Origin of the sequence: Limosilactobacillus reuteri subsp. reuteri, assembly GCF_000016825.1 — a bacterium.
GTDB lineage: Bacteria > Bacillota > Bacilli > Lactobacillales > Lactobacillaceae > Limosilactobacillus > Limosilactobacillus reuteri.
On sequence record NC_009513.1, the window covers coordinates 375,172 to 490,514 of the forward strand.

Sequence of the window (115,343 nt, forward strand, 5' to 3'; positions counted from 1 at the left end):
GGTAAATATACACAAGGTATGGGGTTGTAAAAAGTGATCCAATATCCAGAACCATTAGCGAAATTAATTGAAAGCTATACTAAGTTGCCAGGAATCGGGCAAAAGACTGCAACGCGGCTGGCGTTCTATACTCTGAGTATGCAAGAAGATGATGTGACAAACTTTGCTAAATCCCTTCTGTCTGCTAAAAGGGACCTTCATAACTGTAGTATTTGTGGCAATATTACCGAAGACGACCCTTGTCCAATTTGTCGCGATAAGACCCGTGATCATTCGCAAATTCTAGTTGTTGAGCAGTCACAAGACGTTATGGCAATGGAACGGATGCATGAATACCATGGTTTATACCATGTCCTTCATGGAGTTATTTCTCCAGTTGCAGGAACAGGCCCAGAAGATATTAATATTACAAGTTTACTTAAACGACTAAAGAAAGATGATGAAGTAAAGGAAATTATTATTGCAACGAATGCTTCATCTGATGGTGAGTTGACGGCCGGTTACCTCGCTAAGTTAATTAAGCCTGCGGGAATTAAAGTTACTCGGTTGGCGCATGGGTTATCAGTTGGCGCTGATATTGACTATGCTGATGAGATGACATTATTCAAAGCAGTGCAAGGGCGAACGGAGATGTAAGAAAATGTTTTTTAAGCGGCCGACTAAAGAGGTAGAACGTGAACGAAACCAACGTCTGCTAGAAGCGGTATACTCTACGAAGGCTAGTTGGGATCATGCACGTGAAACTGAACGGGCAGTATATGAAGCAAACGTTAATAGTGAACTTCATTATCGTTCCCGGATTCAAGAGCAGAAATTTTTATACCTATATAAAATTGCTCGCAAATTTAAAGTTCACGGGAAATTAAATGATGGAGTAATTGATCGCTAGGAGAGAGAAATGGACGGTAAATTTATATCATTTGAAGGACCAGATGGCGCGGGTAAGACAAGTGTAATCCAACAGATCCAACTGGAATTGGAAGATCAGCTTGGCACAGAAAAAGTTATGTATACTCGTGAACCTGGTGGTAATAAGATCTCTGAGCAAATTCGCCAGGTACTGTTTGATGGTCAAAATACCGATATGGATGGGCGGACAGAAGCATTGCTTTTTGCTGCTGCTCGTCGGCAACACATTGTTTCAGAAATAATTCCGGGGCTGAAAGCAGGCAAAGTTATTCTGTGTGATCGATTTGTAGATAGTTCCATTGCTTATCAGGGAGCTGGTCGGGGCCTTGGAGAAAAAGAAATTTGGCAAATTAATCAGTTTGCGATTGATGGGCTAATGCCGGCGTTGACAATTTATCTTGATATTGAATCAGAAATTGGCTTAAAACGGATTGCTGAGCATCGTTCCAATCAAGTTAATCGATTAGATGAAGAAAAACTTGAATTTCATCGAACTGTTCGTCAATCTTATTTAAAACTCTACCAGAATTATCCAGAACGAATAGAGTTGATTGATGCAAGCCAGCCATTGGAAAAAGTGATTGAGGACGTAAAAGCAACAATTCATGACCGGTTTTCAGATTTGTTTTAATAAAAAAGGGTGATTAATAATGAAAATGATTATTGCAATTGTTCAATCAAAAGATAGCAATCGTTTACGAAAAGCATTTAATAAAGCTGATATTCACGTTACTCAATTATCAACAACTGGTGGCTTTCTTCGTGAAGGAAATGCAACATTTCTAATTGGGATTGAGGACGACCGTGTTCAAGAAGTATTATCAGTAATTAAAAAGAATGCTGAGTCACGTGAACAATACGTTACATCGCAAATGCATATGGATGTTGAAGGCGGTTCGGCATTTCCTGTCAACGTAAAGATTGGTGGGGCAACTGTCTTTGTCTTACCAGTAGAAGACTTCATTAAATTTTAAGTAGGTGAAGATGGTTGGCTGAACAGGGACAAACACGTGCAGAAAAATTACAACCAGCAATAATTACTCGTTTTCAAAAAATATTATCAAATAATGAGCTTGCTCATGCTTATCTGTTTGTTGGGCCAGGTGGTTCAGGAAAAATGTCAATTGCCCAATGGTTATCATTACGGTTATTTTGTCTTCATCCCCAGGACAATGAACCAGACTTAACCTGTGCCGAGTGTCAGCGAATTTTATCTGGAAACCATCCTGACATTGTCTATGCTGCTCCAGAAGGTCGCCAAATAAAGGTTGATGAGATTCGCCGCTTAAAAGCAGAGTTTTCTAAGAGTGCGGTAGAAGGCAATAAGAAAATTTTTATTATTAAAGATGCTGATAAAATGACAAACGGTGCAGCAAATAGCCTTCTTAAGTTTATTGAAGAACCAGGAGCTGGCGTTTATATCTTTATGCTAACGACTAATAAAAGTGCTGTCTTACCAACGATTCGATCACGAACACAGGTGATTGAACTACCACCATTAAAACGAGATGCATTGTTAACGGTTTTAACTGAGCATAATATTCCGCAATCTCAACAACAAATTGCTGTTGGGATTACAGATTCCGTTGCAATGATTGAACAATGGCAAGAAGATAATTGGTTTGAGAGTGCGATCAAAGGAGTCATTCAGTGGTATCAAGATACGACGCGAAATGGGATGTTAGGTTTTGTTGATGTTCAGACAATTCTGCAAAAAGTAGCTACCGACCGGGATAAACAACAAGTAGTTCTGGACTTAATTACCTTAATCTGGCGTGATACGCTAATGGTAAATTCGGGAATTACAGCAGCCAACCGTCTTCACTTTAATAATATTTTAGGAGAAATGGGAGAAGTAGTTAGAAAATACTCTCCTCAACAATTGTTAGCAGCTAGTCAGTTAACGTTGGAAACTCGTCATATGTTAGAACAAAATATTAGTTTTCAAAATATTGTTGAACAATTGACGATTCGGCTTGTGCAGGTTTTAAGCATTAGTTAGGGGCGAAAAGATGAGTGAAGAATATAGTTCAGATAATCTTTATGAACAATTTGCGCAGGTGATGAACCAGACTCAGGATTTGGTTAAGAAAATGGAGCAGTTGCAGGCAAAAATTATTGCTATTTCTGAGGAAAATGTGGAACTTTCAATTGAAAACAAGCATTTGCGTCAGATGATTAAAGAAAAGCAGCCACACCATAGTGAAAATCAATTATCTGGATCACGGCAAAATTTAAAAGAACTTTACCAACAGGGATTCCATGTTTGTAGTGAGTACTATGGTAAGCGTCTTGAGCCTAATGAATCTTGTACTTTTTGTTTAGATGCAATATTTGGACACGAACAAGGAATGACAAAATAGGAGATAGTATGCAGCAAATTAGTAGTTTTAATGATCACCAATCAGGAAGTTTATATTTGGTTCCAACCCCAATTGGAAATTTAGATGATATGACTTTCCGTGCAATTAAAACCTTAAAAGAAGTGGATCTGATTGCTGCTGAAGATACACGTCATACTCAGCAACTATTAAACCATTTTGATATATCGACCCGTCAAATTAGTTTTCATGAGCATAATACTGAACAACGTGTTCCGGAATTAATTGAGAAATTAAAAGCTGGTTATTCGATTGCCCAGTGTAGCGATGCGGGGATGCCTTCGATTTCTGACCCCGGCAAGGAATTGGTAGCGGCGGCAGTTAGAGAAGGATTGCCAGTAATTCCGCTTCCAGGAGCTAATGCAGGATTGACGGCTCTTATTGCTTCGGGGTTAGTTCCCCAGCCGTTCTACTTCTTTGGCTTTTTAGAGCGTAAACACCAGCAGCAAGTAACAGCACTGGAGCAATTGAAAGAGCGTAAAGAAACGATGATCTTTTATGAAGCTCCACACCGCTTAAAAAAGACTTTAGCTACGATGGCGGAAGTTTTCGGCAATGAACGGCGAGTTGTATTAGCACGGGAACTCACTAAACGCTATGAAGAGTTTACCCGGGGAACGCTTGCTGAAGTAACTGCCTGGTTTGAAGATCACCAACCACGAGGCGAATTCGTTATTCTGGTAGCAGGGAATGAGCACCCCACAGAGAAGACGGATAATGAGATTGAATTACCATTAACAGAGCAGGTTGATAAGGAAATTTTAAATGGCCTTTCCACTAATGCTGCGATTAAGCTGGTGGCAAAGAAAAATAATATAAAACGCCAGGAATTATATAAACAATATCATCAATTGTAGGAGAAAAGTATGGAGTTAAAGCAAGAAGCACAAACATTCGAAATGCCGCACTTACTAACATATTATGAGTGTGATGAAACAAGTCATCCAAGCCTAAGCATGATATTAAGTATGATTTCCATGGTATCCGATGAGCATAGTATGTCTTTAGGAATGGGCACCAAAGAAATACAATCTACTGGCGGTACATGGGTAGTAAGCGGCTATGAAGGACATCTTTCCGCAAAGCAACCTTCTTTTGGCGAAACAGTTATTTTAGGAACAAAAGCTGTTTCCTATAACCGCTTTTTTGCTGTTCGTGATTTTTGGATAACGGGTAAAGAACACCAGATTGAATATGCACGAATTAGGTCGATTTTTGTGTTTATGAATCTAAAGACGCGGCGAATGCAATCAATTCCACCAGCTTTAATTGAACCGTTTAATGCTCCCGTTGCGAAAAGAATTCCTCGTCTAAAGCGACCTCAAAAATTGGATGAAAATGCTTCGGTAATAAAGAAGAATTATCAAGTTCGTTATTTTGACCTTGATGCTAATCACCATGTTAATAATGCTCGTTACTTTGATTGGCTTCTTGATCCTCTTGGCCGTGATTTTTTACGCGGAAATCAGATAAAGAGATTTAATTTGCAGTATCTTCAAGAGGTACGCAATGGAGAAATGGTAGAAAGTAAAGTTAATAAGCTTCAAACAAATGATGAAAAGGTAACTTATCATCAGATTGGTGTTGGTGAGCAAATTGATGCAATTGCTGAGATAGAATGGTATTAAAAATTAATCAATGAATAATAGCGACTGGTTTCTAGACAGGAAATTAGTTGCTATTTTATTTTAACCTTAAATGTAGACAAAAAGATCTTGAATGGTTTAATGTAGAGACATTTAAAGGAAGATGGTATTCTATGAATAGTAGTAATTATGAGGAGTGAGTTGACGTGAAAAGATCTTTAACGGCGATTATTTACCTCGAACCCGATCAGGTTAATTTACGGATCATTGAGATACCTACTTTAAAAGTGATAAATAATGTTCGATCGGGCCTTCTAAATATCGGGAACGCTAAAGTTGCTAATTATTCAGAAAACATGACTACAATTGTTAATAATATTGAAGGATTTAAGCAGATTATTAATGACTACCAGGCAACACCAGTTAAATTTTATGGCGATTTAGAAGACCTTGATCCAGTTGCAACTAGGTATGTGGCCGACCAGTTAGAAGTTCGGACAGGATTACAGATTGAATGGTTAAACAATAACCAGCTAATGGCACAGTCGATGAGTTACCTTTTAACCTTGCTACCAGATTTTGAAAAACTTAGTAAACACAATATGTATCTTCTAAGTATCGGTCTTAGCTCGACTACCTTAGCTTATTTTCACCATGGAAGCTTCGAACGTGCCTGGGATATTGATCTTGGTAATGCAAAAATTAGTCAGTTGGTGGGCCGTCTTCGAAAAACTGCCACTAATCCAACTGAAATTATTCAAGATTATATTAGTAGTAAACTAGAGTATTTAACACCAGAACTGACGAAGAAAAAGCATACAGTAATGATGGTGCAAAATGCTCTCTCACTCAATAAATTGTTTTTACCACATGATCAGCAGATCGCTGAAGTACCGCTAGATAAATTTCATGATGATTACCAAAAAATTTTATCGCCAGTCAAAGATGGTTTGATGAAGAGTATTCAGATTGATGACCAACAATTTGAATTATTATTACCAAATTATTTAGTAACGGCGCGAACAGTGCGCTTAATTCAACCAGCAGGCCTTTACGTAACGGATATTTCAACGATGGATGGGATTTCCCATGGAATTGGAGTTGATAATCCTAAAACGAGACGGCAAATTAATGAAATGATCAGAACAGCTGCCGACAATATTTCTTCACGATACGGTGTTGATTCAGCTCATCGGGATTTTGTAACGCGCTTTTCACTCCAACTCTTTGATCAATTACGCCCAATTCATCGTCTTGGTCAACATGAGCGATTATTATTAGAAATTGCTAGTAGAATTGATGATATTGGTAATTTTATTAACCAACGAGGACACTATCGTCACTCTGCTTATATTATGGAGGCTAATCCTTTAATCGGCCTTTCAGATAAAGATAATCGGATTATTGCTGAAGTGGCAAGATATCATAGTGCAGAGTCTCCAGATATTAGTCAAGCTCATTACCGTCATCTCGATGATGAGATCCAGATGCCAGTAGCAAAATTAGCTGCTATTTTACGATTGGTGGATGCATTAGATGATTCGCGACTGCAAAAAATTTCAAGTATTAAATTGAAGCTGGTAGGAGATAGCCGCTTAATCATTAAAGCAATAGCCAATGATGACCTTGTTCTTGAAAAGTGGTCTTTTAGTAAAAAATCACAACTATTTAAGGATGTATACGGAATTGAACCGGTCTTAACTGAGAGGAGTGATCATTAAGATGTATAAGGAGTTTTATAAGCCGCAGAATTATGTTAATCGAGAATTGAGTTGGATTGACTTTAATGGCCGAGTACTGGGAGAGGCAACTGATACTGCCAATCCGTTGTTAGAACGTGCTAACTTCTTGGGAATTACCCAAAGCAATGTTGATGAATTTTTTATGGTGCGTGTTGCCTCGCTTCATAAACTTGCTGCTGCCAACGTTACTACTACTGATGCGTCTGGTCTCACTCCAGAAGAGCAGTTGGATGCAGTAAATGAAAAAGAACATCGGATGGTTAAGCAACGGTATGAAGTTTACAATCAGCAAATCATCCCAGACCTTGCTAAAAATAATATTCATATTCTCCATGTCCCCAAACTTGACGAGAAGCAATATGAATTTATTCGGCGGTACTTTAATGATGAGCTGATGCCAGTTTTGACTCCCATGGCAGACGATGCCTCACGTCCGTTTCCCTTTATCTCCAATAATTCCTTAAATATTGCTGTTCAGCTGCGGCGGCAAATTCATCCAACAAGTAAACCAGTTGCAGAGGAAATTTTAGAAGGGGATCAAGAAGTTCATCGTCCACAAATTGAACCACATGATGATCGACAGGAAGCAGATATCAAATTTGCAACAGTCCGTGTTCCGGAAATTTATAAGCGGTTAGTCCGGCTGCCAGGAGAAAATAATTTCATTTTGATTGATGAAATTATTACTGAATTCCTTACCGCGCTTTTTCCTGGATATGAGATATTAGCTACGGCATCATATCGAGTTATGCGGGATATGGACTTAGACGTTGCTGAAGAAGATACGTCAGATTTGCTCCGAGCAGTCAAACGGCAATTGCGAGAACGAGAACACGGGCGGGTAATGCGCCTAGAAGTTCCAGCTTCAATCGATGAATGGTTAAAGGATCAGTTAATTGATAATCTGCATGTAAGTGAACGATCACTGTATGAAGTAGATGGTCCCGTCGATCTAACTTTCTTGAAAAAATTATCGGGGATGGTTGATGGTCATGATGACTTGCGCTATCCGCCATATAAGCCATACCTCAATCCAGCGTTAGATATGGACCATAATATTTTTTCTTCCATTCGCCAAAAGGACTACTTAATGCAGCATCCTTATGATAATTTTCAAGCCGTGGTTAACTTTATCCACCAAGCAGCCATTGATCCAGATGTTTTAGCAATCAAGATGACTCTTTATCGGGTCTCTGGTAATTCACCGATTATTAAGTATCTCGGAATGGCCGCGCAACAGGGTAAACAAGTAACGGTTTTAGTTGAAGTTAAAGCGCGGTTTGATGAACAAAATAATGTTCGATGGGCACAACGGCTTGAACAAATGGGGTGCCACGTTATTTACGGTTTAGTTGGTCTTAAAACGCACTGTAAAGTTGCCTTGGTTATCCGTCGTGATGAAGATGGGTTGCGACGTTATATGCACCTAGGGACTGGTAACTATAATGACGTAACAGCTCATTTTTACACCGATATGGGATTATTTACTTGTGACCATGAACTGGGAATCGATATGACGAACCTGTTTAATATGCTGTCAGGTTTTGCGCGACCAGCTTATTTTAATGAATTACGGGTATCACCTGATGGAATTCGGACATTTATTAATGCCAAAATTGATGAGCAAATTGAAAATGCCAAAAATGGTAATCCTGCGTTAATTCGGATGAAGATGAATTCCTTGTCTGACAAGCAAATCATTGCCCGCCTATACGCAGCCGCTGCTAGTGGAGTTAAGGTTGAATTATTGATTCGAGGAATTACCTGTTTACGGAATGATCTGCCAGAACTGCATGGGAATATTGAAGTTCATTCTATTATTGGACGTTTCCTTGAACACTCCCGGATCTACTACTTTAAGAGTAATGGTCATGAGGAAGTCTACCTTGCAAGTGCCGATATGATGACGAGAAATCTTAATCGACGGGTTGAAGAATTGTATCCCGTTACCCAACCAGACACAAAAGCTCATGCAATTCATATTTTTGACGTTATGTGGAAGGATAATGTCAAGGCTCGCCGGTTAGTAGGAGATCATTATGAACGGATTGATCGTGGTGATGCTGCACCATTCAGCTCACAAGAATACTTTGTTAAACAAGCAATGAAATTGAATGCGCGTGAGAAAAAGGAGAAGAAAGCAAAAAAACATTTTTCTTCAGTTTTTGAAACTTTAACTCGCCATGTTCCCAATCTTCATTTAGATGAGCGAAAGGATGAGTAATTTATGAGCAATGAGCAGTACTTGGCAATTCTTGATTTAGGTTCGAATTCAGTTCGGCTTAAAATAACAAAAATTCAAGATAACGGGAGCTTTGAAACGGTTCAATACGAAAAAAGATACGTTCGTCTTGCTTCAAATATGGGGCCAGAAAAAATGCTGAAATCAACTCCCGTAAAGCGGACTATTGATGCCTTAAAAGAATTTCGGGCAATTTGTGATCGATATCGAAATAAGAATCTGACAATTATTGCGGTTGCAACTGCCGCCGTTCGTCAAGCGCAAAATCAACTGCAATTTCTTGAAAAGGTCCAGCGAGAAACCGGTTTTGAAATTCACGTAATTAGTGGGGAACGAGAAGCATATCTTGACTATGTTGGAGTTAACCAGACTCTTCCAATTGATAAGGGGATAATCATTGATACTGGAGGAGCAAGTATGGAATTAATCTCGGTAAATAATGGTGAAGCAGAAAAAGCGGTTAGTATTCCGATCGGCTCAGTCAGCATTTCGCAAACTTACCACCTTGAAGATCAGATTAATCCAGCTGATTTATTTGATGCCATGGTTAAAATTGATGAGGTCCTCTCTCAACAATTGTGGTTGAATCGGATGCGGGAAACAAAGATTGTGGCACTTGGGGGATGCAACCGTGCATTGGCGAAGGTATATCGGTGGCAACAAGCCCTTAATCCTGATGAAGTCAGACCGGTTCATGGGCTAACAATGCGTTCAGAAGAAGCCTTTTTGATTATGCGGCAGTTATTAGAAGCGGATCGGCAGACGCGGGCAGGAATCCGTGGAATTACGAAAGTGCGAGCAGATGTAATTGTCGGGGGTCTTTTACCACTCATCTCTCTTGTCCGGCAATTATCAATTAACGAGATTAGTTTTAGTAATAGTGGATTAAGAGAGGGCTTATTATTTAAGTACCTTGAGCAGCAGATTAATTTTAATCAGCTAAAATCTTCACTATAAAATTATCTGCTAAAAACTTTACTTTCTTTTTACTAAATTTTACTAATTAGAACCAGTAAAACTGTGCTACAATCACTATGAAAGCTTTAGTTGGATCAAGGAGGAAACAAGATGTCAATTTTAGTTGCTGGTGGTGCCGGATATATCGGTTCCCATATGGTAAAAGATCTTATTGAAAATGGTGAAGACGTAGTAGTTGCTGATAACTTATCAACGGGTCACCGGGATGCGATTAATCCCAAGGCTAAGTTTTACGAAGGCGACATTCGTGATCGTCAATTCTTAGACAAGATTTTTGACAATGAAGATATTACTGCAGTCGTTCACTTTGCTGCTTTCTCAATTGTCCCTGAATCAATGAGTAAGCCATTGAAGTACTTTGATAACAATACTGGTGGAATGATTACTTTGCTTGAAGCAATGCATGACCATGATATTAAGTATATTGTCTTTAGTTCAACTGCTGCTACTTATGGGGTTCCAGAACATATGCCAATTAAGGAAACTGATCCCCAAAAGCCAATTAACCCATATGGCTTGAGTAAGTTAATGATGGAAGAAATGATGGATTGGGCTGATAAAGCTTATGGTATTAAGTTTGTTGCCCTCCGTTACTTTAATGTTGCTGGGGCTGCTCCTGATGGCACGATCGGTGAAGACCATGGACCAGAAACACACTTAGTTCCAATTATTCTTCAGGTTGCGCAAGGTAAGCGTGATGAATTGAGTATCTTTGGGGATGACTATAATACACCAGATGGTACCAATGTTCGTGACTATGTTCATGTTATGGATTTAGCAGATGCTCATATTCTTGCTATTAAGTACCTTCAAGAAGGTAACAAGAGTAATGCCTTTAACCTTGGTTCATCCACTGGCTTCTCTAACAAGCAAATGCTAGAAGCAGCCCGTGAAGTTACGGGTCAACCTATTCCAGCTAAAATGGCACCACGCCGTCCAGGAGATCCAGATTCATTAGTTGCTGCTAGTGATAAGGCGCGTAATATTCTTGGATGGAGTCCTAAGTATGATGATGTTCACGACATTATCGCAACTGCTTGGAAGTGGCATTCAACTCATCCAAAGGGTTATGATGATCGCGACTAATAATCGGTTTTAAAATAACAAACAGGCTCTCAGTGACGTGTACCCCCAGAGTTGGAAATCAACTCTGGGGGTATTTTATATGACCAAAATTAGCGTTAAAACTAAACTTAAAGCTGTTGAAGAATATGCTAACGGTAATGTTACTTTAGCATCAGTTAGGCATAAATACGGGATTGCTGAGCATGATTTCCAAATTTGGGTGGGAATTTATGCAAGATTTGGTAAAGGACCATTACTCAATCCACCCAAAGTAACTGGGGATTTTCGGTTAAATCTGGTAAAGTGGAAACAAGAAAATTTGGCGTCAATCTCAGAAACTTGTATTCACTTTGGATATCGTTCCCCAGGTTCAGTGTATCAGTGGGAATGTCTCTATAACAAGCAAGGGCCACAGGCTTTACTGAGATTGCGTCGGGGAAGGAAACCTAAAAATGGTCAAACGACACGACAAGAATCAAGACAAGCTTCTTCAGCTCCAAAAACAGAACCAAACCTTACAAAGAGAAAACTTATTGTTAAGGATACAACTCGATGCCTCAAAAAAATTGACAGCCTTGAGAAAGCATCCAAAAAAGAACTCGCACAAGTAATTTATGACCTCAAGGCTAAATACTTATTAAAGGATTTGATCGATGCACTTCCCATTTCCATGTCAACCTATCAGTATTGGCAAAATCGGTTTGAACATCCGGACGAGGATGAAGAAGAACTTAAAGCCGTTATTAAAGGCCTCTTTAACTACTTCCAAGCTGAATACGGCGTACGCCGTTTAAGCACTCAAATTCGAGACTACTATCGCTTAATTGGTAAAAAGACACCTAATCATAAGCGCATTCAGCGCTTAATGCATGAAATGGGACTTAAATGTATCAAATATAATCGGCGAGTCCGTAAGTATGATTCCTCTAAGGGACCAAATGGCAAGAAAGCTAAGAATAAGCTAAATCGGCGTTTTATGAGTAACCGTAAATATCAGAAAATGGTTTGTGACATTACAGAATTAAAGGCTCATGATGGGCGAAAAGTGTACTTAGAAATTATTAAGGACTTGGCAACTAACCAGCTTCTCACTTGGTCAGTCAGTCAACATCCAAATCTTCAATTCGCATTAGATCCACTCCAGCAATTACTTAAGCAGTTACCTCATACAGGATACCAATTAACTTTACATACTGATCAAGGCTGGCACTATTAACATCGTGCTTGGCGCAAACTACTTCGTCAGGGAAACATTAGGCAAAGCATGTCGCATCGAGCAACCTGTCTGGATAACGCTGCCTGTGAAACAGTCTTTAGTAAACTGAAAGCAGAAATTGGTCCTGATACCAGTTATCGCAATCAAGAAGAATTAAGCCAAGCAATTAATGAATGGATTCACTTTTATAACGAACGCTGTATTCAGACAAAACTAGGCAACCAAACTCCACTTCAATATGAGCAGAATCTAGTTGCCTAGAAAAATATTTATTCAATTTTAAAGCAAGAACATACAGGTTCCAACTTTAAGGGTACACGTCACAGCAAAAAAATGTTGGGGCCTGTTTTGTCGTAAATAAACAAAAGAAATTAAAAGAGAAGTCAAAGCTGATCCAGTGTGATAAGATGTAAGATGATTGAAAGGATTGATAAAAGATGAAGATTCTAGCCATCGATACATCCAACCACCCAATGAGCGTAGCGTTGGTTGAAGATGAGCAATTGTTGGCAACGACGACCCTTAATATGGTTCGCAATCATAGCATTTATTTAATGCCGGCAATTAGTAAGTTATTTGAATTAGTTCAGTGGCAACCAACAGATATTGATCGAGTAGTGGTTGCACAGGGACCAGGATCTTATACGGGAGTGCGAATCGCAGTTACAACCGCTAAAGTATTGGCTGATACAGAAAAGATTGACTTAGTTGGCGTATCAAGTCTAGCAGTGTTAGCACGTAATGTAATTCCAACAGCATCAGCAATTATTGTTCCTTTCTTTGATGCCCGCCGAGGAAATGTATTTGCTGGTGCTTACCAGTGGGAAAATGGCAAGTTAATAAATAAAATAGAAGATCAGCATTTAGGAATTGATGTTTTGCTTGAGCAACTTGCAAGATTAGGTCAACAAGTTGTTTTAGTGGGTCATATGACTGATAAGATTCAGGCCAAATATGATCAATTGCCAGCTAACGTGACCCTTTTGCCACGATCTTATAGCATTCCGTCAACGTATCAATTAGCTCTTGCTGGTGAAACGAAGGAACCGGTTAAAGAGATTGACCCCTTTGTTCCACATTATTTACGAATTACTGAAGCAGAGGCTAATTGGCAAAAACTTCATCCTGGAGAAAAAAGAAAGAATTATGTTCGAGAAGTTTAAAGAATGGTTTGTCAATACGACCAATCCTACTAAACGACCGACCCTTGATTTTACGCGACGAGTAGTAATGATATCCGGCCATCAGTATGTGGTCCGGATGGCAAAAGAACAAGATATTCAAACTTTAGTCGAAATTGAAGAAAGAATCTATGGAAAAGCACCATGGAGTTATGCTGCTTTCCGCATTGAACTACAGCGGCCATGTGATCGACTATATTTAGTTATTGAGGATGACCAGCAGATTGTTGGCTTTATGGGAACAGCCATTGACTGGTACCATTATGATTTGCATATTACGAATATTGGGATTACCCCAAGTTACCAAAATAAGGGGATTGGAACGTATCTTATTTCAACTGCCAAAAATTATGCCCGGCATTTAAAATTACATTCGATGAGTTTAGAAGTACGAGTGCATAATGTATCGGCTCGGCGCTTATATGAAAGTTTAGGCTTTCGCAACCAGCATATTAAACCCCGTTATTACTTAGACAATCATGAAGATGCTGTTGATATGCAAGCAAACTTACTTAGGTAGAGGTGAAAGTATTTTATTATGACAGAACGCACATTAACCTTAGCGTTTGAATCAAGCTGTGATGAAACAAGTGTTGCCGTAATTGAAAATGGAACTAAAATCCTTTCTAATATCGTTGCAACGCAAATCGATAGTCATCAGCGCTTTGGTGGAGTAGTACCAGAAGTAGCTAGTCGCCATCATATTGAACAAATTACCAAGTGTACAAATGAAGCTTTAGAGCAAGCAGATGTAGACTATAATGACCTAGATGCTGTGGCAGTAACATACGGTCCGGGATTAGTCGGGTCATTATTAATTGGTGTGACGGCAGCGAAGGCCATCGCATGGGCGCATAATCTTCCGTTAGTGCCGGTTAACCACATGGCAGGCCATATCTATGCCGCACGCTATGTTGGAGAATTCCAATATCCACAAATGGCATTGTTAGTTTCCGGTGGACATACGGAATTAGTTTACATGCCATCTGAACATGAATACCAAATTATTGGTGAAACACGTGATGATGCTGCCGGTGAAGCTTATGATAAAATCGGTCGCGTGTTGGGAGTCAATTACCCGGCAGGAAAAACGATTGATGAATGGGCAGCTAAGGGTAAAGATACTTTTAATTTTCCACGAGCAATGGAAAAAGAAGATAATTATGACTTTAGCTTTAGCGGGTTGAAGAGTGCCTTCATCAATACTGTTCATAATGCAGACCAGCGTGGGGAAAAATTAGATAAATATGATCTTGCAGCCAGTTTCCAACAAAGTGTCATTGACGTGCTTGCTGAAAAAACGATGCGGGCGTTAGATGATTACCCAGTGAAGCAACTGATTTTAGCTGGTGGGGTCGCTGCAAATCATGGCCTCCGTGCTCGTTTAGATCATGATATGAAGGAATTTCATCCTGATGTACCTATGCTGCAAGCACCATTGAAATTATGTGGTGACAATGCTGCAATGATTGGGGCGGCTGGTTATGTTAACTACAAGCATGGTGACCGTGCAGGCTTAGATTTGAATGCAGTACCGGGATTGATGTTTGATCGAATTCAGAGTAAATAATTATAAACACAACTTCCCGTAAGCAGTAATGGCCTCCAGTGTTCGGTAAAAAACCGGACGCTGGAGGCCATTATTATACTGTGCTGTATGAACGTAACCACAGCCCTTTTTTGCGTTTATGATTCACCATTTGCTTTATCAACGGCATCCATCACGGCGTAACGGAAACCATTTTTCTCCAATGCTTCCACACCCTTGATCGTTGTACCTGCTGGTGATGTTACTTGATCGCGTAATAATGCCGGAGCAAGCTTGCTATCATAGGCTAGTGTTCCTGTACCTTTTACCATGCTGGCGATAACTTCATATGCAGTTTGGCGATCGAGACCATATTTGACGGCGGCATCGCTCATTGCGTCCATCATCACATCAACGAATGCAGGGCCGCAGCCGCCGATAACACCAATTATATCTAGTTGTCGTTCTGGAACTTCGATGACATCACCAAGGCTATCTAAAACAGTCATTACTTTTGAAATTGCTTCAGCAGAAATTCCGGTTGGCAGGGCAAGACCAATTGTGCCAGCATTAACTTCAACTGGTGTGTTGGGAATAATATTAACAATTTCTTTATTCGGAAGAACTTTTGCTAAGTCTGCATGAGTAATTCCAGCAGCGGCTGAGATAAAAATAGTGTGGTCGTTAAGTACAGCTAATTCTTTAGCGACTGCGGTTGTAATAGGGGCTGGGGTAGTCAAAATTACGATATCGGGTGTAAGGTTAACCACTTCACTATTTGTATTAACGAGTTTAAACCCGAGCTTCTCAGCAAGGCTTGTAACACGTGAATTAACAGGATTCATCGCACTGAGGGTAAAATTTTGCGTACGGCTTAATCCCTTCATAATTGCGCTTCCCATATTTCCGACACCAATAATTGTAATTTTCATCTGAAAAACCTCCTAGATTATTTCCGAATTTGCCCATTACCGGTAATTTCATATTTTATTGTTGTTAATTGTTGTAATCCCATTGGTCCCCGGGCGTGAAGCTTTTGGGTACTAATACCAATTTCAGCGCCAAAGCCAAATTCTCCTCCATCAGTAAACCGTGTGGAGGCATTAACATAAACACAGGCAGAATTAATTGCCTGTTGGAAGTAGCGTCCCCGGGTAATGTTGTTTGTAATAATTGATTCTGAATGATGAGTACTGTAGTGGTTAATATGGCTAATTGCATCATCGAGGGAATCAACAATTTTTACGGCCATAATTAAATCGTTGTATTCTGTATCCCAGTCTTCCTCAGTAACGGGGCGGATAGTTGATACTAGTTGGCAAGCCGTTTCGTCACCGCGTAATTGGACTCCATGTTCCATTAAAGCTTTGGCAATGACAGGAAGAAATTTAGCGGCAATATCGCGGTGGATAAGTAATTTTTCAGCGGCATTGCATACAGAAGGCCGTTGTACTTTGGCGTTTACAGTAATATTGGTCGCCATTGTTAGGTCGGCATCCTTATCAATATAAATGTGGCAATTACCCGCACCAGTTTCGATAACTGGGACCGTAGCTGTTGTTACAACACGCTGAATAAGAGCCCGGCCGCCTCGTGGAATCAAGACATCAATGTAGTCAGTGAGATTCATCATTTCATCAGCAATCGCATGACTAGTGTCGGTAATAAGCTGAACCGCATCGACCGGTAAATGTTGACTTTGCAATGATTCGCGAAGAATTTTTACTAAGGCAGTATTAGTCTGGATAGCCTCTTTTCCACCCCGTAAAATAACTGCATTGCCACTCTTAAATGTGAGGCCGGTCGCGTCCACGGTTACGTTTGGTCGTGCTTCAAAGATAATGCCAATTACTCCTAATGGTACGCGCCGTTGAAGGATTTGCAACCCATCTTTGGTAATCCATCCCTTATCGATTTGGGAAGTGGGATCGTTCAAGTCAGCGATTGTCCGAAGACCATTAGCCATGTCCGCGATACGTTGGGAGTTGACCATCAAACGATCCGTAAATTTAGTTGGCATTTGGGTAGCAGCGGCCAAATCTTGTTGGTTAGCAGCAATAATTTGGTTTTTATTTTTAATCAAATCATCTGCCAATTGAAGCAATGCCTTATTTTTGGTGGCAGTATTCATTAAAGCTAGTTTATTTGCAGCATTTTGAGCTCTTTTTCCAATTGCGATTAAGTCTTGGTTCATTATCATCACTCCTATTTTCCAAAATGAGTACCAATAGTATGACCATCAAAAATATCAAAAAGAATTTTAGGGTCACGACCATTGCATAAAATCATTTGTTTGCCTGCTTGCATCATTGTGGCAGCTGCCCGTAATTTAGTTACCATTCCGCCTGTCCCAAATCTAGTGCTGCTACCACTTGCGGCGTTCTCTATTTCGGGCGTTAGGACTGGCACTTCTTTAATTATGTGTGCGTCAGAAAATTTATGCGGATCTTTGTCATAAAGGGCATCGATATCCGAAAGAATGATTAGTTCGTCAGCGTCAATGGCGACAGCTACCTGGGAAGAAAGTTCATCATTGTCACTAAAAGTAGTGTAATGATCAAGCTCATCAACTGAAACGGGGTCATTTTCGTTAACGATTGGAATCACATTTTGCTGCAGTAAAGTATTAATTGTATTAAGCGTATGCTGGCGACTAATAGGATAAGTGAGCACATCACGGGTAAGGAGAAGCTGGGCGACGTGCGTTTGATAATCTAAAAAGCGTTGCGAATAGATTCGCATTAAAGCAGCTTGACCGATAGATGCTAGGGCTTGCTGTTGTGCTATTTCGGCGGGACGATCTTTTAATCCCAAACTTGCAAGACCAACGCCAATTGCTCCTGAGGAAACAAGAATAAGTTGGTATCCTTGATTATTTAATGTCGCAAGGACAAAGGAGAGTTGGTCGATTGTTCGTAAATTAATTTTTCCATTAGGGAGAACAAGGCTACTCGTACCAATCTTAACAACTGCTTTTTGTATTTTATGAGTCATAGAAAATCCTTTCAAAAAAACAAAAAGCGCCCTTAACCGAGACACCAATTATGGCGGTACCATTCTCGTTTAAAGACGCGCTTTACACTTTTAAATTATTTTATTATTAGAATATATTAAAGTTGTAGCAGGGCTTCGGTACTGGCGATAGCTTGCAGTCGATGACTATCGTTCCTGGACTGACCTACTTTTATCTACAATTAAAATTTTAATTGGAATACTAAGCTTTTGTCAAGACTAATTATTTTTGAATGTTAATTAAAAAGAGATTGACAAATTATTAGAAATAAATTAGAATGCGGATAACAATTAAATATTAGTCGTTTAAGAAGAGTAAAAGCAATGCAGTATTAAGAGAGTTTTCGGGTGGTGGAAGAAAATTACAAGTTGCTTTGAAGATGGTCTTAAAAAATACAACAAGTGTGAGGAAAAAAACTAAGCGCTTGTCGGCTGATATCCGTTATCAAGTATCGAAGTTTATTATGAACTTCCTGAGGCTATTCATGTGAGTGGATAGTAAATTAAGGTGGCACCACGAAAATACTCGTCCTTATTTAAGTTAAGGACGGGTATTTTTTATGGAGGTGAAAGTGATGAGACGCAAAGTTGCATTAGCTCAACTTGATATTCAATTAGGAAATCCTGCCGAAAATTATCAAAAAGCTAAACAAGCAATTGAAGAAGCCGCTAATCATCATGCAGATATCGTTGTCTTGCCAGAGATGTGGAATATTGGCTATGCCTTAGATCAATTAGCAGAATTGGCAGATGAAAATGGTCAAAAGACGCAACAATTCTTTAGTGAGTTAGCGCTAAAAAATCAAATTAACATTGTTGGTGGTTCAGTAGCGGTTAGGAATGGGCAATCTTTTTTTAATACAACCTATGTCTATGATCAAAACGGAAATCTAATTAGCAGTTACGAGAAGGTGCATTTATTCGGACTAATGAATGAAGATCAATATTTAGAAGCTGGGCAAAAAGAAAATCATTTTAAGTTAGCTGGGATTCCTAGTGCAAGCTTTATTTGTTATGATTTGCGTTTCCCTGAATGGATTAGAACAGTTGCTCGTTATGGAACTGATATCTTATATTTTCCGGCAGAATGGCCAAGCAAACGGATTGAGCAGTGGAAAATAATGTTACGGTCGCGGGCGATTGAAAACCAAGCCTTTGTAGTTGCAGTCAATCGTGTTGGGACGGATTTAGAGAATAGTTTTAATGGTCATTCGTTAGTAATTGATCCGCTTGGGCAGGTCATCCATGATGCAGGAGAAGTGGAACAGGTAAGTTACGCAGAAATTGACTTAGCACAGTTAGCACAGGTTCGGGGGCCGATTCCGGTGTTTAAGGATCGCCGACCAAGTCTTTATCATTAAGGGGATGGGAAAGATGAATTTTGAACAATCTAAATTATTAGACACTTTACCGAAACAATTTTTTGCCAATTTAGTTGCCAAGGTTAATAAAAAAATAGGGGAAGGAGTTGATGTTATTAATCTTGGTCAAGGAAATCCCGATAAACCAACGCCAGATTATATTGTTAAGAGCACGCAAAAATGGGTAGCAGATCCGCAAACTCATAAGTATTCACTATTTCGGGGATTGCCAGCATTTAAAGAAGCAGCGGCAAAATTTTATTCTGAAAAATATGGAGCTGATTTTGACCCAGAAAAAGAAGTAGCAATTTTGGGTGGTTCCAAGATTGGGCTTGTAGAATTACCATGGGCATTGATGAATCCCGGCGACACTTTTCTGCTTCCTGATCCTGGCTATCCAGATTACTTATCAGGAGCGGCATTAGGAGAAGTTAATTTTGAAACAGTGCCATTATTAGCAGAAAATAATTTCTTACCAGACTTAGAGGCAATTCCTGAAGAGGTGGCGCAACGTGCTAAATTCTTCTATCTTAACTATCCTAATAATCCAACGGGTGCTGTAGCTACTCCCGAGTTTTATCGAAAATTAGTGGCGTGGGCTAAGAAGTACCATGTGGGCATTATTAGTGACTTTGCCTATGGCGCAATTGGCTTTGACGGCCAAGCACCAGTTAGTTTTATGGAAACACCAGGCGCTAAAGATGTGGGGATTGAATTTTATACCTTTTCTAAGACGTTCAACATGGCAGGCTGGCGAATCGCATTTGCGGTTGGTAATGCAGATATTATTGAAGCCTTAAACTTAATTCAAGACCACTTATTCGTTAGCCTTTTTCCTGCCTTACAGGAAGCTGCTATTGATGCCTTGACGCTGCCACAACGTGATGCTGCAATTGCCGAAATTGTAGGTCGTTATGAAGAAAGACGGAATGCCTTTATTAATGCGGCAGAAAAAATTGGCTGGCATGCATTTACTCCCCAGGGTACTTTCTATGCTTGGATGCCGGTTCCGAAGGGCTACACCAGTGAAAGCTTTGCAGATTTGTTGTTGGACAAAGCTGGCGTGGCAGTAGCACCAGGCAATGGCTTTGGCAAGCACGGTGAAGGTTATGTGCGGATTGGCCTTTTGATTGAGCCGGCACGATTAACAGAAGCCGTTGAGCGGATTGCTAAACTGAATTTATTTAATTAAGGGGGAAAAGATTATGGCTTTGAAATATACGGTTTTAGGTGCAGGTGCAATGGGTCTACGATTTGGCGTATTGCTTCAAGAACTGGCTGGCGCTAAGGTTGATTTTGTTGATAACTGGGCTCCCCAAGTTGAAACCATTAAACAACAGGGTGGGGTTTATGTTTCTCGGGACCATGAAAATCGTCACCTTGTCCCGATTAATATTTACTCACCTGAAGAATATGATTGGGCTCCAGATGTATTGATCGTTTTTGCTAAGCAGATGACGCTTAGTGATTTGTTACAACGCAGTGCCCATTTCTTCCGTCCTGACCATCAATATGTCTTTTCGGGGATGAATGGCATGGGACATATTGAAAAAATTAACCACTATTTTCCTAAAGAACATGTCGTTGCCGGTACCTGTTTAATCGGCACGGTCCTTAATAAGGCAGGGGATGTGGACTTTATTGGTAAATCTGGTGCTGGTTCGATCAACTTAGCTCCCCAAGTCGGCGAACCAGATGAGCGAGTAAAACAAATTGTTGAGGACTTTACCACGGCGAATATTAACCCCCACCTTAATGATAATTTTTATGGTACCCTCCTAACAAAAGTAGTCTTCAATTCTGTTATTAATACGATCTGCACGCTTTTTGAGATTCAAATGGGGCAATTTATCGATTACGATGGTGCAGAAAAGCTTGGTAAACAATTAATTAATGAAGCATTTGATGTTGCCGAACGGGCTGGTATTCAGCTCTTAAGCACCCGTGAAGAGGAGTGGCAAACGATTAAATATGTTAGTGAAGTTACCAACCCGCTTCATTATCCATCGATGTACCAAGATATGAGTAAGAATCGACCAACAGAAGTCGACTACATTAATGGATATATTTACGACTTGGGTAAGAAGTATAACTATGAAGCATCTACTCACGACTTCTTGCGTAATTTAGTTCACCTTGCAGAAAATACTCGTAAATTCCGACAAAACTAAGAGGCCGGGAATTAACTATTAATTTTTGGTTCTCAAACAGTAAAATCCGGACTATGATTTTTGATCGGTTCAAAAATCATAGTCCGGATTTTAAATTATTTATGAAATTAGTCTCCAATCGACTAATTGATTGGCCAAATTTCGTTAGATTTAATGCCATCAGGGCTAGCCCAATGTCATTTTCCACAGCCCGTTGGCCACGGAGATGAGTTCGGCGTATGCCAAAATCCCTCTTCATGTGACCAAAGACTGGCTCAACGTCGAACTTCCGTCGACGATAAATTGCCTTGCCTTCGTCACTTGAGAGGGCATCTTTAACTTTAGCTTTATAATAATTCCAGGTTGGGTTAACCTTCATATAACGTTGACGACCACCTGGTGTCTTCGCTAGTTCATCTAATTTAACTGATAGTTGATGTTTATCAGCACGATAGATTTTAAAGTCACGCTTAAAGCCATACTTATCAGTGGATTTACTATAGCGATAAAAACTAAAACGAACTCCTTGATGATCAATGTAGTAGTCGTCATTAGCGTTATATTCCCAATTCTGTGACCTAGTTGGATCGTTTTTAAATTTACGTTTCTGTTCCTTTTGATAGGTTGTGTATGGGATAACCGGCTGCTTTTCAAACCGATCAAGAATCATTGTGTAATTGTACTCACTTCCATAGCCTGCATCGGCGACGATATGTTCAAAGAAATCTAAAGCATGAAACTGGGTAAGGAATGGCACTAAGGTCCTGGTGTCAGTTGGATTTGAAAACAGCCCGTAATCAAGCACAAATTGCTTATGGGTAGCGATTTGCAGGTTATAGCCAGGCTTCAACTCCCGATTCATCATCGGATCTTCCTTCATACACATAAAGGTCGCATCGTGGTCAGTTTTGGAATAGCTATTACGACCTTGGAAGATATTTTCAGCACGTTCATACTTTTGGGCACGCGGAATTAGGTCGTTGCTTAATTGGTGACGAAGCTTTTTTAGAAAACGACGGCGCCGTTTTCTAACTGAACCCCCTTTGATGATTTTTGGTTCTTGCTTAATCTTTTCATCTAATTTAGTGATTTTCTCCGCCAGTTCTTGTTCCATTACTTCCATGCCTTCGGCGGAAGTAACCAGCTCCGGTGCCATTTCCTGTACCACTTGCTTTTCTACTAGTTCCTCATAAAGCTTACTTGTCTTTTCTCTTAACTTAGCGTGATACTTTTCAACTGCCCGCCGCCAAGTAAATGAATATTTATTGGCATCGGCTTCTACCTTGGTCCCATCGATAAAAACTGCATCATTTTGAATTAGTCCGTGATCTTTCAAAGTCATGGTAAAGTAGACAAAGGCATGTTTAATTAGCTTACTAGCGTGCTGACTGCGGCGAAAGTTATTGATGGTATGGTAGCTATAAGTATAATCATGGGCTAACCAACGCATTGGCAGGTTCTCATCCAACATCATTTCAATCTTTCTTCCAGAATAAGTTTGACGTGAGTAGGCAAACAAGAGAATCTTAAGCATAATTGCTGGATGCGATAAAGGGCGGCCGGTAGCCGCTCCTGAATCTTCTAATAGCACATCTTGTGGAATCGAGTCGACAAAATCACTAATTAGTCGCGCAACATGATTCTGTGGTAAATCATAGTTATAGTTTAGTACGAATTCGGTTTGCCCTATGGTATAATTTTGATACATGGAAATCGCTCCCTTTGGTTGTTTTTAGGGGTAATTACATCATATCAGGAACGATTTCCTGTGTACATAAAAACCGGATGATGAATTGTTCAAAAAATTCATCATCCGGTTTTTATTTTGGACTAGGAGTTTTTTCCCAGCCTCTAGTTTTCTTGATCAAATTCTTCCAGTTTTTCTGCTGCTTCTGTCCATGCAAGTTCGACCTCTTCGGATTTAGCTGATAATTCATCAAGTTCTTTTTGGAGATCGGTTAATTTTCCAATATCCGTAGCGATTTCTGGTTGGCTCATTTGTTCTTGAATTGCAGTTTGCTTTTCTTCTAATTCCGTCATCTGTTGTTCTAGTTCATCGACTTGTCGCTGAATTTTTCGGCGAGCACGCTGTTGTTCTTTACTCTGCTGATAAGATTGCTTACCAGCTGGTGCTTTAGCGATCGTGTTGGAATTATGCGAAGTAGCTTTAGGTGAACTTTCTTTTTCCTTAGCAACTAGATAGTCATCATAATTGCCTTCATAATGTTTAATTCCATCATGTTCCATTGCTAGGATATCGGTTGCAACCTGATTAATAAAGTAACGGTCGTGAGAAATAAAGAGAACGGTTCCGCTAAATTCGTTAATTGCGTTTTCGAGCACTTCTCGACTATCGATATCTAAGTGGTTAGTCGGTTCATCAAGGATAAGAAAATTAATCGGTTTAAATGAGAGTTTAGTTAACTCCAATCGTGCCTTTTCACCACCAGATAGGTCATGAACGACTTTATAAACATCATCACCAACGAATAAGAAACTACCTAATAATGAGCGAATATCTTTTTCAGGTACTTCTGGATGGTCATCCCATACTTCTTCTAAAACGGTTTTATTTGGGTGCAATTGTTGTTGTTCCTGGTCATAGTAACCGATATCGAGGTTAGCACCGAGTTTGATTGTTCCACTAATTAACGGAATTTTATGGAGAATAGATTTAAGTAAAGTTGATTTTCCGATTCCATTTGGTCCGATAATCCCAACACGCTGCGGCTTGCGAACATTAAATGAAAGCGGCCCAGCAAGGATCTGTTCATCGTAGCCAACTTTTGCCTGCTCCACATCAAGAACTTCATTTCCACTATCTTTTTCAGAATGGAATTGGAAATGGATTGATTTATCATCAGTTTCTGGACGCTCAAGCCGCTCCATTTTTTCTAATTGCTTTCGCCGCGCCTGGGCACGTTTGGTCGTTGAGGCACGAACAATATTTCGATTAACAAAGTCTTCTAACTTAGCAATCTTTTTTTGTTGTTGGTCATAGTGTTTCCACTCTGCCTGTAATCGTTCTTGCTTGTGTTTAACAAATTGCGTGTAGTTACCAGTATAGTGGGTGAGTGTTTTATTATCGAGATCATAAACATCGCTGACAACACGATCTAAGAAGTAACGGTCGTGAGAGACGATAAGCAATGCACCTTGATAACTTTTAAGATAATCTTCTAACCATGAAAGAACGTTCATGTCGAGGTGGTTAGTCGGTTCATCTAGAATCAAAAGCCCCGGTGCTTGCAGAAGGATCTTTGCTAAGGCGAGTTTAGTTTTTTGCCCTCCTGAAAGGGAATTAATTGGCGTATCATAACTATCTTCGCCAAAACCAAATCCATGTAGAATTCCCCGCATACGTGATTCGTATTCGAAACCACCCCGTTTCTTAAAGGCAGTTTGTAAATTATCGTATGTTGAAAGAATTTGTTGATAATTGCTCTCGGAACTATCAAGGTCAGCTAGTTGCTGTTCAAGATCATGGATTTGCGTTTCCATTTTGTGGAGAGGAGCAAAAACAGTATCTAGTTCAGTCCAAATGCTATTTTGACTATCGAGTCCTTGATCCTGGGCCAAGTAACCAATTGTCAAATCTTTAACCTTCGTAATTGTTCCTTCATCTGGTTCGGTGATTCCAGCGATCATTTTTAACAAGGTCGTTTTACCAGCACCATTACGCCCAACAAGCGCAGTACGGCCATGCTCTTGAATTTGCATGTTCATATTGTGAAATAAAACGTCCGCGCCAAATCGACGCACAACGTCATTTGTCTGTAAAAGTAACATATTGAAACCTCATTTAATTCGTTGATTTAATATGGTTTTATTTTAGCAGATTTTTAATTTTAAATAAAAAGTTGAAAATATTTTTGTATTTTAGTTCACAAAAAAGGGTTTAATTGCTAGAATATACTCAGACTTAAATTTCACAAAGTAAAAATTAGTAACATTATCCTTGTCAAAAACTTAGTAATTTGTTGGCAAACTAGGTTGAGAAGGGCTTATTTTAGGAGGAACAAAAGTAGAATGGCTAATAAAAAGATTCCACGCGCGACTGCGAAACGGTTGCCAATATATTTCCGTTATTTAAATGTATTGAAAGACGCAAATAAGCAACGGGTATCATCAACTGAACTTTCGGAGGCTGTGCAAGTTGATTCGGCAACGATTCGTCGTGACTTTTCATATTTTGGTGAATTAGGTAAGCGGGGATACGGTTATGACGTTGAAAGTCTATTAAAGTTTTTTAAAGGAATCTTACACCAAGACTCATTAGTTAGTGTTGCCTTAGTCGGGGTTGGTAGTTTGGGAAGTGCCTTGTTAAACTTTAACTTCCACCAAGATACTAATTTACGGATCAGTGCGGCATTTGATACTAAGCCAGAATATGCTAATACAGTCAAAAGTGGTATTCCAATTTACCCATCCGAGGATATGGTAAAGCAGTTAAAAGAGCAACAAATTGATGTTGTTATTCTAACCGTTCCAGGAATCAAGGCCCAACACGTTGCGGACCAATTAGTTGAAGCTGGTGTAAAGGGAATTCTTAACTTTACTCCTGTTCGTTTATCTGTGCCCAAAAATGTTCAAGTTCAAAATATTGACTTAACAAACGAACTTCAAACATTAATTTACTTCATTAAAAATTATACTGAAGATTCAATTAAATAAATTAGGAGAGCATTGGTTTGATGAAAGCGTTCAACCAATGCTTTTTGTTTACTAAATTATTAATAAAAGTCATTGGTTGTAGGTATGATCTCTTAAGTTTTGAAAAATGGTCAAAAAAAGTCAAAGTGTTTTTGTTGCATTTTAAGGAGAACATGTTATATTTAAACATGTGGTTAGCACTTGAAGAGTTTGAGTGCTAAAAATAAAATTTATTAACAAGATGGAGGGATTAACGTGTTAAAACCATTAGGAGATCGCGTTGTTCTAAAAGCTGAAACTGAAGAAGAAAAGACAGTTGGTGGAATTGTCCTTGCTTCCAATGTGAAGGAAAAGCCAACTACTGGAAAGGTTATTGCCGTTGGAGAAGGTCGTACTTTAGAAAACGGACAAAAGCTTGCTCCAGCTGTTAAGGAAGGCGATCGCGTATTATTTGATAAGTACGCAGGTAACGAAGTAGAATACAACGGTGAAAAGTTCTTAGTTGTTCATGCTAAAGACTTAGTAGCAATCGTTGAATAGTTAAATAAGCGAATTAAGAGCAGGAGACAGAAAGAATGAAATTCCTTCACCGTCTCTTTTAAATAATGAATTTAATTTTGAGGTGACATAAATGGCAAAAGAAATTAAGTTTTCTGAAGATGCACGGAGCGCTATGCTCAGTGGTGTTGATAAATTAGCTGATACTGTTAAGACAACGATGGGTCCAAAGGGACGGAATGTTGTTTTGGAACAAAGCTATGGCACACCAACTATTACTAATGATGGTGTAACTATTGCTAAGAGCATTGAACTTGAAAACCAATTTGAAAATATGGGTGCAAAGTTAGTAGCCGAAGTTGCTTCAAAGACCAACGATATTGCCGGTGATGGTACTACAACTGCTACTGTTTTAACTCAAGCAATTGTTAATGCTGGTATGAAGAACGTTACCTCTGGTGCAAACCCAGTTGGTATTCGTCGTGGTATTGACAAGGCTACCGAAGTTGCTGTTGAAGCTTTGAAGAAGATGTCACACGATGTAAAGACAAAGGATGATATCGAACAAATCGCTTCTATTTCAGCTGCTAATCCAGAAGTTGGTAAGTTAATTGCTGATGCAATGGAAAAGGTTGGCCATGATGGTGTAATTACTATCGAAGATTCTCGTGGTGTTGACACTAGCGTTGATGTTGTTGAAGGAATGAGCTTTGATCGTGGTTACATGTCACAATACATGGTAACTGATAACGACAAGATGGAAGCAGACCTTGACAACCCATATATTTTGATTACTGACAAGAAGATTAGTAATATCCAAGACATTTTGCCATTGCTTCAATCAGTTGTTCAAGAAGGCCGTGCTCTCTTGATCATTGCTGATGACATTACTGGTGAAGCATTACCAACTCTTGTATTGAACAAGATTCGTGGTACCTTTAATGTTGTTTCTGTTAAGGCTCCTGGCTTTGGTGACCGTCGTAAGGCTCAACTTCAAGATATTGCTGTTTTGACTGGTGGTACAGTTATTTCTGACGACCTTGGGATGAGTCTAAAGGACGCTACTGTTGATCAATTAGGTCAAGCAAACAAGGTTACAGTTACAAAGGATACTACTACTATCGTTGATGGTGCTGGTTCAAAGGAAGCTATCCAAGAACGTGTTGACCAAATTAAGCAAGAAATTGCTAAGTCAACTTCCGACTTCGATAAGGAAAAGCTTCAAGAACGTCTTGCAAAGCTTTCAGGTGGGGTTGCCGTTGTTAAGGTTGGTGCCGCAACTGAAACTGAATTGAAGGAAAAGAAGTACCGGATTGAAGATGCCTTGAACGCTACTCGTGCTGCTGTTCAAGAAGGATTTGTTCCTGGTGGTGGAACTGCTTTAATTAACGTAATTCCTGCTCTTGACAAGATTGAAGCCGATGGTGATGAATTAACTGGTATCAATATTGTTAAGGCTGCCCTTGAAGCACCAGTTCGTCAAATTGCTGAAAACGCTGGTGTTGAAGGCTCTGTTATTGTTAATGAATTAAAGAATGAAAAAGAAGGCATTGGTTACAACGCTGCAGATGGCAAGTTTGAAGATATGATCAAGGCTGGTATTGTTGACCCAACAATGGTTACCCGGTCTGCTCTTCAAAACGCTGCTTCCGTATCAGCATTGCTTCTTACTACTGAAGCGGTTGTTGCTGATAAGCCAGATCCAAATGCTAATAACCAAGCTCCTGCTGCTCCACAAGGCGGCATGGGCGGTATGATGTAATACCATTTGACTAAAATTTAATTTTGTGGGCAGAAAAGATTCTAATGTTTGTTTTTTCAAATGTTGGGATCTTTTTTTGTTGGAGGAAAATCAATGACGAAAAATGCGACCAGTGTCTATAAATATTTAGACAACGAAAAAATAAACTATCAAATTGTTACTCATCCCCCAGTCTATACAGCGGAACAAGCAGACAAGTATGTTCAAGAATATCAATTTGCTCGCACGAAAAACCTTTTTCTAAAAAATAAAGCTGGCTATTATTTAGTTACAATCTTAGAAAATAAGCGTCTCAATATGAAAAAATTGAAAGAGAATCTATCGACTAGTCGGTTTTCATTTGCCCGTCCAGAAGAATTAGCTATGAAGTTAGGAATAACAAGTGGGGCTGTTTCACCTTTTAACTTGTTTAATGATAAACAACATCAGGTTACCTTTATTATTGATGCTGATATCTTTAAGAACGAGGATTTAATAGGTTGTCACCCAAACATTAATACGGCCACTGTGATTTTAGGAATAAAAGATTTGCTTCAAATAATAAAGCAGAATGGTAATCCGGTTAAGGCGGTTCAACTATAAAGTTAATCTAAAAATCTTAAATTGTGGTAAAGTAAATTAGTATTAATTTTTAACCAAACTATAACTGAAAGGAACTAAGAAATGGAAAAAATGAAGTTCCAGAAGATAACGCTATTTTCTGGTGTAATGCTTGCCTTAAATTCCTTAATTGGTTCAGGGTGGTTGTTTGGTGCCGGAACTGCTGCAAAGGTTGCGGGACCAGCTGCTATTTTGTCATGGATCTTAGGAGCAATAATCATTATTAGCATTGCCCTTACTTACGTTGAATTAGGGGCAATGTTTCCAGAAAGTGGAGGGATGAGTCGTTATGCTCAATATAGTCACGGTCCGTTTTTAGGTTTTATTGCTGCATGGGCAAATTGGATTTCATTAATCACGTTAGTCCCAATGGAAGCGGTGGCCTCGGTTCAATATATGAGTTCGTGGCCGTGGGCATGGGCAAATTGGACCCACCACTTTATGAAGAACGGTAATATTACGACTCCTGGATTGTTAGTTGTATTTGGCTTCATGCTTGTTTTTACTTTGATCAATTTCTGGTCGGTAAAATTGATGACTCGCTTTACTAATTTAATATCAATTTTTAAGATTTTATTACCCACATTAACAATTGTGATGCTTATTGTAGCGGGCTTTCATCCTAGTAATTTTGGTCATAGTGTAACTACTTTTATGCCATATGGCAGTCGATCGATCTTTGAAGCAGCTGCTATTTCAGGAATTATTATGTCTTATGATGCCTTTCAAACGGTAATCAACATGGGAGGAGAAATGATTAATCCTCATAAAAATATCGTGCGAGGCGTATTGATTTCAATGATTATTACTGCTGTGATCTATGTCATGTTACAAGTTGCTTTTATTGGAGCAATTGATCCGAATTTATTAGCGCAAAAAGGATGGCATGGGATTAACTATACGTCTCCATTTGCTGATATTGCGATCCTACTGGGGATGAATTGGCTTGCAATTTTACTATATATGGATGCTTTTGTTTCACCATTTGGGACAGGGGTTGCGTTCGTAGCGACTGCCTCACGAGCATTGGCAGCAATGACTCATACCGGACATTTGCCCCAATGGCTGGGACGGTTAGAACGGCGCTACATGATTCCGCGGTTTGCAATGGTTGTGGATCTGATTTTAGCAGTGGTAATGGTTAGTCTCTTTAGAAATTGGAGTTTGTTAGCCACTGTAATTACTGGTTCAACTTTAATTGCTTATCTTACTGGGCCGGTTACTGTAATGTCGCTTCGTAAAATGGATGCTAATCTAAAGCGGCCGTTTCATCCACATTTTATGTCCTGGTTAGCGCCATTTGCATTTGTCTTGACGAGTCTTTCAATTTATTGGACAATGTGGCCGACGACTGTTCAGGTAATTGGGGTTATCTTATTAGGCTTACCGATCTATCTTTATTATGAGGTTAAGTATCGTCACGCATCAGGGCTACGTGACTTACGCAATAGTTATTGGATGTTGGCTTATCTTGTTTTTATCTCAATAGTTTCTTACATTGGGAGTGAAGGATTTGGCGGCAAGGACTGGTTGAAGTACCCATGGGATTTTGTTGTTATTATCATCTGCTCGTTAGGATTTTACCGGTGGGCTGTGGCTAGCCGGATGAAAAAAATCGATCCTGCGGCAGAAAAGGTTAATGCCAAGGTAAAGATGCCAGAAAAAGATCAATAGATATATTTGTAGGTTGCAAAATTAAAGGATAAATTGTAGTATTGTTACCTACTTAAAAAGTGTAAAAATCAAAGGAGAAATAGTATGTGGCGCTATTTAAAACGTGTTTTAATCGGGAAACCGTTAAAAACCCTTGATGAAGGGCAAACACACTTAACTAAATTTAAAGCATTAGCCATGCTTTCTTCTGACGCAATATCGTCAGTAGCATATGGACCAGAGCAAATTACAACTGTTCTGGTAACTTTATCTGCAGCAGCAATCTGGTATTCAATTCCGATTGCGGCAGTTGTGTTGGTCCTTTTGTTAGCTATCACGTTATCATACCAACAAATCATTCATGCCTATCCTAGTGGTGGTGGTGCTTATGTCGTTGCCACACGGAATTGGGGGAGTAATGGAGGATTATTTGCTGGAGGATCATTACTAGTTGACTATATGTTAACGGTGGCCGTTTCAACGACATCTGGAGTTGAAGCGATTACTTCGGCAGTTCCTGCTTTATATAAATTTTCAATTCCAATCGGGATCGTTATCGTCCTTTTAATCATGTTTATGAATTTACGGGGAATGAGTGAAAGTGCAAACTTCCTCACAATTCCGGTATATTTCTTTGTTATTATGATGATTGTGATGGTAGTATGGGGTGGTTATAATATTGCCACTGGTCATATTCATTACCGGGCAATTGTCGATTATGGAACACCGGTATCGGGAATGTCATTTGTTTTGCTTATTCGGGCATTCTCGGCTGGTTCATCATCCTTAACTGGGGTAGAAGCCGTAAGTAATGCTGTTCCTAACTTTAATAAGCCTAAAGAAAAGAATGCATCAACTACCCTGGCAATTATGAGTGCTATTTTAGCGTTCTTCTTTATTGCCGTTATCTTCTTTAGCTTTTATCTGGGGGTAGTTCCTAATTCACGGACAACAATTCTCTCCCAAATGGCCGCGCAAATCTTTGGTGGACATGGGCTAGGTTTTTACTTGTTGCAACTTTCAACTGCAATGATTTTAGCAGTTGCTGCTAATACTGGTTTCTCAGCCTTTCCAATTCTTGCCTTTAATATGGCCAAAGATAAATATATGCCACACGCATTCATGGATCGTGGTGATCGGTTAGGCTACTCTAACGGAATTATTTCCTTGGCGATTGGAGCAATTATTTTGATCTTGATCTTCCACGGTCAGACTAATATGTTAATTCCACTTTATGCGGTGGGGGTATTTGTTCCATTTACTTTATCGCAATCTGGGATGATTATTCACTGGTTTAGAGAACGGGAAGGTTTTTGGTTAGGAAAAGCCTTTATTAACCTAGTAGGAGCCTTGATTTCATTTGTTCTTGTTATTTGTTTGTTCTGGCAACACTTTGCAAATGTTTGGCCATACTTAATTATCATGCCGCTGCTTTTATGGATGTTCCATTCGATTCACCGGCACTATGTAAAAGTAGCCGCTCAATTGCGGGTTGCTGAAAAGACGAAAGTCCAATTACATGATTACGATGGCGCAACGGTGATTGTTTTAGTTGGTAATGTAACCCGAGTAACTCGTGGTGCAATTAATTACGCTCGGTCGATTGGTGATTATGTTATTGCCATGCATGTTTCGTTTGATGAAAACCCAGGCAAAGAGCATAAAACAGCAAATGAATTTAAAGCTGAATATCCAGACGTCCGTTTTGTTGATATTCACTCTTCGTACCGTTCAATCGCTAAACCAACATTACGTTTCGTTGATGTGATTGCCAAGCGGGCAGAAGCAAGAAATTATTCGACGACTGTTCTTGTTCCGCAATTTATTCCTAAGCATCCATGGCAATTGGCCTTGCATAATCAGACCAGTGTTCGTTTACGGGCGTTATTGAATTCCCGAGAGAACATTATTGTTGCTAGTTATAACTACCACCTTCAAGAATAGTTTATTAGAGAGAAAGTATTGATTTAATGAATAAAAAGCAACTATTATGGGGACTTTTGTTTGCAATTGGCCTATTTATGGCAGCAAGTTATACCATTGATAATCGTGGCTTTCATTCTGGAATATACGGTATCATTGGCTGTGCTTTAATCTTAATTGCGTATGCAGGAATGAATTGGGAAAAACTGCAATCAAAAGATCGGCATACGAGAAAAATTTTATTGCTTTTAAGCAGTATTTTAGGGATTATCATTGTCCTTGATATTGCTGAAATAATTTTAGGATAATTAAATAAAGCTTATTGAAGAGATTAGGTGACATAAGCCTAGTCTCTTTTTATATTGACTAATAATCTAAATCATATTATCCTGTTTGTTAGTCGACTAACAAAAGGAGAGATAAAAATTGCTAATAGGTCGTTTAGTAAAACAAGCTAACAATGCAATGAATCAAGAAATGAATGCATTCGCGCAACAGTATGGATTGACAGGGACGCAAATGTCGATTATTGATTTTTTAACGCATTTCCCGGGAAATAGTTGTGATCAACACCAGATTGAAAATGAATTTGGAATAAAGAGATCAACCACTACTGTATTGCTTCAACGAATGGCAAAGAAAAATTTGATTGAACGCTATCCGTCACCAGAAGATCGCCGTCAAAAAATCGTTACTCTTACTGCGGAAGGCCAAAAATTATCTTCAGATGTAAGTGCGTATATTACACAATACGAAGAGAAATTAAAAGCAGACTTTAGTGAACAAGACATTTCGAAAATAAAACGATTCTTATCAACGATGATAAAGGAGAAATGATGAATACGAATACTAAAAAAATTTCCGCAAAGGTTATTGCAGCGATTGTGGCAACTGGATTAATGTCATTTTGTGGGGTAATAGTTGAAACTTCAATGAATGTAACTTTTTCGATCCTAATGCGTGAATTTTCAATTACTACTAATCAGGTTCAATGGATGACTTCCATTTATTTGCTCTTGGTTGCAATCATTGTTCCCTTATCGGCAATTTTAAAAAGTTCTTACCGAACAAAGACACTTTTTACAGTTGCAAGCTTATTTTTTATTGGTGGAATAATTATTGATGCACTGGCACCGTCATTTTGGTTGCTTTTAGTTGGTCGTGCAATTCAGGGGATAGGGACTGGAATTGCATTACCATTGATGTTTAATATCATTATGGAGCAAGTTCCAACAGGTAAAATTGGCTTCATGATGGGAATTGGTAATCTTATTACTGGAGTTGCCCCAGCGATTGGTCCTACTTTTGGTGGAATCATTGCCAGCAAGCTTAACTGGCGGTGGGTGTTTTATTTATTGATTCCACTTTTAATTATTTCATTTTTACTTGGTGAATGGGGAATTACCCAAAAATCACCAATTGAAAAGCAACAAATTGATATTTTTAGCATGTTAATGATTGTCTTCATGTTCTGTGGCTTTGTAACAGGATTTAGTAACCTGGGAAGTCAACCATTCATGACCTTTTCAGTTGGTGGCGCATTGTTAATTGGAATCTTAGGAATGGGCCTTTTTGCTTGGCGTTCGTTAATCCTAGAAGAACCAATTTTACAATTGCGATTGTTTAGAAATAAAAACTTTTCTGGGCATGTTCTTGGTTTCTTTTTAACCCAACTTATTTCTTTAGGGTTTGCGTTCCTTTTACCAAACTATATTCAATTGGTAAATGGTAATAGTGCAATGATAGCTGGCTTGATTGTCCTCCCAGCTGGTTTTGCTGGAGCGATATTTGCACCATTAGGAGGACGAATTTTAGATAAGTTTGGCGCTCGCAAGCCTATTTTGATTGGTACTTCATTATGTCTAATTGCACTTATTGCTTTTACAATCTATGGGCAGCATTTAACAAGTACATTTATTGCGCTTGTTTATATTCTCTATATGGGTGGAATGGGGATGTGCATGGGTTGCGTAATGACAAGTGCACTAACTGTTATTGGTAAAGAAAAGCAATCACAAGGAAATGCAATTCTTAATACCCTTCAGCAATTTGCAGGGGCAATTGGTACTTCATTGGTAGCGATGATTGTAGCTGCTAATCAATCACACTTAAATGTTGTTCGTCGGGTCTCAACAGCAATTGGTACTCAAGAAGCCTTTGGTATGTTAACGGTTTTTTGTATTATAATTTGGATAAGTTACTATCGAAGTGTGAAAAAATAAAATATTAAAAAATTCAGGCTAGAAGATTCTAACCTGAATTTTTTAATATGGAATTTCGTTAAAGCGCTGATCGCCTTCAGTTATTTGAAGCTGGTTGTTAAAACGATTAATGAGCTTCTCTTTGACATTTTTTAAGTCCGTTTCGTTTACATAAATACTGGTTTCAACATTAACTCCATACTCTTCACCGGCGACCTCAAGATTATTTTCCTTGAGATAGTAAAGAAGCGGATCATGAAGAGCGTAGGTAACAGTGATTTTTAGAATTGCTTGCTTAATCCGCTGGATAAGACCAGCTTGGTGGATTGCTTCAGTAGTCGTATTGCTATATGCCCGGATGAGGCCACCTGCGCCCAGCTTAATTCCACCGAAATAACGGGTGACCACCGCTACGACATTATGGATCTTTGCTAGTTTAAGTGATTCAAGAATCGGAATTCCCGCAGTTCCACTTGGCTCGCCATTATCACTTTCTCGTTGAATTTGGTCATTGTCACCAATCATATATGCGAAGCAATTATGAGTAGCTTTTTTGTTAACTGCTTGGATGCTGGCGATAAATTGTTGAGCTTCTTCTTCTGAGGAGACACGAGCAATCGAGCAAATAAATCGGGATTTTTTAATTGTTTGCTCATAAGTGGTGTTTTTAGCAATTGTTAAATATGGTTCTGTCATTTTTAAACTTCCTTTGTGCTATTTTGATTAATTTACGTATATATAAAGTAGGAGGTGAATAATGGATTTAGACAATTATTATGGGCGACGAGTCTTAGTTCCGCGTCATGAGTTGATACAATCAGGAATTCAAGAACTACCAACAATTAGAATCGATACTGCGAATATTAGATGTTATCGCTGCAATTATGTCACAGAAAAATCGCTAGGTGCTTTGCCACGAGGTGAGTTTTATTGTCCACATTGCATTAATCTTGGTCGTGTTTCAACGTTAAATAAATTTTATCATGTTCCAGAGCCAAATCAATTTACGGTTACCGAACCGGTGTTGACCTGGAAAGGAAAATTATCGCCTCTTCAGCAACAAGCTTCAGAAAAAATTTCCCAGGGAATGGCTGATCATGTTCAGCAATTGTTATGGGCAGTTACAGGTGCCGGGAAGACTGAGATGATGTTTGCGGGGATCGCTGCAGCAATTAAACGTGGTGAAAGAATTGGAATAGCTTCTCCACGAGTAGATGTCTGTTTAGAATTATTTCCTCGTTTAAAAGCTGCTTTTGCTAATTGTGATATTGCTCTTTTGCATGGTCGACAAGAATTACCTTATCATTATGCCCAACTGACTATTTGCACAACTCATCAATTGCTTCGTTTCTATCATGCTTTTGATAATTTAATTATTGATGAAGTAGATGCCTTTCCGTATGCTGCTAATGCTTCGTTATTATATGCGACTAAGCAAGCAATAAAAGAGAACGGAGGGTGTCTTTACTTAACTGCGACCCCAGGTGATGCTTTGCTGCGAGAAATTAAAAGTAAACGATTAGTTGTTAATTATTTGCCTCTTCGTTATCATGGGCATTTACTTCCACAAATAAAAGTTAGACTAGCTTTTGGATGGCGGCGACGTTTAGAAAGACAGCAATTACCCCCGCAAGTTATTCAACAGTTGCAGGAAACGCTAAGGGAAGGCCATCGCTTTTTGCTATTTATTCCTCATATTGCAGATTTAGCATTGGTTGAAGCTGCATTACGGCATTCTTTTGCAACTTTCCGCTTTGCTACTGTTCATGCAAGTGATCCAGAACGATTAGAAAAAGTTCAAAAAATGCGTGATGGTGATTACGACTTTTTAGTCACGACTTCTATTCTTGAACGGGGGGTTACTTTTCCAGAAATTGATGTCTATGTTTTGGGTGCTGATGATCCAGTTTTTTCCTCCTCGGCATTAGTGCAAATTGCTGGTCGAGCTGGACGTGCGCAAAGTCGGCCAACTGGACGGGTTGTTTTTTGGATTAATTGTAATTGTCGACAAGTTAATCAAGCTATTTCTCAGGTGAAGTACTTGAATCGGAAAGGTCAAAGGTTGATAGATGGAGTGTCTTTTGTGTAATAAAAGAATATCTTTCCAGCTAAGTTTGAAAGATATTTTTAGCTTTCGCGAAATTATCATGCCTGTACTATGTGCTAAATGTAAGGAAAGTTTTGTGCGCTGGGATGATCACGGATGTGCAGGATGTGGTAGAAACAATACTGGTAAAAATAGTTCCTTATGTGCAGACTGTCAGACTTGGAAGAAACTTTACGGTTGGTACTTGCATCATCGAGGATTATATCGGTATAACGAGGCGATGAAAGAATATATGCAACGTTATAAATTTAATGGCGATTATCGTTTGCGAGAGGTGTTTCAGCGTGAACTTAGCAAAGTGGTTAATGAACAGAAAGCAGATTTAATTGTCCCGATTCCAGTAACGTCGACAACGATGCAAACGCGCGGCTTTAATCAAGTTGTTGGTCTACTACGAGAAGTACCTTACCAATCAATCTTAGGAACTAGGGCAAGTTCAAAAGTAGCGCAATCAAGCAAGACAAAAGAAGAAAGACTTACAACTAAGCAACCATTTATACTTAAATCTCCAGAAGAAGTAATTAATAAACGGATCCTTTTAGTTGATGATGTCTATACTACAGGAAGGACGTTGTACCATGCAGCAGTACTTTTTAAACAAGCCGGCTGTAAAGAGATTGGTAGCGTTTCACTAGCACGTTAAATTCTTATTAAGATGCATTAATAAAGTTTGTTAATTAACACAAACTAATCTATAATAAAAATAGGATATGAGAAGAGTGGTCCTTCTGATATCAGATCAAGCAATTGCTTGGCTGAAAGGAGAGAAGTACAATGTTAAAGTTCAATATTCGTGGTGAAAATGTCGAAGTTACTGAGTCAATTCGTGATTACGTTGTAAAGCGAATCAGCAAGCTTCAAAAGTTCTTTGAAGATAGTGTTGAAGCTACCGCCCACGTGAACTTAAAAGTTTATCCAAACCGGACGTATAAGGTTGAAGTAACAATTCCACTTCCATACCTAACGTTGCGGGCAGAAGAGACTTCTAATGATATGTATGGAAGTATTGACTTAGTTACTGATAAGCTTGAACGGCAAATCCGGAAGTACAAGACGAAGGTTAACCGTAAGTCACGTGAAAAGGGTTTAAAGAACCTTGAATTCATCCCATCTGATAATGATGGAACAGATGGACAAGATGATGAATTAAAGATTGTACGGACGAAGCAAGTTTCATTAAAGCCAATGGATCCTGAAGAAGCTGTCCTTCAAATGGATATGCTTGGACACAATTTCTTTATCTTCCAAGATGCTGAAACTAATGGTACAAGCATTGTTTACCGTCGTAATGATGGTCGTTATGGCTTGATTGAAGCTGAATAGTCAATGCCAATATGAAGAGCGCGGATGAGAAATCATTGGCGCTTTTTGTATCTTATAACTTATAGCCACCTTGTAATATCCATACTAATAATTTTTATTTATACCATGAACGTGGTAAAATATTATGGTTAGAGTAAAAAAATATAATTGGCTTGAGTAGTACTTTTTTATTGATTTTGGACTTAAGCCAGAAAGTAGGAAGGACGCTTTTATGGCCAATATTCTAAAAAAATGGATTGAAAGCGATCGTCGTGAATTACGGCGAATTAACAAAATAGCAAATAAAGTCGAGAGTTATGCTAAACAAATGTCTGAACTAACTGATGAACAGCTTCAGGCAAAAACTGATGAATTTCGGGAACGTTATAAAAAAGGTGAATCCTTGGATCATATGTTGCCAGAAGCATTCGCAGTTTCTCGTGAAGGTGCTAAGCGGGTCTTAGGACTATATCCATTCCATGTCCAGATCATGGGGGGGATTGTTCTCCACGAAGGTAATATTGCAGAAATGCGGACTGGTGAAGGTAAGACATTAACTGCCACAATGCCGGTTTACCTTAATGCGATCTCGGGAAAAGGTGTTCATGTTATTACTGTTAACGAATACTTGTCAAAGCGTGATGCTACCGAAATGGGACAGCTTTATAATTGGCTTGGATGTTCTGTTGGTATTAACAACTCAGAGATGAGCCCTGATCAAAAACGAGAAGCATATAAAGCTGATATTATGTATTCCACTAATAGTGAAATTGGATTTGATTACCTTCGTGATAACATGGCCGTTTACAAAGAAGACCAAGTCCAACGTGGGTTAAACTATGCTTTAGTTGATGAGGTGGATTCAATTTTAATTGATGAAGCGCGAACACCGTTAATCATTTCAGGACCAGGAACGGGAACTTCTAAGTTATACAAACAGACTGATCGGTTTGTTAAGCAGTTAAAGAAAGATGTTGATTACAAGATTGATCTTGAATCAAAGACAGTTTCATTAACTGATGAAGGAATTAAAAAAGCTGAAAAATACTTCAACCTAAAGAACCTATATGATCCAGAAAATACTGCGTTGACCCACCACTTGGATCAGGCTTTGCGTGCTAACTATATCATGCTTTTAGATAAGGATTATGTGGTTCAAGATGGTGAAGTATTAATTGTTGACTCCTTTACTGGACGTGTAATGGAAGGTCGGCGTTTCTCTGATGGCCTGCACCAAGCTATTGAAGCCAAAGAAGGCGTAGAAATTCAAGAAGAAAACAAGACAATGGCTAACATTACATACCAGAACTTATTCCGGATGTATAACAAACTGGCGGGGATGACTGGTACTGCTAAAACTGAACAAGAAGAATTCCGTGAAATTTACAACATGGAAACTATTACTATCCCCACTAACCGTCCCGTTCAGCGGAAAGACGAGCCTGACTTGCTTTATCCAACATTACAAAGTAAGTTTGCAGCTGTTGTCGATCGGATTAAGAAACTTCATGCTAAAGGGCAACCAATTTTAGTTGGGACAGTTGCTGTTGAAACTTCTGAATACCTATCTCAACTTCTTGATAAAGAGAACATTCCGCATGTTGTTTTAAACGCTAAGAATCACGCTAAGGAAGCGGAAATTGTTAAAAATGCTGGTCAAAAAGGTGCAGTAACTATCGCTACCAACATGGCTGGGCGGGGGACAGATATTAAGTTAGGCCCTGGAGTACGTGAAATTGGTGGACTTGCGGTTATTGGTACTGAACGACATGAATCACGGCGGATTGATAATCAGCTTCGTGGACGTTCTGGACGGCAAGGTGATCCTGGTCTATCACAATTCTACCTATCGCTTGAAGATGATTTGATGAAGCGATTTGGTGGGGACCGGATCAAAGCCTTCTTAGAACGGATGAAGGTTAATGATGAAGATGCTGTCATTAAAAGTCGTTTCTTAACTCACCAGGTTGAATCAGCTCAAAAGCGGGTTGAAGGTAACAACTACGATTCACGGAAGAACGTTCTTCAATATGATGATGTTATGCGTGAACAACGTGAAATCATCTATAAAGAGCGGCAACAAATTATCACTGAAGATAAGTCGCTGAAGTGGGTCCTTATGCCAATGTTTAGACGGACAATCCAGCGTGAAGTTGATCAACATACCCTTGGTGACAAGAAGGATTGGGATTTACAAGGAATTGTTGACTTTGCAGAAGAAGTCTTAATCAAGCCTGATACCATCACAGTTAAGGATCTAGAAGGTAAATCACCTCAAGAAATGGTGGATTACTTGATGACATTTGCCCAGGGAGTTTATAAGGAAAAGCAAAAACAACTTTATGATCCAGCACAAATGCTTGAATTTGAAAAGGTTGTTATTTTGCGGGTAGTTGACTCACACTGGACTGATCATATTGACATCATGGATCAATTCCGGCAGTCAGTTGGCTTACGTGGATATGGACAATTAAATCCATTGGTTGAATATCAAACTGCTGGTTATCACATGTTTGAACAAATGATTGCTGATATTGAGTACGAAACTACTCGACTCTTCATGAAGTCAGAAATTCGGCAAAATGTAACACGTTAATTGTTAATTACTACTAGGTACGGCAGTAAGGTAACCCATGGCGGTACCGCTGCCGTATTGTTGTATAACGGAGGTTCGATTGTGGAATTAAATGAAGCAAAAAAACAAGTAGAATCAATGCAAAAAGAAGTTACGCACTTCGGGAGGTCTCTTTGACTTAGATGCACTAGATGAGCGCATTGCAGAAATTGAACAGGAAATGGCTCAACCAGACTTTTGGAATGATAATGAGCAGGCACAGAAGGTTATTGCGGAAAATAATATTTTAAAAGAGAAACGGGATACTTTTGTGAATTTACGTGATCAGATTGGCGATCTTGAAACGTCGCTTGAATTACTCGCGGTCGAACCGGACGATGATTTACAAAAAGAGTTCGAAGCATCATTTACAAATACACAAAAGGCCTTAGAACAGTATCGGTTGACCCAACTTCTTGATGGGGAATACGACGCTAAAAATGCTATTTTAGAAATTCATCCCGGAGCGGGCGGCACTGAGGCCCAAGATTGGGGTGAAATGCTTCTGCGGATGTATGTTCGTTGGGGTGAACAGCATGGCTTCTCTGTTGAAACAGCAAGTTATGAAGCCGGTGATGAAGCTGGTATCAAGAGTGTTACGCTGCTAATTAAAGGGCATAATGCGTTTGGTTACCTTCGCAGTGAAAAGGGAGTCCATCGGCTTGTTCGTATTTCCCCATTTGATGCGGCTGGTCGGCGTCATACATCATTTGCTTCGGTTGACGTAATGCCAGAGTTGGATGATAGTGTTGAGGTTGATATTGATCCATCAGATTTACGAGTTGATACTTTCCGGTCTAGTGGTGCTGGTGGTCAGCATATTAATAAAACGGAATCTGCTGTTCGGATTACGCATATTCCAACCGGGATTGTAACCTCTTCTCAAGCTGAACGATCCCAACTCCAAAACCGAGTGACTGCAATGAATATGTTAAAATCAAAGTTATATGAACTGGAAGAAGAAAAGAAAGCGAAAAAACGGGCGGAAATTGAGGGTGAACAACTTGATATTGGTTGGGGTTCTCAAATTCGTTCATATGTTTTTCACCCATACACCCTAGTCAAGGATAATCGAACGGGTTATGAAACCCATAATGGGCAAGCTGTAATGGACGGGGACCTTGATCCATTTATTGATGCTTTCCTCCAGTGGAAACTTAGTCAAAAGAATCCTCAATAAGTTATTTGGTTTGGAAGGAAGTGAGTAAAGTGCGCGAAAGTCAACATAAAAGATTAACTCGCTCAGGATCAGATCGAATGATAGCTGGTGTATTTGGCGGAATTGGCCAGTACTTTAAGATTCAGCCAAATATTTTACGGATTTTATATGTCTTACTGACTATTTTTACCGGTTTTGTTCCAGGTATTATTATCTATATTATTTTGATAATAATAATGCCTGCTGATCCACAAAATCCCGATTTACTAGGATTTTTAAAGTCCTTCAGTGAATCACAAAAAACATCTCAACAGCCTCACCAACGTTCTCGGCGGACTTTAACGAATGTCGAGGAAAAAGACATTAAAAGAAATGGAAGATCATGATGGAATTTTGGAAACGAGTATTGATTGATACAATCCTTTTTATTGCCCTTGCTGGTTTATTTGCCGGAACAGGGATGTTTTATATCACAAGTGCTTGGATTGCACCATTGGCAAGCTTTGTGTTAGCAATTTTGAACGTTGCTATTAAGCCAATTTTAGTAATTTTATCGTTGCCGATTAATATTTTGACCCTGGGCCTTTTTAGTGTTGTAATTAATGGAATTATGCTACAACTAACATCGATGCTTGTCGGGTCGGCAAACTTTCATTTTTCGTCATTTGGTTCTGCAATGTTGATTGCGATTATTATGGCAATTTTCAATGCAGTTATCACAAGTCACGAGGATAGATTGTAAAGGAGTGGAGAAAAATGCCAAACAATGTAACGGTGCAAGAATTAGTTGATAAGGTCCGGTTAAAAGTCTTGCAAGGAGAAGATTACCTCCAACGTAAGATAACAACCAGTGATATTTCACGGCCGGCTCTTGAATTCGCGGGGTATTTCAAGCATTATCCAGCAGCACGGATTCAATTGTTAGGAATCACGGAAACCTCATTTGCTAAAGACTTAACTCATGAGCAACGTGAGGAGTACATGACAAAAATGTGTATGCCACAAACGCCATGTTTTGTTATCTCAACTAATCTGCCAATTCCTAAGGAGCTAAAGAAGGCGGCGGAAGATGCAAAAATTCCAATCTTAGGAACGCATTTAACCTCTTCTCAAATATTAAGTAACATGACTTCTTACTTGCTTGAACGTTTGGCACCACGAAAGTCTCTCCACGGTGTATTAGTTGATATCAGTGGGGTTGGAGTGCTCATTACTGGTGATTCGGGAGTGGGTAAGAGTGAGACCGCGTTGGAACTTGTGCGTCGTGGACACCGACTGATTGCTGATGATCGGGTAGAAGTTTACGCCCGTGACGAACAGACTTTGGTAGGGACTGCTCCGCAAATTTTAAAACACTTAATGGAAATTCGTGGAATTGGAATTATTGATGTCTCTACGCTCTATGGAACAGGGGCAATTATGCCTTCTGATCAAATTAGTTTAATTGTTCACCTTGAAACGTGGACTCCGGATGTACAATTTGATCGTCTTGGTGACCGTGGAGATACTCAAACAATTCAAGGTGTCATTGTGCCTAAAGTCTCTGTGCCGGTAAAAACTGGTCGTAATTTAGCAATTATTATTGAATCAGCTGCAATGAATTATCGGGCTGAGACAATGGGCTATGATGCGACTGAAACATTTGATCGAAACCTTAACCAGTTGATTAAGCAGAATTCGGAACGTGATAGTAAGAATAATAAGGGGTCGGCAAACTAGATGATTAATCAAGGAATAAAAGCCGCTTTAAACCCAATCGCTTTCCAAGGTGGTCCGTTTACTATCCACTGGTATGGCGTCATTATTGCTAGCGGGGTAGTTTTGGCTCTTTTGTTAGCCGTTCGTGAAGGAAAGCGAGAGGGGATTCCTGAAGATGATTTTTATGATTATCTTCTATGGGCGCTTCCGATTGCGATAATTTGCGCACGGATTTACTATGTCGTATTTCAGTGGAGCTACTACTCCCAGCATCCAAGTGAGATTATTGCTATCTGGGATGGTGGAATTGCGATATATGGAGCGATTTTAGGAGGCTTTATTGTTTTACTTGTCTTTTGCCATTACCGCCATTTATCTAGCTGGCTGATGATGGACATCATTGCCCCAACCCTTATTATGGCTCAAGGAATTGGCCGGTGGGGTAACTTTATGAATCAAGAGGCATTTGGTGATATTACGACACGGGCGCATTTAATGGCTCAGCATATTCCAAATTGGATAATAAACCAAATGTATATCGGTGGTCACTATCGAATTCCAACGTTCTTATACGAGTCATTATGGGATTTAACCGGTTTTGCATTATTAATGTTACTTCGCCATCGCAAACATCTATTTCGTCGCGGTGAAATTTTCTTAACTTATGTAATGTGGTATGCGTTTGGCCGCTTCTTTATTGAAGGAATGCGGACCGATAGTTTAATGCTTGGAAGTATTCGCATTTCACAATTACTTTCGATAGTGTTTTTTGTCAGTGCATTAATAATACTAATAATTCGACGTCATAAAAATATTCCGTGGTATTATAACGGAATAAACAAAAATTAATTGAATTAGAGAAGGAGAAAAAATTATGGCAGAAAAAATTGCTGTTTTAGGTGCTGGTTCGTGGGGCAGTGTTTTAGCAAACATGCTTACAGAAAATGGCCACGATGTAACATTATGGTCTCGTAATGAGGAACAAGTTAAGCAATTAAATACTGAACATACAAATCCTCGCTATATGAAAGATTTTGTTTATTCTACTAACTTAACAGCAACAACGGACATGAAAAAAGCTGTTAAGGGTGCCAGTGTGGTCCTGATTGTAATTCCAACAAAGGGTCTTCGTGAAGTTGCTAAGCAATTAAATGCAATTTTGACTGAATTACATCAAAAACCGCTAGTTATTCACGCAACGAAAGGCTTAGAACAAAATACTTATAAGCGGCCATCGGAAATGCTTAGCGAAGATATTTCTCCTGAAAACCGTCAGGCAATTGTTGTTTTATCAGGTCCGAGTCATGCTGAAGATGTGGCGATTAAAGATATGACAGCTGTAACCGCAGCTTGTGAGGACCTGGCCAGTGCTAAAAAGGCGCAGAAGTTATTTAGTAATTCTTATTTCCGTGTGTACACTAATGACGATGTAATTGGTGCCGAATTTGGCGCAGCCTTAAAGAACATTATTGCAATTGGTGCTGGAGCTATTCAGGGACTTGGTTATCATGATAATGCTCGGGCAGCGTTAATTACTCGTGGACTTGCAGAAATTCGCCGATTGGGAGTTGCTTTTGGTGCCAACCCGATGACTTTTATTGGTCTTTCTGGGGTTGGTGACCTTGTTGTTACTGCTACCAGTAAAAATTCTCGAAATTGGCGTGCTGGCTATCAATTGGGGCAAGGAAAAAAGCTTCAAGATGTAATTGATAATATGGGAATGGTTATCGAAGGTGTCTATACTACCAAAGCCGCTTATGAATTAAGTCGTAAACGACAAGTACAGATGCCAATTACCGAAGCTCTTTACCGTGTTTTGTATGAAGGCGAAGATATTAAAACTGCAATTTCTCAATTAATGGACCGAGATCTTACTTCAGAAAACGAATAAATATGGTAAAATGCTAGAGGATGGATATTGAGAGAAATTGAAACATGGAAAGGGTTTTATAAGTATGAAACGTGTTAGAAAAGCCATTATTCCTGCTGCCGGTTTAGGAACTCGTTTTCTTCCTGCAACAAAGGCATTGGCAAAGGAAATGTTACCAATTGTTGATAAGCCAACAATTCAATTTATTGTTGAAGAAGCGCGCAAATCAGGAATTGAAGATATTGTTGTTGTTGATGGAAAGAATAAGCGGTCGATTGAAGACCATTTTGACTCTAATCCAGAGTTGGAAGATAATCTTCGTTCAAAACACAAGGATGAGATGTTAAAGATGGTTGAAGAAACAACCGATGTTAATATTTACTTCATTCGTCAATCTCATCCTCGTGGTTTAGGGGACGCTGTTTTAACTGCTCGTGATTTTATCGGGGATGAACCATTTGTTGTTATGCTTGGGGATGACCTTAATAACATTAACAACAAGAATGAAGCTTTAACAAAGCAATTGATTGAAAGTTATAACCAAACTGGCGCATCTACTCTTGCTGTTATGCGGGTTCCACATGAAGATACTGCAAAGTATGGTGTAATTAATCCTAGCAAGGAAGTTACGCCAGGTCTCTATAACGTAACTAGCTTCGTTGAAAAGCCAGCTCCTAAAGATGCCCCAAGTGATTTAGCAATTATTGGTCGGTATGTCTTTACTCCAGAAATCTTTGACGTATTGGCAAAGACTAAGCCAGGTAAGGGCGGCGAAATTCAATTAACTGATGCAATTGATACTCTGAACCAAACTCAACGGGTATTCGCTCGTGAATACAAGGGTGACCGTTACGATGTTGGTAATAAGTTTGGCTGGGTTAAGACAAACATTGAATATGGTTTGGAACACCCACAAGTTAAAGAAGAATTGCGTGAATACATTAAGGAATTAGGCGCAAAACTTGCTGCTGAAGATAAGCAAAATAATTCTAAGAAGTAAGACTAGCATTAGCCTTTTAACAAAATTAAACCTTCAAGATTCGTTATAGGGATCTTGAAGGTTTATTTTTTTTACATATCTTCAACAACGACATATTCCATATCAAGTGGACCGTGAACACCAACGATTAGTACCATTTCAATATCACCAGAATTAGATGGGCCGGTAATAAAGTTGATGTTTGATGTTTGTAAACTACCATCCTGAATTGCTTTTTGATAATAATCCATTGCTTGCCGTGAACGTGGTAAAATTTTGCTTTTTGGCACAATAGCTAGGTAATGGGTTGGAAGAAAATGGAACATCCGTCCTTGTTGTGGGTAGGTTGCAACGGTTACGGTCCCTGACTCGGCTAATAGAAAGTCCGCAAAGCCAATTGCCCCATCACTGTTATTTGCATTTACAATGTTTTGCCGCCCAAATTCAGGCTCCCAATAGTAAATAGGATCTACTCGCAAATTATCCTGCCATTTCCCCAATGAATAATCTTGCCACTTCTCTTCATCAAAGGAGGGAAGCATTAAACTTTTAATCTCTTTTTCTTGGATAAAATCATTGAGAGTGTGGCCAAGATCGGCTGATTTAACAACATGGAAATCAACATGAACTTCTTCGCTATTTTTGCGTGCGAGTTCAAGAAGTTCATCTTGACTTTTTCCAGCAAGGGTAGTTTCTGGAAGATCATTAACGGGGACAAATGGATCTTCACCAAGCGTATGGCGAGGACGGTTGGCAGCCTTTGCAATTCGATTTAAGAAGTCTTCTTGATTTTTAGCAGTGTCTGCTTCTTGTAAGTAATCAGTCATTTTTCTGCTCCTCCTCTTCTTCGTAATGACGATACCAATGCCGGAAGTTTTGATGATACTTCGGCGGAACAGCGAGATCACGAACGTCTACCCAGCCATGAGCTAGTTTAGGAGCAATTGCGGGAAGGTGGTTAATTTTACCATCTGGATAAAGGTTCTTAATGTCTTCAGGAGTTGTTTTCTTGCCAAATGGCTCAAGAGCAATATGAGCAAATCGCATTGCATCATTAAAAAGCGTAGGGGAGCTGGTACCTTTACCAACTGCCTTCAAAAGAGCATTTGAAGGACTGTGATCTAAATGAAGCTCATCAATTTCTACATAACGGTGATGACGGATTAACTCATGAAGAGGAATTTTAACAGGACAAGTTTCCGTGCAAGCAGCACATAAACTACATGCATATGGCAATTCCTTGAATTCTTGATAACCGCCTAAAATCGGTGAAAGAACTTCACCCATTGGTCCAGGATAAATCGATCCATAGCCCTTTCCACCGACTTGTCGGTAAACGGGGCAAACGTTTAAGCAAGAACCACAACGAATACATTGCAGCATTGGTTCAAAATCAGAATTCAGCATCTTGGAACGACCATTATCAACAATGACAACATAGAAGTCGTCTGGTCCATCGGCTTCATCTGCTTCCTTACCTTTCGAAAAAGTACAGTAACTAGTTAGTTTTTGACCAACTGCACTTCGACATAAAACATTGTCGAGGACTTCTGCTTCTTTTAAGCTTGGTACAATTCGTTCCATCCCCATGACTACAACCTGGGTTTTAGGAATTGCCATACTTATATCAGCATTTCCTTCGTTTGTGACCAAGTTAATCATCCCGTTATCAGCAATCGCAAAATTACAGCCAGTAATGCCAAAATCAGCTTGCATAAAGTAATTGCGGAGATAGTGGCGGACAAATCTTGCCATGTGTTCAGGGTCGTTATCACCATCATAACCGAGTTTTTCAAAAACTTTTTGAATTTGGTTGCGGTTTTTATGCAATGTAGGGAAAACAATATGAGTTGGTTCATCCCAGTTATCTTCCTGTAAAATAAACTCGGCTAAATCGGTTTCCATTAATGAAAGGCCAGGGATAGTCAATAGTTCTTTATCAAGGCCAATTTCTGTAGTGACCATTGACTTTGATTTAACAACGTGATGAGCTTGCTTTTTGATTGCTAATTGTTTAATAAAGGCACTTGCTTCGTCACCATCCTTGGCAAAGAAAACATGACCACCATTTTTTTGAACGTTGTCACTGAATTCTTCCAAGTAATCCGGAAGGTGCTTAATAACATGTTGACGAATTTCGGCAGAGAGATCACGCCAACCTTCCCAATGACCTAACTGGCGGCGCGCTTCTGTTCGTTTTTGGAATTGAGCGTCTTGTGCTTTAGCAACCGATGCCCGCATAAATTTATCGGCTTCCGCGTCCTTGATTCGTTCCGTAAAAGGCTTATCGCTTGTGGCTATTCCCATCTAAAACACCCCGTTTCCGTTTGCTGGTACCATTACATGATCCGTATCTTTGACATAAGTGATCCGGCTAGTGTCAACGTTATGATTAAGGACCTCAGCAATGTGCATAATTGTAATGTGAGAGCCATCCCGGCGACGGTTAATTCGTCCACCAATATTCATTAAACATGTTTGCTCACAAGCAATAAGAATATGTGCTTTTGTCTTCAAAACATTATTTGCTTTATCATCGACCATCGCTTCAGAGAGAAGGGGTTCTTTAGCAGAGAATGTTCCACCAAAGCCACAACATAATTGAATGTTATGAAGGGGGATGAGTTCGAGACCCTTGACGTGTTCAAGAAGAACAATTGGTGCCGTGCGTTCACCAAGAAGACGAGTCATGTGACAAGAACGGTGAAAGGTTGCCGTATCATCTAGGTCTGCACCACAATCAAGAATACCGAGAACCCGGTAAATAAATTGCGTTAGTTCAAAAGATTTATCATAAAGGGCTTGTGCTTTCTTCGAATACTCTGGATCATCTTTGAAAATGTTCTTGTATTCATGAAGCATGGCAACACATGATCCGGAAGGCCCAACAATATAATCGGCGTCAATACTTAAAAGGGCATCGAGTTGATTTTTAAATGTAGCAATTGTTTCACGATCATAACCGCTATTATAAGTTGGTTGTCCGCAGCAAATTTGTTTATCGGGGAAAAAGGTTTCGCAGCCAAAACGTTGGAGAAGTTCAACCGTTGCCTTTCCGACATCTGGATAAAGCAGATCAACAATACAGGTAGAAAAAATACAGACTTTCATACATGCGTGCATTAATTGGATGCACTTCGCCTCCTTAAAAATCGAAAAAATATAATTGCTTATCATAATAAGTATAACTCAAATATGATAAAATTAGGTTTGAAAACGATTTAATTGATTAAATATTCTATATAAAATTATAATATTAGTTATAGTTCGATAAAGAATATCACTGATAAAAAGTAAGCTAAACGATAGACAAAAAGATCCAAAGTCGGTATGATATGGATAGTAAAAAAATTATTCGAGGAGGAAGAGAGAAATGGCTGAAAGTAAGCAATATGATGTTGTAATCATTGGTGCCGGCCCTGGTGGAATGACCGCAGCAATGTATGCCTCACGTGCAAACCTATCTGTCTTGATGCTTGATCGTGGAATTTACGGCGGAAACTTGAATAATACTGCTGAAATTGAAAATTATACAGGATTTAAGAGTGTTAAGGGTCCTGAACTTGCCCAACAGATGTATGAAGGTGCAACTCAATTTGGCGCAGAATATGCTTATGGAACAGTAACCAAAGTGGAACTTGATGGTGACTTAAAGAAGATCACTACTGATATGGATGAAACATATACTGCAAAGGCGGTTGTAATTGCGACTGGATCTGATCAGCGGCACCTCAATGTCCCTGGAGAAGAAGAATTTGGTGGCCGTGGTGTTTCATACTGTGCAGTTTGTGATGGAGCTTTCTTTAAGGGAAAGCATTTAATCGTTGTTGGCGGTGGTGATGCGGCTGTTGAAGAGGGGGTTTACTTAACGCAATTGGCTTCCAAAGTAACAGTGCTTGTTCGTCGTGATGAGCTCCGGGCTGAACCAATTATTCAAGCAGAAGCGATGAATAATGACAAGATTGAGTTTGTTTACAACACTAGTGTGACTGAAATTGTTGGGGATGATATTAAAGTAACGGGTGTTAAAACTCATAATAATAAGACTGGTGAAGATGGTGAAATGGCTGCAGATGGCGTCTTCATTTATGTTGGCAATTTCCCAATGACCGCTGCTTTTAAGAATTTAGATATTCTAGATGATCAAGGCTGGGTAAAGACTGATGAGCGAATGCGGACGGCAGTACCAGGTATTTTTGCCATTGGGGACGTTCGTGAAACACCATTACGACAGGTTGCAACAGCTGTTGGTGATGGTGCAATTGCTGGACAGCAAGTTTACCAATACATTAAATCGATGGCTTAATAAAAAGGATGTTAGAGAAAAGCTCTAGCATCTTTTTTTGTTTAGTGTTATAGTTTTGATTAAAAAATAATTAGAAAAGGAGGGCGATTACTATTGGAAAATGATGAAAAGGTAAAGCTATTACAGAAGTTGATCCAGATAAATACTGTAAATGGTAATGAAGAAGACGAAGCTAATTATATTAAAAGGGTCTTAGAAGCTCATCATATTTCTTGCAAACTAGTTTCCTTTGCACCAAATCGAACCAATTTAATTGCAGAGATTGGTAATGATAAGGGGCCGGTACTCGCCCTAGCTGGACACTTGGATACTGTTGATCCAAGTGATCCGCAAAAATGGACATACCCGCCATTCGCTGGCCAATTAGTAGACCGTAAAATCTATGGTCGGGGTGCAGTTGATATGAAGTCCGGGTTGGCAGCCATGGTGGGTGCTTTAATTGAGCTTCAAGAAGCAGATTTGCCAAAACATGGGAAAGTTCGCCTGATTGCCACTGTTGATGAAGAAGTTGGAGGAAAGGGTTCGCTTGAACTTACTGATCAAGGATACGTACACGATGTTGACGCAATGATCATTGGGGAAGCTACCACTGGTCAAATCGAGTATGCCCACTGTGGCTCCTTTGATTATATTGTTGAATCTCATGGGAAATTAGCTCATAGTTCACAACCAGAATTAGGGGCAAATGCTGTTACAAATCTAGTGAAATTTATCAATAAAGAATCACGGGCATTTGACGATGCAGCAGTAAGTCCCACCCTAGGAAAATTAATTCATAGTGTGACTGTCTTTCATGGTGGAGAGCAGTTAAACTCAATTCCTGATTTTGCATACTTAAAAGGAAATGTTCGCACGATTCCAGAATGTGATAATGTGGAGACGCAAAAAAGATTACAGGATATTATTGATGGGTTAAACAAGAAACCTAAAATTCAATTGAAGTTAAAAGTTGTTGCCAGTTTTATGCCAGTGGTTACAAATAAGCAAGATCGCTTCATTGCCCTTGCTCAAACGGCAATTAAAAAGGTTAGCGGCAGGCAACCGGATGTAGTGATTTCTCATGGGGCAACGGATGCATCCCGCTATGTTTTAGACAATCACAACTTTCCAATAATTGAATACGGACCAGGGATTGAAAAGTTATCACACCAAATTGATGAACGTATTGCGCTTGATGATTATTTAACGGCTCAGCAAGCTTATGTTGAAATTGCTAAACAATATTTGAATAATACTAAAGACGATGAACAGGCTAGTAGTTAAGCATGACCGTACAGAGACTCCGGCTGATGGAAAAGGAGCTTTTATGCTAATGAATCACACCTGGGAGTAAAGATTTTTTGATTGAAAGAAGAATCCGGGAGTCACCCGTTATCACAAAGAGTTTCGTCGCAAATGACTGAACTTAATGAGGCAGTTGCTGTGAGGTAGCTGTGAAAAAAGGTGGCACCACGCATACTAAATACGTCCTTTGAAGATTTATTCTTCAAGGGGCGTTTTTTGATAAAGGAGAAGATAAGTATGAAGAAAAAGATAATTAATTTCGAATTAGTTTTAATATTGCTTTTACCTTTAATTGTTTTTACAAGTGGCTTTAAGATTCAAAATGAGAATTACCGGGCGAACCACACTGATACGTGGGAAAGAATAAAGAAGCGGGGAACATTACTTATCGGGGTTGATGATACTTTTGTTCCAATGGATTTTCGGAAGAAGAATGGTCAACTGGTTGGTTATGATGTTGATTTATCCCGCGCAGTTGCGAAAGTTTTAGGATTGAAAGCTGATTTTCAGTCAATTGATTGGTCAATGAAGGAAACCGAATTAAAAAATGGCACAATTGATTGTATTTGGAACGGCTATACAGCTACTCCTTCCCGACAAAAACGAATTGCATTTAGTCGGGTTTATGAACTCTCTGGGCAATCATTAGTGGTGCGGAAAAATAGTAAAATTAAAAATTTCAAGGATATGAAAGGAAAGGTATTAGGAATTCAAGAAAGTTCAACCGCTCAAACTGATTTTGACAAATATCCTCAAGTATTGAAGAGGCTAGTTAAAGGACAAAAGCCAATTCTTTATCAAGATAACTCAAGTGCTTTCATGGATCTGCAAGCAGGCCGAACACAAGGAGTACTTGCCGGGACTGTCTATGCCGGCTATTATGCGACTCACATTGCAAATAATAATAATTATAAATTGATTTCAGCATCTGCTTATCCTGCAGACCGAGTTGCAATTGGAATGAGGAAGGGGGACCGGACGCTTATTAATAAAATTAACTATGCTCTTGGGGTTCTTCAAAAAGATGGTACCTTACGACGGATTAATAAAAAATGGCTAGGAATTAATAGTAATTATCTGGGACCGGTTGCTGAATTTCAAAAATCCAACAATAATCGTTAATGATTTGTTAAAATTTTATATAACAAGGACTAAGGAGGTTTTTTAATGGGTGCAATCAAATGTAATGATACATTAGCGGTGTCAATTCATCGGATTCGTAATTCAGATTTAAACGAGCACGGGACAGTATACGGGGGACGAATCTTAGAATTGATTGATGGTCAAGCCTCGGTAGCAGCAATGCGAGTAGCTCGAACAACAGTTGCAACAGTGTCAATGGATGAGATCCAATTTCTGCGACCATTTGACCTTCAAGATTCAATGTGTATGGAGGCATATGTTACTGGCTTTGGGAAGCGGTCAATTGAAGTGTTTACAAAAGTAATTGGCGAGCACTTGATGACCGGTGAACGTTTCCTCGGCTTTTATTGTTTTATGACTTTTGTAATTCTTGATCCTGAAAAACAAACGGCATTTAATAAATTAATTCCAGAAACTGAAGAGCAAAAGACGTTAATGGCAACATATTCTCAACGTGTTAAGCAACGGCAAAACCAGCGGCAAAAACAGCAAGAATTTCTGCCTCATATTTCAATTTCCAAGCCGTGGTAAAACTTTAGTAAATTTTTAAGTGAAAAGCGACAGATAGCATTTTATGCGGTATACTAAAAAGCAGAGTATGACATAAAGGAGACATTATTGTGAGCTGGAAAGATACTTATAAGGTTTGGCAAGAACGAACAGATCTTGAACCAGACTTAAAGCAAGAATTAGCTGCAATGAGCGACGATAAAGAAATTGAGGATGCCTTTTACGGTCCACTATCATTCGGAACTGCAGGAATGCGGGGACTAATGGGACCAGGAATTAACCGGATGAATGTTTACACTGTCCGTCAAGCGACTGAAGGTTTGGCAACTTTAATGGATTCATTGGGTGATGATATTAAAAAACGAGGAGTCGCTATTGGTTACGATTCTCGGCACAACTCCCGTAAATTTGCTCATGATGCTGCTCGTGTATTAGGTGCTCATGGGATTAAGGTTTATATCTATGATAATTTACGCCCAACGCCTGAATTGTCATTTGCAGTTCGTCACATGGGAACTTATGCAGGGATCATGATTACCGCTAGTCATAACCCTAAGGAATACAATGGTTACAAGATTTACGGTGAAGATGGCGGACAGATGCCACCTAAAGAATCTGACATGATGACAGGTTACATCCGTAAGATTGATGATATTTTTGACATTGCTTTAGCTGATGAACAAGAAATGCTTGACAATGGTTTGGAAACAATCATGGGCGAAGATGTCGATGCTGCATACCTTGCTAATGCTAAAGGAGTAACTGTTAACCCTGAATTAGCTAAGGAATACGGTAAAGATATGAAGTTTGTCTTTACCCCATTATGCGGAACTGGCCGAATGCTTGGTGAACGGGCATTACGTCAAGCTGGTTTTACAAATTATGAAATGGAACCAACTGAAGCACAACCAAATGGTGACTTCCCTGGTTTGGAACATCCTAATCCAGAATTCCCAGAAGCATTTGTTCGTTCCATTGCCCTTGGTAAAAAGGTTGGTGCAGACGTATTGATCGCCACGGACCCGGATGCTGACCGGCTTGGATGTGCAGTTCGTCAACCAGACGGTGAATATCAATTGCTAACTGGTAATCAAATTGCTTCAATCATGCTTGCCTACATTCTTGAGGCGCATAAACAAGCAGGAACCTTACCAAAGAATGCTGCTGCGGTAAAATCAATTGTTTCTACTAACTTCGCTGCTAAGATTGCAGAAAGCTACGGCGTTGATATGATCAACGTTTTAACTGGTTTCAAGTGGATTGCTGATCAAATTCATCAATATGAAACTGGCAAAGCTGATCATACCTTTATGTTCGGTTTTGAGGAAAGCTATGGTTACCTTATTAAGCCATTTGTTCGTGACAAGGATGCTATTCAATCCTTAACGTTACTTGCTGAGGTTGCCGCTTATTACCGTAGTCGTAACATGACCCTTTACGATGGCTTACAAGAATTATTTAAGAAGTATGGCTACTTCCGCGAAAAGACAATTGCTAATACCTATGCAGGTGTTGATGGTCCAGCTAAGATTAAGGCTTTAATGAAGAAATTCAGAGAAGAAGCTCCAACTCATTTTGCCGGTCATCAAGTAGTAGTTACTGAAGACTTCGCTAATGGGACTAAAACTACAGCTGATGGCGAAGTAAGTGAATTAGGTATTCCAGAATCAAATGTATTGCGTTACATTCTTGATGATGATACTTGGATTGCTATTCGTCCATCGGGAACTGAACCAAAGCTTAAGTTCTACATTGGTACAAGTGCTGATACCTTGGATAAAGCAAATGAAAAATTAGCTGATTTCGAAAAAGCTTTACAAGAGTTTGCTGAATAATAATAACTGAGAGACTGTTGAAAAAACTTTGCTTTTTCAACAGTCTCTGTTTTTATATCCAATATTGTGGATGTCGATAAGACTAAATTTCCCCTCACCTTTCTTGAAATTTCGTCAAAAAATTGTATGATTGTACAAATTAATTAGTTTTTGGGAGGAATTCATCATGGGAATGCATGAATATCTAAAAAGTTTAAGTGACCTTGAAATGATTAACCGTGCTCCAGGATATTTTAAATTTGAGGAACACAATGTGGCTGCCCATTCATTTAAGGTAACGCAAGCAGCCCAAATGCTTGGTGATATTGAAGAGCAAGCCGGAAATGAAATTGATTGGCGTTCTTTATATGAAAAAGCTCTTAATCATGACTATACAGAGCGTTTTATTGGTGACATTAAAACGCCGGTAAAGTATGCTACTCCTGAATTGCGCTCAATGCTGGCGCGGGTTGATAAATCATTAACAGAAAACTTTATTCAATCTGAAATTCCGGCTGAGTTCCGGGCAGCTTATGAACGGCGATTTGCGGAAGGTAAAGATGATACTTTAGAAGGTAAAATCCTCGCAGTTGCTGATAAGATTGATCTTATGTATGAATCATTTGGTGAGATTCAAAAAGGTAATCCTGAACCAGTTTATATGGATATTTATAAGTCGAGCTTGACAGCAATTATGGATTTTCGTGATATGGCTAGTGTCCAGTATTTTCTTAAGAAGATTTTGCCAGAATTATTAAAAGATAATGCAGATGGTAATGCGAAAAACCAATTAGCGATTATTACTACCCAAATTATTCAACAATAATCTATATTTTAGGTGTCTCTTTACCAAATAGTTGATTTTTGCAAACGCTTTCTTATAATAGAAGTAGAAGGTAAAAACTAACAAGGTAAAGGGAGGCGGCAAGGATGACACCAAGTTTATTTGCAGGAACATTTGCAATTTTAGTATTATGGTTAATCGTTGATATTATCTGGGAATTGAGTCGACCAAGAGACATTGTAATGCGGCGCCTTTGTGCTTGGCTTAATCTTATTGCGATTATTGGTGGTTTTTCCGTATTTTATGGAGTAACCCATTTTGATAATGCTAATCTTGTTCCATGGTTTATTTGTTTGAATTGGATTAATGTTGTTGCCGCGGGTTTACAATTTTACTTTGGTTACTTTCGGCATAGTTAAATGACAAATAAAATATTTTAAGAAGTGAGTGAAAATGGTCTTGTTTGGAGAGATTATTTTCCACTCACTTTTTTACTGTAAATTTATAGACGAATACATGTTTGGGTGATAAACTAATAACAGTAAATAATAAATAGTTAGTGATAAGTGGGATGCGGTAATTTATGAAGTTGCGATTCCACTTTATTTTATTTAACTGCGACGTAAGGGAGGAAATTCTTTTGATTTACCGGCAACCAGATAAAAAATTTGAACTAGTGTCAGAGTACAAGCCAACCGGCGACCAGCCCCAAGCAATTAATCAATTGACAAAGGGGATTGAAGATGGTGAAAAAGCTCAAATCTTATTAGGGGCAACGGGAACTGGAAAAACATTTACGATCTCAAATGTGATTGCTAATGTCAATAAGCCAACTTTGATTCTTTCCCATAATAAGACCTTAGCTGGGCAACTCTATGGTGAAATGAAAAAATTCTTCCCTCATAACGCGGTTGAATATTTTGTTTCCTACTATGACTACTATCAACCGGAAGCATATGTTCCATCAAGCGATACTTATATTGAAAAAGATGCGTCAATTAATGATGAGATTGATAAGCTGCGGCACTCTGCCACCACTTCCTTGTTGGAACGAAATGATGTAATTGTCGTTGCCTCTGTTTCTAGTATTTTTGGATTAGGGGATCCTCGCGAATACCAAAATAGCGTCCTTTCTTTGCGTGTTGGTCAAGAGATTGAACGTGATCGATTGTTGACCGAACTGGTTAATATTCAATTCGATCGCAATGATATTGATTTTCAACGGGGACGTTTCCGCGTTCGTGGTGATGTAGTTGAAATCTTTCCGGCGTCGCGTGATGAACGGGCATTGCGGGTTGAATTCTTCGGGGATGAAATTGACCGGATTCGTGAAGTTGATGCGCTGACAGGCGAAGTGATTGGTGACCGGGACCATGTTTCTATCTTCCCGGCGACTCACTTTATGACTAATGAAGAAGTCATGGATCGGGCATTGCCACAAATTGAAGCTGATATGAAGAAACAGGTAAAGAAGTTTACTGATGAGGGAAAACTTCTTGAAGCAGAGCGGATTCAGCAACGGACAACTTATGATATTGAAATGATGCGTGAGATGGGCTACACCAATGGAATCGAGAATTATTCGCGTTACATGGATGGTCGAAAGCCCGGCGAACCTCCCTATACTTTATTAGATTTCTTCCCTAAAGATTTCTTATTAGTTGTTGATGAGTCCCACCAAACTATGCCGCAAGTACGGGGAATGTATAATGGGGACCGGGCGCGGAAACAAATGTTAATTGATTATGGGTTCCGCTTACCGAGTGCGCTTGATAATCGACCATTAAAACTACCAGAATTTGAACAACATGTTAATCAAGTTGTATATATGTCTGCAACTCCTGGCCCATATGAAATGGAACAGACAGACCACGTTGCTCAGCAAATTATTCGACCGACTGGGTTGCTTGACCCAACAGTCGAAGTTCGCCCAGTAATGGGACAGATTGATGACCTAGTTGGTGAAATTAACAAACGGATTGAGAAAAATGAACGTGTTTTTGTTACGACCTTGACGAAAAAGATGTCCGAAGACCTTACGGATTATCTAAAGGATATGGGGTTAAAGGTCAAATACCTTCATAGTGATATTAAGACTCTTGAACGGACGCAAATCATTCGTGATCTCCGTCTTGGCAAATTTGATGTTCTTGTTGGGATTAACCTCTTGCGGGAAGGCCTAGATGTTCCAGAAGTATCCTTGGTCGCCATTCTTGATGCCGATAAGGAAGGCTTTTTACGTAATGAACGTTCCCTTATTCAGACGATTGGTCGCGCGGCCCGGAATGAGAATGGGGCAGTAATTATGTATGCTGATACCGTGACTGACTCGATGCAAAAGGCAATGGATGAAACAAAGCGGCGACGGACGATTCAGATGAAATACAATGAAGAACATCACATTACGCCGCATACAATCATCAAGCCAATTCAAGAAGCAATTACTGTTACTAAGAAAGCGACGGATGAAACTGAAGCAGATAACAGCGCTGAATTTACTGACAAAGATTTTGCAAAGTTGGATAAAGAGGCCCAAGCAAAGATGCTTGATGAATTAACAGAGCAAATGCGCTCTGCTGCTAAACGCCTTGACTTTGAACAGGCTGCTACGCTTCGTGATACGATAATGGAATTAAAGACAAAAGCAAAAAAATAGAGGAGGGATTATTTCGTGGCAAATGATAAGATCATAATTCATGGGGCACGGGCTCATAACCTAAAAAACATTGATATTACTATTCCGAAAAACAAGTTAGTCGTTGTAACTGGTCTGTCGGGTTCTGGAAAGAGTTCTTTAGCTTTTGATACATTATACGCAGAGGGACAACGACGCTACGTGGAAAGCTTATCGGCTTATGCGCGGCAATTTTTAGGCCAGATGGATAAGCCAGATGTAGATTCAATTGACGGGTTATCTCCAGCAATTTCAATTGACCAAAAAACAACATCCCATAATCCGCGTTCAACGGTCGGAACCGTGACTGAAATTAACGATTTTCTCCGCTTGCTATGGGCACGGGTTGGTACACCAATTTGTCCGAACGATAATATTCCAATTACTAGTCAGTCACCAGAACAAATGGTGGATCGGGTACTAGAGTTGCCTGAACGGACACGCCTGCAAATTCTTTCACCAGTTGTTCGCGATAAAAAGGGAACACAAAAGAAAGTCTTTGAGACAATTAAGCGTGAAGGATTTGTCCGGGTTCAAGTAGATGGCGAAACTTATGACCTTGATTCAGTCCCTGAACTAGATAAAAATAAAAAACATACAGTTAATGTCGTGATTGATCGAATTATCATCAAAGAGGGAATTAGGTCGCGGCTATTTGACTCCTTTGAATCGGCTCTCCGCTTAAGCGATGGTTATGCAATTGCTGATGTGATTGGGGGAGACCCAATTCCATTTTCTGAACAATATGCTTGTCCAATTTGTGGCTTTACAGTTGGTGAATTAGAGCCACGGTTATTTTCCTTTAATGCTCCTACTGGTGCTTGTCCAGAATGTGAAGGGTTAGGATTGAAGCTCGAAGTAGATATTGATTTAGTAGTTCCTGACCAAACAAAGACCTTAAAAGAAGGGGCAATTGTTCCCTGGAATCCAATCTCATCGCAATACTATCCACAAATGTTGGAACAATTCTGCAAGTCGGTTGGTATTGATATGGATACGCCGTTCAATAAGTTGTCTAAAAAGCAACAACAACAGATTTTGTACGGTAATGGTGAAATACCATTCCACTTCCATTATGAGAATGACTTTGGGGGCATTCGGGATGTCGATGTGCCATTTGAAGGTGTTATCAATAATATTAGCCGACGTTACCGGGAGACTAACTCAGATTTTACAAGAGAACAAATGAGAAAATATATGACTGAGCTTCCGTGTCCGGTTTGTCATGGTTATCGGCTAAACCAGCGGGCCTTAGCAGTAAAGATTGATGGGCGAAATATCGGTGAAGTTTCCGCTTTATCAATTAGCGATTCTCTTGAATTCTTCAAGAACATTAAACTTTCTGCACAAAAAAATGAAATTGCTAAGCCGATTTTAAAAGAAATCATTGATCGATTAACCTTTATGAAAAATGTTGGTGTTGAATACCTAACTTTAAGTCGTTCAGCCCGAACTCTTTCAGGGGGAGAAGCTCAGCGGATTCGGTTAGCAACCCAAATTGGTTCTAATTTATCAGGAGTAATGTATGTTCTTGATGAGCCGTCAATTGGACTTCATCAACGAGATAATGACCGTTTGATTGAATCGTTAAAGGCCATGCGCGATCTCGGCAATACGCTGATTGTCGTAGAGCATGATGAAGATACAATGCGCGCGGCTGATTACATTGTCGATATTGGCCCTGGAGCTGGTGAAAACGGAGGCCAAGTGATGGCTGCCGGAACTCCTAAGCAAGTTATGCGATCACGGAAGTCGTTAACTGGCCAATACTTATCAGGAAAGAAATTTATTCCGGTTCCTCAAGAGCGCAGAATAGGTAACGGTAAGAAAATTACTATTACAGGAGCCGCAGAAAATAACTTAAAGGATATTACAGTTGATTTTCCGCTTGGTGAGTTTATTTGCGTAACGGGTGTTTCTGGTTCAGGAAAGTCAACTCTTGTTAATATGATCCTCAAAAGGGTTTTGGCACAAAAACTGAATAATAATTCAGCAAAGCCTGGCAAGTACAAGTCGATTAGTGGAGTTGAAAATATTGAGAAAGTTATTAATATTGATCAATCGCCAATTGGTCGTACTCCACGAAGCAACCCTGCAACTTATACGGGAGTCTTTGATGACATTCGTGAATTATTTGCCCAAACCAACCAAGCTAAAATGCGTGGGTATACTAAGGGGCGTTTTAGCTTTAACGTTAAGGGTGGGCGCTGTGAAGCCTGCCGTGGAGACGGAATTATTAAAATCGAGATGAACTTCTTGCCAGATGTTTATGTGCCATGTGAAGTTTGTCATGGAACACGTTATAATTCTGAAACGCTTGAAGTGGAATACAAAGGCAAGAATATTGCTGAGGTTCTTAATATGACTGTTTCGGAAGCCCTGGACTTCTTTAGCGCAATCCCTAAAATTAAACGTAAATTGCAAACCATTGAAGATGTTGGGCTTGGCTATGTTCACCTTGGTCAACCAGCAACTACTCTTTCAGGTGGGGAAGCTCAACGAATGAAATTAGCAGCTGAACTTCACCGTCAGTCTCACGGTAAGAGCTTCTATATTTTAGATGAGCCAACTACTGGATTGCACATGGATGATATCAAACGCTTATTAGCTGTCCTGCAGCGGTTAGTCGATGCGGGAAATACTGTTTTAGTAATTGAGCATGATTTAGATGTTGTAAAATCAGCGGACTGGTTAATTGACCTTGGCCCTGAAGGAGGAGCTGGTGGAGGTAATGTTGTCGCCACTGGAACGCCAGAGCAAGTAGCGGAAGTAAAGGGAAGCTATACTGGTAAATATTTAAAAGAGATGCTCGAACGAGATCAAAAGTGGGCAGAAGAACGAGAAGCTAAGCAAAAAAAGTAGTTGCAATCTAATTCTTCTAATGGTATTCTAATAAAAATCAAAGTACACGAAACGAGGGAAAAGAAATGTTATTTTTTAATAATCAAAATCAACAGTTTTCTTCCTCCTCAGCCTCTAACTCTATTAAGGCTGAGTGATTTTGGTGTACCCAATCAATAGGTTTATACAGACTCGGGTTCTCTATTAATCATTTGGCGTGACCAAATTGCATTAATAGGTGATATCCCGGGTTTTTATTTTGCCTAATATTAAGAATGGAGGAATGATGATGAATCAACAGCCAACAGATGAATTAAAAAGGTCGCTTGGATTCTGGTCCGCTATTTCGATTGTTATTGGGACAATTATTGGATCGGGAATATTCTTTAAACAAGGATCTGTTCTTGATAGTGCTGGTACATCTACTCTTGCAATAGCAGCCTGGGTATTTGGAGGAATTATTACTTTAACTGGTGGATTAACAGTGGCGGAAATTGGTGCCCAAATGCCATATACTGGGGGACTATATGTCTATATTGAAAACTTGTATGGCCGCCTTTTAGGATTTTTAGCCGGGTGGATGCAAGTAATTGTTTATGGGCCAGCAATTATTGCTTCGGTTGCCGGATTTATGAGTATTTTAATGGCAAACTTCTTTGGTTTAGGAACCCAGTGGCGGATACCTTTAGCAGTGATTACAGTGATTGCCATTGGCGTAATGAACCTTTTTGAAAATAAAGTTGGCGCAATTTTTTCGATTATCACGACTGCTGGAAAAATGATTCCAATTGCGGCAATTATTATCTTTGGTTTGTTCTGGGGGCATCAAGATGCTTTTGGTCAAACGGTTACCGAAATTCACCAATCAACTGGTGGGTTTGGGGTAGCAGTTTTAGCAACCTTATTTGGTTATGATGGTTGGATTTTAATCGCAAACCTTGGGGGAGAAATGAAAAATCCCCAAAAATTATTGCCACGAGCTATTATTTTAGGGATTACTGCTGTTCTTATTATTTATACTTTAATTACTGTTGGGATTTTGAAGTTCCTTCCAGTTAACACTATTCATCGGCTAGGCGAAAATGCAACTGCATACTTAGCAGTGAAAGCTTTTGGAGCAATTGGAGGAAAACTGCTGTCAGCCGGAATTATTATTTCGATGATGGGGACTTTAAACGGGAAAATGATTACTTTTCCCCGGATTGTATACGCAATGGCGCGTCGTCATGATTTGCCATTCTCACGCTATCTCGCATATATCACGCCAAAGGGTAAGTCACCAGTAGTCGCAACGATGTTTATTATCATTCTTGCAACGATTATGATGTTCTTCTTTGACCCTGATCACTTGTCAGATTTGTGTGTGTTTACTGTTTATTGTTTCTATCTTTTAGCATTCTTTGGGATCTTCATTTTAAGACATAAGAATAAGGGACCGCGCCCATTTAGCACACCGCTTTACCCCTTAGTGCCAATTATTGCAATTGCTGGTGGAATCTTTGTCCTCGTAAGTGAAGTTATGAATGATCCAGCTGGTGTAATTCTTTTTATCGGAATCGTCATTGTAGGATTGCCAATCTTATATATTGTTAAACGAATGGATCAACGACGGATGCATTAATATTTAAGGCTGAGTTTGACTTGGCCTTTTTTGTTGCTCAAATAAGACACACCCGGCCTGATGTGATAAAATAGTTGGGTAGCTGTATGCGAAAAGAGGAACTAGTGATGGTAGATAAAAAATTAAAAGTAGTAATTATTACAGGGATGAGTGGTGCGGGGAAAACCGTTGCCGTTCATAGCTTAGAAGATTTAGGATATTTCGTAATTGATAACATGCTTCCTGGATTGGCAGAACGTTTTGTTGATGTGATAGAAGATTCGAGAGAGTTTGATAAAATCGCCATGGTAATGGATATGCGTTCACGCGGATTTTACGATGAGGTTTTACCAAACTTTGAAAAACTGAAAAAACGAGCTGATTTAGATGTGAAACTACTCTTCTTAGATGCTAATGACGTCACGTTAATTTCACGTTATAAGGAAACAAGACGTTCTCACCCCTTATCTCCACAAGGTCGGATACTTGATGGAGTAGAATTAGAACGGAAGCTTTCAACCGATCTTAAGAGCCAAGCAGATATAGTAATTGATACCACTAATGTGACACCACGAAATCTAAAGTTAAGGCTTAATAAATTATTCGGACATGGTGAAGGTAATGACTTTTATGTTGAAGTAATGTCGTTTGGGTTTAAATATGGGTTGCCACTTGATGCGGATATCGTAATGGATGTTCGTTTCCTTCCTAATCCATTCTATATTCCAGAATTAAAGCACTTAACGGGAAATGATCCAGCTGTTCAAAATTATGTTATGCAGAGTCCGCTGGCTAAGGAATTTTACCAGCATTTACGGTCGCTCTTAGAGATTGCTCTTCCAGGTTACATTAAGGAGGGAAAGAGCAGTTTGACAATTGCAATTGGGTGTACGGGTGGTCAACATCGGTCAGTAACTATTGCTAATAAATTATCCGCTGATTTAAAAGAAAAAGGATATAAAGTAAATACTTACCATCGCGATATTGAGAAGGCAAAGTAAAGAGGAGTTTTAATTATGTTGCATAAACCAAAGATTGTAGTAATTGGTGGGGGGACTGGTTTACCAGTTGTCCTTCGCGGATTGCGAGATCAAAACGTTGATGTTACGGCAGTCGTAACAGTAGCTGATGATGGTGGTTCTTCAGGAATTTTACGAAATTATATTAATGTGGTTCCACCTGGTGATATTAGAAATGTTTTAGTTGCGTTATCAGAATTGCCTGATCTCGAACTTGATATTTTCCAATACCGATTTAGGAGCAGTGATCAGTTCTTTGCTGGTCATGCGATTGGTAATTTAATTATCTCTGCTTTGTCTGAAATGAAGGGTGGTATTTTTACCGCTGTTCAAGAGTTGTCAGAAATGATGAAGATTAATGGACATATTTATCCTGTTGCCAATGAGCCGTTGACCTTAAATGCTGAATTTACAGATGGGACAAAGTTAAGTGGTGAATCGGAAATAACGGCTGCCCATAAGCAAATTAAACGAGTCTGGGTAACACCTTCTAAAGATAATGACGGTCATCCCGCTCGTCCTGTATCAGAGGTCATAACAGCAATAAAGAATGCAGATCAAATCGTTCTTGGTCCTGGAAGTTTATTTACTAGCATCCTGCCAAACTTGATGATTTCTGAAGTAGGGCAGGCCGTTTGCGAAAGTAAGGCTGAAGTTGTCTATATTTGCAATATTATGACGCAAAAGGGTGAAACGGATAATTTTACCGATGCTGATCATGTGCGGGTATTAAATCATCACCTTGGGAAGAATTTTATCAATACGGTCTTAGTCAATATTCAACCTGTTCCAGAAAATTATCTTGATTTTCAGGAATGGAATGAAATTTCTCAACCAGTTAAGCATGATTTCCAAGGGCTACGAGCACAGCATTGTCGCGTAATTAGTTCGAATTTTCTGCGGCTAAAAGACAATGGTGCCTTCCATGATCGCGATAAAGTTGTAGCAGAATTAATGAATCGAATTCACCAGGTTCACGAGTAGTTAGGAGACTGATGCTAGATGTCATATGCAAGCGAAGTAAAGAAAGAATTAACGGGAATCACTGTTCATCGGGATAATGCAAAGGCGGAATTGATGGCCCTTATTCGGATGAACGGGTCGATTGGCATTGCTGACCACCAGTTGGTACTGAATGTTCAGACCGAAAACCCAGCAATTGCACGGCGAATCTATTCACTGTTAAAACAATTTTACGGGGTAGAAAGTGAAATCGTGGTTCGTCGTAAAATGAAATTAAAAAAGAATAACCAATATATAGTTCGCTTACGCTATCACGCACAACATGTCTTAGATGATCTTGGTATCTTACAAAATTATCAAATCAAAGAACAAGTACCCGTAGAATTGCTCAAGGATGAATGGATGGTCCGTTCATATCTAAGAGGTGCCTTTTTAGCGGGGGGATCAGTAAATAATCCTGAAACTTCTCGCTACCACTTAGAGATATACTCCCTTTATGAGGAACATAATGAGATCATTGCTCAGATGATGAATAAATTTGGCCTAAATGCCCAGACAACCGCACGCCGTAGTGGCTTTATCGTTTACTTAAAAGAAGCCGAAAAAATCGCTAATTTTATGTCGTTAATTGGAGCAACTAACTCAATGCTTCAATTTGAGAACGTTCGAATTGTGCGAGACATGCGTAATTCAGTTAATCGATTAGTAAATTGTGAAAATGCTAACCTGAATAAGATTGCGAATGCGTCAACGCGCCAAATCGAAAATATTGAATTCATTGATTCGCGAGTAGGGCTTAGCAGCTTACCTGATAAGTTGCGGGAAATTGCAGAAACGCGATTAGCCCATCAAGAGGTTAGTCTAAAGGAATTAGGAGAATTAGTTCCTGGTGGTCCAATTTCCAAGTCGGGTGTTAATCATCGCTTACGTAAATTAAATGCTTATGCTGATGAGTTGCGTGCATCAGAGGTTAAACAATAAAAAACCTTTGAGGATGAGAAAAAATAAGCTTTTTTCTCATCCTCAAAGGTTTTATTTTATCTTCTTTAAGTGAAATTTATTTCTTATTTATACTTTCACTAATTAGCGCTAATTCAGCTGCTGCACATTCTTGATCTAATTCGTTCCAGTTAGCGGTAACGTTAAAAACGTTTAATTTATTTACTGACATTGTAACATCCTCCTTGACCTTACACCTTTGTTCTCTTTCGTCTACATCTTGTATCATACTATAATTGGTCTAAAAGTCAATCATTATAATGTCAATATTTATATAAGTTTTTTTAGAATTGGTATAGTTCAATTGCTAGAAGTACTAATGTAATAACAAAGATAATCGTTTATCAAAGTTAGATAAGATAAATTGTTAAATTATTGGAAATGACATTCACGGGATAGTTGTTTTGGATTAAGGGAGACTTGCTTTTTAAAACAATGACCGGTATAATTGGAACGTTAATTAATTTACGTTTAATATTAAAGGAGGCAAAGTAACATGCGTAAAGCACACCCATACGGCGTACAAGGCCGTCGCCCAATCGCTTCAAAGTACAAGCGAGCATTAAAAGAAAAGAAGATCGAAGCTATTCGTAAGTGGGCTAAGGAAAAGCCAGCTGAAGAAAAGTAATTCAGTCTATAAAAGCTATGCAATCCAGTGCATAGCTTTTATTTTTTAATAAAAAGAAAAAACTAAAGCATTAATTAAGAAGAATTTTAGCCTTGTTTTTTTAATTTAATTTATGATAGTCAAAAATATTTTGCAAAAAAATGTTAAATAATAGTTAAAACATTTGACCTTTTTTGACCAATCGAGTATAGTATTATTATCCGTTAGCATATAAGACTAACGAGTGCTAATTTATTAAGGAGGCCATATCATGAATTTAGTACCTACTGTCATTGAGCAATCATCTCGTGGTGAACGTGCTTATGACATCTACTCACGGCTTCTGAAGGACCGTATTATTATGCTCTCTGGTCCAATTGAAGACGAAATGGCAAATTCAATTGTTGCGCAACTTTTATTCCTTGATGCGCAAGATTCAACTAAAGATATTTACTTATACATCAATTCACCTGGTGGGGTTGTTACCTCAGGAATGGCAATTTATGACACTATGAACTTTATTAAGGCTGATGTTCAAACTATTGTAATCGGAATGGCTGCTTCTATGGCCAGTGTATTAGTATCATCTGGTGCTAAGGGTAAGCGTTTTGGATTACCACACTCACAAGTTTTGATTCACCAACCATCTGGTGGAGCTCAAGGTCAACAGACTGAAATCGAAATTGCTGCTACTGAAATTTTGAAAACACGGAAGATGCTTAACGGCATTCTTGCTAAGAATTCTGGTCAACCTATCGAAAAGATCCAGGCTGATACTGAACGTGATCATTACTTGACAGCACAAGAAGCAGTAGATTACGGCTTACTTGATGGTGTAATGGAAAATAATTCAAAATTAAAGTAAAGTGATAAATAAAAAGATCTCCAATTATTCGATCGTTTTCGAATGATGGAGATCTTTTTTGAATTATCAAAAAGGTGAGAGGAAATTAACATCTTTGTGGCAATGAGATATCTTAGAAATGAAAAAAAGAGGCTGGGAATTAACTATTAATTTTTGGTTCTCAAACAGTAAAATCCGGACTATGATTTTTGAACCGATCAAAAATCATAGTCCGGATTTTACTGTTTGAGAACCAAAAATTAATAGTTAATTCCCGGCCTCTTTTTAGTTACAAATTATTTAATTAAGATTAAAAACGATTACATCATTTATATTAAAAAATAATGAGAAAGAAGCGTTGGAATTTAGTATGAAATATAATATAATCTTTAAGAGTTAAATACAATGAAAGGATACTGATACAAATGAAAAAATCGGCACCAGAACTTAATCGTTCGATGACTGCTGGTCAGATGGAAATGATTTCCCTTGGTGGAGCGATTGGTGTTGGACTGTTTATGGGATCAACATCTACAATCAAGTGGACAGGGCCATCTGTTATCCTCGCATATGCGTTTGTTGGCTTAATTTTATATATTGTTATGAGAGCATTAGGAGAGATGATCTACATTAATCCTGGAACAGGTTCTTTTGCAGATTATGCAACTGAGTATGTTCATCCAGTAGCTGGATATCTTGCTAAATGGGCTAACGTGTTTGAATACATTGTTGTCGGAATGTCCGAAGTAGTGGCTGCAACTGAATATCTTAAATATTGGTGGCCTCACCTTCATACTTGGGTAGCCGGAGTTGTTATTATTATTTTCCTGGTCCTCGCTAATTTAGCAAGTGCAAAGGCATATGGATCCCTTGAATTTTGGTTTGCGATGATCAAAGTTGTTACTATTATCTTTATGATCTTACTTGGATTTATGATTATCTTCTTTGGATTTGGTAATGGCGGCCATCCAACTGGTTTCAGCAATCTTTGGTCTCATGGTGGATTCTTCACTGGTGGCTGGAGTGGTTTCTTCTTCTCAATGTCAATTATCGTTGGATCTTATGAGGGAATTGAATTGCTAGGAATTTCTGCCGGTGAAGTAGCAAATCCGCAAAAAGCAATTGTTAAATCTGTTAAGTCTGTTTTATTCCGGATTTTGATTTTCTACGTTGGTGCAATTTTTGTAATTGTAACAATTTATCCTTGGAATGAATTAAGCAGTGTTGGATCACCATTTGTATCTACTTTTGCTAAGGTCGGAATTACAGCTGCAGCCTCAATTATTAACTTTGTGGTTTTAACCGCTGCATTATCAGGTGCTAATTCAGGTATTTATAGTTCAAGTCGAATGCTGTTTAAGTTATCTCATGAAGGGGATGCTCCTAAGATTTTTGGTCGTCTTTCAAAACGGATCGTTCCCGATGCTGCTATCCTTGGTATTTCCGGTGGTATTTTGATTGGCTTTATTATTGATATGATTTCGGCAACTTATAACCACTCAACTGCTGATATGTTCGTGGTTGTCTTCAGTTCTTCTGTTTTACCTGGAATGATTCCATGGTTTGTAATTTTACTAGCAGAATTACGGTTCCGTCGTAATAATAAAGACTTAATGGTTGATCACCCATTTAAATTACCACTATATCCATTTTCGAATTACTTTGCATTTCTCATGTTGATTGTGATTGTCATCTTTATGTTTATTAATCCTGACACACGGGTTTCAGTTATTGTTGGTGCTGCAGTATTGATTCTAGCAGTCGCTGTATACCTTATTCGTCATGGCTTTACAAACGAGAAAGCATAAGATAAATAAGAAGCTAGGAAAAATCCCTGGCTTCTATTTTATTTTAAAATTAATTTCGTCTCACTAAGCTCATGTAGTACAATGGCATGTAGACTTTTAATAAATTGGAGAAAAACAATGGAGAGTAGAAAAGAGGCATTTCATCGCTATAATCAGTTCAATCAACTAATTCGGGCGATCATTATTGGAATATTAACTGGTTTAGTAGTTAGTGTATTTAGACTCATAATTCAACACTTTTTACAATTAGTAACAGCAAGTTTTGCATATTTTCATTCTCATCCATTATGGCTAATACCATGGACGATTGGATCAATTATTTTAGCATTATTATTAGGATGGTTAGCCCAATCCTATCCTGATATAAAAGGTTCAGGGATTCCACAGGTTGAAGGACAATTGACTAATCAGTTTGATGAAAAATGGTGGCCAGTGTTATGGCGGAAATTTCTTGGTGGAATTTTCGCCATTGGATCCGGATTATATCTCGGACGTGAAGGACCATCAATTCAACTTGGGGCAACAATTGGGCAAGGAGTAGAGGAAAAGGCCAAAGTAGGGCACCTTAATCGTCAAATAGGGATTGCAAGTGGAGCCGCAGCAGGATTATCTGCAGCCTTTAATGCACCAATCGCTGCGACTATCTTTATTTTGGAAGAAGTGTATCATAATTTTTCACCGGTAATTTGGTTGGCAACATTTGTGAGTTCGCTTTGTTCTAATATGGTTTCGATGCAGTTTTTTGGCTTACGACCGGTTTTGAATGTTCCCTATAATCATATGCTTCCTAATAATCTTTATTGGCACTTGATTGCGCTTGGTATTTTATTAGGTATCTTAGGGCGTCTTTACCAAATTGTTATTTTGCATTTGAATGGTTGGACAGCACGGATTCCTAAACTTTCCCCGATCGCCTACCCAATTATTCCGTTTTTGCTGGTTATTCCCATTGCCTGGTATTTTCCAATCACACTGGGCGGAGGAAATGAATTAATTATTATTTTGCGCTCCTTACCATTTTCTTTAGCACTTTTTGTGGGGCTTTTTGTCCTTCGCTTTGTATTTTCAATGATTAGTTATGGTTCGCAATTACCAGGTGGGATATTCTTGCCAATTTTAACTCTTGGTGCTATTTTAGGCGCAGTTTATTGTGCGTTAATGGTTCGCTTGGGATTAATGCCAGTTCGATATTTGCCGAATTTTATTATCTATGGAATGGCAGGTTACTTTGCATGTATTAGCAAGGCGCCATTTACTGCTATTTTATTAATTACTGAAATGGTTGGCTCACTTGCGCATTTAATGCCATTAGCCTTGGTAGCTGTGGTAGCTTATCTTGTTGTAGATGCGTTACATGGTGAACCAGTATATACAGCGATGTTTAATGCTTTTATTGGCAACAATCCACAACCAGCACGCCATAAAGAGGATGTTACAATGTCGATTACCATTTATGCTGGAGCACGGTTGGATGGTTGTAAAATAAAAGATTTTCCGTGGCCAACTGATTGTATTGTGATGGTTATTTATCGAGGAGAAGAAAAAATTATTCCGAATGGCCAAACAAAGCTGCAAGCGGGCGATACATTAATTTTACGTGCTAATTCAGCGACTACTAGACAAGCTTACCATGAGATAAGTCGAGCCGCGCATTATGCACAAGGATAGCAATAGAACAATAAATATGATATGATAATTAGGATAAAAGCGTGAAAGTATTAGGAGGAAAAATCCTTGTATAACACATTAATGACTTTATTCTTAATTGATTGCGTTGTATTAATTGCGTGTGTAATGATGCAACCAGCAAAAAACGATAATGATGCAATGTCAGCTTTGACAGGTGGTGCGGGTGACTTATTCTCACGTCGTAAAGCGCGGGGATTTGAAGCTGTTATGCAGATTGTTACAACAATTTGTGGAGCACTCTTCTTTATTCTGGCATTAGCGATGATTTACGTTTCGTCACATTAAATTTAAAGTGCCTCCTGAAATTATTGTGATTCCAGGAGGCTTTTTTGACGCTACGGTTGGAGTGTAGGGGATGATGTAGTGATAACGTATACTGGTGAGTCTTTTTTCTTTCCCCATAGTGGACGTCGTGGAGTTATTTTGCTTCATGCATATACAGGAAATACGAATGATGTTCGAATGTTAGGACGTCAGCTTAATTGGCAAGGGTATACAGTTTTCGCACCGCTTTTGAGTGGGCATGGCGGTGATCCGCGAAAAGTACTAGAAAGCAATGGTCCAGGTGATTGGTGGGATGATACCCGGATGGCAATCTTTCGTTTACGCGATGCTGGAATTGATCAAATTGCGATTTTTGGTTTATCGCTCGGTGGTTTACTTGCCACCAGGGCTCTTGAGAATGATCCGCAATTATTAGGTGGTGGTGTTTTTGCATCCCCAATTACCACCTGGGGACAATCAAATGTTCCGGAATACTTTCCTAAAATTGCGGCAGAGTATTATCGTCGACAAAAAATTACCCCCTTAATTACTAAGGAAAAGGTTGCTAAATTGACTGAACGACTCCCCAAACAACTAGCACAAATTCAAACAATGGCGCATCAAATTTGTGACCAATTAGATCAGATTCATCAACCTTTCTTTATTGCACAGGGAGGCGCGGATGAAATGATTGATCCAGTGTCTGGCCTGCAATTAAAAGCAAGATTACAAGCAAATGGGGTTGTAGTTGATTATCATTACTACCCAACCGCTACTCACTTATTAACAGTTAATACCGCTCATCGTCAATTATTTGCCGATGTAGAAAAATATTTACAAAATTTATTCGAGGTGTCTTCTAATGACAACAAATAATTTAAAAGAAAAAATATTAACACATTTAACAGATAATGCAGGTGTGAGTTACTCAGCAGAAAAACTTGCTCATCAATTAGGAATGGATGATGCTGAGCAGTTTACACCGATCGTTCAATCTCTTGCTCAATTGGAAAGAGAGAAAAAGGTTCAAGTAACTGATCGTGGTGAATTCGAAGCAGTTATTAAACAGCAACCACTTATTGGAACTTTCCATGGTAATGATAAGGGATTTGGTTTTGTAGACTATGACCCGGATCTTCCAGACATGTATATTAATCCTGATCACACTTTGTATGCATTAAATGGGGACCAGGTAGAAGTTAAAGTATTACGTCCAGCAAAAGCAGGTAGTGATCAGGGTCCAGAAGGTCAAGTAACCCGGATTGTTGAACATAAATATGAAAATGTAGTTGGTGAATTTAAGCAAGCGACTATCGGCGATGATTACATTGGTGAAATTTTGCTTAAAGATAAGAAATTATCGCAGTATCATTTCTATGTAACGGACAAGGGATTAAAACCACTTGACGGCCAAGTAGTAACAGCTACTGTTGAGACTTATCCTAGTGATGAGGCACCGGAAGTAATGACGGGTGCCGTTACTGAAGTGATTGGTGATAAGGATGAGCCGGGTATTGATATTATGTCAGTAATCTATGCTCACGATGTCCCTCATGAATTCCCTAAAGAAGTGATGGAACAAGCTAATAAGATTCCGCTTCATGTTCTCCCAGAAGAAAAAAAGGGTCGGGTGGATATTACTGACCAACCACTTGTTACCATTGATGCAATTGAATCAAAAGACTTGGATGATGCGGTGGTAGCTTGGAAGATGGATAATGGGCACTACCACCTTGGGGTTCATATTGCTGATGTTACTCACTATGTAAAGCCAGGTACACCGCTTGATCAAGAAGCATTTAAGCGTGGTACATCTGTTTATCTAACTGATCGGGTAGTTCCAATGCTTCCTAAGCGGCTTTCTAATGGAATTTGCTCTTTAAATCCTAATGAAGAACGTCTTGCTATGAGTTGTGAAATGGAAATTGATGAGCAAGGAAAGATCGTTAATCACCGAATCTTCCAAAGTGTTATGAAATCACATGCCCGAATGACTTATAAAGCAGTTAATAAGATTCTGGAGTCGCATGATGCTAAAACGATGAAACAATATGAAGACCTCGTTCCAATGTTTGAAACAATGGGCGAGATTCACAAATTATTGCTTAAAAATCGGAAAAAACGTGGTGCTATTGACTTTGAAGCTCCTGAAGCAAAGATTATTGTGGATGAAAAGGGGCACCCAACTGATATTCAACTACGGAATCGAGGACTTTCTGAACGGATGATTGAATCCTTTATGTTAGCTGCTAATGAAACAGTTGCTGAACACTACTTCAAAGAACGTGTTCCATTCCTTTATCGGATCCACGAGACACCAGATAGTGACCGGATTAAGTCATTTGTGGACTTTTTGGCTGTGTTTGGGATTGATGTTCATGGTGATATTAAAAATGTTAAACCAGGGATGCTTCAAAAAGTATTAAAGGATGTGGCTGGTACTCCTGAAGAGCAAATGGTCCAAGTGATGATGTTACGTAGTATGCAACAAGCTAAATACTCGGATGAAGAGCTAGGTCACTTTGGTTTAGGCGCTAAATACTACACACACTTTACTTCACCAATTCGGCGATACCCTGATGATACAGTTCACCGCTTGATTAAGTGGTACGAAGAACATGGTAAAAACGAACCAGCTAAGGATCATTGGCGTGACAAGCTTCCTGAAATTGCTGAACATACTTCCGTTACCGAACGACGGGGAATTGATACAGAACGTGATGTTGACAGTATGAAGAAAGCCGAATACATGGAAGATCATGTTGGTGAAACCTTTGATGCCGTCGTAAGTTCAGTAATGAAGTTTGGTTTGTTCGTTGAATTACCAAATACAGTTGAAGGGTTAGTTCATATTAGCGTCATGAAGGATGATTATTATGAATATTCAGAAAAACACATGGCTCTAATCGGACGAAACTCTCATCGAATTTTCCAAATGGGGCAACCAATTAAGGTTAAGTTAGTTCGAGCAGATAAAGATCTTCGTGAAGTTGACTTTGAAATTGTTAACCCTGAAGAGGCACCAAAGACAAAGATTCGGGTTCCACGTAATGATGAGTATCGTGGTCGAGGTCGTGGTCGCAAGGGACGTACCAATAATAATTCCCGTCATGAGAATAATAATGGTAACTATTACCGTAATACTCAAGGAAAATGGCGTCGCACTCATCAAGAAAACGGACATCAAAATAATCGTCAAATAAATCGGGGACAAACTCGTCACCACAATAATTCACGTGATCATGAAGGCGTTCGTCGCCACCATTAAGAGCGGGGAGGGATATTATGGCAAAAAAATCCCATCAAGAAAATAATGACAATTTAATTGCGCAAAATAAAAAAGCACGTCATGATTATTTTGTCACGGATACCGTTGAAGCAGGATTAGTTTTAACGGGGACGGAGATAAAATCTGTTCGTGCTCACCGGGTTAATTTGAAAGATGGATTTGCCCAAGTTCGTAACGGTGAAGCTTGGTTAATGAATGTGCATATTAGTGAGTATGATAATGGGACTTACTTCAATCAAGATCCATTAAGAAATCGTAAGTTGCTATTGCACAAAAAGGAAATCAATAAGCTTGTAGGAGCCTTACAGGATAAGGGAGTTACGCTTATTCCCTTAAAAATGTATATTAAACACGGCTATGCAAAGGTTTTATTAGGACTAGCCAAAGGTAAACACCAGTACGATAAACGTGAAGCAATTAAGCGTCGTGAACAAAACCGTGAAATTGAACGAGTTATGAAACATTATTAAAACGAAAGGCCTAGGTGAAAATCACAAATTTTCACCTAGGCCTTTCACTTTAAAATCTATTTGTTTCTGCGTTCTTTACAGTTTAAGTTTAACTGATTGCTAATTGAAAATGACATGCTGGTATTAAGATTAGGGGAACGCTTCATTAATCGTGCTAATAAAGGTTCTTGTTCACTTCGTCGAGCCCAATGGTTAAGAATACTAGCGATTAGAATTGCTAGAGGTTCATCTTCTTTTTTATTTATCTTTAATTCATGACAATATCCGCTTGATAGTTTAACGGGTTGAATTGAAAAAACTAAGTGACTACCGGAAAAAACACGGTAACGGCTTGTTAATGGTGAACCAACAACGATCCAGTTAATACCGCGTATATAAATAACCTGTTGAACAAATCCAAGACCTTTCCCAATTGTTCCAACGCGTTGTCGATTAACATATAATGCGAATTTGGGTAACAGTCCAAGAGTTAATTGCTTTACTTCAGCTAATAAGGCTCCATCAATTGCATACAATGATAGGGCATCGTACCTCATTCCCCACTTACCGACAAGAAGATAGCACGATTTACCATTCTTATCGCGAATGACGGTCGTTCCATGTAAATCACTTGAACGATCGCGAATATATAATTGTCGCACTTTGCCACCACCATTCTTTGATAATCTACCTTTTATTTTACCAGCTTCTTAGCAAATTTGGTGAAGAAACTTCTAAGTTAAAAAACGCTTCCAATTTATCCCATGATGATGTTTAATTATGCTAAAATAATAGGCGAGGTGCTAATAATCGTGAAACAATTAATTCATAACGACTGGTGGGAAGTTTTAAAGCCCCAGTTTGAAAGTGCGTATTATGCGCAATTGCATAATTTCCTAAAAGAAGAATATACCCATCAAACGATCTATCCAGAAATGCATCATATTTTTGAAGCATTTGAATGGACTCCTTTTAGTAAGGTTAAAGTTGTTATCCTTGGTCAAGATCCTTATCATGGACCAAACCAAGCTCATGGGTGTAGTTTTTCAGTACTGCCTGGGGTACCGGTCCCGCCTTCATTACAGAATATTTACAAAGAATTGCAAAGTGATTTAGGTTGTACACCGGTAAATCACGGCTATTTGAAGAAATGGGCTGATCAAGGTGTCCTGTTGTTAAATTCGGTTTTGACAGTACGAGCAGGGCAAGCATATTCTCACCGTGGACATGGCTGGGAGCAATTAACAGATGCGGCGATTCATGCTTTATCTGAACGTCCTAAACCAGTGGTGTTCATCTTGTGGGGACGAGCTGCTCGAAATAAGAAACAGTTAATTAATACGAAGACAAATATCGTTCTTGAATCAGCTCACCCGAGTCCATTATCTGCTAACCGTGGATTCTTTGGTTCTCGACCATTTTCTAAAACAAACGAAGCACTTCAGGCAATGGGAGAACAGCCAATTGATTGGCAACTGCCTGCCGAACCAAATTATCGTTAAAGATGTGATTGTTAGTCACAACTTTAAAATGTTTAGTGACCATAAGGAGGTACTTGCATTATGGAATTATTTGATGAGATTGCTGCAAAGATTAAGGGACAAAACAAGACAATTGTTTTCCCTGAAGGTGAAGATAAGCGGATTTTAGGAGCTGCTGTCCGCTTAAAGAAAGATAATTTAGTAGAGCCGATTTTACTTGGTGATGAAGAAGCGATTAAAGAAGTTGCAAGTAAAAACGGTTTTGATCTTGCTGGCCTTCAAATTATCGATCCAGCAACTTATCCAGAAGACGATAAGCAAGCAATGTTTGACTCATTAATGGAACGGCGCAAAGGGAAGAATACTCCTGAAGAAATTCAAAAGATGCTTGAAGATGTGAGCTACTTTGGAACGATGCTTGTTTACATGGGAAAGGCTGATGGAATGGTTTCTGGTGCTGTTCATTCAACTGGGGCAACTGTTCGACCTGCATTACAAATCATTAAGACTAAGCCTGGTGCCCATCGAATTAGTGGGGCTTTCCTCATGATTAAAGGCGATCAACGTTATATCTTTGCTGATTGTGCGATTAATATTGAATTGGATGCGCCAACAATGGCTGAAGTGGCAATTCAAAGTGCAGAAACAGCTCGCTTATTTGAAATTGATCCTAAGGTTGCGCTTCTTAGTTTTTCAACTAAGGGTTCTGCTAAGGGCGAAATGGTTACCAAGGTTGCGGATGCTGCTAAGCTAGTTCATGAATTGGATCCCGACTTACCAGCTGATGGTGAACTACAATTTGATGCTGCTGTTGTTCCATCAGTAGGTGAACTTAAAGCCCCTGATTCAAAAGTTGCTGGTCATGCCAATGTCTTTATTTTCCCAAGTCTGGAAGCAGGTAATATTGGTTACAAGATTGCGCAACGATTTGGCGGGTTTACAGCAGTTGGTCCTATTCTTCAAGGACTTAACGCACCGATTGCAGACCTTTCACGGGGATGTAGTGAAGATGATGCTTATAAGGTTGCAATGATTACCGCAGCACAAGCATTGTAAATATTGATGAAAAGGAAGTGGGACTAAAAACTCGCAAGCGAGTTTAGTCCCACTTCCTTTGCTTTTTAAACATGAGATGGGTACAATAAGGCTAGTATTTTAAACTTGGAGAGAGTACTATGGAGAGCTTAACGTTAACGAATCGGGACGCAACAATTGCCCTTGGAAAGAAAATTGGTCAGCAATTAGTTGCCGGGGATGTGCTAGTCTTAGACGGTGATTTAGGAGCAGGCAAGACTACTTTTACCAAGGGATTGGCTGCAGGGTTAGAAATTCCTGATATCATTAAAAGTCCTACTTTTACAATTATTCATGAATATCAAGATGGCCGTCTCCCCTTATATCATATGGATGCATATCGCTTAGAAAATGGGGGAGCAGAAGATCTCGGACTTGAAGAATACTTTGATGGTGATGGAGTTTCAGTTGTTGAATGGGCTGAATTTGTTGAAGATGAATTGCCAGCTGACTTTTTAGCTATCCACTTCAAGCGAACAGATGATGATAATACTCGTGTTCTGGAATTTGAACCCCATGGACAGCATTTTGACCAAATTGTAAAAAGCGTGGTGGGATAATGGCAGATGACATTTCGATAAAGCTAGCAACGAGTGAGGATGCCGGGGCTGTTTTGCAATTTTTACGGGTAACTGCAACTGAAAGTGACGCGGTATTAGTTCCGCATCTAAATGAGATTAGTGAAAAGACAGAAGCAAAAAATATCGATTTAATAAATCAATTTGATGATTGTGTTATTTTACTTGCGATGCTCGGCGAAGAGATTGTGGGGATGGTTACTGTAATGGTATTAGATCATCAACCGACAACCGGTGAATTAGGAGTCGTGGTACGGAAAAAGTATTGGCGAAACGGAATCGGTCGCTTATTAGTCGATGAAGCAGAATATTGGTTTAATACTTATAGTAGTTTAGAAAATTTGGTCCTGACAGTTTTTGAGGATAATATTCCGGCAATTAATCTTTATCAGCAATTACACTTTGTTACAATAGGAAAAACAGTTGAGCAGGGTCGTAATGTCCTGCAAATGCAATACGATAATAAAAAAGAGGAAACAATGGAAAAGTAAGCCATTATTTCCTCTTTCTTTGTATACTAGCTTTATTTTTTATGTAGTACTTGCATAATGTTTCGCCAAAAGGATCCCTTTGCTTGCTGTTTACTAACGTCTTGCGTTACCTCTACACATCCAAGGTATTTATTTTGATCATCACGTAAGGCGTAAAAGGCAATATTTACAGGTTGACCATGATGCTTGATCATAATGCTAATTGAATCGCGGTCTCCGCTATGCATATCATGAAGGACTTGTTTAACATGGTTTTGACTATGCCCGGGATGAACCTCAAGCACATGTTTACCTAGATCTGCATCAGTTCGTTTGAATAAACGATGCCGATTGGCTGATGACCAGCGAATGATGTCATTTTCATCAACGAAATCGAATTCTACGGGGATGGTTTCAAAAATAGTATTAAGTTGTTCAATACTTAGTTTTCCACCTTTAAGATTAATATCTGTCATGGTTCTCTCCTTTAGCCGATTAAATTAATAAAGGGCTGAATTTGTTGCGGGGTAAAATGCTTACTTTGATAAAGCAGAATGTTAGCGCAAGCCTGGGCATCATCAAGAGCATTATGGTGGTGATGAAGGTCAATATTTAACGCGTCGCAAACAGTATTAAGTTTATAATTTGTTAGTCCTGGAATCAACTGGCGGCTTGAAGCAACAGTATCGAGTGTCTGGTAGGCGGGGACTTCGATATTGTAATGCTCTAACGTATTTCTTAAAACGCTATTATCAAACCGATTATTATGGGCAATAACCAGTTTATCAGGAGTGTAGAATTGGTTGATATGTTCCCATACTTCTGGAAAATCAGGCGCATTTTGGACGTCACGCTCATGAATACCGTGGATCTGAGTATTACGCCAAAAGAATTTAGTATGAGGATTAATTAGGGTGTAAAATTCGTCGGCAATTTGTCCATTCCGAACGATTGTGAGTGCAAGTGAACATGCACTGTAACGCTTGCCATTAGCAGTCTCAAAGTCCATTGCTATAAAATTCATCATACATTCTCCTTGCAAAAGTCGATAATTTTATTTTACAATCAACTAATCATTTTTCAAAACTTTTACTTTTGAAAAATGATACAATAGCTCTTGAAAGTAAATACAAAAAAGGAAGAAATAGAGAATGGCTAATTTGATGAACGAATTTCCTGATATTGAAATTAAACAAGATGAACCATTAATGAATTACACCTATACTAAAACAGGAGGTCCAGCTGACTGGTTGGCTTTTCCCGAAACGATTGACCAGGTAAAAGAATTGGTTGATTATGTTCGTGAGCATGAAATGGGCTTAACAGTTTTAGGAAACGCCAGTAATTTAATTGTTGGCGATGGCGGTATAGATGATTTAACAATTATTCTTACGCGGCTTAATAAAATTGAAGTTCATGATAATAAGGTAACTGCACAGGCAGGGGCATCTTATATTGCAACAACCGAGGCAGCTCGTGATAGTGAACTTACTGGATTAGAATTTGCTGCTGGTATTCCGGGCAGTATTGGTGGAGCTGTCTTCATGAATGCCGGTGCATATGGTGGTGAAACTAAAAATGTTGTTTCTGAGGCAACCGTAATGTTGCCCGATGGAACGATCAAACACCTTACTAATGAAGAATTGGACTTTGGTTATCGGCATAGCAGTATTCAAGATAATAATGGCGTCGTGTTAGATGCTACGTTTGCTTTGGAACCGGGTAAGTATGATGAGATCAAAGCAAGGATGGACGATCTGAATGAACGGCGAGAAGCTAAGCAGCCATTAGATCTCCCATCTTGCGGAAGTGTATTTAAACGGCCAGAAGGATATTATGCCGGAAAGTTGATTCATGATGCTGGATTACAAGGTTATACTTCAGGTGGGGCGCAAGTTTCGACTAAGCATGCTGGCTTTATCGTTAATATTGACCATGGAACCGCAGCAGACTACGTAAATGTTATCCATCATGTCCAAAAGACAGTTAAAGAAAAATTTGGTGTTGATCTTGAAACCGAAGTACGGATTATCGGTCGGCAAGATTAAAAATATAAAGTGTAAGTTTATTAAAAGATTATTAATAAGCTTGCACTTTTATTATTTTAAAGATAGTGAAGCGATGAATGAATTTAACCTAATAGTTAGGTACCGTTAAAAAGGGAAAAAATAATTTAATTCATCTTATTATTTGTTAATTATGAAAAAATCTCACAAATTGCTCATTGAAAAATTATTATTATGGATGAAAAGCGATTTCAAAGGATTTTGAAGTATACCGATTCACTGACTGATAAAAATAACTTTGTAATCACTTTCAAAATATGATAGGATATTTAAGTCTCATTTTTGAAAAAATTCACAAAGTAAGGAGTATATTTATGAGCAATAATGTAGTTGTTTTAGGAAGTATTAACGTTGATACTACTTATCATGTTGATCGCTTCCCTCAACCTGGTGAAACTATTTCAGCAGTAAGTAAGAGTTCTGCTCCTGGTGGTAAGGGTGCCAATCAAGCAGTTGCAGCAGCCCGCTCTGGTGCCAAAACGGCCTTTATTGGGGCAGTTGGTTCTGATAAAGAAGGAGCTTACATGCTTGAATCATTGGCTGATGACCATATTGATACACGCCACATCATGACTGATGAGTTACACGGTACTGGTAGTGCTGCGATTACTTTAGATGCTAATGGTCAAAATGACATTATGGTATATGGCGGTGCCAACCAAGCAATGGCCACTGATGTTCTTAATGGCATTGATGATGTTTTAGAAGATGCTGACTTTTTAATTAGTCAATTTGAAACACCACAAGAAGTTGCTTTAAATGCATTTAAGCAAGCTAAAAAATACGGTGTTACTACTCTTTTAAATCCAGCACCAGCTCATGAGATTTTACCAGAGTTATTAAAATATACAGATGTTATTACGCCTAATGAAAGTGAATGCGCCTTATTAACAGGTATTGAAATTACTGATGAAGAATCAATGTTAAAGAGTGCTGATTACTTCCGTGAACGGGGAGTTAAACACCTTTTAATTACTTTAGGCTCAAAAGGAGTATTTTACTCCACACCTACAGCTCATGGATTAGTTCCAGCATTTAAGGTTAAGGCAGTTGATACTACAGCAGCTGGTGATACATTCCTTGGGGCATTAAGTTCACAATTAGAAAAGGACTTATCAAATGTTGACAAGGCACTTGTCTACGCACAACGAGCATCTAGTTTGACTGTTCAACAAATGGGAGCAATGCCTTCTATTCCAAACCATGATGCGGTTATAAAAGCATTAGCAGAAAATTAAGGAGTACTATCATGAAGAAAACAGGGATTATTAATTCAGAAGTTTCAGCTGTCGTGGCTAATATGGGACATATGGATTGGTTATCAATTGGTGATGCCGGAATGCCCGTTCCATTTGGTACTAAGAAGATTGATTTGGCTGTTGATAAGGAATTGCCAAGCTTTATGGACGTATTGAATAATGTTCTTAAGGAAATGAAGGTTCAAAAGATTTACTTAGCTGAAGAAATCAAGGACCAAAATCCAGCACAACTTGAAAATATTAAGAAGGCATTACCAGATGTTGAGGTTGCATTTATGCCTCACAGTGAGCTTAAGAAGAGTCTTACCAAGACACATGCCTTCATTCGGACAGGGGAAATGACGCCATACTCAAACATTATCCTTGAATCAGGCGTAACATTTTAATATTAGGGGTTAGTTTTTATGGAAAATGAAGTAAAAAAAGAGAATGGACAAAGTTGGGTTCAACTTTCAGACGGTTATTTAAGTCGGACACCAATGTTCCAATTTGTTATTTTATGTTTAATCTTCCCATTATGGGGAGCAGCGGCCAGTCTTAATGATATTTTGATTACACAATTTAAGACGGTTTTCACCTTAAATGATACTGCAACAGCCTTTGTTCAAAGTGCCTTTTACGGTGGTTATTTCTTAATGGCAATTCCAGCTTCAATTCTTATTAAGAAGACATCATATAAGTTAGCAATTCTTATTGGGCTATTATTTTATATTATTGGTTGTGGAATGTTTTTCCCAGCTTCACATGTTGCTACTTATAGTATGTTTTTAGTTGCTATTTTTGCTATTGCTATTGGTTTGAGTTTTCTTGAAACTAGTTGTGATACGTATGCAACGATGTTTGGACCAAAAGAAACTGCTAACAAACGGTTAAACGTTGCTAATGTTTTGATTCCTCTTGGTGATATCATGGGAATCGTTCTTGGTAAGTACCTTATTTTCGGTGAAGGTGGAAACATTGCCGACAAGGTTGCTAAGATGTCAAAATCTGAGGCAGAAGCTTACAATGAACACTTGCTTCAATTGACTTTGCAGCCTTATAAGTATATTTTGATTGTTTTAATCATCATCTTTATCGTTTTGGCAGTTACTAAAATGCCTCGCGCTAAGGCCTTCTCAACTGGTTCTGAAACTAAAGAAGACCAACCATCACTTGGCGAAACTTTCAACTACTTATTCCACAATAAGCGGTACATGAAAGGGGTTCTCTGTCAGTTTATTTATGCTGGTATGCAAACGACTGTATGGTCATTCACTATTCGGTTAGCATTACGCCTTGATTCTCATATTTCTGATGCAGCTGCTTCAACTTTCATGATCTATAGTTACATCGCTTGGTTCTTTGGTAAGTTAGTTGCAAACTGGTTCCTTGACCGTTACTCAATTACTAAGGTATTAACTTGGTTCTCATTACTTGGAACAATTTCATTAGTAATTACCTTTACTGTTCCTAACATCACAGCGGTAATTGCGGCAATTGCAACTAGTTTCTTCTTTGGACCAGAATGGCCAACGATCTATGCTCATACCCTTGATCAAATTCATGAAAAGAAGTACACCGAAACTGGTGGTGCATTTATCGTTATGTCCTTAATTGGTGGTGCAATTGTTCCAACAATTCAAGGACGGGTATCAGATTTAACTGGTTCAATGCAGTTATCATTCATTGTCCCAGCAATTTGTTTCGCACTTATCACTATTTACTTCTGGACTGAGCACCGTTGGGAAAAGGCTCATCCAAATGAAGTGCAAGAACACTAAAATTTCCCAGGAAATAATTTAATATTAAAGGCCCAGCGGTTATTTAATCAGCTGAGCCTTTATTTATTTCCAAAACTTTAAAGTAATTTTTTTCTAGATTAAGCTAAACACGAAATGAAATGATATAATATGAACGTGATTTAGAGGATGGTGAATGCGATGCAATTTATAATTTCGCTTCTAACATGGCAGAATCTGATTCACTTAATTGATATCTTAGTAATTTGGTTTTTAATCTACGAGTTATTAATGTTAATTCGTGGTACAAGAGCTGTCCAACTATTTCGTGGTATTCTGATCATTATTTTGGTTAAGATTGTTAGTTGGTATGTTGGTTTAAGTACTGTTTCGTGGGTAATGGACCAGATTATCAACTGGGGTGTTATTGCAATTGTCATTATCTTCCAGCCAGAGATTCGGCGCGGACTGGAACACCTTGGTCGAGGAACTTTCTTTACTCATAATCAAACAGCAAATGAGAAAGAAGAAGATATGATTAAGCAATTAGACCAAGCGATTCAGTACATGTCAAAGCGAAGAATTGGTGCTTTAATGAGTATTCAAATGAAGACTGGTCTAGAAGAGTATATTGAAACAGGTATTCCACTCGATGCTGATATTTCAGGGGCATTACTTATTAATACTTTTATTCCTAATACGCCCTTGCATGATGGAGCAGTGATTATAAAAAATAATCGGATTGCAGTAGCGGCTGCTTATCTTCCTTTGTCTGATAGTAAATTGATTCCTAAAGAATTAGGGACACGACATCGGGCTGCTGTCGGAATTAGTGAAGTGACAGATGCATTGACAATTGTTATTTCAGAAGAAACCGGCGAAGTTTCAATTACGAAAGATAATGAATTAATTCGAAACATGTCGCGAGATGAATACCTAAAGTTCTTACGTGCTCAGTTGTATACGCATGAGCCTCAACACGAAAACTTGGTAACAGAACTTTATGCTAAGTTTCAACGTAAAGGAGGTGGCCGTCATGGGCAAGGACACTAAAGGCTTCTTTCGCCGGAAATGGTTTTTGAGAATTATTTCGTTAATCCTAGCACTCTTTCTATTCATGTATGTAAATGGGAGCAAAAGCGGCTTCCTTCGTCAAAATACTCGGAATAATAACCAGAGTAGTGCTTTAATGTCGAATAAATCCGTTACCCTTCGAATGCCCCTTGATGTGACAATTGATAATAATAAGTATATTGTCAGCGGGTATCCTCAATATGTTAAGGTTAAGGTAACCGGTCCTTCCGCATTGGTTACAACTACCTCTAATACTCAAAATTTTAAGGTGTATGCGGATTTGTCTGACTTGACTCCTGGTAAACACCGAGTAAAGTTAAAAACGAGTGGGTTAAATTCAGAATTAACTTCTAAAATTGAGCCACAATATATTAATGTTAATATTCAACCACGCAAGACGATTACAATGAAAGTAACTATTCGTTTGAGTACTAGAGATTTGGATAATGGCTATAAGCTTGGACGTCCACATAGTGATATTCAGACTGTCCAAGTTACTGGTTCACGAGATGAAGTTAATAAAGTAAATCGAATTGTTGCTTTTGTAGCAATTCCGCACGATGCAAAGGATAATATTGCACGACAGGTAACACTACAAGCAATTGATCGGAATGGTCAAACACTTAATGTTGTGACTTCACCAACTACTACTAATGTTTCTATTCCTATTTCTGCGGGTTCACAAAGCAGCAGTTCAAATGATAGTTCATCAAGTAGTAGTGGTAGTGAAGAGAGTGAAGAAGCAAAGAGTAATTCAAGAGCAACATCGCGAAATGACTCTTCAGATTCTTCATCTGAAACATCCCAATCTTCAAGTAGTATAAGCAATGAAGATTCAAGTTCAAGTAGTCGAAATCAATAATAAAGATACACATAGAGGAGAAGTGAAATGAAGTTAAAATATTTTGGAACTGATGGAGTTCGTGGAGTTGCAAATCAAGATTTAAGTCCAGAATTGGCGTTCCGTGTTGGTCGCGCAGGTGGATATGTCCTTACTCGGCACTCAGAACGAAAACAACCTCAAGTATTAGTTGCTCGTGATACACGAATTTCAGGTGAAATGCTAGAAAATGCATTGATTGCTGGATTATTATCCGTTGGTATTGAAGTTTTACGGCTAGGGGTTGTCACTACTCCCGGGGTTGCTTACCTTGTTCGGGCACAAGAAGCTGATGCTGGAGTTATGATTACTGCTAGTCATAACCCAATTAAATATAACGGGATTAAATATTTTGGTGGTAATGGATTTAAATTATCAGATGAATTGGAATATGAAATTGAACAATTACTAGATGCTGAAGAAGATACGTTGCCACGACCATCTGATGCAGGCTTAGGAACAGTTGCTGATTATCATGAGGGAGCATTAAAGTACACTTCATTCTTGGAACAAACTGTTTCAAGTGATCTTGAAGGATTAAAAGTGGTAGTTGATGCTGCTAATGGTGCAACAAGTGGCTTTATCTCTAATCTTTTTGCTGATATGAATGTGGACTTTATTCCAATTAATGATCAACCAGATGGCTTAAATACTAACCTAAATTGTGGATCAACTCACCCAGAGAGCCTCCAAAAAGCGGTTGTGGAAAATAATGCTGATCTTGGAGTAGCATTTGATGGTGATGGTGACCGTTGCATTGCTGTTGATAATGAGGGAAATATTGTTGACGGTGATAAGATTATGTATATCTGTGGTAAGTACATGGATAAGAAGGGATTACTTAAGAAAGATACAGTAGTTACAACTGTGATGAGTAATCTGGGAATGTACAAAGCTTTAGAAGCACACAACTTAAAGAGTGTTAAGACTAAGGTTGGTGACCGGTATGTTGTTGAGGAAATGCTGAAAAATGGTTATAACCTTGGTGGTGAACAATCAGGACATATTATTTTCTTAGATCACAATACAACTGGGGATGGAATGCTTACCGCACTGCAACTCTTGTCTGTAGTTAAAGACTCTGGGAAGACACTCGCTGAATTGGCAAATGATGTAACAACTTATCCACAAGAGCTATTGAATATTAAGGTAGCAGATAAAACTACTGCAATGGAGAATCAAAAATTAAAGGAAATTATTGCGCAAGTCGAGAAAGAAATGAACGGGGATGGACGGGTTCTTGTTCGTCCTAGTGGAACTGAACCTCTTTTGCGCATTATGGCTGAAGCAGCTACGCCAGAATTAGTTCATGAATACGTTGAACGGATCGGTGATGTTGCCCGCGCGGAATTAGAAGTAGAATAACTTGAGAAGTGAAAAAGCGAGGCTGGAAGAAAATTTATTCTTCTAGTCTCGCTTTTTAATCTTTTAATAAATTTTAAATCATATAGACCAATCTAATAAAATAATTGACAAGATAATCTAAAAACTGTACTATACAATACAGTTGATTAGATTTAGTGATAATCACTAGTTATCTATACCAATTTTATTTAAAGGATGGAATTTAATTATGTGTGGAATTGTTGGAGTTACAGGAACTGACAAGAGTTTGTCAATTCTAATTGATGGATTAAAGCGGCTTGAATATCGTGGATATGACTCTGCAGGAGTTTACGTTAATGATCAACAAGGACATGATTACCTTGTAAAGCGGCCAGGTCGGATTGCTAATCTAGAAGCGGCCCTTGGAGAAGAAGTTCATGGTTTAGCCGGTATTGGTCATACCCGGTGGGCTACTCATGGTGAACCAAACGAAGCCAATGCTCACCCTCAATACTCTCAAGACGAACGGTTCTACTTAGTTCATAACGGTGTAATTGAAAATTATGCTGATTTAAAGAAAGAATACTTATCTGACATTAACTTTGTTAGTCAAACTGATACAGAAGTAATTGTTCAATTAGTTGATAAATTTGTAGTTGAATCTGGAATGTCAACAGAAGCAGCCCTCCTTAAGGTTCTTCGTTTAATCAGCCCAGATTCTTCATATGCATTTGTATTGATGGATAAAGAACAACCAGATACATTATTTGTTGCTAAAAATAAGAGTCCATTACTAGTCGGTATTGCTGATGGTTACAACATGGTTGGTTCTGATGCAATGTCAATGATTAAAGAAACTAATACCTTTATGGAAATCGGTGACCACGAGTTGGTAATCGTTAAGCCAGATCACGTTACTGTTAAAGACTTTGATGGTAATGAGATTGATCGGCCAACATTTAAGGTTGATATGGATGCTAATGCCGCAGATAAAGGTGCGTACCCATACTACATGTTAAAGGAAATTGACGAGCAACCAGCTGTTATGCGGAAGTTAGTTCAAGAATACTTTGGCGACAATGATATAGCACAAATTAATGAAGAGATGTTAAAAGATATGGCAAATGCCGACCATCTTTACATCGTTGGTGCCGGTACAAGTTATCATGCCGGTTTAGTAGGTGCGCGTATTTTCGAAAAACTTTGTGGAATTCCTACATCTGTTCATATTTCATCAGAATTTGCTTATGAACAACCACTTCTTTCTAAGAAGCCATTCTTTATCTTCTTAAGTCAAAGTGGGGAAACTGCTGATAGTCGTGAAGTGCTTGTTAATGTTAATAAGCATAATTGGCCAAGTTTAACAATTACGAATGTTGATAAGTCAACGCTTTCTCGTGAAGCAACTTACACTGAATTACTTTACGCTGGTCCAGAAATTGCCGTAGCTTCAACAAAGGCTTACACTGCCCAAATTGCTGTCGAAGCTATTCTTGCTCAAGCATTGGGTGTCTACATGGATAAGCAAGCAGCTAAAGACTTTGACGTTAAGCACCAATTAGGATTAGTTGCTAATGGTATGCAATCAATTACTGATAGCAAGAAGAAAGTAGAAGAAATTGCTTCTCGTTATCTCTCTAAATCTCCAAGCGCCTTCTACATTGGCCGGGGAATGGATTGGTCAGTATCACTTGAAGCTGCTTTGAAGTTAAAGGAAATTTCATACGTTCAAGCGGAAGGTTTTGCATCTGGTGAATTAAAGCATGGAACAATTGCTTTAATTGAAGATCAAACTCCAGTGATTGGGATCATTACCCAAGATCGGACTGCTGGTTTAACACGGAGTAATCTTGAAGAAACACAAGCTCGTGGGGCCAATGCAATTACAATTGTTTCACGGCATCTTGCAAAAGAAGACGATACATTCGTTCTTCCCGATGTCGATGAAGTTTTGACGCCACTTCTTAGCGTAATTCCAGCACAATTGTTGGCTTACTACACTAGTCTTGGTAAGGGACTTGATGTTGATAAGCCACGTAACCTCGCAAAGTCTGTTACAGTTCAATAAAATTATAAAGGAAGTTAGAAATGCCTTAGTTGGTTTTTCAACTTCTTTTTATTTTTAAAGTAATTTGATGTTTTCTTTGAATTTGTTTAATAAAAGGGTTGACTTACATTTATGGAAACGCTATCATAATAGTTGCAAGGTATAAAGTAATTACCTTCTAATCAATTCTCTTTCTCTCTTATGCCGATCATCGTCTTTTAGACGGTGATTTTTTTATTTAAACTCGCTATAATGATAAGGGTTGAAAGGGGAATAACAACGTGGAAGAACAACACGAAACGTTAACATTAATTGAGGAAATTACCCGTAATGACGGCTCAAAATATTATGAAATTGGTAATATGGTTCAAAATGGGCGTGCAGAATTAGCAGCTGAACGGGGTTTTATTAAAGAGGTTCGTATTTTAGAACTAAATATCCCTCATTCTAAAAATGTTATTAAATATGAACACTTTATAAATACTCACTATAAGATGCAGACTGAAGCAATGGATCATTGGGAAGAATGGAAACGTCCCCCAGAGATTGAAGAGGTTGTTCAAACGATCTTAAAAGAAAATCATATTGGGTAAAACAGGAAGCTGAATTATTTGGTAGTACTAAAAATGGATATAAAAATGTGGAGGTTAGGCAATGAAGCCAAATTTTAATCCATCACAGGGGATGAAGTCGCACTATTTCGTTACAGGGATAGACGGCTTACGAACATTAGCTGTCTTAGGAGTTATTATTTACCACCTATTGCCCAATGTTTTAATGGGTGGTTATTTAGGAGTGCCGCTTTTTCTATTAGTCTCTGGATATTTTGTAACCTATCAATTTAGTCGGCAGCTTAAGTATGGTGGTCATATTAATTTAGGGCATTTTTATCTAAAAAGGTTTCGGAGACTATATCCGACATTAATTGCGATGCTAATTTTAACGGCAGCGTATATTACATTATTTGCGCGAGAATTACTCCATAACATTCGAGCGGTAATTGTTACTAATTTAACGTGGGTATATAATTGGTGGGAAATAAGTCACGGGCAGTCCTATTTTGATCAATTTGGTGGCGTTTCACCTTTTACCCATCTTTGGACATTAGGGGTTGAAGCACAATTTTATCTTCTGTGGCCCTTGATTATTACGTTGTTATTTGTGATTTTTAAGAAACTACAGAATGTGCGGCGGGTAGTTTTTATATTGGCTGTATTGTCAGCAATAGAAATGGCTGTTCTTTACGACCCGGCAAATATCAATCGGGTTTATTATGGAACTGATACACGGGCCTTTTCACTTTTGCTTGGATCGTGGTTAGGGCTTGCCTGGCCATTAAATCGACTTCGACCTAATTTACAGGCAAATAGTCGCCGTTTACTTAATACTATAGGAATTATTGCAACAGTATTAACCATTGTTGGCTTTTTATCATTGAATGGACAGTCATCTTTTACTTACCGCGGGGGAATGTTTCTCTATAGCTTTATTGGAATGATATTAATGGCTACTATTATTCACCCAGGTGCGGGGATGAATAAATGGTTTACAAATCCGGTTTTTCATTGGGTTGGGCAGCGTTCTTATGGGATTTATGTTTATCAATATCCCGTTATGGTCTTTTATGAACGATTGATCAATGTCGGCAATCATCCACTTCTCAATGCATTCGTGGAAATTATTATTATTTTAGTAGTAAGTGAAGTTTCTTACCGGTTAATTGAACGCCCATTTGCCCAGTATCAGTGGTCAAAATTACCAGCTGATCTTCAGCATGTGTTAGAAACGCATCACTTTAGTTGGCAAAGCGGGGCTAAAATGATGGTAAGTGCATTAGTTGTTGTTATTGCATTTATCGGTTTTTGTCAGCCAAACCGTGCACCAAAGAAAACAGCGGTTCAGCAACGGATAGAGCAAAATCATCAAGCTGCTGAAGAACACAATAAGAAGATTGCAAAGGGTGATAATGTTGCAGAAGCTAGTGGTAATACTTCTAAGCTTCAGAAACAGTATGATTTAACTCCGGCGCAAATAAAAGCAGCGCAGAAGTTAAAGGTAACGGCCATCGGTGATTCGGTGATGGCTGATGCCGCAGATAGTATTCAGAAATTAATGCCAAATGCTTATGTTGATGCACAAGTTGGGCGTCAAGGTTCTGCGGCTCCTGATGTTATCAAACAATTAAAGGCAGATGGGCATTTAAACAAGATTGTTATCTTAAATTTGGGAACAAATGGTCCGATGACTCAAGATACGTTGGATAATATTTTAAGTGCAATTGGCTCTGGACACCAAATCTATTGGGTAACTGCCCATGTTCCAACAAAGCCATGGCAGCAAACAGTTAATAATGAAATTAAAGATTTAGCCAAGAAGCATAAGAATATCCATGTGGTCGATTGGAATAAGGCAAGTCAAGGGCACTCTGATTGGTTTGCAAGTGACAATGTACATATGGGACCAAGCGGAAATGATCATTTTGCACGGTTAATTGCAAAAACGATCTTGACAAAAAAATAGGAGGTTAGTAATGACACACGAAGGTCAATTATTAGACAAAGCTATCAATATTTACTTAACGGGACTAAAGGGCATCGAAAGCTTTATTTCTGAACCGGCGAGTGAATATAATTTATCTTTTGAACAATTTTTGATTTTACGAAAAATCATTAACCATCCTAATATCAAACTAATGGATATCGCCGAGCAACGGCAAGTAACAAGGAGTGCCGTCTCTCGCCAATTAAAAGTCCTTTTTCAGCAAAAATATGTTGAACAAAAAGCTGATCCAGCTGATCGACGTCGGATGTTTTTAGTTGCAACAAAAAAAGGCAAAGATGCTGAAAGTGAGATTTGGCAAAGGATTAATCACCGCTTTGCCAATTGGGTTCAGATTTATGGTGAAGATCGTGCTGATCAGTTTTTAACACTTTTTGAAGACTTTAATCAACAAATAATTCAGGGGAATATCCGAAAGAAGGAATAAGAAAATGATTAAGATGATTGCGCTAGACCTAGATAATACGCTTTTAAATAGTAATAAAGAAATTAGTCAACGTAATGAACATGTCCTAAAGCAATTACATCAAGAGGGAATTAAGGTAGTGCTTTGTACTGGCCGCCCAATCAATGCAATTTGGCCATATATTGAACAGCTTGGTTTAACTGATTCAGATGATTACACAATTACGTTTAATGGCGGATTAGTTATTAATAATGAATCACGTGAACATCTTTTTGAATTAGGGATGAAAAAGAGTGATTTACTGCCACTATTTTCTTATGTTAAACGAAAAAAGATTCCCCTCAATGTTTTAGACTTTGAACGGGTATACGAATTAAATGATTATCCAGGATCTATTTATCGGACAGTGTTAAAGAATATTGAATTCCAATCTTTGCCAATGAGTGATATGCCGGAAAAAACTTATAGTAAAGCTGTAATGGCAATCACCCCTGAAAAATTGTCTACTATTATAGGAGAACTTCCAGCTAATCTTAAAGCGCAGTATCATGCAGTTCAATCCCAACCGATGATAATGGAATTTTTACCTAAAAAATTAAATAAGGCGGTTGGATTGAAGGCCTTACTGGATCATTTTGGTGATGATTTTAGTAATTTAATGACATTTGGGGATGCTGATAATGATCTTGAAATGATCAAAGCTGCGGCTCAAGGAATTGTAATGGAAAATGGTCTTCCTAACGTTAAGGCAGTGGCGACAGCAATCACAGATACAAATGATAATGATGGAGTTGCAAGGTATTGTGAACGTTATTTTGCAACACTTTTGTAATAAAGATTGTTATAAAAAGTAAAATAAAGAGTGTTTTTGGCGCAAATATGAAACTTTTGCTAAAAAAATACTCTTTTTTATTTATTATTTAATGAATTTTCGATAAAAGTTATGGCTCCCTAAAAGCTAACTAGCACAAGGGATTGCAAATTTTATAATCATATTAATTGACAACTTATATTACAAAATATTACAAAAAGCCAACGGAGAGTAGTAAATAGAAATGGTGCTGTTACAGCTTAGTAATATTAAGAGTGTAATATATAAGGTGTTGAAACGTAAAAGATAATTTGCTAAATAATAAAGGATGGTTGTTTAATTTATGATTTCTAAGAAAAACTTTGCTAAAGTATCTGCTACTCTTGGTGCAGTGGCCTTAGGTGTTAGTGCAACGGCTACTGCTGCTAATGCCGACACTATCTACACCGTGCAAAGTGGTGACACACTTTCAGGTATTTCTTACAAATTCGCAAAAGACAACAGTATGGTCAATGATCTTGCTAAGAAGAACAATATTCAAGATATTAACAAGATTTACGTTGGTCAAAAGTTAATCATCAAGAGCGATGGTGAAATTCAAGAATACAACGCTCAAAACGCAGCTAATGCAAATGTAGCTGACAATAATACTCAAGCTACTCAACAACAAACTGCACAACCTCAACAAGCTCAAAGTCAAGCTAGCCAAAGTTATACTTCAAATGCTTCAGGTTCAGAAGCTGCTGCTAAGGCTTGGATTGCCGCTCGTGAATCTGGTGGTAACTACGGTGCTACTAACGGTCAATACATTGGTAAGTACCAATTATCAGCATCATACCTTAACGGTGACTACTCGGCAGCTAACCAAGAACGGGTTGCTGACCAATACGTTGCAAGTCGTTACGGTTCATGGCAAAATGCTCAGGCTCACTGGCAAGCTAATGGCTGGTACTAAAATTTAAACTAACAAGCAAAAGCGAGACTAAGAAGCTGATCTTCATAGTCTCGCTTTTTTGTACAAATGTGGTATAATAAGTATACCTCTTATGGGGATGTTTATGGATTCGACAGGTATAGGTCGAGTTTCAATTGCGTTTCGAAGGTTGCGTCTTCGTAAAAACGCTCAGTTTTAAATTATAACTGCAAACAATAATTCAAACTCTTACGCATACGCTGCCTAACAAGTAGCGCGCGTAGATCCATTCCGGGTTCGTCCATGATGCGGCAATGGGTTTTATACTTAGTGGACTACGCTTATTACTCCCGTTTGAAGTAATAAGAAGAGATTAATCAAGCTAGCTAACCATGGTTGCCCTGATCAACGGCGTTTTGGTTAGTGAAATCTAAATAGTTGAGATATGAACGTAGAGATTGAAATGGCGATATGCTTGGACACGGGTTCGACTCCCGTCATCTCCACTATATGCCTATAAGGACTGCCATTGGTTTATGGCAGTCTTTTTTAATGCTAAATATTAGGATAATTAGTGGGGTTTCATAAGAAGATATTCTCATGTAAAAATCAGTAAATAGAGTTCAGATAAAATATAAAGGAATGAATTAAATGGAAATATTAATGATTGAGGATAATCATTCTGTCTGTGAAATGATGGCAATGTTTTTTAAGAAAGAAAAATGGCACTGTGAATTTGCTTATGATGGCGTGGAAGCAGAAGAAAAGTTTAACGCTGACCCTCATAAATGGGATATTATTTTGCTAGACCTCAATCTTCCTAAAAAGGATGGAATGCAGGTTGCAGCTGATATTCGACGGGTATCACCAACAGTTCCCTTAATTATGTTGACAGCCCGTGATACTGAAAGTGATCAGGTATTGGGATTGGAAATTGGTGCTGATGATTATGTAACCAAACCATTTAGTACAATTACTTTAATTGCGCGGATCAAGGCCCTTTATCGGCGAACACATTTAAACAAACTTGAGGATGTTCAAGATACTGATAGTGATGATACATTCGATATTCAAACAAAGAACTTTAAGATGAATACTAAGACAAGAGAAGTATTCTTATATGGAAAACCGGTCGGTGACTTGACACCGAAAGAATTTGACTTATTAAAGACGCTTGCCTCTAAACCACGTCAAGTATTCACCCGTTCACAACTTTTACAATTAGTATGGGATTATGAATATTATGGTGATGAGCGAACTGTTGATGCTCATATTAAAAAGTTACGGCAAAAGTTAGAAAATATTGGACCTCAAGTAATTAAGACTGTATGGGGGGTCGGCTATAAGTTTGATGACGAGGGTAACGACTAATGAAATTAATGTATCGGTTGATGCTTTCATTTTTTGCGATTATTTTGACGCTAATGGTGATTGTTAGTATTTCGTTTATCAATGTGACTAACAACACTATGTATCACAATACGTGGCAACAATTGAAAAGTTATTCTGATAGTTTAATTCAGGATTCTATTCGTTACAATATGGCAACCCAAAGTTTTGAAGGGTTTGCTACAGAATCATTAAATAGCAATGCCAATCTTTTAACACGTCAAAATGTCCACTTTGCGATTTACGATACAACTCACCGGAAAATCTTTGCCAGTAATGGATTTGCTCCTAGTATGAGTAAAAGTGATTGGAAAAAATTAAAAAAAGGAGAAACCGTTTGTACTAAGCTAATTACTCCTAAAATTAATTCACGAGTATCGAAGGGTGCTTCTCCACGAATGACCGAAGTTTCACGACCATATTTCTATAAGGGGAAGATGATTGCGGTAGTATCAATTGCAACCTTTGTATCGACGATTGAGCAAAATATGCATCAAATAAAGATTAACTTAATAATGGCATTACTGACTGCTAGTCTTGTAACGCTTGCAGTTAGCTACTTCTTGGCACGGTCAATTACCAAACGAATTGATCGATTGCGGATGGCTACTCACCAAATTGCGCAAGGAAATTACAATGTTGAAGTGGACGATAATGGGCGTGATGAAGTGGCAGACCTTGGTCGGAGTTTTAACCAAATGACCGCTTCGTTACGTGAATCGCAACAAGAAATTCGCCGGCAAGAGGAGCGGAGACGCCAATTTATGGCTAATGCAGCCCATGAAATGCGGACGCCATTAACAACCATTAATGGAATTCTTGAAGGATTACAGTATGATGCGATTCCAGAAGAGGATAAAAAGCATAGTATCCAGTTAATGCAAAATGATACGCGGCGTTTAATTCGCTTGGTCAATGATAATTTGGATTATGAAAAGATTCGCACTAACCAAATTGCGATGGAACGGAAAGTATTTGATGCATCGGCAGTACTCGAAAATTTACGAGAGCAGTTAGCGAAAAAGGCAAAAGAGAAAAAGGATACTCTGCACTTGGATGTAGAAAAGAATTTACGGGTATATGCAGACTATGATCGGTTTGTACAGATTATGTTCAATATCATTCAAAACGCAATCCAATTCACTGATAACGGAATTATTGACATTCGAGGAAAACGTGTGGAAAAGGGAAGTCAATTTGAAGTTCAAGATAATGGAATTGGGATGACTCCTGAACAACTTGAAAATATCTGGGAACGATACTATAAAGCTGATCGTTCACGGATGAATACTAAGTACGGAGAATCTGGCTTAGGACTCGCAATTGTGCGGCAGTTAGTTCTTCTTCATGGCGGAAAAATTGACGTAAAAAGTCAGTATGGTAAGGGGACGACATTTACAATCTTTTTCCCTGATCGTGAATACGCTCCGCATAATATTCAACCTACAAATAATAAAGACAAAAAGTAAGCCAATAATTTGAGCGAGACGCTTTAACTGTGATAATAAAGCGTTTCTTTTTTGTAGACCAATTTTTATAATCTAAAGAAATTTAAAGAAAGCGCTTGTGAAAGCGTTTACCATATGATACACTTATATCTCGTAATAATATTACGGATTGATAGGAGAGAATTTTTTATGAACTACTTACTTGCTTTAATCCCTGCGATTGGTTGGGGGATTATGCCGCTGATCACTGGTAAGATCGGTGGTTCAACGATTAACCAAATGTTTGGTATTGGTGCCGGTGCTACGATTGTTGGGTTGGTTGCGTTTATTATCGGTCATCCAACTGTTACAACGACTGGATTCTGGTTCTCAGTACTGTGTGGGGCTTTGTGGACAATTGGTCAAATTGGACAATTCGTTTCATTTAAGCGGATGGGTGTTTCAAACACTATTCCACTATCGACAGTATTTCAATTAGTTGGTAACTCTTTGATTGGGGTTATTATCTTTGGAGAATGGCGTGGAGCACGTGCCCTTACTATTGGTTTCATCGCCTTAGCAATTGTTATTGTTGGTGCTTTGATGACCTCTGTTACTGATCAGAGCAGCGGAAAGAAAGTTACTGTCCAGAATTTCCTTTTTCTATTAATTACTTCTATTGGTTACTGGGTTTACTCAGCATTCCCAAAGATGCCAATGGTTGCTAATGACAGTTCTTTAGGAATTTTCCTTCCAGAAATGCTTGGTATTTTACTTGGATCTGTTATTTATGCTATTTGTTCAGGAAATATTGATTCCTTCAAGCAAAAGGAACAATACCTCAATATCTGGGGTGGTATTTCTTGGGGAATTGCGGCCTTAGCTTATATCTTTGCTGGACGGGCATTAGGAATTAATACGGCCTTTGTCTTCACGCAAATGAACGTTATCATTGCAACAATTGGTGGTATCTTAGTTCTTCATGAACACAAGACTCGGCGGGAAATGTCATTTACAATTGCCGGAATCATCTTTATTGTTGCCGGAAGTATTTTAACTATTTTTGCTTAAATTATATTAAAACTAAACTTAAAAAGACCTTCATCGGATTTTTGATGAAGGTCTTTTAATATCGACATTATTATTTAATAAGGGAAATTTTCCAAGCGATCTTTTTCAGTAATGGGACGAATTACTTTGCCTGGAACTCCAAGGACAAGGGAGTTATCAGGAATATCTTTAGTAACGACTGTACCTGCTCCGATAACGCAACCATTGCCGATTGTTACGCCCGGACAAACTGTTACATTGCTTGCAAGCCAACAGTTATCGCCAATTGTAACTGGTTTGCCATATTCAACGTCATCGAACTGACCGTCAGCTTGCTGCCGAATATTACGCTGCTGATACATGAGGGGATGCATGGCTGTAATGATCGAGACGTTTGGACCGCACATTACGTTATCTCCAATAGTAACAGGGCATGTATCTAAAATGGTAAAGTTAAAATTAGCATAGAAATTCTTACCTATTTTGGTAAAACGACCGTAATCAATATGAATAGGTCCTTGAAGATATATTCCGTCATCATGCTGAGGAAATAGGCGATCAATAATCATTCCTCGTTCAACAGTATCTTCATCAGTTGTTAAGTTATAGTCACGACAAAGACGATGAGCAAGGTGAGAAAACTTATTGAGTTCCGGTGTTCCAGGACGATAAGGCTTCCCAGCTAACATATTTTCAGTATTTTTATCCATGAATAATTATTCCCTTCAAATTATGTAAGCGGATACGCTGTGTATTCCCAGTATGCCTAATTAACCTTAAATTGTCAATTTTCATTAATGAGAAAAAATTGCTAGTTCTGATTGAAACCGACTTCATTATCCGCTATCATTTAAATGTCTAAAAAATAAAAATAGAAAGAAGCTATTGGAATGACACACATTAAATTTGACAGTAGCGCATTAAAGCAATTTGTTCATGAAAACGAACTTGGTGAAATGCAAGCAATGGTTAACGCCGCTAATGATGAATTACGGAATGGAACTGGTGCTGGCGCCGACTTCCGTGATTGGCTCCATTTACCAACCGAATATGACAAAGAAGAATTTGCCCGTATTAAGAAGGCTGCTGATAAGATTCAACGTGATTCAGATGTTTTAGTTGTTATTGGGATTGGTGGTTCTTACCTTGGTGCCCAAATGGCAATTGACTTCTTACACAATACTTTCTATCAAGCTCAAAATGCAAAAGACCGGAAAGCTCCGTTGGTAGTCTTTGCTGGTAACTCCTTAAGTTCAACCTATGTTCATGACTTGATCCAATTAATTGGTGACAAAGACTTTTCAATCAATGTTGTTTCAAAGTCAGGAACAACCACTGAACCATCAATTGCCTTCCGAATCTTTAAGGGCCTTTTAATTAAGAAGTATGGTGAAAATGAAGCTAATAAGCGGATTTATGCTACTACTGATAAGACTAAGGGTGCCTTAAAGACTGAAGCAGATGCTCATGGCTATGAAACCTTTGTTATTCCTGATGGGGTTGGAGGACGTTACTCAGTTCTTTCTGCTGTAGGTCTTTTACCAATTGCTGCTTCTGGTGCGGACATTGATAAGTTGATGGAAGGGGCTGCACAAGCGGAAAAGGATTATGTTGATCCTGATCTAACCAAGAACGAAGCCTACCAATACGCTGCTTACCGGAACATTCTTTATCGTAAGGGCTATGAAACAGAATTACTCGAAAACTACGAGCCTAACATGCGGATGTTTGCGGAATGGTGGAAACAATTAGCTGGGGAATCAGAAGGAAAAGACCAAAAGGGAATCTATCCTTCTTCAGCTAACTTCACAACCGACCTTCATTCACTTGGTCAATACATCCAAGAAGGTCGCCGTTTCTTAATGGAAACCGTTGTTAAGCTTGATAAGCCAAATTATGACATGGAAATTCCAACAGAACCAGATAATCTTGATGGTTTAGGCTACTTGGAAGGTAAGACAATGGATTACGTTAACACCAAGGCTTATGAAGCGGTGGTTGCTGCTCATACTGATGGTGGAGTACCAGTGATGACTGTTCATATCCCACAAGAAGACGAATATACTTTAGGTTACCTTATTTACTTCTTTGAGGTTGCGATGGGAATTTCAGGTTACTTAAACGGTATTAATCCATTTAACCAACCAGGTGTTGAAGCTTATAAGACTAACATGTTTGGATTGCTTGGTAAGCCAGGATATGAAGAAATTGGTAAAGAATTACGGGCTAAGATGGATAAGAACGATTAGTATAAATTAAATATCATCAAGAAGGGGAATAGCTGTTATGACATAGCTATTCTCTCCTTTTATCTGGAGTATTTTTATGAAAAAAGAAGAATTAATTGAACATCGGGATCGGGTAAAAGATCATTTAGTAGTATGGATTGTTTTAACAATTTGTCTGCAAATATTAACTGTTTTTCATATCTTGGCGTTCTTAAAATATGTAGTATGGCTTTCTGCCGCTTATAGTATTTTACTAATTATCTTGTGGTGTTATTTAGAATTTAAGATTTTACATTTAAAATAATTTAATAAAGGGAGTGGGACTATAAACTTGTTTCGAGTTTTTAGTCCCACCCCTGCAAGGATGGCTACGACGCGAAGCTAGCCTATTGGGGCATTATGGACGCTGATTTATCAACGTTCATAATCAGCCATCTACTGCGTTTTGGCAGTTTACACTTTAAAATAGTAAAGAGGTTGGATTGTTTTCCCAGCCTCTCTTTTCTATTAAATAAGACCAAAACGATTTCTTACAGCTGTATTAATACAGTTTGCTAATTTCTCTTTAACCTTTTTATTTATATCTAAATTATCAGTATCATCTTTAAGATAGGCATTAATTATGATTGAAGCCATTACATGTTTAGGAACAGAAAGTATTTTAATGTCCATGTATTTAGGGTTTTCGGCGGGAATATCTTCAAAAGTGAGAACAATATCCTTACCATTAACACTAATTGTTGTTTTCCCTCCCTTCCTAACTGTGTAGTCAAGTTCATTAGGGGTACAATTTTTATATGCAATCATAATGGTTATCCCTTCTTATTATTAATATTATTGTTAGTATAACATAATTTAAGTTATAATCGACGATTGTAAATTGTGAAGAGAAGAATGGTAAGATAATTGAAAATAAAATTGGTTAAGAAGGGAATGAAATTATAATGAACGAATATGTAATTGGGGTTGACCTAGGCACAAGTGCAGTTAAGGTTTCAGCGATGGACCGTGATGGCAAGATTGTTGCGCAACAAAGCTATGGCTATGATCTCCATCAGCCTTATCCTGGCTACAGCGAACAAGATCCGCGAGATTGGCTTTATGAAACAACGATTGTAATTGATCGATTAATTTTAAAAGAACTTAGATAATCATAACCACCCGTCAAACGGGTGGTTTGCACATCGGCTATAAGCCGATAATAAAAGCCGGCGTCTCAAGGCGCTGGCTTTCGCTTTGCTCAAGCCAAAATGCTCTGACTACTTTGCCACCGCTTTAAGCGGTGTTTGTACTACCTCACTTACCCTTAAAAGGGTCCGAATATTCCACACTTGTTAGCTTATCCATTGCTATATCATGTTTCTCTTGATCTCGGATATACTTCTTTATCGTGGATTCATTTAATCCAACTGTACTCACATAGTAGCCTTCAGCCCAAAAATGTCGGTTCCCATATTTGTATTTTAAGTTTGCATGTCGATCAAACATCATTAATGCACTTTTCCCTTTTAAGTATCCCATAAACTGCGATACACTTAGTTTCGGCGAAATACTTACTAACAAGTGCACATGATCTGGCATCATATGACCTTCAATTATTTCTACTCCCTTATATTTGCACAATAAACGAATATAATCTCTTAGGTCTCTTCGGTATTGATTGAAGATCGCTTTACGTCTATACTTTGGTATGAATACGATGTGATACTTACATAACCACTTCGTATGGGCTAAGCTATTTAATTTATTAGCCATATTTATATAACCTCTTTTCTCTTATTGACTTTGGCTTGAACACCTACATCTTAAGGCAAAAGAGGCCTTTTTTATATAATTTTTATCGCCCACCCGCATAGCAGGTGGTTTTTTGTTTCGTGCATTCGCTCTGCTCACGCACTCAACTAGGTCTAAAGACATTAATGTAAATAACGGAGAAAATAACCGTCTTAAGGTCATTTTCTCCGTTATTTTATTGTTAATTTATTTCTTGAATCAATCCATTAAAGAAGTGTTTTAGTGACACTTGCCCACCATTAGTACGCTCTCCTTTGAGAAATGAAATTTCATTGTGGACATTTTTATATTCATATAAGTTATTCGCATATTCCAAAATAATGTCGTTTTCTGGATAATCCATACACATATGTGCGAGATTATTAAGACCAGTTTTTATATCGCGCCGAATTCGTTGGAAAATTATCTTTTTACCATGCTCATCACATTGGAAAAATTCTTCAAAATTAACCTCATCAAAACTAATTTCCCGTTCAATCATCGTATTAACAAGTTTATTAATTGCAGGAGCACCATTTCCGGCTGTAATCCCAAGAAAACGTAAGATGGACTGAGCGTTTTCTTTTTTCTTGGTTTTCCCGCTAATCGTAACTGTATTATTATTCGTCGCAGCACCACTTACAAGGTCCAAAACTTGAAGAAGACGGTTAGACATATTAATATTTTGCGCTGCTAGTTTAATCACTGACTTAACTTCTGCAATGTTTAGTGGTTTTTCAATAAAAAAATCAATCCCATGTTGATATGCACTTGTTTTGACAGAAGGCAGAATTGCTTGAGCAGTCATAATGAAGTGTGGATAATGATGACTGTCCTGAATTTTTTGAATAAGTTGGACCCCATCCATCGTTGGCATTGCATAATCGATAAACATGATATCAATTCCTAGGCGCATTGCATCATCGTAGGCCTGTTGCGGATTAGAAGTTGTTCCGACGACAGTATTATTGAAATCATTTTCAATAATATTGGATAATAAATGAATAATTTTACTATCATTATCTAAAATATAAAAATTCATGTATTTTCACCGATTTCTTGATGTTGTTTGAAGTATTTTGAAACACTATTTAATTTTACTCTTTGTGAAGATAATAGACAATAGAGCTGCTATTTTACAAATGTGTAGTTGTTTCCGCTTACATCCTTGTGAATAAAGAGATTGTTGCAAAAAAACGCTGAATTTTTTCTGTTATTTATGGAGCCTTTTTGAAGTATTATGAAACTTTAGCCTATTATAGTACTTGTATTAAGACCTTAGGAGGAAATAAAAATGGCTTTTAATTTACGTAATCGTAGTTTCTTAACTCTTGCAGATTTTAACACTCGGGAAATGGAATACATGCTTGATCTTGCTGAAGATTTAAAGAAGGCAAAATATGCTGGTTATGAAGGCAAGAATCTTAAAGGTAAGAACATTGCTTTAATTTTTGAAAAGAGTTCTACTCGTACTCGTTGTTCTTTTGAAGTTGGTGCTAAGGATGAAGGTGCTCATGTAACTTACCTTGGCCCATCAGGTTCACACATCGGTCACAAGGAATCTGTTAAGGATACTGCACGAGTTCTTGGTGGAATGTTTGATGGTATCGAATACCGTGGATTCTCACAACGCAATGTTGAAATTTTAGCTAAGTACTCTGGTGTACCAGTTTGGAATGGTTTAACTGACGAAGACCACCCAACACAAGTACTTGCTGACTTCTTAACCGCTCACGAAGTATTGAAGAAGCCTTACAAGGACATCAAGTTTGCCTTTGTAGGTGACGGTCAAGACAATGTTTCAAATGCATTGATGCTTGGTGCCGCTGTAATGGGGATGGAATACCACGTTGTTACTCCTAAGGAATTGGAACCAACTAAGGAAACTCTAGATAAGGCTAATGAAATTGCTGCCAAGACTGGTGCTAAGATTGTTGTTACTAATGACATCAAAGAAGGTGTCAAAGGTATGGACGTAATCTATGCTGATGTTTGGGTATCAATGGGTGAATCTGATGATATGTGGGAAAAGCGGATCAACCTTCTTAAGCCTTACCAAGTAACAATGGATGTTATGAAGGCTACTGAAAACCCTAATGTTCTCTTTGAACACTGTCTTCCTGCATTCCACAACCTCGACACTGAAGTTGGTAAGGAAATTGAAAAGAAGTTTGGCTTAAAGGAAATGGAAGTTACTGACGAAGTATTCGAAAGTGAACATTCAGTTGTCTTCCGTGAAGCCGAAAACCGGATGCACACTATCAAGGCTGTAATGGTTGCAACTTTGGGTGAACAAAACTAATTAGGAGGCATTTGCCATGGCTAAAGTAGTCGTTGCTCTAGGGGGAAATGCATTAGGCAAATCACCTGAAGAACAATTAAAGTTAGTAAAGAATACTGCTTCCTCATTAATTGGGCTAATTGCTGCAGGAAATCAAGTAGTTATTAGTCACGGTAATGGTCCACAAGTGGGTGCCATTAATTTAGGGATGAATTTCGCTGCTGAACACGGTAAAACTGCTGCTTTTCCTTTCCCAGAATGTGGTGCAATGAGTCAAGGTTATATTGGCTACCATTTGCAACAAAGTTTAGAAAATGAATTACACCGTCGTTGGATGAATAAGAGTGTGGCAACGATTGTAACGCAAATTGCAGTTGACCCTAATGATCCTGCTTTTGAAAATCCATCAAAGCCGGTTGGTGACTTCTACACTAAAGAACAAGCTGATGAAATTGCCAAAGAAAAGGGCTACACTTTTAAAGAAGATGCGGGCCGTGGATACCGTCAAGTTGTTCCTTCTCCACTACCGATGAAGATTATGGAACTTGATAGCATCAAAACATTGATTGACGCTGACAAGCTTGTTATTGCCGGTGGTGGTGGTGGTGTACCTGTAATCATCACTGATAAAGGACTTGAAGGAGTTCCAGCGGTTATTGATAAGGACCGTTCAAGTGCCTTGCTAGCTGACAAGATCGATGCCGATAAGTTGATTATTTTAACTGCCGTTGATCATGTTTATGTTAACTATGGAAAGCCAGATGAAAAAGCCCTTAAGACGTTAAACGTTGCAGAAGCTCAAAAATACATGAAGGAAGGACAATTTGCTGCTGGTAGTATGCTACCTAAGATTGAAGCATGTCTTTCATTTGTTGAAGGTCATCCAGAACGAGAAGCATTAATTACTTCATTAGATGGTCTTGATGATGCTCTTGCCGGTAAAGTCGGGACAGTTATTCGTGATAACTAAAAAGAAGATGGTTAGGAAAATAAAATCCTGACCACCTTCTTTTTTAGTTACTCTTTAATTTTTTCTGTGGAATGCGAATGTTAATCGCAAGTACTGCAACGATAACTAAAATCGAACCAAGGATATCTGCTCCCGTCATTTGTAAATGAAAAATTAGGACTGAACCGATTGTTGCTGATAAAGGTTCAAATGCATCCATTAAACTAAATGTAGTTGCATCGATATATTTTAATGAATTATTAGCTAGCTGAAAGGGAATTAAGGTCCCAATTACTAGAATGCCTAACACATATAACCAAACTGAAGGAACGTTAGGAATATGTGGTTGACTAGGGTGAATAAGCACTAAGGTTAATCCGGCAAATAATAGCCCCCACCCCGTAATAATTAATGAGGGAACTCGACCTTCGCGAAGCATATTTTGTGGAATTAAGGTATTTGTTGCAACACCAATTGCAGAAATTAATCCCCATATTAGAACACTAAGCGTCATTGCTAAATGGTTAAATTGGCCATGAGTTGCGATAATAAAAACACCTAAAAAGGCGATAATTGCACTAATAATTTCAATTCGTCGTGGTGGCAGGTGTCGAAACATAGCTTGATAAGCAATGATGAAAAAGGGCCCGATGAATTGGAGAATGGTTGCGATCGAAGCATTCCCATATTGGACAGCCATAAAGTAAGCATACTGAACCGGAACTAACCCAAAAACACCATATGCAAAGATAATCCATGCAGAATGAAGGTCCTTAAAAATTTGAAAGGGATGCTTCCCACGAATTTGGCTTAATAAGACTAAAATAATTCCAGCTGAAACCATTCGAACCTGCGTTAACCACATTGATGTAATTGAACTACTAACATTAAAAAGGGCCTTCGCAAAAAGCCCTGAAATACCCCAAAAGGTACAGGCAGTAATAATCATCGCTGTACCTAAAACTTTTTTATTTGACATAAAAATACTCTTTCCAATTAGATTTGCTATTTTATTTTACCATACCAATTCTGTGAAGAGTGAGCTCGACTTTTTAATTATGACTATCTGTTGGAATTGTTTTCGGCGATGATTGGTTGTGGAGTTCGTGAATATAAAGCCTTCACAGCCTCTATGTCTCGTGATTGAATGGGATAATATGATCCAGCTGGCTGCATCACAGAAATCTTGTTCGTGTGCTGTAGACCAATTGCATGCCCTAATTCATGCTCAGCAGTATTTACGATTCGTTCTTGTGAGTAGCCAAAGGCAGGATTTAATAGGTAATAAGAATTTAGCTCTACTGTTGCGTGCAGATAATATCCAGTTGCGGAATTCATGCTTGTATTGGTAAGTCCCGCTGCCCCGTTATTTGGATCATTAACAGCGGAAACACTAATATTTGCATTCTTATCATTAACGATTTTAAATGTGAATGCCTTCGTGTTATTCCATTGGGCAATTGCGGTTTCTGTTGCATTCTTTAATACTGGATTACTGATATTAACATAGATCGTTGCAGAGTTTTGTTCCCAGCGTGCATCAGCGGGTGTATCTTGTGCCCCAGTTTGTTGGTCAGCGTTTTGTTTAGTTGGGGTTGCAACTTCTTTACCGGTTATTCGGTGTAGCCACGATTGAGTAAGCACCTGAGCATTATGAATGCCAATATTAAATTGTTCTTGAAAGGTAGAATTATTTTGATAAAACCAAATAATTCCGCCAAAGAGTAATAAATAAAATAAGGTTAATAAGAAATTGGACTTCTTAATCGGTCACACCCCCTAGTATTCAAATTCTAATTAAAAAAGAGTAAAACGTCCATTATTTAATATTTTTTCTTTATTGTTGACAACTGTAAACTTTGATAGTATGCTGTACCTATAATATGATTACAATTGTAAACTAAAAGAAGGTGGAAATATTGAGAATTGCCGTTATAATTATTGCCCTGCTTTTGATTGCATTTATTGTTTGGTGGTTCTTCGGAAAGCATACAGAGTCGGCGGGAAAATCAACTATTGTTAATGATGAGCAAACTGCAACGATTGTCGTTAATGGTGGTTATTCTCCATCAACCGTTATCTTGAAAAAGGGAATTCCGGCTCAAGTTAACTTTGATATGCATGACTCGACGGCTTGTTTATCACATGTAGTATTTGAACAGCTAGGAGTTAATAAGGACTTAACAAAGCAAAAGATTACGACGATTAATATTCCAACAGATAAAGCCCAGACTTTTAACTTTGCTTGTGGGATGGATATGTTTCATGGAAAGGTGATTGTTAAATAATGAGTATTTTTTCAAAAGATCAAACTAAAAAAGTTGTTGTTAATGCAGAAAATCATGGCTACAAACCAGAAACGGTTACTTTCAAACAAGGAAAGCCAGCGCAATTAAAATTTATCCCCTCCGATAACATGGGATGTATGAATGAAGTCGTCTTTAAGGAACTTGGGATTGATGAGAAGTTAGACGGTAAAAAAGAAGTTACTGTTGATATTCCAACTGACAAGCCGGGAACTTATAACTATGCTTGCGGAATGGATATGTTTCATGGAAAGGTTGTTGTAAAGTAATGAAGCTCACAAACATTCAGCGATTTTGGATTTCATTTGTATTATCAATTCCGATGTTAATACAAATGCTTGCGATGCCTTTTCACTGGATGATGCCAGCCTATAATTGGATAGCATTAATTACTACCACTATTATTATGGCAATTTCAGCATTTCCATATTGGAAAAGTGCGATCGCTGCATTTAAAAAACATAGTGCAAATATGAATACCCTAGTCGCCACAGGAACAGCTGTCGCTTATTTTTATAGTATTTTTGCGATGATAACTGATAGGGCGGTTTATTTTGAAAGTGCTGCTTTTGTTACTGTCTTTGTTTTACTGGGGGATGCGATGGAAGAGAAAATGCATAACAATGCTTCCAATGCTCTTGGTAAGTTGATGGGCCTTCAAGCAAAAGATGCTGAAGTCTTAAAAGATGGTAAATTTGTCAAAGTACCACTCGATCAAGTTCAAGTTGGCGACCTTATTCGGGTCAAGCCGGGTGAAAAAGTACCCGTAGACGGAACAATTCTGGAAGGGGTAACTTCTCTGGATGAGTCGATGGTTACTGGTGAAAGTATGCCGGTAATGAAAAAAGTTGGCGATACTGTTGTTGGTTCAACAATTAATAATAATGGGACGATTACTTTTAAAGCCACAAAGGTTGGAGCGGATACAATGCTTGCCCAAATTGTTGACCTAGTAAAAAAAGCGCAAACCAGTCATGCTCCTATCCAGAACTTAACAGATAAGATTTCAAATGTGTTTGTCCCAGCAGTAATGATTATTGCTATTTTGACATTTATGATTTGGTATTCCTTTGTTGGCGCAACATTTGTTCAAGCATTATTATTTGCTGTTTCAGTAATTGTCATTGCTTGTCCGTGCGCATTAGGTTTAGCAACTCCAACAGCATTAATGGTTGGTACTGCAAGAAGTGCTAAGATGGGTGTCCTTATTAAGAATGGTGAAGTCCTTCAAGAAGTAAGTAATATTGATACTGTTGTGTTTGATAAAACAGGGACAATTACGGTCGGCAAACCAGTTGTAACTGATATTGTTGGCGATGCTAAAAAAGTATTAACAATCGCTGCTAGTCTTGAGGAATCGTCTGAGCACCCGTTAGCATCTGCAATTCTTCAAAAGGCAAAAAATAAAGAGATCTCACCAGTAAAGGTAGATAAATTTGAAGCAATTGAAGGTAAGGGTGTGCGTGCAGATTATAATGGACAAGTAGCATTTGTTGGTAGCAATCGGCTTTTGGTTGATGTAAATATTTCCCGGGAAATGGCATCACGTGCGGAAAAATTACAGAACGAAGCTAAAACAGTTGTTTATGTTGGTCTTGATGGGGAAATAATCGGCTTAGTTGCCATTCAAGATGTTCCGAAGTCGAGTTCAAAAGATGCAATTGCGGAGCTAAAAGCACGTGGATTAATGACTGTGATGTTAACTGGGGATAACAAACGGGTAGCTCAAGCAATAGCTGATGAAGTTGGTATCGATAGGGTAATTGCTGAAGTAATGCCGAATGATAAGGCTCAACAAATCAAAGAACTTCAGGACAAGGGTAAAAAGGTTGCTTTTGTTGGTGATGGAATTAATGATGCCCCTGCTTTGTCGACAGCTGATGTTGGAATTGCAATGGGATCTGGAACTGATATCGCAATTGACTCTGGTGGAATCGTTCTCGTTCAAAACGATTTGCGAGGAGTTGTCCGGGCACTTGATATTTCTAAGAAGACCTTTAACCGAATTAAATTAAATCTCTTCTGGGCGCTCATTTACAATGTCATTGGTATTCCAATCGCTGCAGGGCTATTTGCATTTATGGGCTTTACTCTTAGTCCGGAGCTTGCCGGCCTAGCAATGGCCTTTAGTTCTGTTTCTGTTGTTAGTTCTTCTCTGCTGTTAAATAAAGCTAAGATTGCGGGAGAGCATGTTGTTCAAGCTTAAACTAAGATTATAAGGAGTTAAGAAATATAATTCTTAGCTTCTTTTTTTGTTATATTTTGCACAAAGTAAAAGGATTTTGCGGTAAAATATTAATAAAAGTGATGGAGGAGTATTTAAAATGGCAACAGCATTTTTGGTTCACACTCAACTAAACTGGGGAAAAACATGTGATTATTTAATTGCTAATGATGTTGAGCCGGGGTTAATGCATCGTTATGAGACACGAGAAGATTGGCAAGAGGTGATTCTTGATGCATTGATCAATGTTCCCTTAGCGCCATACTTGCCAAGTGGTCAGCCCATTCCGCCAATTGGAACGGCAAAAGTAATAGGGGTAGAAGCAGTTGATCCGGCACGGGTTAAAAAAACTGTGCAACGGACACGAAGCCAATTTATAATGGCAACTATCTGGAAAAAGCAGTCAGCCTTAAAAAACTATAATTTCTTACATCATGATTATGACAAGTGGACGCAAAAACAAATTTGGGCCGATGTTGATTATTGGTGTGACTCTAAAAAACATCCCGTTATCGATTTGATTACAAAATGGCGTTGTGTCCGTCAACACCAACGATTACGTGCTGAAGAGAAATGATAAAAAAGAGTTGACTATTAAGCCACTTCCATGTATAGTATATATCGTTATAAGTTTATCTTATTGGGCATTCGCCAAACTGGTAAGGCAGTGGACTCTGAATCCATAATTTACTGGTTCGAGACCAGTATGCCCAACTTCTAACAAAAGGCCTGCTAGATTAGCTAGCAGGTCTTTTGTTGATAAAAAAGTTATTTGTTATAATTACAGTCAAGTGAGGGGACGAATATGGCTAGTAATTCTGATTCAATTTATTATGTTTTAACAAAACTAAAGCACCATCCAGAGTTAATCAAAAGCATTAGACCACGTTATACTAATACGGTTCTGATTCTTTTTGATGACTCCTTAAAGATAGCCGATGCTTCATTTTATTTTCCTGTTGATCGTTTTATGGTCAATCGTTTGTCAAATGATTTTGTGGCAAAGAATGGTGACCTTCTTGATAGTTATTTTTCAATGACCAATGGAACAAAGAAAAATTACCATGATGTTTGGGCGACGACCTGTCATATTCCAGAAAAGAAAGTATATTTATTAGAATTATCATTTGAATAACGCGATTTAAGCTGCGACAAAAGGTGTCACAGCTTATTTGCTATAAAGAGAGAGTTTTATAGTGCTTGTTTCAACGATTGTTTTAATGGTAGCGGCAGTTTTAAGTAGTATTATTTCCAGCTTCTTTCCGCACTTCTCAATTAATTATATTAGTATTTTCGTCGGCTTAATTATTGGTTCAGTTCCTTTTTTGAATGGTCGGATTTCCTCCCTTCCACAAAGAAATATTTATGTATATAGTAGCTCCACTGATTTATTTTGAGAGGCAATCAACGAGAATTAATCTGATTGGAAAAAGATTACGACAAATTCTTGAAACGGCTGTTCTTTTAGTAATTGTCGGAACGGTATTTGCGGGTTTTAGTGTATCGCTTTTGGGAATTCTGCTAGCCCTGGCATTTCTGATGGGTGCCTTAAGTACTCCGACCGATGCTACTGCAACTGAATCTGTTTTGGAGGGGTTGATTGTCCCTGAAAGACAAGAAAATATTCTAAAAATGGAGTCATTATTTAATGATGCTTCTGGTATTATCCTGGTTACTGCAATGGCGCTGTGGGTAAAAAACGGACAGTTCAACTATCAACAAACGTTTTTTGACTTTTTGCGTTCAGCTGGTGGCGGGATAATTATTGGCATTATGGCAGCCCTTGTAATGATCAGTTTTCGTCAATTTTTAGGGCGAATTAACCATGATGCTTATAATGCGCAAATATTATTATTTGTTAGTACGCCATTCTTTATTTACTTTATAGCTGAAGAATTAAAAGTATCTGGGATTATTGCCGTGGTTTGTGCTGGTTTAATGCAGAATAGCGAAAGCGTTCGAAGTCGTTTTATAACGCCTCGCCAATTTCATAATGGGCTAGTGCTTTTAAGGTTGCTGCGGGAACTCTTAAATAATACCATTTTTGTTATTTTAGGATTATTGGTTGTCAGGATCATTCGTGATGACTTGATTATTGGGAATACAAATTCGCAATGGATTGTGATTGGTATTTTACTTTATATTACTAATCTCCTTGTTCGTTATCTCTATGGACTATTTTCAAAGATGGGTAATAAAGGAAGTATAATTTTTGCTCTTGGGGGAGTCCGTGGCGCAGTAACACTTGCCTTAGTATATATGATTATTAACAATGTAAGCTCTGCACAGTTTGATATGATTGTGTTGGCAGAAATGCTTGTTATTATTTTGAGTATGGTGGTGCCTTCAATCGTATTTCGCTTTATTCTTAACTATGATATGTCAAGGAGGGAGGCCGGCAAACAAGTTCAGCGTTTACGGCAAGAAATGGTTAAAGAGGGATTGAAAGCAGTAGAAAAAATATATCTTCCAGAAAAAATTAGAGAAAGTGTTGTTTATGATTTGCGGGATCAAAAGAGTACCAATTCATTTGCAGATTTTTGGCATCAATGGGCTAAAGCAAGTCGCTATCCAGAATTCAATGAGCAGGAAAAGGAACTGGAGCAACGAGCCTTATTATGGGCATTCCAAGCTGAAAGACAGTACCTTGATATGGTATCTCAAAAGGAAAATCATCGTGACTATCTTTTTGAGTTTTACAACGAAATTCTATTGGCAGAGTCAATTTTACTTAACACTGAAAATGAATATTAAATTAATTTGATTTTAAGTTGACGAAAAATTGAAATTAACGTATACTTTTAATTGTACGTTATTGCCCGCTGGTCAAATTGGTTAAGACGTCGCCCTCTCAAGGCGGAGTTACGGGTTCGATTCCCGTGCGGGTGATTTTTTTATTTTAAACTAATTTAATATAGCGTCTAAATCATTGATAAATCAGCATTCTTGATTTTAGGTTTACACTATAAAACGTTATTTTTAATCAATTCTGCGGAAAAATTGCGGAAAAAATAATTCAACTTGTCAGCATGGTGGACTACTAATCTAGTAGTCTTTTTATTTTTGCTGTCAGAATTTTTAGGATTAAACATCCCCAACAATATTTTTTGTCTAAAACGGGGATGATTTAATTATTCTAGTTAATGTAATTGCTTATATATCAACAACCAATTAAAATAGCCCCCCTACCTAAAAAGTTTCAAAACAGCCTTTGCAAATAAAAATACGGTAATGTGTGCCGCTCTCTTCTCAACAATGCAGGGCGGGGGGATGTTATAATAGTTTTGCTTATTTTTATATCGAAGGGGCGCTCTCGCAGCAGGGCACTTTTTTTAGTGCAATTTAAGCAGTTTTTGCAGCGTAAATAAAAAGACAACTAACATATTTCGCCAGCTGTCCTCAGTCGTTTAATTTTTCTTGTCGTTGTTTGATACAGCCTAATAGCATATCAAGGTCTTCTTGCGTTGCACTCTTTAAGATAAAGTTCTTAGCAACTGAACGGCGGTTAATATACTGTACCTGCGCCTTGTTCTTGCTACGGTATTTGTTAATTGCTTTGTGCTGTGACTCTGTAAGTGCCATCTTATTTCCTCTCAATCTTAAATTCAAATAGCTTCTTGCGTTTGTCTTTTGGTGTGTGAAGCCACGTCTTGAACTTCCTAACGTCTTGTTTCCACATTGCTAGCGTTTCACGTGGAGAGTAGACATCTAGGGAAATAGTAACGTGTTTATTCTTTGACTGGTATTTAAGGCGCTTCATATTTCATCCCTCACTTTTGCTAATTATTCTTGATTTAAAGAACGTCTAAGCCATGCTATAATATACATATGAAAAGCCCCTAAGAGTTGAGCTACCAACTTGCAACTCTTAGGGCGGTGATTAATCACCACTTGATTTCAAGTTTTAAGTCTAGCGATATAAAGATTTTGAGCTTTAATCTAATCTTTATTTTGCTAGGCTTTTTCTGGATATCTGTCAACTGGTATGGTTGACTAAAAATACTTCCTACGAAAATGTAGGGGGTATTTTTTTACGAAAAAATACAATCGATTCTTAAAAAGAAAAATTTTTGATTGGCAAAACCATAACAAGTTCGTTTTAGAGTTTTGATTTTGCGATTGATGCCTTCTAAAGGACCATTAGAGTATTCAAACTTAGCACTATTTAAGACATATTTTCTGTTTTGACGAAGGGTTTGGATAGCGGTATCCATTTCTGTATTGGTTTTTTGGTAGTCTAAGATGGTTGACTCTAGTAATTCACTATTGCGCTCGTTTAGGGCTTTCGTGATATCTTGGTAAGTTTGGTATACTTCAGCAAACTTGGAAAATTTACTAGTAATGAGATCAACAGCATTTTGGCGAGTCATATATTGCTTAACGCCGCGAAGAAAAACTACTTCTTCAGGGTGAAGATCTTCAGCTTTTTTATGGAATAGCTTCCAATGTGACTTCATAATTTTATATTCTCGGCTCTGTTTATCAAGTTGTTTTAGGATAGAAATACGACAATTGTCCAAAGCGCGACCAGCTAATTGCACAAGATGGAAACGATCAATAATAATGCTGGCATTAGGGAAAAGGCGATAGATAAAGCTTTGATATTGAGCATTTAAATCAATCACAACTGATTGGACGCATTCGCGTTCGGCTTTTGAATAACGACTTTCAAAATAATCAATAATGGTAGGTGATAGACGATCCTGTAACTTTGTGACAATTTGGTGGGTTTCAGCGTCACAACAGATAAAGGACATCACAGACTTAGTTGAACGAAACTCGTCAAAACATAGATGCTTAGGCAACTTAGCTACACGATAGTGTGGTTCCATGCGCTCTAAAATTGTTCGACGAACACTGCTAGGAGAGCAGTGACACATTTCAGCAATTAGCTGACCAGATAGTCCTTTACGAGCTAAAAGCATGATTTGATTTTTGAGATTACTGGATAGGGTTTGATTTTCTTTGGTTAAATTAGTAATAGCACCAAACGTAGTATGGCACGATTTACATTTATAGCGTTGTTTACGAAGCTCTAGTTCATATCTTCTCCCGTTTAAACTAGCCAGTCGTACATGAGTTTTGCGAAAGCCATCCTTATTAACTGTGGGAAAGCCACAGTTACGACAACGATTAATCGGATAAGAAAGAGTAGCCGTTATTAGTGTTATATACTCTTTAACAGAGTCATCGTTGTGTTCAGCTTCTTCAACAGAAATAATTTTAATATTTTTATCTTTAATTCCAAGAATATTTAGGATAGAATCATTATGGGACATTTGTTTAACCTTCTTTCATGATTTTTGTGGTGAATTGATTGTATAACGAGGGGACAGCAAATGTCTCTTTTTTTATACAAAAAAATCTGGCATGGAATCTCCATCCATACCAGAAAGTGTATACCCCTTTTTCTTTACTTTCAAAAGCAATTTAACCACCCCCTTTCCTTAGGGGCTAAGTATATTATATACATATGTATCAACGGTGACAATAGGGAATACTAAAATATTTGAAAAATATGCTAGCATTTGCAAGCATTAGATACCTATAAAATCCGAGCATTTCTGAGCATTTTAACACTAATAAAATCCTAGGATTTCCTAGGCTTTAACCATAAAGCTAGAGGCTTTCAAGTGCTATCAAAATAGGGTGCAACCTTTTTGTTTTTGTATGCATACTTTTTTTGGAAAGTACGCATACTTTTTAATGAGGGTGCGCACCAAATTATACTCAAGATAATATGCTAAAATACCTATGGGGCGTGAAAAGTAAAGTTGCTAATTTTTCGACAATACCA

111 protein-coding genes, 2 tRNA genes, 1 other RNA gene, 2 pseudogenes and 1 other annotated feature (1 of these 117 running past the window's edge) are annotated in these 115,343 nt (G+C 38.5%); of the genes and pseudogenes, 95 read left to right on the forward strand and 21 right to left on the reverse strand.

Annotated elements, in window-relative coordinates; all coding sequences use genetic code 11:
• From LREU_RS01710 to tsaD, 17 genes and pseudogenes are all read left to right on the forward strand, one after another.
• A protein-coding gene (locus tag LREU_RS01710; protein ID WP_003666329.1) for a YbaB/EbfC family nucleoid-associated protein crosses the window boundary here: on the forward strand, positions 1–30 show its 3' portion. Its footprint begins 279 nt before the window's first position; only the last 30 of its 309 coding nucleotides appear in the window; the start codon falls outside the window, past its left edge; it ends in the stop codon at positions 28–30.
• Positions 31–33: 3 nt separating this feature from the next.
• Positions 34–636 carry a recombination mediator RecR gene (recR, locus tag LREU_RS01715; RefSeq protein ID WP_003666331.1) on the forward strand — a complete coding sequence of 201 codons (603 nt, stop codon included), beginning with the start codon at positions 34–36 and terminating at the stop codon, positions 634–636.
• 4 nt (positions 637–640) lie between these two features.
• Positions 641–889, forward strand: a complete 249-nt coding sequence (locus LREU_RS01720; protein WP_003667379.1) for a YaaL family protein — start codon at positions 641–643, stop codon at positions 887–889.
• A 9-nt stretch (positions 890–898) separates the two neighbouring features.
• Positions 899–1,540 carry a dTMP kinase gene (gene tmk, locus LREU_RS01725; RefSeq protein WP_003667383.1) on the forward strand — a complete coding sequence of 214 codons (642 nt, stop codon included), beginning with the start codon at positions 899–901 and terminating at the stop codon, positions 1,538–1,540.
• 19 nt (positions 1,541–1,559) lie between these two features.
• Positions 1,560–1,883 (forward strand): cyclic di-AMP receptor DarA, encoded by a 324-nt coding sequence (locus LREU_RS01730; protein ID WP_003666336.1) that lies wholly within the window; start codon positions 1,560–1,562, stop codon positions 1,881–1,883.
• Positions 1,884–1,897: 14 nt separating this feature from the next.
• On the forward strand, positions 1,898–2,911 hold the full coding sequence (gene holB / locus LREU_RS01735; protein WP_003667385.1) for a DNA polymerase III subunit delta': 1,014 nt from the start codon (positions 1,898–1,900) through the stop codon (positions 2,909–2,911).
• Positions 2,912–2,921: 10 nt separating this feature from the next.
• Positions 2,922–3,272: a DNA replication initiation control protein YabA gene (locus LREU_RS01740; RefSeq protein WP_003667387.1), complete on the forward strand. Its 351-nt coding sequence runs from the start codon at positions 2,922–2,924 to the stop codon at positions 3,270–3,272.
• An 8-nt stretch (positions 3,273–3,280) separates the two neighbouring features.
• Positions 3,281–4,147 carry a 16S rRNA (cytidine(1402)-2'-O)-methyltransferase gene (rsmI, locus tag LREU_RS01745; RefSeq protein WP_003667390.1) on the forward strand — a complete coding sequence of 289 codons (867 nt, stop codon included), beginning with the start codon at positions 3,281–3,283 and terminating at the stop codon, positions 4,145–4,147.
• Between the two features lie 9 nt (positions 4,148–4,156).
• On the forward strand, positions 4,157–4,918 hold the full coding sequence (locus LREU_RS01750; protein WP_003667392.1) for an acyl-[acyl-carrier-protein] thioesterase: 762 nt from the start codon (positions 4,157–4,159) through the stop codon (positions 4,916–4,918).
• Positions 4,919–5,082: 164 nt separating this feature from the next.
• Positions 5,083–6,597, forward strand: a complete 1,515-nt coding sequence (locus LREU_RS01755) for a hypothetical protein (protein WP_003667393.1) — start codon at positions 5,083–5,085, stop codon at positions 6,595–6,597.
• Position 6,598: 1 nt separating this feature from the next.
• Positions 6,599–8,842, forward strand: a complete 2,244-nt coding sequence (locus LREU_RS01760) for an RNA degradosome polyphosphate kinase (protein ID WP_011953396.1) — start codon at positions 6,599–6,601, stop codon at positions 8,840–8,842.
• A gap of 3 nt (positions 8,843–8,845) precedes the next feature.
• Positions 8,846–9,817, forward strand: coding sequence for a Ppx/GppA family phosphatase (locus tag LREU_RS01765; protein WP_003667397.1), 972 nt, complete (start codon positions 8,846–8,848; stop codon positions 9,815–9,817).
• 111 nt (positions 9,818–9,928) lie between these two features.
• Complete coding sequence (gene galE / locus LREU_RS01770) at positions 9,929–10,924, forward strand: UDP-glucose 4-epimerase GalE (protein WP_003666351.1); 996 nt, start codon at positions 9,929–9,931, stop codon at positions 10,922–10,924.
• A gap of 79 nt (positions 10,925–11,003) precedes the next feature.
• Positions 11,004–12,380: pseudogene (locus LREU_RS01775) on the forward strand (IS3 family transposase).
• Between the two features lie 176 nt (positions 12,381–12,556).
• The gene (gene tsaB, locus LREU_RS01785; protein WP_003667402.1) at positions 12,557–13,282 is read left to right on the forward strand and encodes a tRNA (adenosine(37)-N6)-threonylcarbamoyltransferase complex dimerization subunit type 1 TsaB; all 726 of its coding nucleotides are present in this window, start codon (positions 12,557–12,559) and stop codon (positions 13,280–13,282) included.
• A complete protein-coding gene (rimI, locus tag LREU_RS01790) occupies positions 13,266–13,820 on the forward strand; it encodes a ribosomal protein S18-alanine N-acetyltransferase (protein WP_003667403.1) in 555 nt (184 codons plus the stop codon). The genes tsaB and rimI overlap by 17 nt, the downstream gene beginning before the upstream one ends.
• A gap of 18 nt (positions 13,821–13,838) precedes the next feature.
• Entirely contained in the window at positions 13,839–14,870 is a 1,032-nt protein-coding gene (gene tsaD, locus LREU_RS01795; RefSeq protein WP_003667405.1) for a tRNA (adenosine(37)-N6)-threonylcarbamoyltransferase complex transferase subunit TsaD, read from the forward strand.
• A 116-nt stretch (positions 14,871–14,986) separates the two neighbouring features.
• Here tsaD and proC read toward each other — a convergent pair whose 3' ends face one another.
• Genes proC through proB form a run of 3 tightly spaced genes read right to left on the reverse strand, consistent with a single transcriptional unit; the run spans position 14,987 to position 17,822 of the window.
• Positions 14,987–15,760, reverse strand: coding sequence for a pyrroline-5-carboxylate reductase (gene proC, locus LREU_RS01800; RefSeq protein WP_003667406.1), 774 nt, complete (start codon positions 15,758–15,760; stop codon positions 14,987–14,989).
• 17 nt (positions 15,761–15,777) lie between these two features.
• The gene (locus tag LREU_RS01805) at positions 15,778–17,022 is read right to left on the reverse strand and encodes a glutamate-5-semialdehyde dehydrogenase (protein WP_011953397.1); all 1,245 of its coding nucleotides are present in this window, start codon (positions 17,020–17,022) and stop codon (positions 15,778–15,780) included.
• Between the two features lie 11 nt (positions 17,023–17,033).
• Positions 17,034–17,822 carry a glutamate 5-kinase gene (gene proB / locus LREU_RS01810; RefSeq protein WP_003667411.1) on the reverse strand — a complete coding sequence of 263 codons (789 nt, stop codon included), beginning with the start codon at positions 17,820–17,822 and terminating at the stop codon, positions 17,034–17,036.
• A 310-nt stretch (positions 17,823–18,132) separates the two neighbouring features.
• Positions 18,133–18,377, forward strand: a binding site (T-box leader).
• A gap of 38 nt (positions 18,378–18,415) precedes the next feature.
• Here proB and LREU_RS01815 point away from each other — a divergent pair.
• From LREU_RS01815 to LREU_RS01825, 3 genes are read left to right on the forward strand one after another with little or no spacing between them, the layout of a single operon-like run.
• Entirely contained in the window at positions 18,416–19,201 is a 786-nt protein-coding gene (locus LREU_RS01815) for a carbon-nitrogen family hydrolase (RefSeq protein ID WP_011953398.1), read from the forward strand.
• A 13-nt stretch (positions 19,202–19,214) separates the two neighbouring features.
• Positions 19,215–20,393 (forward strand): pyridoxal phosphate-dependent aminotransferase, encoded by a 1,179-nt coding sequence (locus LREU_RS01820; protein WP_011953399.1) that lies wholly within the window; start codon positions 19,215–19,217, stop codon positions 20,391–20,393.
• Between the two features lie 13 nt (positions 20,394–20,406).
• Entirely contained in the window at positions 20,407–21,372 is a 966-nt protein-coding gene (locus LREU_RS01825; protein ID WP_003667417.1) for a ketopantoate reductase family protein, read from the forward strand.
• Positions 21,373–21,448: 76 nt separating this feature from the next.
• Here LREU_RS01825 and LREU_RS01830 read toward each other — a convergent pair whose 3' ends face one another.
• Positions 21,449–23,059, reverse strand: coding sequence for an IS1182 family transposase (locus tag LREU_RS01830; RefSeq protein WP_003667418.1), 1,611 nt, complete (start codon positions 23,057–23,059; stop codon positions 21,449–21,451).
• 143 nt (positions 23,060–23,202) lie between these two features.
• Positions 23,203–25,140 (reverse strand): ABC-F family ATP-binding cassette domain-containing protein, encoded by a 1,938-nt coding sequence (locus tag LREU_RS01835; RefSeq protein WP_003667420.1) that lies wholly within the window; start codon positions 25,138–25,140, stop codon positions 23,203–23,205.
• Positions 25,141–25,380: 240 nt separating this feature from the next.
• On the opposite strand from LREU_RS01835, the gene LREU_RS01840 reads away from it, so the two are divergent.
• From LREU_RS01840 to LREU_RS01885, 9 genes are all read left to right on the forward strand, one after another.
• Positions 25,381–26,025 (forward strand): redox-sensing transcriptional repressor Rex, encoded by a 645-nt coding sequence (locus LREU_RS01840; RefSeq protein ID WP_003667422.1) that lies wholly within the window; start codon positions 25,381–25,383, stop codon positions 26,023–26,025.
• A gap of 234 nt (positions 26,026–26,259) precedes the next feature.
• Positions 26,260–26,544, forward strand: coding sequence for a co-chaperone GroES (gene groES, locus LREU_RS01850; RefSeq protein ID WP_003666368.1), 285 nt, complete (start codon positions 26,260–26,262; stop codon positions 26,542–26,544).
• A 91-nt stretch (positions 26,545–26,635) separates the two neighbouring features.
• Positions 26,636–28,264, forward strand: a complete 1,629-nt coding sequence (gene groL / locus LREU_RS01855) for a chaperonin GroEL (RefSeq protein WP_003667426.1) — start codon at positions 26,636–26,638, stop codon at positions 28,262–28,264.
• A gap of 93 nt (positions 28,265–28,357) precedes the next feature.
• Positions 28,358–28,846 carry a prolyl-tRNA synthetase associated domain-containing protein gene (locus LREU_RS01860; RefSeq protein ID WP_011953400.1) on the forward strand — a complete coding sequence of 163 codons (489 nt, stop codon included), beginning with the start codon at positions 28,358–28,360 and terminating at the stop codon, positions 28,844–28,846.
• An 81-nt stretch (positions 28,847–28,927) separates the two neighbouring features.
• Complete coding sequence (locus LREU_RS01865) at positions 28,928–30,538, forward strand: APC family permease (RefSeq protein WP_003667428.1); 1,611 nt, start codon at positions 28,928–28,930, stop codon at positions 30,536–30,538.
• A gap of 84 nt (positions 30,539–30,622) precedes the next feature.
• Positions 30,623–32,461, forward strand: a complete 1,839-nt coding sequence (locus tag LREU_RS01870) for a potassium transporter KimA (RefSeq protein WP_003667429.1) — start codon at positions 30,623–30,625, stop codon at positions 32,459–32,461.
• Positions 32,462–32,487: 26 nt separating this feature from the next.
• The gene (locus LREU_RS01875) at positions 32,488–32,748 is read left to right on the forward strand and encodes a hypothetical protein (RefSeq protein ID WP_003667430.1); all 261 of its coding nucleotides are present in this window, start codon (positions 32,488–32,490) and stop codon (positions 32,746–32,748) included.
• A gap of 118 nt (positions 32,749–32,866) precedes the next feature.
• On the forward strand, positions 32,867–33,277 hold the full coding sequence (locus tag LREU_RS01880) for a MarR family winged helix-turn-helix transcriptional regulator (protein ID WP_003667431.1): 411 nt from the start codon (positions 32,867–32,869) through the stop codon (positions 33,275–33,277).
• Positions 33,277–34,662 carry an MFS transporter gene (locus LREU_RS01885; RefSeq protein ID WP_011953401.1) on the forward strand — a complete coding sequence of 462 codons (1,386 nt, stop codon included), beginning with the start codon at positions 33,277–33,279 and terminating at the stop codon, positions 34,660–34,662. Before LREU_RS01880 ends, LREU_RS01885 begins: the two co-directional genes overlap by 1 nt.
• Before the next feature lie 42 nt (positions 34,663–34,704).
• Here LREU_RS01885 and LREU_RS01890 read toward each other — a convergent pair whose 3' ends face one another.
• A complete protein-coding gene (locus LREU_RS01890) occupies positions 34,705–35,337 on the reverse strand; it encodes a YigZ family protein (RefSeq protein ID WP_003667433.1) in 633 nt (210 codons plus the stop codon).
• Positions 35,338–35,398: 61 nt separating this feature from the next.
• On the opposite strand from LREU_RS01890, the gene LREU_RS01895 reads away from it, so the two are divergent.
• The 11 genes from LREU_RS01895 to galU all read left to right on the forward strand — a co-directional run bounded on the left by LREU_RS01895 (position 35,399) and on the right by galU (position 46,391).
• Entirely contained in the window at positions 35,399–36,730 is a 1,332-nt protein-coding gene (locus LREU_RS01895) for an ATP-dependent helicase ComFA (protein ID WP_003667434.1), read from the forward strand.
• On the forward strand, positions 36,711–37,391 hold the full coding sequence (locus tag LREU_RS01900) for a ComF family protein (RefSeq protein ID WP_003667435.1): 681 nt from the start codon (positions 36,711–36,713) through the stop codon (positions 37,389–37,391). Before LREU_RS01895 ends, LREU_RS01900 begins: the two co-directional genes overlap by 20 nt.
• 131 nt (positions 37,392–37,522) lie before the next feature.
• Positions 37,523–38,071: a ribosome hibernation-promoting factor, HPF/YfiA family gene (gene hpf, locus LREU_RS01905; protein WP_003667436.1), complete on the forward strand. Its 549-nt coding sequence runs from the start codon at positions 37,523–37,525 to the stop codon at positions 38,069–38,071.
• A 211-nt stretch (positions 38,072–38,282) separates the two neighbouring features.
• The gene (secA, locus tag LREU_RS01910) at positions 38,283–40,646 is read left to right on the forward strand and encodes a preprotein translocase subunit SecA (protein WP_003666386.1); all 2,364 of its coding nucleotides are present in this window, start codon (positions 38,283–38,285) and stop codon (positions 40,644–40,646) included.
• Between the two features lie 81 nt (positions 40,647–40,727).
• Positions 40,728–41,844 (forward strand): peptide chain release factor 2 gene (prfB, locus tag LREU_RS01915; protein ID WP_173030298.1). Its coding sequence is split into 2 segments (ribosomal slippage): positions 40,728–40,799 and positions 40,801–41,844, totalling 1,116 coding nucleotides; the frame shifts between segments, so codons are not numbered across the junction.
• Positions 41,845–41,873: 29 nt separating this feature from the next.
• The gene (locus tag LREU_RS01920; protein WP_003673186.1) at positions 41,874–42,209 is read left to right on the forward strand and encodes a PspC domain-containing protein; all 336 of its coding nucleotides are present in this window, start codon (positions 41,874–41,876) and stop codon (positions 42,207–42,209) included.
• Complete coding sequence (locus LREU_RS01925) at positions 42,209–42,565, forward strand: phage holin family protein (protein ID WP_003670462.1); 357 nt, start codon at positions 42,209–42,211, stop codon at positions 42,563–42,565. The genes LREU_RS01920 and LREU_RS01925 overlap by 1 nt, the downstream gene beginning before the upstream one ends.
• Before the next feature lie 14 nt (positions 42,566–42,579).
• Positions 42,580–43,542, forward strand: a complete 963-nt coding sequence (hprK, locus tag LREU_RS01930; protein ID WP_003666394.1) for an HPr(Ser) kinase/phosphatase — start codon at positions 42,580–42,582, stop codon at positions 43,540–43,542.
• A complete protein-coding gene (lgt, locus tag LREU_RS01935; RefSeq protein WP_003667441.1) occupies positions 43,543–44,370 on the forward strand; it encodes a prolipoprotein diacylglyceryl transferase in 828 nt (275 codons plus the stop codon).
• 25 nt (positions 44,371–44,395) lie between these two features.
• Positions 44,396–45,412 (forward strand): NAD(P)H-dependent glycerol-3-phosphate dehydrogenase, encoded by a 1,017-nt coding sequence (locus LREU_RS01940; RefSeq protein ID WP_003667443.1) that lies wholly within the window; start codon positions 44,396–44,398, stop codon positions 45,410–45,412.
• A gap of 64 nt (positions 45,413–45,476) precedes the next feature.
• Positions 45,477–46,391 (forward strand): UTP--glucose-1-phosphate uridylyltransferase GalU, encoded by a 915-nt coding sequence (gene galU / locus LREU_RS01945; RefSeq protein WP_003666398.1) that lies wholly within the window; start codon positions 45,477–45,479, stop codon positions 46,389–46,391.
• Positions 46,392–46,462: 71 nt separating this feature from the next.
• Here galU and LREU_RS01950 read toward each other — a convergent pair whose 3' ends face one another.
• The 3 genes from LREU_RS01950 to LREU_RS01960 are packed head-to-tail and all read right to left on the reverse strand — an operon-like array spanning position 46,463 to position 49,481.
• Positions 46,463–47,197 (reverse strand): LutC/YkgG family protein, encoded by a 735-nt coding sequence (locus LREU_RS01950; RefSeq protein WP_003667445.1) that lies wholly within the window; start codon positions 47,195–47,197, stop codon positions 46,463–46,465.
• Positions 47,190–48,677, reverse strand: coding sequence for a LutB/LldF family L-lactate oxidation iron-sulfur protein (locus LREU_RS01955; protein WP_003667447.1), 1,488 nt, complete (start codon positions 48,675–48,677; stop codon positions 47,190–47,192). The genes LREU_RS01950 and LREU_RS01955 overlap by 8 nt, the downstream gene beginning before the upstream one ends.
• Positions 48,678–49,481 (reverse strand): (Fe-S)-binding protein, encoded by an 804-nt coding sequence (locus tag LREU_RS01960; protein WP_012390506.1) that lies wholly within the window; start codon positions 49,479–49,481, stop codon positions 48,678–48,680.
• A gap of 262 nt (positions 49,482–49,743) precedes the next feature.
• Between LREU_RS01960 and trxB the strand changes: the two genes are divergently transcribed.
• The 21 genes from trxB to smpB all read left to right on the forward strand — a co-directional run bounded on the left by trxB (position 49,744) and on the right by smpB (position 75,278).
• Positions 49,744–50,676, forward strand: coding sequence for a thioredoxin-disulfide reductase (gene trxB / locus LREU_RS01965; protein WP_003667450.1), 933 nt, complete (start codon positions 49,744–49,746; stop codon positions 50,674–50,676).
• 93 nt (positions 50,677–50,769) lie between these two features.
• A complete protein-coding gene (locus LREU_RS01970; protein ID WP_003667451.1) occupies positions 50,770–51,939 on the forward strand; it encodes an ArgE/DapE family deacylase in 1,170 nt (389 codons plus the stop codon).
• A gap of 258 nt (positions 51,940–52,197) precedes the next feature.
• The gene (locus tag LREU_RS01975; protein ID WP_003667453.1) at positions 52,198–53,082 is read left to right on the forward strand and encodes an amino acid ABC transporter substrate-binding protein; all 885 of its coding nucleotides are present in this window, start codon (positions 52,198–52,200) and stop codon (positions 53,080–53,082) included.
• A 45-nt stretch (positions 53,083–53,127) separates the two neighbouring features.
• A complete protein-coding gene (locus LREU_RS01980; RefSeq protein ID WP_003667454.1) occupies positions 53,128–53,634 on the forward strand; it encodes an acyl-CoA thioesterase in 507 nt (168 codons plus the stop codon).
• Between the two features lie 89 nt (positions 53,635–53,723).
• Positions 53,724–55,448 carry a phospho-sugar mutase gene (locus LREU_RS01985; RefSeq protein WP_003667456.1) on the forward strand — a complete coding sequence of 575 codons (1,725 nt, stop codon included), beginning with the start codon at positions 53,724–53,726 and terminating at the stop codon, positions 55,446–55,448.
• Positions 55,449–55,614: 166 nt separating this feature from the next.
• Positions 55,615–56,253, forward strand: a complete 639-nt coding sequence (locus tag LREU_RS01990; RefSeq protein ID WP_003666416.1) for a YfbR-like 5'-deoxynucleotidase — start codon at positions 55,615–55,617, stop codon at positions 56,251–56,253.
• 104 nt (positions 56,254–56,357) lie between these two features.
• Positions 56,358–56,630 (forward strand): hypothetical protein, encoded by a 273-nt coding sequence (locus LREU_RS01995; RefSeq protein WP_003666419.1) that lies wholly within the window; start codon positions 56,358–56,360, stop codon positions 56,628–56,630.
• Positions 56,631–56,851: 221 nt separating this feature from the next.
• Positions 56,852–58,867 carry an excinuclease ABC subunit UvrB gene (uvrB, locus tag LREU_RS02000; protein ID WP_012390507.1) on the forward strand — a complete coding sequence of 672 codons (2,016 nt, stop codon included), beginning with the start codon at positions 56,852–56,854 and terminating at the stop codon, positions 58,865–58,867.
• Positions 58,868–58,882: 15 nt separating this feature from the next.
• Positions 58,883–61,747, forward strand: a complete 2,865-nt coding sequence (gene uvrA, locus LREU_RS02005) for an excinuclease ABC subunit UvrA (RefSeq protein WP_003667458.1) — start codon at positions 58,883–58,885, stop codon at positions 61,745–61,747.
• A gap of 268 nt (positions 61,748–62,015) precedes the next feature.
• Entirely contained in the window at positions 62,016–63,347 is a 1,332-nt protein-coding gene (locus tag LREU_RS02010) for an APC family permease (RefSeq protein ID WP_012390508.1), read from the forward strand.
• Positions 63,348–63,454: 107 nt separating this feature from the next.
• The gene (gene rapZ, locus LREU_RS02015; protein ID WP_012390509.1) at positions 63,455–64,327 is read left to right on the forward strand and encodes an RNase adapter RapZ; all 873 of its coding nucleotides are present in this window, start codon (positions 63,455–63,457) and stop codon (positions 64,325–64,327) included.
• 15 nt (positions 64,328–64,342) lie between these two features.
• Entirely contained in the window at positions 64,343–65,329 is a 987-nt protein-coding gene (locus LREU_RS02020; protein ID WP_003667464.1) for a gluconeogenesis morphogenetic factor MgfK, read from the forward strand.
• 18 nt (positions 65,330–65,347) lie between these two features.
• Complete coding sequence (gene whiA, locus LREU_RS02025; protein WP_003667466.1) at positions 65,348–66,289, forward strand: DNA-binding protein WhiA; 942 nt, start codon at positions 65,348–65,350, stop codon at positions 66,287–66,289.
• 514 nt (positions 66,290–66,803) lie between these two features.
• The gene (locus LREU_RS10610) at positions 66,804–66,935 is read left to right on the forward strand and encodes a hypothetical protein (protein ID WP_003666430.1); all 132 of its coding nucleotides are present in this window, start codon (positions 66,804–66,806) and stop codon (positions 66,933–66,935) included.
• Positions 66,936–67,185: 250 nt separating this feature from the next.
• Positions 67,186–67,779, forward strand: a complete 594-nt coding sequence (gene clpP, locus LREU_RS02030) for an ATP-dependent Clp endopeptidase proteolytic subunit ClpP (RefSeq protein ID WP_003666435.1) — start codon at positions 67,186–67,188, stop codon at positions 67,777–67,779.
• A 404-nt stretch (positions 67,780–68,183) separates the two neighbouring features.
• A complete protein-coding gene (locus tag LREU_RS02035) occupies positions 68,184–69,566 on the forward strand; it encodes an amino acid permease (protein ID WP_003667477.1) in 1,383 nt (460 codons plus the stop codon).
• A gap of 117 nt (positions 69,567–69,683) precedes the next feature.
• On the forward strand, positions 69,684–71,234 hold the full coding sequence (locus LREU_RS02040; protein ID WP_011953403.1) for a ClC family H(+)/Cl(-) exchange transporter: 1,551 nt from the start codon (positions 69,684–69,686) through the stop codon (positions 71,232–71,234).
• A gap of 66 nt (positions 71,235–71,300) precedes the next feature.
• A complete protein-coding gene (secG, locus tag LREU_RS02045) occupies positions 71,301–71,540 on the forward strand; it encodes a preprotein translocase subunit SecG (protein WP_003667480.1) in 240 nt (79 codons plus the stop codon).
• 78 nt (positions 71,541–71,618) lie between these two features.
• Positions 71,619–72,395, forward strand: coding sequence for an alpha/beta hydrolase (locus LREU_RS02050; protein WP_003667481.1), 777 nt, complete (start codon positions 71,619–71,621; stop codon positions 72,393–72,395).
• Entirely contained in the window at positions 72,382–74,787 is a 2,406-nt protein-coding gene (gene rnr, locus LREU_RS02055) for a ribonuclease R (RefSeq protein WP_003667482.1), read from the forward strand. The genes LREU_RS02050 and rnr overlap by 14 nt, the downstream gene beginning before the upstream one ends.
• A 17-nt stretch (positions 74,788–74,804) precedes the next feature.
• On the forward strand, positions 74,805–75,278 hold the full coding sequence (smpB, locus tag LREU_RS02060) for an SsrA-binding protein SmpB (RefSeq protein ID WP_003666449.1): 474 nt from the start codon (positions 74,805–74,807) through the stop codon (positions 75,276–75,278).
• Positions 75,279–75,334: 56 nt separating this feature from the next.
• On the opposite strand, the gene LREU_RS02065 is transcribed toward smpB, so the two are convergent.
• Complete coding sequence (locus LREU_RS02065) at positions 75,335–75,919, reverse strand: LURP-one-related/scramblase family protein (RefSeq protein WP_003667483.1); 585 nt, start codon at positions 75,917–75,919, stop codon at positions 75,335–75,337.
• Positions 75,920–76,069: 150 nt separating this feature from the next.
• Here LREU_RS02065 and LREU_RS02070 point away from each other — a divergent pair, with 150 nt between their 5' ends.
• From LREU_RS02070 to LREU_RS02085, 4 genes are all read left to right on the forward strand, one after another.
• Complete coding sequence (locus tag LREU_RS02070; RefSeq protein ID WP_003676241.1) at positions 76,070–76,759, forward strand: uracil-DNA glycosylase; 690 nt, start codon at positions 76,070–76,072, stop codon at positions 76,757–76,759.
• Between the two features lie 60 nt (positions 76,760–76,819).
• The gene (gene pta / locus LREU_RS02075) at positions 76,820–77,794 is read left to right on the forward strand and encodes a phosphate acetyltransferase (RefSeq protein ID WP_003666452.1); all 975 of its coding nucleotides are present in this window, start codon (positions 76,820–76,822) and stop codon (positions 77,792–77,794) included.
• A gap of 119 nt (positions 77,795–77,913) precedes the next feature.
• A complete protein-coding gene (gene tsaE, locus LREU_RS02080; RefSeq protein WP_003667485.1) occupies positions 77,914–78,372 on the forward strand; it encodes a tRNA (adenosine(37)-N6)-threonylcarbamoyltransferase complex ATPase subunit type 1 TsaE in 459 nt (152 codons plus the stop codon).
• Complete coding sequence (locus tag LREU_RS02085; RefSeq protein ID WP_003667486.1) at positions 78,372–78,881, forward strand: GNAT family N-acetyltransferase; 510 nt, start codon at positions 78,372–78,374, stop codon at positions 78,879–78,881. The genes tsaE and LREU_RS02085 overlap by 1 nt, the downstream gene beginning before the upstream one ends.
• Positions 78,882–78,913: 32 nt before the next feature.
• Here LREU_RS02085 and LREU_RS02090 read toward each other — a convergent pair whose 3' ends face one another.
• Together LREU_RS02090 and LREU_RS02095 are read right to left on the reverse strand one after the other, a co-directional pair.
• Complete coding sequence (locus tag LREU_RS02090; protein ID WP_003667488.1) at positions 78,914–79,336, reverse strand: PAS domain-containing protein; 423 nt, start codon at positions 79,334–79,336, stop codon at positions 78,914–78,916.
• Between the two features lie 11 nt (positions 79,337–79,347).
• Positions 79,348–79,887: a 3'-5' exonuclease gene (locus LREU_RS02095; RefSeq protein ID WP_003667489.1), complete on the reverse strand. Its 540-nt coding sequence runs from the start codon at positions 79,885–79,887 to the stop codon at positions 79,348–79,350.
• A 124-nt stretch (positions 79,888–80,011) separates the two neighbouring features.
• On the opposite strand from LREU_RS02095, the gene murB reads away from it, so the two are divergent.
• The 17 genes from murB (at position 80,012) to LREU_RS02175 (ending at position 97,806) form a co-directional block, all read left to right on the forward strand.
• Positions 80,012–80,908: a UDP-N-acetylmuramate dehydrogenase gene (gene murB, locus LREU_RS02100; protein WP_003667490.1), complete on the forward strand. Its 897-nt coding sequence runs from the start codon at positions 80,012–80,014 to the stop codon at positions 80,906–80,908.
• A gap of 332 nt (positions 80,909–81,240) precedes the next feature.
• The gene (gene rbsK / locus LREU_RS02105) at positions 81,241–82,164 is read left to right on the forward strand and encodes a ribokinase (RefSeq protein WP_011953404.1); all 924 of its coding nucleotides are present in this window, start codon (positions 81,241–81,243) and stop codon (positions 82,162–82,164) included.
• A gap of 11 nt (positions 82,165–82,175) precedes the next feature.
• Positions 82,176–82,571: a D-ribose pyranase gene (gene rbsD / locus LREU_RS02110; RefSeq protein WP_003667492.1), complete on the forward strand. Its 396-nt coding sequence runs from the start codon at positions 82,176–82,178 to the stop codon at positions 82,569–82,571.
• 18 nt (positions 82,572–82,589) lie between these two features.
• The gene (gene fucP, locus LREU_RS02115; RefSeq protein WP_003667493.1) at positions 82,590–83,945 is read left to right on the forward strand and encodes an L-fucose:H+ symporter permease; all 1,356 of its coding nucleotides are present in this window, start codon (positions 82,590–82,592) and stop codon (positions 83,943–83,945) included.
• Between the two features lie 159 nt (positions 83,946–84,104).
• Positions 84,105–84,956: a diadenylate cyclase CdaA gene (cdaA, locus tag LREU_RS02120; protein ID WP_003666462.1), complete on the forward strand. Its 852-nt coding sequence runs from the start codon at positions 84,105–84,107 to the stop codon at positions 84,954–84,956.
• The gene (locus tag LREU_RS02125; protein ID WP_003667496.1) at positions 84,940–85,839 is read left to right on the forward strand and encodes a CdaR family protein; all 900 of its coding nucleotides are present in this window, start codon (positions 84,940–84,942) and stop codon (positions 85,837–85,839) included. Before cdaA ends, LREU_RS02125 begins: the two co-directional genes overlap by 17 nt.
• 27 nt (positions 85,840–85,866) lie before the next feature.
• A complete protein-coding gene (gene glmM / locus LREU_RS02130; RefSeq protein ID WP_003667497.1) occupies positions 85,867–87,222 on the forward strand; it encodes a phosphoglucosamine mutase in 1,356 nt (451 codons plus the stop codon).
• 208 nt (positions 87,223–87,430) lie between these two features.
• Complete coding sequence (glmS, locus tag LREU_RS02135; RefSeq protein WP_003667498.1) at positions 87,431–89,251, forward strand: glutamine--fructose-6-phosphate transaminase (isomerizing); 1,821 nt, start codon at positions 87,431–87,433, stop codon at positions 89,249–89,251.
• 260 nt (positions 89,252–89,511) lie between these two features.
• Positions 89,512–89,823, forward strand: coding sequence for a hypothetical protein (locus tag LREU_RS02140; RefSeq protein ID WP_003667500.1), 312 nt, complete (start codon positions 89,512–89,514; stop codon positions 89,821–89,823).
• Positions 89,824–89,884: 61 nt separating this feature from the next.
• Positions 89,885–91,750 carry an acyltransferase family protein gene (locus LREU_RS02145; protein ID WP_003667501.1) on the forward strand — a complete coding sequence of 622 codons (1,866 nt, stop codon included), beginning with the start codon at positions 89,885–89,887 and terminating at the stop codon, positions 91,748–91,750.
• Between the two features lie 10 nt (positions 91,751–91,760).
• Complete coding sequence (locus LREU_RS02150) at positions 91,761–92,216, forward strand: MarR family winged helix-turn-helix transcriptional regulator (RefSeq protein WP_003667502.1); 456 nt, start codon at positions 91,761–91,763, stop codon at positions 92,214–92,216.
• Between the two features lie 4 nt (positions 92,217–92,220).
• Complete coding sequence (locus LREU_RS02155; RefSeq protein WP_003667503.1) at positions 92,221–93,027, forward strand: Cof-type HAD-IIB family hydrolase; 807 nt, start codon at positions 92,221–92,223, stop codon at positions 93,025–93,027.
• Between the two features lie 322 nt (positions 93,028–93,349).
• A complete protein-coding gene (gene apf / locus LREU_RS02160) occupies positions 93,350–93,961 on the forward strand; it encodes an aggregation-promoting factor (protein ID WP_003667504.1) in 612 nt (203 codons plus the stop codon).
• A 93-nt stretch (positions 93,962–94,054) separates the two neighbouring features.
• Positions 94,055–94,428, forward strand: a transfer-messenger RNA (tmRNA) gene (gene ssrA, locus LREU_RS10170).
• Positions 94,429–94,570: 142 nt separating this feature from the next.
• Entirely contained in the window at positions 94,571–95,290 is a 720-nt protein-coding gene (locus tag LREU_RS02165; protein ID WP_003667505.1) for a response regulator transcription factor, read from the forward strand.
• Positions 95,290–96,777: a sensor histidine kinase gene (locus LREU_RS02170; RefSeq protein WP_003667506.1), complete on the forward strand. Its 1,488-nt coding sequence runs from the start codon at positions 95,290–95,292 to the stop codon at positions 96,775–96,777. Before LREU_RS02165 ends, LREU_RS02170 begins: the two co-directional genes overlap by 1 nt.
• Positions 96,778–96,945: 168 nt before the next feature.
• Positions 96,946–97,806 carry a GRP family sugar transporter gene (locus tag LREU_RS02175; RefSeq protein WP_003667507.1) on the forward strand — a complete coding sequence of 287 codons (861 nt, stop codon included), beginning with the start codon at positions 96,946–96,948 and terminating at the stop codon, positions 97,804–97,806.
• A 74-nt stretch (positions 97,807–97,880) separates the two neighbouring features.
• Here the strand turns inward: LREU_RS02175 and LREU_RS02180 are convergent, their stop codons facing one another.
• Positions 97,881–98,495, reverse strand: a complete 615-nt coding sequence (locus LREU_RS02180) for a sugar O-acetyltransferase (protein WP_003667508.1) — start codon at positions 98,493–98,495, stop codon at positions 97,881–97,883.
• A 180-nt stretch (positions 98,496–98,675) separates the two neighbouring features.
• Here LREU_RS02180 and LREU_RS02185 point away from each other — a divergent pair, with 180 nt between their 5' ends.
• Both LREU_RS02185 and LREU_RS02190 read left to right on the forward strand, forming a co-directional pair.
• Complete coding sequence (locus LREU_RS02185; protein WP_003667509.1) at positions 98,676–100,034, forward strand: glucose-6-phosphate isomerase; 1,359 nt, start codon at positions 98,676–98,678, stop codon at positions 100,032–100,034.
• Between the two features lie 76 nt (positions 100,035–100,110).
• On the forward strand, positions 100,111–100,317 hold the full coding sequence (locus LREU_RS02190) for a hypothetical protein (protein ID WP_003667510.1): 207 nt from the start codon (positions 100,111–100,113) through the stop codon (positions 100,315–100,317).
• Positions 100,318–100,520: 203 nt separating this feature from the next.
• Here the strand turns inward: LREU_RS02190 and LREU_RS02195 are convergent, their stop codons facing one another.
• Positions 100,521–100,820 carry a hypothetical protein gene (locus tag LREU_RS02195; protein WP_003667511.1) on the reverse strand — a complete coding sequence of 100 codons (300 nt, stop codon included), beginning with the start codon at positions 100,818–100,820 and terminating at the stop codon, positions 100,521–100,523.
• A gap of 137 nt (positions 100,821–100,957) precedes the next feature.
• Between LREU_RS02195 and LREU_RS02200 the strand changes: the two are divergent.
• Positions 100,958–101,155, forward strand: a pseudogene (locus LREU_RS02200) (FGGY family carbohydrate kinase); the annotation flags it as partial.
• Positions 101,156–101,309: 154 nt separating this feature from the next.
• On the opposite strand, the gene tnpA reads toward LREU_RS02200, so the two are convergent.
• The gene (gene tnpA / locus LREU_RS02205; protein WP_003667513.1) at positions 101,310–101,768 is read right to left on the reverse strand and encodes an IS200/IS605 family transposase; all 459 of its coding nucleotides are present in this window, start codon (positions 101,766–101,768) and stop codon (positions 101,310–101,312) included.
• 220 nt (positions 101,769–101,988) lie between these two features.
• The gene (locus LREU_RS02210) at positions 101,989–102,828 is read right to left on the reverse strand and encodes a DNA-binding domain-containing protein (protein ID WP_003667514.1); all 840 of its coding nucleotides are present in this window, start codon (positions 102,826–102,828) and stop codon (positions 101,989–101,991) included.
• Between the two features lie 252 nt (positions 102,829–103,080).
• Here LREU_RS02210 and argF point away from each other — a divergent pair, with 252 nt between their 5' ends.
• On the forward strand, positions 103,081–104,088 hold the full coding sequence (argF, locus tag LREU_RS02215; protein WP_003667515.1) for an ornithine carbamoyltransferase: 1,008 nt from the start codon (positions 103,081–103,083) through the stop codon (positions 104,086–104,088).
• Positions 104,089–104,104: 16 nt separating this feature from the next.
• The gene (gene arcC / locus LREU_RS02220; protein ID WP_003667516.1) at positions 104,105–105,037 is read left to right on the forward strand and encodes a carbamate kinase; all 933 of its coding nucleotides are present in this window, start codon (positions 104,105–104,107) and stop codon (positions 105,035–105,037) included.
• Between the two features lie 43 nt (positions 105,038–105,080).
• On the opposite strand, the gene LREU_RS02225 is transcribed toward arcC, so the two are convergent.
• Positions 105,081–105,995 (reverse strand): DMT family transporter, encoded by a 915-nt coding sequence (locus LREU_RS02225; protein ID WP_003667517.1) that lies wholly within the window; start codon positions 105,993–105,995, stop codon positions 105,081–105,083.
• Between the two features lie 83 nt (positions 105,996–106,078).
• Positions 106,079–106,660, reverse strand: coding sequence for a matrixin family metalloprotease (locus tag LREU_RS02230; RefSeq protein WP_003667518.1), 582 nt, complete (start codon positions 106,658–106,660; stop codon positions 106,079–106,081).
• Between the two features lie 266 nt (positions 106,661–106,926).
• On the opposite strand from LREU_RS02230, the gene LREU_RS02235 reads away from it, so the two are divergent.
• The 8 genes from LREU_RS02235 to LREU_RS02270 all read left to right on the forward strand — a co-directional run bounded on the left by LREU_RS02235 (position 106,927) and on the right by LREU_RS02270 (position 112,435).
• On the forward strand, positions 106,927–107,304 hold the full coding sequence (locus LREU_RS02235) for a cupredoxin domain-containing protein (RefSeq protein ID WP_003667519.1): 378 nt from the start codon (positions 106,927–106,929) through the stop codon (positions 107,302–107,304).
• Positions 107,304–107,591: a cupredoxin domain-containing protein gene (locus LREU_RS02240; protein ID WP_003667520.1), complete on the forward strand. Its 288-nt coding sequence runs from the start codon at positions 107,304–107,306 to the stop codon at positions 107,589–107,591. Before LREU_RS02235 ends, LREU_RS02240 begins: the two co-directional genes overlap by 1 nt.
• Positions 107,591–109,528, forward strand: coding sequence for a copper-translocating P-type ATPase (locus LREU_RS02245; protein ID WP_003667521.1), 1,938 nt, complete (start codon positions 107,591–107,593; stop codon positions 109,526–109,528). The genes LREU_RS02240 and LREU_RS02245 overlap by 1 nt, the downstream gene beginning before the upstream one ends.
• Positions 109,529–109,646: 118 nt before the next feature.
• On the forward strand, positions 109,647–110,123 hold the full coding sequence (locus LREU_RS02250; RefSeq protein WP_003667522.1) for a DUF7679 family protein: 477 nt from the start codon (positions 109,647–109,649) through the stop codon (positions 110,121–110,123).
• A 64-nt stretch (positions 110,124–110,187) separates the two neighbouring features.
• A tRNA-Gln gene (locus LREU_RS02255) sits at positions 110,188–110,260 on the forward strand.
• A gap of 91 nt (positions 110,261–110,351) precedes the next feature.
• Positions 110,352–110,681 (forward strand): hypothetical protein, encoded by a 330-nt coding sequence (locus tag LREU_RS02260; RefSeq protein WP_003666524.1) that lies wholly within the window; start codon positions 110,352–110,354, stop codon positions 110,679–110,681.
• 230 nt (positions 110,682–110,911) lie between these two features.
• A complete protein-coding gene (locus LREU_RS02265; protein ID WP_225349832.1) occupies positions 110,912–112,300 on the forward strand; it encodes a cation:proton antiporter in 1,389 nt (462 codons plus the stop codon).
• Between the two features lie 62 nt (positions 112,301–112,362).
• Positions 112,363–112,435, forward strand: a tRNA-Glu gene (locus tag LREU_RS02270).
• Positions 112,436–112,945: 510 nt separating this feature from the next.
• On the opposite strand, the gene LREU_RS02275 is transcribed toward LREU_RS02270, so the two are convergent.
• From LREU_RS02275 to LREU_RS02280, 3 genes are all read right to left on the reverse strand, one after another.
• Positions 112,946–113,128 (reverse strand): hypothetical protein, encoded by a 183-nt coding sequence (locus tag LREU_RS02275; protein ID WP_003667526.1) that lies wholly within the window; start codon positions 113,126–113,128, stop codon positions 112,946–112,948.
• A 1-nt stretch (position 113,129) separates the two neighbouring features.
• Complete coding sequence (locus LREU_RS10425; RefSeq protein ID WP_003667527.1) at positions 113,130–113,306, reverse strand: hypothetical protein; 177 nt, start codon at positions 113,304–113,306, stop codon at positions 113,130–113,132.
• Between the two features lie 271 nt (positions 113,307–113,577).
• A complete protein-coding gene (locus LREU_RS02280) occupies positions 113,578–114,825 on the reverse strand; it encodes an ISL3 family transposase (protein WP_003666875.1) in 1,248 nt (415 codons plus the stop codon).
• Positions 114,826–115,343 lie beyond the last annotated feature (518 nt).

Excerpts from the sequence above, each read along its gene's own strand:
- LREU_RS02020 (WP_003667464.1), top strand. The coding sequence starts at position 64,343 with ATGTTGCATAAACCAAAGATTGTAGTAATTGGTGGGGGGACTGGTTTA.
- LREU_RS01720 (WP_003667379.1), top strand. The coding sequence starts at position 641 with ATGTTTTTTAAGCGGCCGACTAAAGAGGTAGAACGTGAACGAAACCAA.
- rbsD (WP_003667492.1), top strand. The coding sequence starts at position 82,176 with ATGAAGAAAACAGGGATTATTAATTCAGAAGTTTCAGCTGTCGTGGCT.
- LREU_RS02155 (WP_003667503.1), top strand. The coding sequence starts at position 92,221 with ATGATTAAGATGATTGCGCTAGACCTAGATAATACGCTTTTAAATAGT.
- LREU_RS02175 (WP_003667507.1), top strand. The coding sequence starts at position 96,946 with ATGAACTACTTACTTGCTTTAATCCCTGCGATTGGTTGGGGGATTATG.
- LREU_RS02275 (WP_003667526.1), bottom strand. The coding sequence starts at position 113,128 with ATGGCACTTACAGAGTCACAGCACAAAGCAATTAACAAATACCGTAGC.
- LREU_RS02225 (WP_003667517.1), bottom strand. The coding sequence starts at position 105,995 with ATGTCAAATAAAAAAGTTTTAGGTACAGCGATGATTATTACTGCCTGT.
- apf (WP_003667504.1), top strand. The coding sequence starts at position 93,350 with ATGATTTCTAAGAAAAACTTTGCTAAAGTATCTGCTACTCTTGGTGCA.
- LREU_RS01995 (WP_003666419.1), top strand. The coding sequence starts at position 56,358 with ATGACACCAAGTTTATTTGCAGGAACATTTGCAATTTTAGTATTATGG.
- LREU_RS10610 (WP_003666430.1), top strand. The coding sequence starts at position 66,804 with ATGCGTAAAGCACACCCATACGGCGTACAAGGCCGTCGCCCAATCGCT.
- LREU_RS01815 (WP_011953398.1), top strand. The coding sequence starts at position 18,416 with ATGAGACGCAAAGTTGCATTAGCTCAACTTGATATTCAATTAGGAAAT.
- rapZ (WP_012390509.1), top strand. The coding sequence starts at position 63,455 with ATGGTAGATAAAAAATTAAAAGTAGTAATTATTACAGGGATGAGTGGT.
- rnr (WP_003667482.1), top strand. The coding sequence starts at position 72,382 with ATGACAACAAATAATTTAAAAGAAAAAATATTAACACATTTAACAGAT.
- LREU_RS01955 (WP_003667447.1), bottom strand. The coding sequence starts at position 48,677 with ATGGGAATAGCCACAAGCGATAAGCCTTTTACGGAACGAATCAAGGAC.
- LREU_RS01750 (WP_003667392.1), top strand. The coding sequence starts at position 4,157 with ATGGAGTTAAAGCAAGAAGCACAAACATTCGAAATGCCGCACTTACTA.
- LREU_RS02245 (WP_003667521.1), top strand. The coding sequence starts at position 107,591 with ATGAAGCTCACAAACATTCAGCGATTTTGGATTTCATTTGTATTATCA.
- LREU_RS01890 (WP_003667433.1), bottom strand. The coding sequence starts at position 35,337 with ATGACAGAACCATATTTAACAATTGCTAAAAACACCACTTATGAGCAA.
- glmM (WP_003667497.1), top strand. The coding sequence starts at position 85,867 with ATGAAGTTAAAATATTTTGGAACTGATGGAGTTCGTGGAGTTGCAAAT.
- tsaD (WP_003667405.1), top strand. The coding sequence starts at position 13,839 with ATGACAGAACGCACATTAACCTTAGCGTTTGAATCAAGCTGTGATGAA.
- LREU_RS02035 (WP_003667477.1), top strand. The coding sequence starts at position 68,184 with ATGAAAAAATCGGCACCAGAACTTAATCGTTCGATGACTGCTGGTCAG.
- LREU_RS01730 (WP_003666336.1), top strand. The coding sequence starts at position 1,560 with ATGAAAATGATTATTGCAATTGTTCAATCAAAAGATAGCAATCGTTTA.
- arcC (WP_003667516.1), top strand. The coding sequence starts at position 104,105 with ATGGCTAAAGTAGTCGTTGCTCTAGGGGGAAATGCATTAGGCAAATCA.
- LREU_RS02095 (WP_003667489.1), bottom strand. The coding sequence starts at position 79,887 with ATGATGAATTTTATAGCAATGGACTTTGAGACTGCTAATGGCAAGCGT.
- clpP (WP_003666435.1), top strand. The coding sequence starts at position 67,186 with ATGAATTTAGTACCTACTGTCATTGAGCAATCATCTCGTGGTGAACGT.
- LREU_RS01980 (WP_003667454.1), top strand. The coding sequence starts at position 53,128 with ATGGGTGCAATCAAATGTAATGATACATTAGCGGTGTCAATTCATCGG.
- LREU_RS02180 (WP_003667508.1), bottom strand. The coding sequence starts at position 98,495 with ATGGATAAAAATACTGAAAATATGTTAGCTGGGAAGCCTTATCGTCCT.
- LREU_RS02210 (WP_003667514.1), bottom strand. The coding sequence starts at position 102,828 with ATGAATTTTTATATTTTAGATAATGATAGTAAAATTATTCATTTATTA.
- LREU_RS02125 (WP_003667496.1), top strand. The coding sequence starts at position 84,940 with ATGGGCAAGGACACTAAAGGCTTCTTTCGCCGGAAATGGTTTTTGAGA.
- rbsK (WP_011953404.1), top strand. The coding sequence starts at position 81,241 with ATGAGCAATAATGTAGTTGTTTTAGGAAGTATTAACGTTGATACTACT.
- LREU_RS02150 (WP_003667502.1), top strand. The coding sequence starts at position 91,761 with ATGACACACGAAGGTCAATTATTAGACAAAGCTATCAATATTTACTTA.
- LREU_RS01760 (WP_011953396.1), top strand. The coding sequence starts at position 6,599 with ATGTATAAGGAGTTTTATAAGCCGCAGAATTATGTTAATCGAGAATTG.
- LREU_RS01895 (WP_003667434.1), top strand. The coding sequence starts at position 35,399 with ATGGATTTAGACAATTATTATGGGCGACGAGTCTTAGTTCCGCGTCAT.
- secA (WP_003666386.1), top strand. The coding sequence starts at position 38,283 with ATGGCCAATATTCTAAAAAAATGGATTGAAAGCGATCGTCGTGAATTA.
- LREU_RS01940 (WP_003667443.1), top strand. The coding sequence starts at position 44,396 with ATGGCAGAAAAAATTGCTGTTTTAGGTGCTGGTTCGTGGGGCAGTGTT.
- LREU_RS02090 (WP_003667488.1), bottom strand. The coding sequence starts at position 79,336 with ATGACAGATATTAATCTTAAAGGTGGAAAACTAAGTATTGAACAACTT.
- lgt (WP_003667441.1), top strand. The coding sequence starts at position 43,543 with ATGATTAATCAAGGAATAAAAGCCGCTTTAAACCCAATCGCTTTCCAA.
- LREU_RS01840 (WP_003667422.1), top strand. The coding sequence starts at position 25,381 with ATGGCTAATAAAAAGATTCCACGCGCGACTGCGAAACGGTTGCCAATA.
- LREU_RS01765 (WP_003667397.1), top strand. The coding sequence starts at position 8,846 with ATGAGCAATGAGCAGTACTTGGCAATTCTTGATTTAGGTTCGAATTCA.
- LREU_RS01925 (WP_003670462.1), top strand. The coding sequence starts at position 42,209 with ATGGAATTTTGGAAACGAGTATTGATTGATACAATCCTTTTTATTGCC.
- LREU_RS01835 (WP_003667420.1), bottom strand. The coding sequence starts at position 25,140 with ATGTTACTTTTACAGACAAATGACGTTGTGCGTCGATTTGGCGCGGAC.
- LREU_RS01975 (WP_003667453.1), top strand. The coding sequence starts at position 52,198 with ATGAAGAAAAAGATAATTAATTTCGAATTAGTTTTAATATTGCTTTTA.
- LREU_RS02240 (WP_003667520.1), top strand. The coding sequence starts at position 107,304 with ATGAGTATTTTTTCAAAAGATCAAACTAAAAAAGTTGTTGTTAATGCA.
- LREU_RS02195 (WP_003667511.1), bottom strand. The coding sequence starts at position 100,820 with ATGATTGCATATAAAAATTGTACCCCTAATGAACTTGACTACACAGTT.
- trxB (WP_003667450.1), top strand. The coding sequence starts at position 49,744 with ATGGCTGAAAGTAAGCAATATGATGTTGTAATCATTGGTGCCGGCCCT.
- LREU_RS01950 (WP_003667445.1), bottom strand. The coding sequence starts at position 47,197 with ATGACTGATTACTTACAAGAAGCAGACACTGCTAAAAATCAAGAAGAC.
- LREU_RS01900 (WP_003667435.1), top strand. The coding sequence starts at position 36,711 with ATGGAGTGTCTTTTGTGTAATAAAAGAATATCTTTCCAGCTAAGTTTG.
- hprK (WP_003666394.1), top strand. The coding sequence starts at position 42,580 with ATGCCAAACAATGTAACGGTGCAAGAATTAGTTGATAAGGTCCGGTTA.
- LREU_RS01960 (WP_012390506.1), bottom strand. The coding sequence starts at position 49,481 with ATGAAAGTCTGTATTTTTTCTACCTGTATTGTTGATCTGCTTTATCCA.
- LREU_RS02165 (WP_003667505.1), top strand. The coding sequence starts at position 94,571 with ATGGAAATATTAATGATTGAGGATAATCATTCTGTCTGTGAAATGATG.
- rimI (WP_003667403.1), top strand. The coding sequence starts at position 13,266 with ATGTTCGAGAAGTTTAAAGAATGGTTTGTCAATACGACCAATCCTACT.
- LREU_RS02085 (WP_003667486.1), top strand. The coding sequence starts at position 78,372 with ATGGCAGATGACATTTCGATAAAGCTAGCAACGAGTGAGGATGCCGGG.
- LREU_RS02265 (WP_225349832.1), top strand. The coding sequence starts at position 110,912 with ATGTATATAGTAGCTCCACTGATTTATTTTGAGAGGCAATCAACGAGA.
- LREU_RS02145 (WP_003667501.1), top strand. The coding sequence starts at position 89,885 with ATGAAGCCAAATTTTAATCCATCACAGGGGATGAAGTCGCACTATTTC.
- tmk (WP_003667383.1), top strand. The coding sequence starts at position 899 with ATGGACGGTAAATTTATATCATTTGAAGGACCAGATGGCGCGGGTAAG.
- LREU_RS02170 (WP_003667506.1), top strand. The coding sequence starts at position 95,290 with ATGAAATTAATGTATCGGTTGATGCTTTCATTTTTTGCGATTATTTTG.
- proC (WP_003667406.1), bottom strand. The coding sequence starts at position 15,760 with ATGAAAATTACAATTATTGGTGTCGGAAATATGGGAAGCGCAATTATG.
- tsaE (WP_003667485.1), top strand. The coding sequence starts at position 77,914 with ATGGAGAGCTTAACGTTAACGAATCGGGACGCAACAATTGCCCTTGGA.
- LREU_RS02250 (WP_003667522.1), top strand. The coding sequence starts at position 109,647 with ATGGCAACAGCATTTTTGGTTCACACTCAACTAAACTGGGGAAAAACA.
- LREU_RS01865 (WP_003667428.1), top strand. The coding sequence starts at position 28,928 with ATGGAAAAAATGAAGTTCCAGAAGATAACGCTATTTTCTGGTGTAATG.
- LREU_RS02040 (WP_011953403.1), top strand. The coding sequence starts at position 69,684 with ATGGAGAGTAGAAAAGAGGCATTTCATCGCTATAATCAGTTCAATCAA.
- glmS (WP_003667498.1), top strand. The coding sequence starts at position 87,431 with ATGTGTGGAATTGTTGGAGTTACAGGAACTGACAAGAGTTTGTCAATT.
- whiA (WP_003667466.1), top strand. The coding sequence starts at position 65,348 with ATGTCATATGCAAGCGAAGTAAAGAAAGAATTAACGGGAATCACTGTT.
- LREU_RS01740 (WP_003667387.1), top strand. The coding sequence starts at position 2,922 with ATGAGTGAAGAATATAGTTCAGATAATCTTTATGAACAATTTGCGCAG.
- LREU_RS10425 (WP_003667527.1), bottom strand. The coding sequence starts at position 113,306 with ATGAAGCGCCTTAAATACCAGTCAAAGAATAAACACGTTACTATTTCC.
- tnpA (WP_003667513.1), bottom strand. The coding sequence starts at position 101,768 with ATGGCTAATAAATTAAATAGCTTAGCCCATACGAAGTGGTTATGTAAG.
- LREU_RS01820 (WP_011953399.1), top strand. The coding sequence starts at position 19,215 with ATGAATTTTGAACAATCTAAATTATTAGACACTTTACCGAAACAATTT.
- hpf (WP_003667436.1), top strand. The coding sequence starts at position 37,523 with ATGTTAAAGTTCAATATTCGTGGTGAAAATGTCGAAGTTACTGAGTCA.
- LREU_RS02185 (WP_003667509.1), top strand. The coding sequence starts at position 98,676 with ATGACACACATTAAATTTGACAGTAGCGCATTAAAGCAATTTGTTCAT.
- tsaB (WP_003667402.1), top strand. The coding sequence starts at position 12,557 with ATGAAGATTCTAGCCATCGATACATCCAACCACCCAATGAGCGTAGCG.
- murB (WP_003667490.1), top strand. The coding sequence starts at position 80,012 with ATGGCTAATTTGATGAACGAATTTCCTGATATTGAAATTAAACAAGAT.
- galE (WP_003666351.1), top strand. The coding sequence starts at position 9,929 with ATGTCAATTTTAGTTGCTGGTGGTGCCGGATATATCGGTTCCCATATG.
- pta (WP_003666452.1), top strand. The coding sequence starts at position 76,820 with ATGGAATTATTTGATGAGATTGCTGCAAAGATTAAGGGACAAAACAAG.
- LREU_RS01885 (WP_011953401.1), top strand. The coding sequence starts at position 33,277 with ATGAATACGAATACTAAAAAAATTTCCGCAAAGGTTATTGCAGCGATT.
- LREU_RS01830 (WP_003667418.1), bottom strand. The coding sequence starts at position 23,059 with ATGTATCAAAATTATACCATAGGGCAAACCGAATTCGTACTAAACTAT.
- LREU_RS01825 (WP_003667417.1), top strand. The coding sequence starts at position 20,407 with ATGGCTTTGAAATATACGGTTTTAGGTGCAGGTGCAATGGGTCTACGA.
- LREU_RS02260 (WP_003666524.1), top strand. The coding sequence starts at position 110,352 with ATGGCTAGTAATTCTGATTCAATTTATTATGTTTTAACAAAACTAAAG.
- smpB (WP_003666449.1), top strand. The coding sequence starts at position 74,805 with ATGGCAAAAAAATCCCATCAAGAAAATAATGACAATTTAATTGCGCAA.
- LREU_RS02190 (WP_003667510.1), top strand. The coding sequence starts at position 100,111 with ATGAAAAAAGAAGAATTAATTGAACATCGGGATCGGGTAAAAGATCAT.
- LREU_RS02280 (WP_003666875.1), bottom strand. The coding sequence starts at position 114,825 with ATGTCCCATAATGATTCTATCCTAAATATTCTTGGAATTAAAGATAAA.
- LREU_RS01805 (WP_011953397.1), bottom strand. The coding sequence starts at position 17,022 with ATGAACCAAGACTTAATCGCAATTGGAAAAAGAGCTCAAAATGCTGCA.
- proB (WP_003667411.1), bottom strand. The coding sequence starts at position 17,822 with ATGACTCATAAAATACAAAAAGCAGTTGTTAAGATTGGTACGAGTAGC.
- cdaA (WP_003666462.1), top strand. The coding sequence starts at position 84,105 with ATGCAATTTATAATTTCGCTTCTAACATGGCAGAATCTGATTCACTTA.
- LREU_RS02010 (WP_012390508.1), top strand. The coding sequence starts at position 62,016 with ATGAATCAACAGCCAACAGATGAATTAAAAAGGTCGCTTGGATTCTGG.
- LREU_RS01990 (WP_003666416.1), top strand. The coding sequence starts at position 55,615 with ATGGGAATGCATGAATATCTAAAAAGTTTAAGTGACCTTGAAATGATT.
- groL (WP_003667426.1), top strand. The coding sequence starts at position 26,636 with ATGGCAAAAGAAATTAAGTTTTCTGAAGATGCACGGAGCGCTATGCTC.
- LREU_RS01870 (WP_003667429.1), top strand. The coding sequence starts at position 30,623 with ATGTGGCGCTATTTAAAACGTGTTTTAATCGGGAAACCGTTAAAAACC.
- LREU_RS01860 (WP_011953400.1), top strand. The coding sequence starts at position 28,358 with ATGACGAAAAATGCGACCAGTGTCTATAAATATTTAGACAACGAAAAA.
- fucP (WP_003667493.1), top strand. The coding sequence starts at position 82,590 with ATGGAAAATGAAGTAAAAAAAGAGAATGGACAAAGTTGGGTTCAACTT.
- galU (WP_003666398.1), top strand. The coding sequence starts at position 45,477 with ATGAAACGTGTTAGAAAAGCCATTATTCCTGCTGCCGGTTTAGGAACT.
- rsmI (WP_003667390.1), top strand. The coding sequence starts at position 3,281 with ATGCAGCAAATTAGTAGTTTTAATGATCACCAATCAGGAAGTTTATAT.
- LREU_RS01875 (WP_003667430.1), top strand. The coding sequence starts at position 32,488 with ATGAATAAAAAGCAACTATTATGGGGACTTTTGTTTGCAATTGGCCTA.
- argF (WP_003667515.1), top strand. The coding sequence starts at position 103,081 with ATGGCTTTTAATTTACGTAATCGTAGTTTCTTAACTCTTGCAGATTTT.